Here is a 115,343-nt window from a genome sequence, read left to right on the forward strand (position 1 = left end):
CTGAACCGTTAATCCCCAGATTGGAATTCCTTCTTTTTCGTATTCTTTTATAAACTTGGCATAATACAATGCCCAAGCTGGAGCAAATTCAGGCAATAAAACGCCGCCGTGCAAAATATCATTATTGTCTTTCATGAAAGCTGGGGGACTCCAAGGACTGACAAATAGGGTTAGTTTCCCGCCGGCTGTTTCAATTGCTTTTTTGATTAAAGGAATTCTATATTTACGATCGTGGTTAATATTAAAAGTCTTTAGGTCTTTGTCTCCCTCAGAAATATAAGTGTAGCTGTCACTGCTGAAATCACAGCTGTGAATGTTTGTTCTCGCTAAAGAATATCCAATGCCCTTGTTTTTATCGTAATAGGCAGTTAAAAATTCCTGTTGTTTTTTTGGCGATAATTTGGCAAAAACTTCTGCACTGGCATCTGTAATTGCTCCTCCGATTCCTAGGAAGGTTTGGTCTGTTTTTTCAGTATTTACTAGAATAGATACTGTTGAGTTTTTTTGTTGTTTAGTGTTGTTTTTTGAAATTAAATCATTTGATAACGACAATTTCAAATTGGTGTTTTCGGCTGTAGTATAAACCTTTATTTTATTATTTTTTTGAGCTGTTATTTTTGAAGTAAAACAGCTTAATTGCATTAAGACAAAGGCTGATAAAAATATTTGAGTGGTAACTTTCATGCTGCTTAAAAAATCGTTTTAAAAATTAAAAGCAAAGAGAAGACTAAAATGGATGATTCAAATTAGTCCTCTTCATTACTTTACTACAAAATATTAATAAACAAGTGTTTGTATAGCGTGCGGCGGAATTTTCACTTCTGCCTTTTTATCTCCAATAATCAAATTGTAGGTAAGGTCGTTTGCCGATTGGTTCATAACGATAGTCGCCATGGTTCCGTCAGCATTTAAAAAAGAGGTGCTCAATAAAGCACTTTTGCTTACTGCAGTGCTTACTCGCACAGCATCCAGACGGATAAACTTTGAAAAGTGTCCGATGTAATAATACGATGGTGTGTAGATTAATTCGCCTGTTGTAGTATCTGCGTGAATTGGTGCAAAACAGAAATTTCCAACATGATTTGGCCCACCGTTCTGATCTAGAAGAATATTCCAATCTGTCCAAGCAACCGTTCCGTTATTAAAATCATGAATCATGTTAGTGCCGTAACGTTCTGCATTACCCCAAAACTGATATTTTGATGCATCAAATTTTTCGATGCAACCTTCAGTAAACATCAATTTTTTATCCGGATAAGCTTCATTTACTTTTCCAACATTATTAAACATTGGCGCTCCGCCCGACCAAGTTTCGTACCAATGGAATCCCATTCCCCAAACATACTTTGATGCTTCTGGATCTGAGTAAATTACGTTGGCACGGTAATTCATTAAATCACGGTTATGATCCCAAACAATAATTTTTTTATTGCCAAGGTTTTCTTTTTTCAAAGTTGGTCCAAGATAATTTTTGATGAAATCTCTTTCGGCTTCAGCTGTGTAAATACAAGATTCCCAAGTCTGAACCGCCATTGGTTCATTTTGTGTAGAAGTTCCCCAAATCGGAATTCCTTCTTTTTCGTAGGCTTTAATAAATTTCACATAAAAGTTGGCCCAAGTCTGGTAATATTCAGGAAGCAAAGTTCCTCCTTTTAATACATTTTTATTGCTTTTCATAAAAGCATTTGGTGACCAAGGCGCAGCGTATGTTGTCAATTTTCCACCTGCTTTCTGAATGGCTTGTTTTATTAAAGGAATACGATATTGCCTGTCATGGTCAATAGAAAAAGTCTTCAGGTCTTTGTCTCCTTCTTCGATATAAGAATAGCTTCCACTGCTAAAATCAGAACTTTGAATTGTTGTTCTTAGCAAAGAATAGCCTATTCCTTTTTGTGTATCGTAATAAGCATTTAAGAATTCTGCTTGTTTTTCTTTTGAAAGTTTAGCAAATATTTCGGCGCTAGCATCTGTAATTGCTCCTCCGATTCCCATAAAAGTCTGAAACTTTTTGGCTGGCTGTACAAAAACAGAAGTTTCTGTTTCTAAAGGCTGTTTTGCAGCAGAAAAAGTCAAATTATCTGTAGTGGTTAATCGTAACTTTGAGTTTTCTGCAGTAGTATAAACGGTTATTTTTTTGCCGTTGGTTGTAAACTCTTTTTTTGTTTTTGGCTGTTGTGCAAAAGCTGCTGCAGCAAACAAAAGGCATAAAATTTTTAGGCTATTTTTTTTCATTCGCTTCCAATTATTATTTTTTTAAATTGAAGTTTAGAAGAAATCAAAAAACGAGTTCTACCCTTTTGAAGGATTTAAAAAATAGCCCATACTCATAATGATTATGGGCTATTTACAACCAAACTTAAACTTAACTTAACTTTTTATTTTTGTCGGAATTCAACTTTTATTGGTAGTTAGGATTTTGTTTCAATTTAGTACCGTTAAGTTCTGTGTACGGAATTGGGAAAATCTCATCTGTTCCAGCGTCAAAGCCTCTGTCAGATAATGCAGCAGCTGCATCTCCCCATCTTACTAAATCAAAGAATCTATGTCCTTCACCTGCTAATTCCATTCTTCTTTCATGTTTGATCGCCGCTAATGTTACAGGCACATGAGGTAGTTTTGCTCTATCTCTAACTGCATCTAGTAAAGCTTGTGCTCTTGCTCCAGATCCTAAAGCTTCTGCTTCCATCAAGTAAGTATCTGCAAGTCTGATTACATAAGAGTTTTGTTTGTAGTTCAACTCTGAGTTACCACCACCTGTACTAACATCTGACTGTCTTGGAAGATATTTATTCAAGAAATATCCTGTGTCTTGGTAAGCAGGAATATAGTTTGCCTTACCTGCCGCTTTTAAAGCTTTTAAGTCAAGAATTGTAGCACCTAAACGTGGATCACCCTGCATTGCATCATATAATTTTTGAGTTGCAACGTTGAAAGCCCATCCTGAAGGAAGATTTGGTGCAGTAGAACCTGCTGGTCTAGAATATCCTCTAGGTCCAACCATAATGTTTAAAGAGTTTCCTTCGTCTCTACCTTGTCCCCAGAATGTCCAGTCAGAGTTACCTGCACTACTGTGAGATACTTCGATTAATGACTCTTCATTGAATTTGTTTGATGTTACCCATAAATCACTAAATTCAGGCAATAATTTATTACCGTATTGGTTTACAGCTCCTGGCGTACCGTTTACTTCTGCTAATACAGCTGCCGCTTCGGCTTTTTTACCTTCAAACAAATACACTTTTCCTAAAAGTGCTTGAGCTGCTCCTTTATTAAATCTTCCAGCTTCAGTATCTTTTACCACAGTATTTGGTAAAACTGCAATAGCCTCAGTTAAATCTTTCTCTATTTGAGCATAAATTACTTCTGGTGCAACTTGCTCTGGAGTATAAATTGTTTCTGTAGTTAATGGCTCTAAAACTAAAGCAAGGTTTTTGAACATTCTTACTAAATTGAAATAGTAAAGTGCACGCAATGTTTTAGCTTCTGCTGCAAATCTGTTTCTAACCGCATCATTCATTGTTGCAGATGGCAACTTAAATAATAAAAGATTTGCTCTAGAAATACCTTGGTAGTGATCGCTCCAGTAACTTCCAGGAATTGTAATAGAAGTAAGTGAATGGGTAGAGAAATTCTGGATTCCTGTTCCATCTGTAGAGCTACCTCCACCAGCATAAAAATCATCAGAACCTGCATTTAGCATTGCTACCAAGTTTTCAAAACCTCCGGTGTTTTTTCTCATCGGATCATAAACTCCAATTAAAGCGGCATAACATTGCTGTTCATTAGAAAAGTATGTACTTGTATCAAATTTTCCTTCTGGGTTGATGGTTACAAAATCTTCAGAACAAGATCCTAGAACCGCCATTGCCACAGCTATATATATATATTTAAATTTTATCGTTTTCATGATTCTTTAATTTTTTTAAAATTGAACGTTAGCTCCAAACAGAATAGATCTTGCTTGCGGATAAACTCCTTTATCTACACCATAAACCTGACCTCCAATTTCTGGATCATACCCAGTGTATTTTGTAAAAGTTACTAAGTTTTCTCCTGTTAGGTAAAAACGAACCTTATCTGCTCCAATTTTAGATGATAAATTACTTGGCATTGTGTATCCAAGAGTTACTACTTTTAAACGTAGGTAATTTCCATCTTCAAGATAAAAATCAGACATGTTTGTGTAGTTTTTATTTGGATCGTTATTTGTCAATCTTGGATAATCATTTGAAGTTCCTTCTCCATGCCAACGATCTAAAGCTTTTGTCTGATAGTTTGCATTAAGTACATCTAACCTTCTTAACCCTTGGAAAATTTTGCTTCCAGCAGCTCCTTGAGTAAATGCCATAAAGTCAAAGTTTTTGTAATCTAAGTTTACTGTAAAACCAAAAGTATATTTAGGCACGTTAGTTCCTAAGAATTGTTTATCGTCATCAGTAATTTTTCCATCATTGTTAGCGTCAACCCAACGGAAATCTCCAGGTTTTGCATTTGGCTGAATTAAACCTCCAGATGCATTTTTGTATGCTGCAACTTCTGCATCATTTTGGAAAATTCCAGCTGTTCTAAATCCGTAAAACTCGTTAAAAGAGTGTCCAACTTGTGTTCTAGTTACCGGCCCCATAGATTGGAAAGAAGCATCTCCGACAATAAAGTTTGTAGATGATCCAACATAAGTAATTTCGTTTTTCAAGTATGCAAAGTTTGCATTCACACCCAAATTAAACTCTCCAAGTCTTTTCTTGTATCCCAATTCTGCTTCAAAACCACTATTGTCCATATCGGCAATATTTGCAGAAGGTGCATCAACAACTCCAACGTATCCAGGAATTACAATGTTTCTTAAGATTCCTTTTGTTGTTTTTTTGTAGTAATCAAGAGTAAGAGAAAAATCACTAAATAATTTTGCATCAAGACCTACTGTAGTTTGAGAAGTTTCTTCCCATCCTAAGTTTGCATTTGGAAGAGTAGAGTTTCCGTAACCTGTAGTAATACCTCCTGAAGTTCCAACAGCATAGTTATAACCTCCAACAACTGTTGCTCTATATTTAAAATCATCGATGTTATCATTACCTACAACTCCGTAACCTCCACGTAGTTTTAATGTATTCACTACATTGTTCTCTTTCCAGAAACCTTCTTTTGAAACTACCCATCCTAAAGAGAATGAAGGGAAAACTCCCCATTTTTTGTTTTCACCAAAACGAGTTGAACCATCACGACGAACAATACCAGTAAAAAGATATTTTTCCATGTAATCGTAGTTCGCACGTAAAAACAATGAAGATAATTTGTGCTCAACAAAATCACTTGCTCTGTTAACTCTATCAGATTGTGGAATATCAAAGTTAAAAGAAGCATCCTTGTAGCTTGTAATTGGCAATCCAAACATTGTTACTCCAATAGAACCACCAATATTTTCAACATAAGCGCCCTGTCCTGCTAAAACACTTAGGTTGTGATCTCCAAATTTATTAGCATAACTTAAAGTATTCTCTAATGTCCATGCTAAAGATCTGTTATTATTTTGACTGTAATTATTTCTATCAGCCTTCATGTTTGGGTTTAAGAAGAAAACTGGAGTAAACATTTCATCTCCCCAATAAGCTAACTTACCACCAAGTGTAGTTCTAAATTTTAAGTGGCTTGTAATATTAGCCTCTAAATAAGCATTTCCAACAAAATCATCTGACCAGTTGTATCCTCCTAATCTTGTTTGGATATAACCTAGAGGGTTTGTCATCTCTTGTTGCACTAAAGAAGAAATTCCGTAAGGATTACCATTTGCATCTCTAACAACATTTGGATTAGTATAAAAACCTGAACTTGCTTCAGTAGGATCTGTTACTACTAGTGGAGTAAGCGGATCTAAGTTAACTGCAGAGCTTAAAGGTCCTCCAAACTCACTGTTTGTATTACCAATACCTTTTGTTTTTTGGTGTGTGTATCCAAAAGTTTGTCCGAAAGTAAAGTAATCAGAAATTTTGTGTGTTGAGTTTAATCGGAAGTTTTTCTTTGTATAGTTAGAAATATCTGTAGTAACGATACCTTCCTGATCTTGAATTCCGAAAGAAGCATAGAAAGTAGATTTTTCACCACCACCACTAATACTTAATTCGTGTGTGTATCTGAAAGCAGAATCATTAAAGATTGCATCCTGCCAATCTGTACCTTTTCCATAAGATGCTGGATTTTGGTATTTAAGTGCACCTCCGTCATTTAAAGATTTTTCATTCATTAAAGTTGCATACTGAGTAGCATTCAACATATTTAATCTCTTGGCTGGAGCAGAAACACCTGCAAAACCATTATAGTTTACAGAAATTTTTCCTGACTTACCTTTTTTAGTTGTAACTAAGATAACCCCTGTAGCAGCACGAGTACCATAGATTGCAGCAGAAGCAGCATCTTTAAGCACCTCGATAGACTCAATATCACTTTGGTTGATAAAACCAATAGCATTTGCATCTACAGCAATACCATCAACAACCCAAAGAGGGTCATTTCCACCTTCTCTAAATGTAGTGATACCTCTTACACGAACTTTAGACTTTTCACCTGGCTGTCCAGAAACTGCGGCAACAGAAACCCCTGCTACTCTACCCTGTAAAGCCTGCTCAACTCTTCCGTTTGGTACTTTTTCAAGATCAGCCGATTTTACACTTGAGATTGCCCCAGTTACAACAGATTTCTTTTGAGTACCATATCCGACAACTACAACCTCATTTAAAGATTGTGATTCTGGTTTTAATTGAATTGTAATTTTTGTTCTTCCGTTTACTGCTTCTGTTACTGTAGCGTAACCAATAAAAGTAATTGTTAGTGATCCGTTTGAAGGTGCCTGAATTTGGAATTTTCCATCAAAATCTGACGCCGTAGATTTTGTAGTACCTTTTAATACAACTGTTGCGCCTGGAACAGGCAAACCATTTTCATCGTTAATTATTCCATTTACTGTGACATCCTGAGCCACAGCTATAACCGAGAATAATAAAGATGAAATACAAAAAACAAGTAATTTTGTTAATTTCATTTTTCTAAAAATTTTGGTTAATTAATTAGTAATTTGATGCAATACTAAAACTAAATTTTTACTTTTCACATCAAAAAGTCACTACAAAAACACATCAAATCGAAATAAATAATATTATAAAAACACATCAAAAAAAATACAAACTATTGATTTTTAAACAATTAATAAAATAAAAAATAGTACTAAAAAAAAGTTAATTTTAAAAAATAACACTACATTATATTTTTGAGTGAAAACTTTATTAAATATTATTAAAACTACAACGTGGTAGTACTACAAAACAACCTATAAAGAGCTATTTTATAGACTATTACAGCAAAAAAAGTTTCAGATTTTGCAAAAACCAAAAAATAGAGAATATCATATTTTTACCCTACTTTTTTTACATTATTAATAATAATTTTTACTGAAAGAAAAATCTTATTTTCAATAAATTTACAGGAAAAAACTTATTTTTAATACGTTTTTTAAGCTTGTAATTGTAAAATTTCGTCTTCGAAAATGGAGAAAAACGCCATTTTTAATGCAAAATGATGAAATACGGCCATTTTCATCTAATTGAAAAACTGAAAAGCCTTTTTGTCTTAAAAGGATTTTAAAGACTTAAATTAATTTTGATTTGTAGAGATGAAAAAACACTTCGCATACGCATCAAAAAGAACAACAGCGAGAGCCCAAATCTTTATGAAAAAAGCAGAAAGAATCTCAGCCTAGCTTCTCAAGTCCTCTGATAATGTTCTAAACAGAAAGGAAAAAGAATTTAGCTGGAATACAGCCCAAAAATTGAATTGGAACAACACTTTTTTGGCTTTATACCCCTTATTAACATCCACAAGCATCAATTATTTGACTGCTAAACCTATAAGTAAAAAAAAAGCCCGTAATCGAAATTACGGGCTACCAGGCAATAAACTTAACTTAAACTAACCATAGTTTAAATCTTAAAATACACTTTCAGCATTAGAATAAAGCGTAAATAAGGTTTGAAATTCGAAAAAGGAATTTTTTAGTCTTCCTTTTTCGAAATAACTAACACAAAATATATTATTCAGGCTTATAGACAAAAGTCCAACCTGTTTTAGGATCTTTTAAACTTTTTGGTACATATAATACTAATTTATCTTCTGTAAGGGTAATAATATTATACTCATTCTCAGAGTTTCCAGCTTCATACCCCAAGATTTTTGATTTTTTAATAAATAACTTTTTGTTAGTAACATCCAAAACAAAGCTGCCCTTTTCAGCGGCTGCAGATGCTGTTTGGTAATGGTTGTAATTTGGCGCACCATCCAAATCAAAATGCATTTTACCTTCAACATCTAGTGGAGGGCAACATTCTCCCCCTGCATTCCACCATGCACTCATCGCCGAATTAGGATCATTCGGAGGAGACATAAACCAAAACAATTCACCTGAACCTGCAGTACCATCAAAAACCCATGTTTTACCTTCTTTAGCATTTGAACCTAATAAAGCTCCCCATTCTGGTGGAACAGGATGATCTAATACACTAATTGTAACAGGAATTGTTTTTTCAAAAAATTCTGCACCTAACGTCCCTTTAAAAGCAAAATTAAAAGTTCCAGTCACCGGCATTGTAATAGTACGAGTATCTGTTAACGCCTTGTCTATTATATAATCCCAATAACCACTAATACCAGGACTAAGCATTTCAAGTTTAATTTCATTACCACCAGCCGTAGTATTTGTTGCTTTAAGCTGGACATTCTCAACAGTTGTTGAATTGCTCAAATGCTGTTCGTCTACAATTGGGTCACACGCCGAAAAGACCAGCGTAAAGGCAGCAATTAGTAAATATTTTATATTATGAATTTTCATCTTTCTAATTATTAATAGTTAATAAATATTACCACCCCGGATTTTGATTATAAACTCCATTTAATAGTCTTATTTCAGTTTCAGGAATCGGAACTAACCCTTTAGTTTCAGATCTGTATTTTACACTATAATTAGCATCAACACCGGAGTTTCTAACTTGAATCACATCATTAAATGCGGTATCTACATCTCCCCAACGAACTAAGTCAAACCAATGTAATCCTTCGAAGGCCAACTCGTGTAAACGCTCTGTTTTGATATTATCAAGAGAATATCCAACAGGTCCTAATTTTGCTCTTAGTCTTACTGCATTCATACCTTCTGGCGTTTTAGTAATTTCAGAATGCATTAATAATACATCAGCAAAACGCATAAGAATAAAGTCTTGAGCATGCATTAACTGCATATCGGTAATTTTCCAATCGTACATCTGAACAAACATTCCAACATATGATCCTTTACCATTATCGTGCTGTAATGCAACATATTTTTTATTAAAATACCCTGTTTCATGATCTCCTTTATCAGCTGCATAACCAGCTGTTCCTTGTTCTGCTTTACCCACTTCAAGTATAGATCCTCTTTTTCTTGGATCGGCATCATCCCATCCTGAAAATAATTTTGGATTTACAGTACACCATCCCCAACCTTCTCCAAAAGGTGCTAATGAGTTACCGCGTAATGAATTAAACAGAGCAAGTCTATTAGTATAACTCTGACCATTTGTCCAATCCCAGCTACCAAAAGAGTATCTTTGCATAAACATTGTTTCAAAGTTTCCTGTTCCAAATGTTGGTGTAGCACCGTCTTGACCTACCCATGACAAACCTTCTGCTGCAGCCCAAGGCAATAGAGTATCATCTTTTGCGCTTTTATTTACATAAGAATATGGCCAAAGATTTCTAAAATCAGCTGCTAGCTTATAACCGCTATTATTGATACAATCATTTAAATAAGCCCCAACTTGTGTTGCCGTTAAAGCACCGCCTCCAACAAGAGGCAAATCTGTCGTTGCTTGCTTTTCGATGTTGCTCATGTAACCCGTATAAAACAAAAACACACGTCCCATATATGCTTCCGCAACCCATTTATTTGCATGACCGTATCTTGAAGTCGGAAGGCTTGTAAACGGTGTAGAAGGCATAGTTTCAATAGCTAGTTTTAAATCAGATGCGATTTGTGCGAATGTCTCAGTATAAGTCGATCTAGCAACTAATCTATCACCATCATATTTTACAATCAATGGTACCCCTCCAAAGAATTTTGCTAATCTGAAGTAAAAGAAAGCTCTCATAAACAAAGCTTCTCCAAGAGCTTGCTTTTTAAACTCATCTGCTAGTTGTGGCGTATCAAAATACTTAGAAAAATCTGCATCTGGAACTTTTTCAATAATAGCATTTGCTCTCGAAATTCCATTATATGATTGTCTCCACATATCACGATACGTATCTTCAGCAGGATCCTCAAAATTATCTACCCATTTTGCCGATTTATCATCAGGACCTCCCCCACCAAGCATCATATTGTCCATCAAGTTTGCGGCTACTTGTTCTTCACTATGCACATTCGCTGTATAGATGGCATTATAAATACCTGCCATTGCTTCGTCTATATCAGTAGGAGATTTATAAAAACTAGCTAAACTCTTTTCTGAAAGGTTCTCCGTATCCAGTTCATCATTACAGCTATACACTGTAAAAATTACTGAAATTGCTATTATATATCTTAGTTTTTTCATTGTCAATGTTTTAAATATTAAAAATCTGCACTTAATCCAAACATTACTGTTCTAGATTGCGGATATAAACCTAAATCTACTCCCGAAGCCCATGGAGCATTTGTATTGTCTCCAGACCAACGAACCTCTGGATCCATACCGTCATAATTTGTAAATGTGTATAAGTTATTTACAGCAACGTAGAATTTAAGATTCGAGATAAACTTAATATCTTTCAGTAATTCATTAAAATTATAGCCTACCGTTAAATTATTAATTCTCAAATAATCAGCATCTTGCATGTAGATATCAGAAATATAATTTGTATTTCTATTTGATACAGAACTTAATCGAGGCATCTTGTTTGAAGTTCCTTCTCCGTGCCAACGATCAAAAACATCTGAAGTGTAATTTTGTTTTGGGCTATCAGCAAATGATCTGTATGATTGCATTACCTGCATTCCATATTTACCTGCAAGTGTTGAATTCAGATAAACATTTTTGTACTCAAAGTTTAATTGGATTCCTAATTGGAAATTTGCATTTGGATCTCCAAGAATTACTTTATCTTTTTCATCAATAACACCATCGTTATTTTGGTCAACAAAACGAACATCTCCAGGACGCTGATCATTAAAATAAGGCTGACCTGTTGGACCTACATATTCATTAACTTCTTGTTGGTTCTGCAAAATTCCAGCAGTTTTAAAACCATAGAAAGCTCCAATTGGATAACCTACTTGTGCTCTAGAAATTTCAGATGTACCTTGCGACAACACGTGAGCAGGTCCATTAATTATACCATTACCATTGTCAATTCTAGTAATTTCATTTTTGTTAAAAGCACCGCTTACGGTTACGCCATATTTAAAATCTCCTATTTTATCTTTCCAAGATACAGAAACTTCAAAACCTTTATTTTCAATATCTCCTGCATTTTTGTAAGGATCATCAGCACCAGCAGTTCCTGGCAACTGTGCTTTAACCAGCCAGTCTCTAGTAGTTTTTTTATACCAGTCAAATGTTATCCCTAATCTTGAGTTGAAAAGACTTGCATCTAATCCTAAATCTAGCTGTTCAGATGTCTCCCAACTAACTGACGGATTAGGCACAGACGCGGGATAGGCCGTTTGGCCAGAAACTGGCTTTGTGTCTCCAAAAAAGTAACCAGGAAAAGCATATTTAATGCTAGATGTATAATAGAAAGCATAATCTGTATATTGGTTACCGTTTTGTCCCCAGCTAGCACGTAATTTCAAGAAATCAAGGTATTTTGAAGTGCCTGCCATAAAATCTTCTTTACTAATAACCCACCCAGCGGCCACAGACGGGAAATTTCCATACTGATACCCATCAGCAAAATTGGAAGATCCGTCACGTCGTATAACAGCAGAAAGAAGATATTTTTCTTTATAGTCATACTGTGCACGTGCAAAATATGACATAATTGCGCCTCCACCAGCTGCTTTATCAAAACCTGTCGTATTAATATCTGCAATAGATCCAGGACTTTTTGTATTATTTAAATAAGCATATTTTGGATCATTTGGAAACAATAAACCATTTCTAGAACCATAGACATCATTTTCAACAATTCTTTTCCATAACTCTGTACCAATTACAGCGTTAATATTATGATTTCCAATTTGCTTTTGATATGCGAGAGTATTCGTCCAAGTTGAGTTTGCACCAAAGTACTGAGATTGTGTTGCGCCATCAACAGCATCATTGTAAAGCACTCCCAAATGGTATGTTGGGTTCATTGTTCTGTTGTAACCAAACCATGAATCGATTCCGTATACGGTTTTAAATCTAAGATTCGAAATTGGCTCAACTTCTAGAAATACATTACCAATGATTTTATGGTCTTTTGGATAATTGTAATTACTTCTGTAATACATTACCGCCAAAGGATTTGTCTGATTTGTATTTAAACCGTCTAATGTAGGAGTAAATCCATATTCATTAATATTTCTATCAATTGCTGTCTGCCAATAAGCAGGCTGCAACGGGTTTTGAGTTAGAGCATTATGCAAGTCATTACCATAAATATTTCCATTTGAGACATCTCTTTTTTGAATATTGGTATACGTCAAATTTTCTCCAATAGTAATGATATTATGGCTTTCATTTTTTTTCAAAACCATTTGCGTATTCATCCTTGCCGTTAATCTTTTAAATCCAGCATCTACAATATTTCCACCCAATATACCGTCTTGATCAAAATATGAAACCCCAAATGAATATGTAATATCTTCAGTTCCACCTGTAATATTAAGCGAATGATTTACTATAGGAGCATCCTTTTTAGACATTTCATTTATCCAATTAGTTCCAGTCCAACCGTTTTGCAATTTATTCCAGATTTCTTCTCCAAGCTGTGTTCCAGCTCCTGGATAATTACGCTCTAACCAATCATTAGAAGTTAGCATTGTTTTCCAGTCATTTGGCGCAAGTCCATCATTAACTCTCCCTTCATCCATGATATACATATACTCTTGAGCATTTAAAGGATCCAGATTTTTGTAGATGTTTTGAATTCCAAAATAAGTGTCATAAGAAATTCTAGCTGGCCTTCCTTTACGTCCTTTAACTGTAGTTACCAAAACGACTCCATTTGCCGCTCTAGAACCATAGATTGCAGCAGAAGCCGCATCTTTAAGAACATCAATAGATTCAATATCTGAAGGGCTCAAATAATCGATATCACCTACAGCGACACCATCTACAATGTACAAAGGATTTGAATTTCCGATTGTACCAATACCACGGATGACCACTTTTGTACCTGCACCCGGCGTACCACTATTTCTTGTAATGCTTATACCCGGTGCAATACCTTGCAAAGCCTCCATTGCAGAACCAGTATTTAATTCCTGCAATGTTTCTCCTTTTAAGTTGGTAGAAGCACCAGTAATCAAAGCTTTCTTTTGTGTACCGTACCCGATAACCACAACTTCATTTAAACTTTGAGATACTGCTTTTAGAACAATTGTGAGCTTTGTTTTTCCGCCTATTGTCTCATTCACAGTTTCAAAACCAACGAAACTAATCGTCAAAGTTCCATTAGAGGGAGCGCTGATCTGAAATTTCCCATCAAAGTCAGATGCAGTTGCTTTATTGGTCCCCTTTACTAAAACCGTCGCACCTGGGACGGGTAATCCACTTTCGTCATTAATGATTCCATTTACCGTCACATCCTGAGCAAATGCGACTACAGAAAACAGTAAAGACGAAACACAAAAAATAAACAATTTTGTTAATTTCATTTTTCTAAAAATTTTGGTTAATTAATTAGTAATTTGATGCAATTATAATGTTAAATTTTAATAAGTATTAGATTAATATTCTTTACAAAAACACTTCAAATTAAATTTTAACACACTACAAAAACACAACATTTATCACTTAAATAATTAATTTACAATATTTTAATTTTGAAAAAAAAATGTTACAAAAATGTTAATTAAAAAAAACGTATATTACATTAGTTTAACAACGACTATTGCGTTATAAATTAAAAATAATTCAAAAAACTTGATTGATTCTGATTGATAAATCAACAGTTTAAAATCAAAATAGAGCATTTATAATAAAAATATATTTAAAATTTTATGAAATTCTTAGTTAGATCTTATGTAATATTTTTACTATTTTTCTTACAAATAAAAAGTTTCTCTCAAGTAAAAAATATCGGAATTCCAGATATAAAAAATTATAAAAGATCAGAGTATAAAGGTGGAACTCAAAACTGGAGTATTGATCAAGACAAAAATGGAAACATTTATTTTGCAAACAACAGCGGATTGATCCAATTTGATGGTTCAAACTGGCATAAATACTCTTTACCAAACAAATCTGAGATTAGAAGCTTAAAAATTGATGCTTTAGGAAGAATATTTGTTGGAGGAAACAACGAATTTGGATATTTTAAAAATGATGAAAAGGGAATTTTAAAATATCATTCTCTCTACAATCTATTAAGCCCTATAGATAAAGAAAACATCAACTTGATCTGGAGAATACATATTTTTAATGGTGAAGTTATATTCCAATCTTTCAGTAAAGTTTTTTTTCTTAAAAATGAGAAAGTTACCACACTCACTGCCCCACACAAATTTCAATTTTCATTTCTAGTCAACAATCGTTTATATTTCCAAGACAAAACATTGGGAGTACTCGAATATAAAAACAGAAAACTTACTGCAATAAAGGGAACCACAGTATTTAATGACAAAGAAATATGGTCGCTTTTTCCATTGTCAAATAATAAATTATTATATGCTACTTTAGAAAAAGGCCTTTTTGTATCTGAAAATGGCATTATTAAACCGTGGGCAACAGAAGCCAATGAATTTATCAAAAAAAATACTTCGTTAGGCGGATCCCTAATTAAGAACAAATTTATAATACTAAATTCTGTATTAGACGGGGCAATTATCTGCGATCTAAACGGAAAAATAATCCAGCATTTAAATAGGCAAAAAGGCATTCAGAACAATACAATTCTAGCCTCATTTGTAGACAATAAAGGCAATATTTGGCTTGGTCTTGATAATGGTATCACTTTTATAAATGAAAATTCGCCTTTCTCTTTTTTTGATTATAGCTACAACATAGGTACAGTATATGCCTCTACAATGCACAATGGCAATCTTTACGTCGCCACAAACCAAGGACTGTTTTACCATCCTTGGGGAGGTTCTTTTAAAGACAGCCCTTTTACAAGAGTAGAAGGAACTATTTCACAGGTTTGGAATATTCAAGTTTTAAATAATGTATTAATATGCGCCAGTAACAGCGGAGCATTAATTATTGAAAACAACCGAGTTTCAAAAATACTCGACAACAAAGGATATTTTGGATTCAAAAAAATACCAGACCATGAAAATTATATAATAGGAGAAAGCTATAATGGCTTTTCTGTCTTTAAAAGATCAGCTTCTGGATATGATTATTTACATCAGGTAAAAGGATTTGATGAAACTACCAATAATTTTTCTGTAGAAATAGATGCAAATTATTTATGGTTAAAGAAAAATCCTTTCTTATATCAGGTAAAATTATCTGAGGACTTGCAAAGATTTGATTTCATAAAAAAACACGTCAACATATCCGAAAAATATAAAGGAATAAACAGTCTTCAAAACATAAATGGCAAAGTCTACTTCCAAGTAAAAAATCATTTTTACAGATACTCCGTAGAACAGGAAACATTTTTTGAAGATAAAAAAATCACAAATTTATTCAACGGAATTCCAACTATCAACACCTTAATTGAAGATTCTGCCGGAAATTTATGGTATGCATTTAACGAATCACTTGGCGTACTAGTCAAAAACAAAAATGGGACTTTTGCCAAGAAACAAGCCATATTCTCCAATTTGACAGGAAATTTGGTAAATAATTATATTTCGGTGAATGCCATAGATTCACAAAATATTTTTATTGGATTAACAGATCGTTTGGCGCACTACAATTCAACTATTCCGAACACTTTTATGACGAAGCCCAAAGCTTTTATAGAAAGCTTTACAAACCCTGGTGACACTATTTTAACTGGTAATCTGGAGAATAAACTGGAATCTTACAGCATACCATACAAATACAATCGTGTCAAATTTACTTTTGCATCGCCAACATACGAGAATCAGGAAAACGTAATGTATTCTTATAAATTAGAACCTTTTGAAGAAAATTGGCGCGGCTGGTCGTCTACAGCCATAAAAGAATATACCAACTTAAGAGAAGGCAATTATGTAATGAAATTAAAAGCCCGAAACAGTTACGGTATAGAGTCAAATATCACCGAAGTAGAATTTACAGTATCTCCTCCATGGTACAGACATTTCTTAGCTTATTTATTCTACCTGGTTCTTATTTTACTTGGCGCGTATTTAATCTCAGTTAGAATTAAACTGAAAATTAGAAAGAATAGGTATTATGAGACTATTGAACAAAGAAGACTATATCTTGAAAAAGAGTCAAAAATAAGACACGAACAACACGATTTGGAAAAGGAAATTGAAAAGCTGAAAAACGACAAACTCCAAATAAAAATCTTAGCAAAAGACAAAGAACTAGTAAACAACTCTTTACAAGTAGTGAAAAAGAATAAAGTTCTAAACGGAATTATTCATAAACTAAAAGATATTGACACTGGAATTCTAGACGAAACCACCAAAGCTGAGTTTAGCAAATTGCATAAAAGTATCGTAAAAGAAGTAAATACCGATAAAAGCTGGAAAGACTTAGAGAAACACATTAAGAACGTGCATTTCGAATTTTTAAAGCGATTAAAAGGACAATATCCGACTATTTCTCCTCGAGAATTAGATTTATCGACTTACTTGTTAATGAACATGTCTACCAAAGAAATAGCCGAAATTATGAACATTTCGACAGGAGGTGTCGAACTGGCACGCTATCGTCTAAGGAAGAAATTAGGCCTAAACAAAAAAGAAAACCTGATCGGGTTTTTAATGAGTATTTAAAAAAAGAAATCCATTCAATAATGAATGGATTTCTTTTTTTAAATATAATCTAATGTTCGCTCTAAGGCCATGCCACGCGAACCTTTTATTAATATCATATTAGAATCAAACTTGAAAGTCTTTAGAAATTCTGCAAAAGCATCAAATGCTTCAAAAAACTGAATATTTTCATTTGAAATCTTACCTGCAAAAAAAGCTTTCCCTATTAGAAAACAAATAGCCTCTTTTTGGTCTGCTAAAGAATCAATTATAACTTTATGTTCATGAAGACTTTCATCTCCCAATTCGAACATATCTCCAAGAATCATAACTTTATTCTTCTTGTCTAATTGCAAAAAGTTGGTAATTGCAACCGCCATACTGCTTGGATTAGCATTATAAGCATCTAAAATGATCTCATTTGTACCTTTTTGCATCATTTGAGACCTGTTGTTTGCAGGAATATAATTCTCGATAGCGCTCTTTATATCGCTTTCTTTTACATCAAAGTATTTTCCGATTGCAGTTGCTGCATTTATATTATTAGCGTTGTAAAGTCCAATTAAATGAGATTCAATTGTAAAATCATTGTATTCAATAGCCACAAAAGGATTTGCGGTAATAGTCTGAATATTTAAATCTGCATTTTCTTTTTTTACTCCAAAAGTAAATGATTTTATTCCTTTTGATTTCTCAATCTGAATTGGATCTTCCAGATTTACGAAAACCGTTTTCTGTTTTGATGCAAGATACTGGTACATTTCACTTTTACCTGCAATAACACCTTCAACTCCGCCGAAACCTTCCAAATGGGCTTTTCCAAAATTGGTTATATATCCAAAATCAGGTTGTGCAATTTGACACAAAAATTCGATTTCTTTTTGATGATTGGCTCCCATTTCAACAATTCCAATTTCTGTTTCTTTAGTAAAAGAAAGCAATGTCAACGGCACACCAATATGATTATTTAAATTGCCAATAGTCGCCTTTGTTTTAAACTTTTTGGACAACACAACGTTGATTAATTCTTTTGTCGTGGTTTTTCCGTTACTACCTGTTAAGGCAACAATTGGAAGCGCTAAATAGTTTCGATGAAATCTTGCCAATTCTTGAAGCGTTTGCAAACTGTTCTCTACCAAAATAGTTCTATCGTCAATAAAGTAAGATTCATTATCAATAATAACGTATAAAGCTCCTAATTCTAAGGCTTCTTTGGCAAACGTATTAGCATCAAATTTTTCTCCTTTAATAGCAAAAAACATCGATTTTTTTTCGATTTTTCTTGTATCGATAGACAGAGAACTGCATTGCAAAAATAAGTTATGAATGTCTTGAATATTCATTTATAAATTTTTTAATATGTCATAAAAGTAGAAAAAAAACAATAAAAAAATTCCAAATTCCAGACTGAATATTCAGTTATTGGAATTTGGAATTTTTTATATTTTAATTCCTAAATCTTAGTTTCTAGGAGATTTTCTTCTTTCAGATTTTGAACCTACTCTAGACATTGCACATCTGAAACCAATGTAATCAGTTGCCATATCTTGAGGGAAGTATCTTCTTTGAGCTGGGTCTAACCAGTAAGCTCTATCTCTCCAAGAACCTCCTTTGTAAACTCTTACTTTATCATCGATTAAAGTTGTACGTTTACTAGAGTTATCATACTTTCTGATCATTTTTCCTAAACTGTCTGTTGTAACATTATGTTTAGGAGAGTTGTACATAGCTTGATCTGCTTTAGATCCAGACTCTGAGTCACCAAAATCAAAATATCTAGATGATTGTTTATCACCATCTCTGTAGTTGATGTTGTCACTTGTACTAAAGTTTTGTCTCAAATACGTTTCTTGCTCGTCAACCGGAACCTGTGCAATTTCTCCAGGAAGGTTTCTTGCAATAACTTTACCGTTACTTAAAGTGTCATACTTAATGTTAGAAGTAGAAACGATTTCAAGTTTACCGTCTTTACCAATTTTGTTTTTAGCATATTGATTTCCTCTGTAGTAGTTAAAATCATTTGCTTCATTATCAATAATTGGTCTATAAACGTCAGCTACCCATTCTGCAACGTTTCCAGCCATATCATAAAGACCGAAATCGTTTGGCGCATAACTTTTCACAGCATTTGTAATATCAGCACCGTCATCTGACCAACCTGCAATTCCACCGTAATCACCGTTTCCTTGTTTAAAGTTAGCCAATTGGTCACCTTTGTTTTTACGTTTGTTAGAACGTGTATAATCTCCAGACCAAGGATATTTCTTTTGTCCTTTATAGATGTTGTATTCTCTTTGTCCAACGTCTGCAGCTGCTGCATACTCCCATTCTGCTTCAGTAGGAAGTCTATACTCTGGCAAAATAACACCAGAAGAACGTTGAGCATAAACATTTTTCTCTTCAGGAACTACACCGTCTTTACCAGCTTTCGGTCTTCTTCCGTTAGGGTTTTTCTTTAACACTAATTCTTCATTTCCTCCATAAGTTGTAGATGGAGATGCAACGTAAGCTTCAGTATTAAATAAACTTTCAGCACTTACATCATTTGTTTTAGCACCTTTTTTAAGATACCCGTTTTTTTCTAAAACAGCCTCGTTTACACGGTCTGTTCTCCATTTGCTAAATTCAACTGCTTGAATCCAGTTAACACCAACTACAGGATAGTTAGCATAAGAAGGGTGTCTCAAATAGTTATTAGTCATCGTTTCGTTGTATCCTAAACGATTTCTCCAAACTAATGTATCAGGAGACGCTCCTTCGTAAATATTTTTGTAATTTTCTTCTGTCGGTGGGAAAACTTTCTTTAACCACTCTAGGTATTCTAAGTACATACCGTTCGTAACTTCGGTTTCATCCATATAGAATGATTGAACGTGTTGTTGAGTTGGTGTGTTATTCCAATCGTGCATAACATCATCCTGTACTTTACCCATAGTAAACGTACCTCCTTCAACAAAAACTAAACCAGGACCAGCCTGTTGTTTTTTACCTGCATTTCTGGCAGCAGTTCCATTCTGACTATCTACATCCCAGCCAGTAGCTCTAGAAGCGTGAGTGGAACTCGATTTTTTGCTACAACTAGCCGTGCCCAACATCAATACCATTGACATCATTAACTGCAAGACTACAATTTTGTTTACTTTCATACTCATTCTTAGGTGATAAATTTAGGTGCTGCAATATAATAATTAACATTTAATTGGCAACATCTGTTCTAATAATTTTATTTAGCTGTTTTTTACCAGAAAATAACCTTTAGTTACGAACGCAAAAATATACTTTTTATTATTACTATAACATGAAATACTATATTTTTACTTACTAATTATTTTTTAATTAAATTTCGCCTTTTTAACAGATGAAGCAAGCATTTCTCATTTACATTTTTTTAATTCCAATCCTCTCGTTTTCACAGACAAATGGGGCAATAACAATCGATTGGCTAAACAAAAAAGAGGTAAATTATGGCGAAAACAAAATCATAATTCCGTACTTCTCAGGAAGCAGTTTTCGCTTCGACATTACAAAAAAAAGCATAACATTGCTTCAAAATCTAAATCAATCTAACATTTCAAACGGTAGTTTGGCACAAATTAGCAATGTCGTTTATGAATCGATTTCAAGAGCTGATTTAGGAGATTTAACACTTGAAAACATCCCTGAGAAACCAAATGAATCTGTAATAGTTACAAACGCAAGAGATGTACGATATTCTTTTCTTTCTTTGTCTCCTATAATTAAGGAAGGAAATAGCTACAAACGCATAAAATCCTTTTCTTACTTTATTAGCAATACAAACGCAAGAACTACAGCAACTTCTTCATTTCAAAAATCGGCAGCAATAGCAAACTCTGTTTTAGCTACTGGAGACTGGTATCGGTTTTACATTCAGAAATCGGGCGTTTATAGAATCGATAAATCTTTTTTGCAAAGTTTAGGATTTGACGCTTCTAAAGCTGACCCAAGAAGAATAAAAATTTACGGAAATGGCGGAAGAATGCTCCCTCTTGCCAACAGCGCTTATTATCCAGATGATTTAACTGAAAATGCGATACAAATTTTAGGCGAAAACGACGGTGTCTTTAACAACGAAGACTATATTCTTTTTTATGCCGAAGGAACTGATAATTGGAATTCTGAAAGCCAAACCAACTTAAATCTATACGACACTAAGTCTTATTATTATATTACAGCTTCTGGAGGCGATGGAAAGAGAATTCAAAATCTAAATCAACCGGCAGGAAATAGTTCTTTAGAGCTAAACACGTTTGATGACTATCAGTATCACGAAATCGACCAAACCAACATTGTGCATCTTGGTCGTCAATGGCTAGGAGAATCATTCGACATCAATCAGGAGCAGGAGTTCTCATTTAGTTTTCCAAACCTAGACACTTCCATACCAGTTAAAATAGAAGTAAGTGCCGCATCTGCATCTTTAACCACTACTTCTTTTGCAATATCAGCAAACGGACAAAGCGCGGGCTCCATAAGCTTCCCTTCTTTAATTGCAGACTCTGACACTAAATATACTACCGGAAAATTACCATCAAATGCCCAATTTACAGGAGCAGATAACATCAAAGTAAAACTTATCTATAATAATAATGGTGTTCCAGGATCAAAAGGCTACTTAGATTACATCAATTTAACAGCAAAAAGAAAACTTTTAGGAACAGGCAAGCAATTTCATTTTCAATACAATGCTGCAGGATCTTCGGCAGGAATTGTTAATTATACAATCGGAAACGCATCTGGAGTATCTCAAATATGGGATGTTTCTGACCTATATAATGTATCTAAAGCAGAAAATGCCAATCAGACTTCTTTTAGTTTTAAAGCCAATTTAGGAGAAGTTAGAAAATACGTCGCAATAGATCCATCCGATTATTATGTTCCGCTAAAAGAAAATCAGTCAAAAATTGCAAATCAGAATTTAAAAGGATCCATTTTCAGAAACAACCAAAACACTTTCCAAGATATCGATTATGCAATTATAACCCCTAAATCTTTAGCCTCGCAAGCCGAAAAATTAGCCAGTTTCCATAGAACCAATTCCAATTTAAATGTAAAAGTGATTTCATTAGAAAACATCTATCAAGAATTCTCTTCTGGCAAACAAGATATTGCGGCTATTAGAAATTGCATCAGATATATTTACAGCAATGCATCTTCGCCAGACAAAAGAATACGTTATGTTAACTTATTCGGGGATGCTTCATTTGACTATAAAGACCGTATTTCTAACAATACTAATATTGTACCTATATATCAATCCTTAATAAGCAATACTGTTGGCGAAGCTTCATTTGCTTCTGACGATTTTTATGGATTAATGGATTCTAATGAAGGGGTAATAATTCCTTCTCTTGGGGGAATCGATATAGCCGTAGGAAGAATGCTGGTTTCAGACAATGCCCAAGCACAGGAAATGGTCAACAAAGTCTTGGAATATTATGATATTAAATCGCATGGAAACTGGAGAAACAATGTTGTTTTAATCAGTGATGACTCTGACAAACCTGGCGATCAGACCTTACAAGCAAACCAAAATGCGCTTGCTGATCAAATCTCAACCGAAAAGCCTTTTTTCAATATTGATAAAATATTTTTAGACGCTTACACACAAGAAGCCTCCGCAGGTGGGTCGCGATATCCTAAAGCAAGAACTGATTTTTTTAATGCTTTTGAAAAAGGTGCCCTTATATTTAATTATTTAGGACATGGTGGCGAAGATGGACTAGCGAGCGAAAGAATTTGGGAAAAATCGGATGGACAAAACCTTACCAATCAATACAAATATCCATTATTCATCACAATCACATGTGAATTTTCTCGTTTTGATGACCCTACAAGACCTACAGCTGGAGAATATGTTTTCTGGAATCCGAAAGGAGGCGCTATTTCAATGCTGACAACAATTCGCGAAATCGGACAAACGAATGCCGAGGATTTTAACAAAACACTGAGCAAAAACCTTCTTTCGTATGGCTCAAATCAATACAATACTATTGCAGAATCTTTAAGAATATCTAAAAATGAAAATCCAAGCTCTTCTAGCAACGTTGTCTTTTACATAGGAGACCCTGCTTTAACATTAGCTATTCCTAAACCGCGAATTAATTTAACGAAAGTAAACGATATTGTGATTTCGCAAGCAATTCCTGATTTAAAATCCTTATCAAAAATAAAAATTTCAGGAGAAATCACAGACGAAAACAATACCCTTTTGAGCAATTATAACGGAGAATTGGCAACAGCTATATTTGACAAATTAATCACAAATACAACCTTAAACAATGACGGTTTTAGCCCTCCAATGCAGTTTAAAACTCTCGGAGAAACGATTTTTAGAGGAAATGCATCTGTAACCAATGGGCAATTTGAATTTAGTTTTGTGGTTCCTAGGGATATTAGAATTCCTGTTGACAACGGCAGGATCAGCTTTTATGCTAAAAAAAATGAGTCATTAGAAAACCAAACCGGTTATAATAACAGCATTAAAATTGGAGGAATAAACGAAAATGCACCTCAGGACAATATTAGTCCAAAAGTGAAGTTATATATGAACGATGAAACTTTTGTATCGGGAGGAATAACAAATGAATCGCCATTTCTTTTGGCTTTTTTAGAAGACGAAAACGGAATTAATACAGCAAGCGGAATCGGACATGATATTGTTGCTATTTTAGATGGAGACGTAAGCAATCCTTATATTTTAAATGATTATTATCAGACAAAATTAGACGATTACACCAACGGAAATCTACGTTTCCCTTTTCGAAATTTAGCTCCAGGAATGCATACCATAAGTTTTACCGCTTGGGATGTCTACAATAATCCCGTTACGAGTGAAATTCAATTTACAGTTGTTGGAGATGATTCCTTAACATTATCACACGTTCTTAACTACCCAAATCCATTTTCAACCTATACACAATTTTGGTTTTCTCATAACAGACCTTATGAGCCATTAGACGTGCAGGTGCAGGTAATGACTATTACAGGAAAAGTAGTCTGGACAAAAAATCAAACCGTTACAACAGAAGGATTTTTATCAAGAGAAATAACATGGGACGGAAGAGATGATTTTGGCGATAGAATCGGAAAAGGAGTGTATATTTACAAACTGACTGTAAAATCGAATTTAACAAATAAAAAAGCAGAAAAATACGAAAAGCTTGTCATCCTATAATATTATATATATTTGCACTACCAAAACACTAATCTCATAAATGAAAAAACTATCACTCTTACTAATTTGTATTTTTAGCATTTACAGCTCAAAGGCCCAGGAATCAAGGCCTATTGTTACTGGAGTACCTTTTTTATTAGTCGCTGCTGATGCTAGAGCAGCCGGTTTAGCAGATCAAGGGGTGGCCACTTCTGCAGACGTTTTCTCTCAACAATGGAACCCTGCTAAGTATGCATTTTCTGAAGATGCACAAGGGCTTTCTATCAGTTACACCCCTTATTTAACAGATCTTGCCAATGATATCTCATTAGGTCAGATTACGTATTACAACAAAATCAACGAAAAAAGTGCTTTTGCAGGAAGTTTTCGCTATTTTGGTTTTGGAGGAATTGAATTGAGATACACTGGAGACCCAAATGAAGCCGTAAGAGAAGTAAATCCAAACGAATTTGCCTTAGACGGATCTTATTCATTAAAATTAAGCGAGAAATTCTCGATGGCTGTTGCCGGACGTTTCATTAGTTCAAACTTAAAAGTTGCTTCAGAAGAAGTTGATGCTACATCTGCAAGATCTTTTGCTGTTGATGTCGCAGCTTTTTACCAATCTGAAGAAATTGCTTATCAAGATTTCAATGGTAGATGGAGAGCCGGTGTTAACTTCCAAAACATGGGACCAAAAATCAGTTATGATAATGACAATGTAAGTTCAAATTTCTTACCTGCTAATTTAAGATTAGGGGGAGGATTTGATTTTATTTTTGACGATTATAACAAACTTACTTTAAGTGCTGAACTTACTAAACTTTTAGTTCCAACTCCTCCAGGCATCGGAACACCTGTAGACGTAAATGGCGACGGAGACTTTGACGATCCTGAAGATATTTCACAGCAAGAAGCAACAGATATCGGTTACAGAAATTATAACGATATTGGATGGTTCGAAGGAATGTTTAAATCTTTTGGAGATGCTCCAGGTGGGTTTAAAGAAGAAATGAAAGAGGTGACCTATAGTATCGCTGGAGAATATATGTATCAAGATGCTTTTGCTTTCCGTTTAGGATATTACCACGAAAGCCCAGAGAAAGGTGCTAAACAATTTTTCTCTTTAGGAGCAGGATTTAAATACAACATTATGAAAATTGATGTTTCGTACTTATTCTCAGCATCTAAAATAAAAAATCCTTTAGAAAACACACTTCGTTTCTCTTTAACGTTTAACTTTGGAGACAAATACGACAATTACTAAAAAGAAAAGATTACAATAAAACAATTCAATCCAAATTCCTGCATTTTAGGAATTTGGATTTTTTTTCCCTTATAAACAGATGAAAGAAATCAACATAACCTCTTCATTTACAATATTTGATAATTTAAATGAACTCCCAGCTGAAATTCAGGATTTAATGAATCAAGCTGTTGAAATCAGAAAAAAAGCATACGCACCTTATTCAAAGTTTAAAGTTGGCGCTGCTTTACTTTTAGATAACGGAAAAGTTATTTTAGGGTCTAATCAAGAAAATGCCGCTTACCCATCTGGACTTTGTGCTGAGAGAACTGCGATTTTTTATGCGGGGAGTACTTATCCGGAAGCAAAAATTCTAAAAATAGCGATTACAGCAGCCTCAGATACCAATCAAACCAATGCTCCTATTCCTCCTTGCGGATCGTGCCGACAATCAATAGCAGAATACGAGATAAAACAAGACACCCCTATTGAAATCTATTTTATGGGAGAAATTGGTGAGATTTACAAATCGTCATCCCTAAAAAATTTACTCCCTTTGATGTTCGACAAAAAGTTCTTGTAAAAAAAAGCCAAAAAGTATCGTTTTAATTTTAGTTCTTAAATGTAATGTCTTATTTTTGCATCCCGACCTTTCGGGCGCAAATTTGTGGGAGGAAACTATTTTGCGTTACAGGCACAATAATCGATAACACAAACAACTTTAGCAAAAGAAAGAATTCAGATGAAAGAAGTTACAAAAGAGGTATATTTAAAGTGGTATGAAGACATGCTACTTTGGAGAAAGTTTGAAGACAAACTTGCAGCGTTATACATCCAACAAAAAGTTAGAGGTTTTCTACACTTATATAATGGTCAAGAAGCTGTATTAGCAGGTGCATTGCACGCTATGGATTTGACCAAAGATAAAATGATTACTGCTTACAGAAATCACGTTCAACCAATTGGTATGGGAGTTGATCCTAGAAACGTAATGGCTGAACTTTTAGGAAAAGCAACAGGAACTTCTAAAGGTATGGGAGGTTCTATGCACATTTTCTCTAAAGAACACGGTTTTTATGGAGGACACGGAATTGTAGGTGCTCAAATCCCAGTTGGGGCGGGTATTGCTTTTGCAGACAAATATTTTAATACTGGCGGTGTTACCATGACTTACTTTGGTGACGGAGCTGCTAGACAAGGTTCTCTTCACGAAGCTTTCAACATGGCTATGCTATGGAAACTTCCAGTTGTATTTATCGTTGAAAATAACGGTTATGCAATGGGTACTTCTGTAGAAAGAACTGCAAACCACACTGACATCTGGAAATTAGGTTTAGGCTATGAAATGCCTTGCGGACCTGTTGACGGAATGAACCCTGTAAAAGTTGCCGAAGCAATGCACGAAGCTATCGAAAGAGCGCGTCGCGGAGACGGACCAACTTTCCTTGAAATGAAAACGTACCGTTACAGAGGACACTCTATGTCTGATGCACAATTATACCGTTCTAAAGAAGAGGTTGAAGAGTACAAAAAAATCGACCCAATTACGCAAGTTCTTGACGTAATCTTGGATCAAAAATATGCTACTGAAGAAGAAATTGAAGTAATTGACCAAAGAGTTAAAGACTTGGTTGAAGAGTGTGCGAAATTCGCTGAAGAATCTCCATACCCAGACTTACAACAATTATACGATGTAGTATACGCACAAGAAGACTATCCATTTACACCTCATAAATTATAATATCATGGCGATTAAAGTAACAATGCCTCGTTTGAGCGATACTATGACTGAAGGAACGGTAGCAACTTGGCTTAAAAAAGTAGGCGACAAAGTAAGCGAAGGTGATATCTTAGCTGAAATTGAAACAGACAAAGCAACAATGGAGTTCGAATCTTTTAACGAAGGAACTCTTTTACATATCGGAATTCAAGCTGGAGAAACTGCTCCTGTTGATTCATTATTAGCAATCATTGGTAAAGAAGGAGAAGATATTTCGGCTCTTTTAGCTGGTGGTGACGCTCCTGCTGCCGAAGCTCCAAAAGCGGACGCTCCAGCTGCTGAAGCAAAAACTGAAACTGCTGCTCCTGCAAAAGCGGCTGAATTACCAAAAGGTGTTATAGTTGTAACTATGCCACGTTTGAGTGATACAATGACTGAAGGTACTGTAGCAACTTGGTTGAAAAAAGTTGGCGATACTGTAGCTGAAGGAGATATTTTAGCTGAAATTGAAACAGACAAAGCTACTATGGAGTTTGAGTCTTTCAATGCTGGAACATTATTATACATCGGAATTCAAGAAGGAAGCACTGCTCCTGTTGACAGCTTATTAGCTATCATCGGACCTGCAGGAACTGACATTTCTGGAGTTGCCGACAACTTTACTGCTGGTGGTGCTGCAACTGCAACTGCTCCTGCTGCTGAAGAAACAAAAGCTGCACCTGCTGCTGCACAAGCTACAGAAGCTGTTGCTGAAACTTCAAACGGAGGAAGAATTTTAGCTTCTCCATTAGCTAAGAAAATTGCTTCTGACAAAGGAATCCAATTATCTCAAGTTAAAGGTTCTGGAGAAAACGGAAGAATCGTAAAAAGCGATATCGAAAACTTTACTCCATCTGCTCAGGCTCAAACAGCTGCTTCAGCTCCTGCTGCTAAACAAGAAGCATCTGCTCCTGCTGCTCCAAAAGTATTTGTTCCTGCTGGTGAAGTTTACACAGAAGAGATCAAAAACTCTCAAATGCGTAAAATCATTGCAAAACGTCTTTCTGAATCTTTATTCACTGCTCCTCACTACAACTTAGTGATCGAGGTAAGCATGGACGAAGCAATGCAAGCTAGAGCTGCTATCAATAGCGTTCCAGATACAAAAGTATCTTTCAACGATATGGTAATCAAAGCTTGTGCTTTAGCATTGAAAAAACATCCAAAAATCAACTCTACTTGGAAAGAAGACGCTATCATCATCAACCACCACGTAAATATTGGTGTTGCCGTAGCTGTTGAGGACGGATTAGTAGTTCCTGTATTGAAATTTACTGACGCGATGAGTTTATCTCAAATTGGTGGATCTGTAAGAGATCTTGCTGGAAGAGCTAAAAACAAAAAACTTGGACCACAAGAAATGGAAGGAAGTACTTTTACAGTATCTAACCTTGGTATGTTTGGTATCACTGAATTCAATTCAATTATCAATCAGCCAAACTCTGCTATCCTTTCTGTAGGTGCAATTGTTGAGAAACCAGTAGTTAAAAACGGTCAAATCGTAGTTGGAAACACAATGATGTTATCATTAGCTTGCGACCACAGAACAATTGACGGTGCAACTGGCGCTCAGTTCTTACAAACACTAAAACAATACATCGAAAGCCCAGTTACAATGTTGGCGTAATCTTTGTTAATTTTATAATTAAATCCCGTTTTGTTTATTCAAAACGGGATTTTTTGTTTAATTTTCATCCTCAAATTCAAAACCTCACAAAATGAAGAAACTAATTCTTGTCACTTTATTTCTGACAGCAATTGCCTGCCAGAAAAAAGGGCAAACAGAAAAAACGGCCGCCGTTACAGATGAACACAGTTACTCCAAACCAGAACTTGCCGTTGCAAAACACCTTGACCTTGATATTAAAGTTGACTTTGACACACAGACAATTTCAGGAAAAGCATCTTGGACAATTGACAACATTAGTAAAGGAAACGAAATTATATTTGACGAAAACACTTTAAATATTACAAAAGTAACTTTAGGTGATGACGAAAAAGAAACAAAGTTCGAACTTGGAGCAGACACTGAATTTCACGGAAAACCGCTTCATATTACAATCGAACCAAATACAACCAAAGTAAATATCTATTACAACACTACTAAAGACGCTATAGCTTTGCAATGGTTAAAACCAGAACAAACTGCAGACAAAAAGAAACCTTTTGTTTTCTCTCAAGGCGAAAGCGTTTGGTCACGCACATGGATTCCGTGTCAAGATTCTCCAGGAATTCGTTTTACTTACAATGCAAAAGTTACTGTTCCTAAAGATTTATTAGCGGTTATGAGCGCTGTAAATCCGCAGAAGAAAAATGATACTGGGGTTTATACTTTCAAACAAGACAAAGCAATTCCTTCTTACTTAATGGCAATTGCGGTTGGAGATATCGAATTCCAAGCAATTGACAACAGAACTGGAGTTTATGCAGAACCATCTGTTTTAAAAAGCGCCGCTTATGAATTTGCTGAACTTGGCAAAATGGTAAATGCAGCTGAAAAACTATACGGACCATATAGATGGGGACGTTATGATGTTTTGGTTCTACCTCCAAGCTTCCCTTATGGAGGAATGGAAAATCCAAACCTGACTTTCTTAACTCCGGGAGTAATTGCTGGAGATCGTTCGCTTACGAGTTTGCTAGCACACGAATTAGGACACAGCTGGAGCGGAAACTTAGTTACAAACGCAACTTGGGATGACATTTGGCTAAACGAAGGATTTACCACTTATGTTGAACACAGAATTGGAGAAGCTATTTTTGGCAAAAAAGAATTTGACATGCAGAATGTTATCACCAACAAAGAATTGGTTGATAATGTTACAGAATACGGTGATACAAATCCAGATACAAGATTAAAAGTTAGTTTGACAGGAAGAAATCCTGATGACGGAATCAGCATGATTCCTTATGTAAAAGGGTATTCATTTTTAAGAGTTATTGAAAATGCTGTTGGACGCGATAAATTTGATCCGTTTATTAAAAATTATTTCGATTCTCATGCTTTCCAATCGATCACCACTGAAGATTTCATAAAGTATCTAAACGAAAATCTTATTAAAGGAGACAAAGCTTTAGCAGAGAAAATCCAATTAGATAATTGGATTTACAAACCTGGAATTCCATCAAACATTCTTCCAGTTAGCTCAGCAGAGTTTGACGCCATCGATGCTATCCAAAAAAGCTGGAGAGAAACTGGCGTTGCAGGTTTAAGCAAAAAAATCACAACAACTGCCGAAAAACAGCATTTTATAGACCATCTTCCTGCTGATATTACTGCAAAGGAAATGGAAGCAATTGATAAAGAATTCAACTTTACAAAAGGCGGTAATTTCATTATTAAACGTCAATGGTTTGTGCAGGCAATTCGCCATCAATACAAAGCTGCTGATCCTGCAATTGAACAGTTTTTAATCGGAAGCAGCAGAACTGGCTCTATCATGATGCTTTATAAAGAAATGGTTAAAACTCCAGAAGGAAAAGTTTGGGCTAAAAAAGTCTTTGATAAAGCAAAATCTGGTTATCATGCGACTACTATTCAGGATGCTGCAAGCATTTTGAAATAAAAAAACGTCAAAATCGTTCCAATAATATCCCGAAGGGATTATAAATCGGTAGAAAAGATATAACGCATTAAAATCATTTGTCCCGTCAGGGACTAAATGAATTTGTTGTAATGCGCAGTCCCTGACGGGACAACGGAAACGATCGCATTTTTTTTCTACCGATATGTAATCCCTTCGGGATATAATCATAATTATCCAAATCCCCGATTACATCGTAATTGGGGATTTTTTTATTCAAAAATTTATCAGGGAAAATTATCCATCACATAGCGTACATTCTCCATGTTCTAAAATCTGTAATCGTTGCAACTTTGTAATGTCAAAAGACAACAACTAATAACAACATTAAAAATTAAATAAGATGGCACGATTAACAGCATTAAACCCAGAAGAAGTAACAGGAAAAACTAAAGATTTATTCAACGCAGTTCAGGCAAAATTAGGCGTTGTACCAAACATGATGAGAACAATGGGAAATTCTCCAGCAGTTCTTGAAGGATATTTAAACCTAAGCGGCGCATTAAGCCACGGGAAATTAAGTGCAAAAACAGGAGAATTAATTGCCTTGGCAGTTTCAGAAAGCAACTCATGCGACTACTGTTTAGCAGCTCACACTTTTATCGGAGAAAAATTAGTTAAAGCAGATCCAGCAGTTTTACACGCTGCAAGAACAGGAAATTCTACAGATGCTAAAACAGAAGCGATTTTACAATTGGCAAAAACATTAATCAGCAAAGGTGGTTTAGTAAACGATGAAGATGTAAACAAAGCTAAAAACGCTGGAGTTTCTGACGCTGAAATTGCAGAAACTATTGCACATGTAGCCTTAAACGTTCTGACAAACTACTTCAACAACGTAGCAAATACAGAAATTGACTTTCCAGCAGTTTCTAACTTAGAATTACACAACTAACACAAACAGCAAAAAACAAGTTATAGAGATAGTTATGAATTCTTTTCGTGACTATCTTTATATTTTTAAAAATGAAACCGAATATGAGCTCTCAAAATGTTTTCACTTTAATAAATCCGCAAAACGGGAATTTAGCCTTCAAGATTCTTCCTTTTGATGACAACAGCCATTTTGACCATTTACAACGAAATAATTATTACTCTTTAATTTGGGTCACCAAAGGAAAAGGCAAGGTAAAAGCTGATTTTGCAGAACATCATTTTGAAGAAAACTCACTTCTCGCCTTTTCGCCTTATCAGCCTTTTATGCTTTGTGTAAACGAACCGATTGAAGGAATCGCAATTCATTTTCATCCCGACTTTTATTGCATTCACATGCATCAAAAAGAGGTTTCTTGCAATGGCGTTTTGTTCAATAATATTTATCAGCCTCCGTATGTTCAAGTTACAGAACAAGCTTCGCAGACTTTTAATATGGTGATTGACCAAATGAAAGCTGAAATTCAAAATGCTGAATTGGCGCAATATGAACTGCTTATTTCGTATTTAAAAATATTTCTAATCACTGCTTCAAGATTAAAAACAGAACAGCTAGAAGAAATGAAATCGGTTCCAGATTCTAAAGAACCTATCATTCTTCAAAGCTTGAAAGATGCAATTGAACTCAATTTTAAAACTAAACATTCAGCCGGGAATTACGCGGAATTGCTGAACATTTCTCCAAAAGCTTTGGCAAAATTGTCTAAGAATTATTTCAATAAAACCTTAACCGATTTGATTTCAGAAAGAATCATCATCGAAGCTAAAAGAGAATTATATATGACCAATAAAACGGTAAAAGAAATTGCCTACGAGTTAGGTTATGACGACGAACATTATTTCAGCCGTTTCTTTAAAACTAATGCAGATGTTTCTCCTCAAATGTATCGTGAGACTGTAGGTTTTGGCAAAATGGAAGCTTAGTTTAGAGTCGCAGTTTGCAGTCGCAGTCTTCAGTAATTACAGACTTGAAAACTGTGACTATTTATTCTTCGCTTCAATCCATTTTGACATATACATCGTGCTTTTAAACGCATGATGCTGTAGCAGATTCCCCATAAAATTATGTAGACGATGGCTTTTTGAATCGATCAAAAGGGAATTTACCAATGAAATCAATTTCTCTGAATAATCCTTTTTTTGATAGCATTTATTAATGATTTCGATTCCGTTTTTTTGAGATTGTTTCCAAAGATTTTCATCTTGATATAGTGCAATCGCTTTTTTAGCAAATTCTGCTAAATCATCTTCAATAAAACCATTCCAAGGCAAATTGGCATACATAGCTTCAGAACCAATAGATGTTGTTACACTTGGCGTGCCGCATTGCATGGCTTCTAGCAATTTTCCTTTTAGTCCTGCTCCAAAACGAATTGGCGCCAGAACAATTCTTGATTTTTTTACAACCTCATTGGCATCTTCTGCCCTTCCCATGATAAAAAACCCATTTTTAGGCTGATGCAACTGCAATACTTTTTGTGACGGATAAGCGCCAAAAACCTTCAAAACTGCTTCTGGAAAATCTTTTTTTATAGAAGGCCAAATGGCTTCTTTCAAATATTGAACGGTATTCCAATTGGGTTCATGAAGAAAATTTCCAATAAACACGAAATCATTTCGGTTTTCAAAAGAAGGCAATTGCAGCAAATCTTCTTCTTTCATTTCATCAACTAAAAAGGGAAGATAAAAAAGCAAGTCTTCATTAATCTTGAAAACATCTTTTAGAATATTCATTTCAAATTCAGAAATAATCAAAGATAAATCACATCTTAAAATACTGGCAATTTCACGTTTTGCCACTTCTTCTGACAATAAATCTTCTAATTCAAAAATGCGGTTTTCCTTGAAAGCTTTTTGCCTTGCAGTTCTCAAACAATGCAAATCTTCAGTATCTAAAATTCGGATCGCATTTGGGCATTTTTCAACAACTCTCCATCCAAACTGTTCTTCGACCATAAAACGATCAAACAAAACAACATCTGGATTTAATTCGACTACAAAATCATCAAAACTTGAAGAATTAAGTTCGATGCTTTTTTTTATTACTCCAAATTCAAACAAATCAACCATAAAATCGTTGTCCTGAGCCGCGCTTGCAAATGTAATTTCAAATCCATTTTCCTTGAAAATAGAAATCAATTGCATCATTCTTCCGCCTGCAGCAGAAGACTTTGGCTCGGGCCAAACGAACCCAACAATTAAAAGTTTTTTTATTTGATTCATAAACTTTGTTTCACATTACAAAATAATGCTTTTTTCCGCGGATTTGCACCCAATTTCCTGAAATTCGGTCGCAAAAAAACACTAATTTTGCAAAATCTAAATGCTGGGAAATTATGTTGGGATTAAAATTAGCTACAGACCCTCGCTGGGTAAATATCGTTGAGTCAAATATCGAAGAAATTTTAACGGATCACGCCTGGTGCGAGCAAAAAGCGGCTTCAAACGCGATTAGTATCGTCACTTACAACTCTGAAATCGAAGAATTGGTAACCGAAATGCTTGAAATTGCCAGAGAAGAACTGGAACATTTTCAAATGGTTCACAACATTATCAAACAACGCGGACTTACTTTAGGGCGTGAACGAAAAGATCATTATGTAAATGAACTTTTTAAATTCATGAAAAAAGACGGAAGCCGAAGAGATGCACTTTGCGACCGATTATTGTTTTCTGCAATGATTGAAGCTAGAAGCTGCGAACGTTTTAAAGTGCTTTCGGAAAATATCAAAGATGAAGAATTAGCTAAATTCTATCGCGATTTAATGATTTCTGAAGCAGGACATTACACTACATTTTTAGGATTTGCCAGAAAATATCAAGACAATATCGATATCGATAAACGCTGGAAAGAATGGATTGAATATGAAGGTTCTATCATTACCAATTATGGTAAACAAGAAACCGTTCACGGATAAATTACACTCTTTTTTCAACTCTTTTTTTATTTAAAAACTCACAATTCGCTATGCAAAAAAGTAAATCGAGATCAATCGTGTTTAAAATTGCGAAGTATACCGGAATAACTTTCGCAGTTATCCTAGGATTATTATTTTTAACGCCTATCGTCTTTGAGGATCAAATTAAAGAGCAGATAAAGAAAACCGCCAACGAAAGATTAAGTGCAGAATTGAATTATTCTGATGTTTCGGTGTCCTTTTTCCACCATTTTCCTTCGCTTACTTTAACCTTAGACAATTTAAGTCTGAATGGTTCGGCTCCGTATACAAACGAAAAATTCATTACCGCAAAAGAGGTTTCTTTCGGAATAAATGTGGCGAGTCTGATTTTCAGCAAATCGGTAAAAATTGATCAGATTTATTTATCGGATTCTTTTATAAACGTAAAAGTGAATCCAAATGGAGAAGCGAATTATAACATTTATAAATCGCAAGAACAAGCTTCTAAAGCTAAAGACAGCAGCGATACAGCATTAAAACTAGAACGAATCGAGATTTTAAACAGTAAAATTGTTTACGATGATAAATCGACTAAAATCCATTTTGATGCATATGGACTTAATTATTTAGGAAAAGGAGATTTAAACAAAGCAGTTTTCGATTTATATTCTAAAGCAAACATCGAAAAATTAAATATTGTTTATGAAGATGAACCGTATTTAATGAACAAAAAAATCGATGCCGATTTGATTACAAAAGTAAACATCAACTCGCTTTCTTTCTTTTTCCAACAGAACAACCTTAAAATCAATCAGCTTTTGGTCGATTTTAAAGGGAAATTTGATATTTTGAAAGACGGCTACAATATGGATTTTGTGATAAAATCTAATAACAGTAAGCTTTATGATGTCTTTACAGCGTTACCTCCAAAGTATATTACATGGCTTTCTAAAACAGACTTAAAAGGAAACACAGATTTGCTGTTAACTTTAAAAGGGAAATATATTACTTCTGAAAATATCGCTCCTAATTTAGATTTGGATGTAAAAGTAACTGACGGTTTTGTCAATTATAACAAAAGCGCATTTCCCGTTTCAAACTTAAACTTAGACATTAAAACAACTGTTCCTTCTCTAAATCCAGATTTGGTAATTGTTGATGCGAAAAATTTATCGCTAAACATTAATCAGGATTATTTAAAATCTAAATTCTTAGTTAAAGGTGTAAACACGCCAGATATCAACGCTGATTTTAAAGCCAAAATTGATCTTGAAAAATTAATGAAGGCACTTGGAATTCCAGATATTGAATTAAAAGGAATTCTGACTGGTGATGTAAAAGCAAACGGAATCTTCGACCAAAAGAACAAGCGTTTTCCTGTTACAAACGGAGTACTTAATTTGGATAACGGATATTTAAAAACACCGTATTATCCAAACCCAATTACCGATATTACGATTAAATCAAAAATCGAAAACCAGAAAGGAACATTTGCCGATCTGAAAGTAAATTTACAGCCAACACAATTTACTTTTGAAGGTAAACCTGTTTTTTTACAAGCTGATTTAAGCAATTTTGACGATTTAACTTATGATGTAAAAGCCAAAGGCGAATTGGATATCAGCCGAATTTATAAAGTTTTCTCTCAAAAAGGTCTTGATCTAGACGGTTTTGTAAAAGCTGACGTGTCTTTAAAAGGAAAACAAAGTGATGCCGAAAAAGGAAATTACAGCAAATTAAACAACAAAGGTACGCTCGAATTAAGAAATATCGGAATTGCTTCTAAATACCTTCCAAAGAAATTTATTATCAAAGAAGGTATTTTCAAAATCAATCAAGATAAAATGTCTTTCAATAATTTCCTTGCTGCATACGGACAGTCTGATTTTAAAATGAATGGTTATTTACAGAACGTTTTCAATTATGTAATGACTAATACAGGCGTTTTAAAAGGCTCTTTTAAAGTTACTTCGCGATACATCAATGTTGACGAATTCATGTCTAGCGTTGATCCAAATACACCAGTAACGCAGAATTCTGCCCCTAAGACAGAAGCAAAACAATCTGAAAACACTCAGACTGGCGTTATTATTATTCCAACCAATTTAAATTTACAATTGATTGCAAATGCTCAAAAAGTAAATTTTGACAAATTAAATCTTCAGAACGCAACTGGAAATTTATCAATGAAAAATGGCAAATTGACCATGCAGAATACTGGTTTTAATTTAATTGGATGCAACGTTTCAATGAACGCCAATTATCAAGCTGTAACACCGCAAAAAGCCAATTTTGATTATGCTATAAAAGCAACAGATTTTGATATTAAAAGAGCATATAACGAAGTCGAAGTTTTCAGAAAAATGGCTAGCGCCGCAGAGAAAGCACAGGGAATTGTTTCATTAGATTACCAGCTTAAAGGCCGTTTAAATGCAAACATGGACCCTGTTTATCCTTCGCTTGTTGGTGGCGGAACCCTTTCTGTAAAAGATGTGAAAGTAAGAGGATTGAAAATGTTTAATGCCGTAAGCAAACAGACGAATTCTGAATCTATGAAAAACCCAGATCTTTCAAAAGTAGATATCAAAACAACGGTTAAAAACAACATTATAACGGTAGATCGTTTTAAATTTAAGTTTGCCGGCTTTAGACCAAGAATTGAAGGAACAACAAGCTTAGACGGAAAACTGAACTTAAAAATGCGTTTAGGATTACCTCCTTTTGGTATTTTTGGAATTCCACTAACTGTTACTGGAACTCAGGACAATCCAAAAGTAAAAGTGGGTAAGAAAACAGAAGATTTGGAAGAAACCAAGGATACAGAAGATTAAAATTTTCAAACTGCAAAATTCCAAATTCCAAACTGGATCTCTACATATCAACCTTTGCTAAAGTTTTGAACTTTGGCAAAGGTTTTTTTTTACAGATAACTTAAACTGCAAATATTTGCTTAGAAAGATACAAAATTCCCTTTCCCATCAACCACAACAGTAAAGCTAAACCAAGCAATTTCCAAGCCCAGCCTCTCCCTCTTTTCCAATCTGAGAAAAAAGAAAAAACCTCCATATACTTTATTATTATATAAAGAGTTGATCCTATAATTGCAAACCAGATTACTTCGTTTAATTGAAGATTAAAACCATATATAAAAACAGCGATGAGAAAAAGAAATGTAACAAATTGTACAAAATAATAGTTTCTTGAACTGTATTTATGATTCACTTTTAATGATAAAATTAAAAATGACAAAATCAATAAACTTGTTAGAGCTGAGATAATATTATAAAAAATAAGATTTTCCTGCAGTGCCAATACTATCGTTACAACGACCGCAACAATGGTACATGCCGCGAGAGAATTAACGCTTCTATCTCTATAATCTTCTTTATAAAAAGGAAATAAAACAGGATAAATATACTTTTCTAAAGAGCGCCAGAATGGCAAAGCATAAACCGCCGCAATTGCCGACAAAACTATTTCGTAATTATAAAAAACATCGGTAGGAACTCTATACAACACATATAAAAGCGCAATTGTAACTATAAAAGCTGGAAAACATATTGTTTTTATGGTTTCCCAAGAATCTCTGCCCCAAAAGTTATTTTCTATTTCATAAACATATTTTTTAATCCAATATTCTTTTGTAAACAAAGCTGTAGACTGGCTCCATAACAAAAACAACCCTAAATGTATAATTACGGTTCGAAGCACAAATTCTTCAACCCTACAGCCATAAATGATGCACCCTGCGCCAATTAAAAGCAATTCTAGAGTTAACAAAACAGGTAAAAACAGAATTTTTAATACTGGCGCAATATGACGAACCAAAAACTGAATAAGCAGACTCCAATATCTTTTAAATAAAGCAACGACAGCGCAAATAGCAATAAAGGCAGAAAGATAAAACATCCAATTGGTCAGCAATTGTGTCTGCATCCACAATTGTACAGCAGAATCTTTTTGTGGAGTATAAATAATATCTGAATTTAGGAAAACCTCTTTTGCTAATTCATCTCTTAGATTATCAGATAAATTAGGAAACTCATTTTTATGCGCGTTCCAAAACTGATCTATATTGAAACCATTATTTTTCAGAACCTCAAATTCATACAGAACATTTTTCTGCTTATCGTTTAGTACACTCAAATGAATGGCAATACTATCTGATACAACTTTTCCGTAAGTGCTTATACAGAACAAAAGGGCAAATAAGACTATTTTTTTCAACTTATAACATTTAAAGAATTGAAGATATCTAATTTTCATCAGTCTTACAAATGTAAATCTTCATTAAACGTCTAGCGTTAAAAATAAAAAACCCGCTCTTTTCAGAACGGGTTTTCTATAAAAAGTAATCTATGATTATTATGCCTCGAATGGGATAATAGATACATAAGATTTGTTATCTCTTTTCTTTTGGAACTTAACAACTCCAGCAACTCTTGCGTGAAGAGTGTGATCTTTACTAATGTAAACGTTTTCACCTGGATTGTGTTTTGAACCTCTTTGTCTAACGATGATGTTTCCAGCAATAGCAGCTTGACCACCATAAATCTTAACGCCTAAACGTTTTGATTCTGATTCTCTACCATTCTTCGAACTACCGACACCTTTCTTGTGAGCCATGACGTATGAGTTTAAATATTGTTATTATTCTTTAGTAGTCTCTTTTTTTGCTTTTGGAGCTGCTTTTTTTGCTTTTGGAGCTGCTTCTACTTCTTCAGTAGCTGCTGCATCTTCTGCTACAACTGCTTTTTTAGCTGCTGCTTTTTTAGTTCCTCCTGCTGCAGTAATACCTTCAATTACAATTTGAGTAAGATATTGTCTGTGACCATTTCTTTTTTTGTATCCTTTTCTTCTTTTCTTTTTGAAAACGATAACTTTATCTCCTTTTAAGTGTTGTAACACTTTAGCTTCTACTGAAGCACCTTCTATAGCTGGGGCGCCTAAAGTTACATTTCCATTGTCATCTAATAAAAGAACTTTGTCAAAAGAAACTTTTGAACCTTCTTCATTAGCTAAACGGTGAACATAAACCTTTAAGTCTTTGCTTACTTTAAATTGTTGCCCTGCTATCTCTACGATTGCATACATACCAAATTGATTTATTGAATTTTAAGGTTGCAAATATACAACTAATAATTTACTATGCAACCCATAAAAGCAAAAATATTTTCACTCAAAAAAACCTTGTTTTTCAAGTAGTTCCACACATAAAATTAAAATAATTTAAAGTAAAAGATTGTTAAAATCGTATTTATTTGAAAACAATTCTGCAATTCATAACTAAAAAAAACTATTTTTGATGTAACCAAAATCAACTCTTGTCTACCTACTCTTGTTGATATTTTAAAATTATTAATCTTTATGAAAAAATCAATAATGATGTTAAGTGCTGCATTAATGCTTGGCGGTGTGGCTCATGCCCAAAAAGTAGCTTTTGAAGAATACGATTTAGATAATGGGCTGCATGTCATTTTACACAATGATCCGTCTGCTCCTGTTGTTATCACTTCGGTAATGTATCATGTTGGATCAAAAGACGAACGTCCTGACCGAACAGGTTTTGCACACTTCTTTGAGCATTTACTATTTGAAGGAACTCAAAATATTAAGCGCGGAGAATGGATGAAAATTGTGACTGCAAATGGAGGAGTGAACAATGCCAACACATCTGACGACAGAACATATTATTACGAAGTTTTTCCTTCTAACAGCCTAGAACTTGGTTTATGGATGGAATCTGAGAGACTAATGCATCCTATCATCAACAAAATTGGTGTTGACACTCAAAACGAAGTCGTAAAAGAAGAAAAAAGAATGCGTTACGATAATCAGCCATACGGGAATATTCTTCCAGAGGTTAAGAAGAATATGTTCAAAAACCACCCTTATAGATGGACAACTATTGGTTCTATGAAGGATTTGGATGCTGCAACTCTTGAAGAATTCCAGGCTTTCAACAAAAAATTCTATACGCCAAACAATGCCGTTTTGGTTGTTGCTGGTGATTTTGAAAAAACTAAAACCAAAGAATGGATTCAGAAATATTTTGGACCAATTCCGAGAGGCGAGGAAGTTAAAAAACAAACTTATACCGAAGATCCGATTACGCAGCCAATTACAGCTACTTATGAAGATCCTAACATTCAGATTCCAATGATTGTTGCTTCTTACAGAACACCTTCAATGAAAACAAGAGACGCGAGAGTTTTAGATTTGATTTCTTCTTATTTAAGCGACGGAAAAAGCTCTAAACTTTACAAAAAAATAGTTGACGACAAAAAAATGGCGTTACAGATTGGTGCAGTAGGATTTAGCCAAGAAGATTATGGAATGTATATTCTTTACGGCCTGCCGATGGCTCCCTATACAATTAATGATATTTTAAAGGAAATGGATGAGGAAATTGCAAAAATCCAAACCGATCTTATTTCTGAAAAAGATTACGAAAAATTACAGAATAAATTCGATAACAATTACGTAAATGCCAATGCAAGTGTAGAAGGAATTGCTGAAAATCTGGCTTCGTACTATTTACTTTATGGCGATGTTAATTTAATTAATACCGAAATTGACATCTATCATTCTATCACAAGAGAAGAAATTAGAGACGTTGCCAAGAAGTATTTGAACCCGAATCAGCGTTTGATTTTAGATTATATTCCGACTGCCAAATCTCAAAACTAAGAATATCGAATCATGAAAAAAATATATACTTTTTTAATCCTTACTTTCCTAACTGGAATTATGCAAGCACAAGATCGTCCACAACCCAAACCAGGAAATGCCCCAGTAGTCAACATCAAAAAACCGCAGACCTTTGTTTTATCAAACGGCATGAAAGTTTTGGTTGTTGAAAACCACAAATTACCTAGAGTGAGCTACACACTTACTTTGGATAATGCGCCATTTACTGAAGGCAACAAAAAAGGAGTTGACGAATTAACGAGCAGTTTAATCGGAAACGGAACTAAAAAAACAACCAAAGAGGCTTTTAACGAAGAAATTGATTTTTACGGAGCTAACATAAACTTTACTTCTCAAGGCGCTTACGCAAGTACATTATCCAAATATTCAGGACGTGTTTTAGAGCTTTTGGCGGAAGGTGCTTTACAGCCAAATTTTACTCAAACGGAATTTGACAAAGAAAAAGCAAAACTTTTGGAAGGCCTTAAAGCAGACGAAAAAAGTGTTCCAGCGATTTCAAACAGAGTGGTTGATGTTTTAGCTTTTGGAAAAAATCATCCTAACGGAGAATATCTTTCTGAAGAAACAGTAAAAAATGTTACGCTAGCAGACGTTCAAAACAATTACAACACTTATTTTGTTCCAGAAAATGCTTATTTGGTGGTTATTGGAGATGTTAAATTTAAAGATGTAAAAACAGCTGTTGAGAAATTATTCAGCGGATGGAAAAAACAAACAGCACCAAAAAACACTTATCCTAATCCGACAAATGTCTCAAACTTACAAATAGATTTTGTTGACGTTCCAAATGCGGTTCAATCTGAAATTTCATTAGTAAATACTCTTAATTTAAGAATGAGCGATCCAGATTTTTTCCCAGCAGTTATTGCTAATCAAATTTTGGGAGGCGATTTTAATAGTTATTTAAACATGAATCTTCGTGAACAGCACGCATGGACTTACGGTGCAAATTCAAGCATTGGAAGTGGAAAATATGTAACTAAATTCAAAGCTTCTTCGGCTGTTAGAAATACGGTTACAGATAGCGCTGTTGTTCAGTTTGTGAAAGAAATTAAACGAATTAGAACTGAAAGGGTTGATCCAGAAGTTTTAAGAAACGTAAAAGCAGGTTATATTGGAAGATTTGTAATGCAGGTTGAAAAACCTCAGGCTGTTGCACGTTATGCTCTAAACATTGAAACGGAAAAACTTCCTGCTGATTTCTACGAAAAATACATTCAAACCATCAATAATGTTACTGCTGACGATATTTATCGTGTTGCCAACAAATACTTTTTATTGGACAATATGCGAATCGTTATTGTCGGAAAAGGTTCGGATGTGCTTCCTGGTTTAGAAAAACTGCAAATTCCGATATCCTATTTTGACAAATACGGAAATCCAGTTGAAAAACCTTCAACAAAAAAAGAAGCACCAAAAGATATTAGTGCAAAAACAGTTTTCGAAAACTATATTAAAGCTATTGGTGGAGAACAAGCAGTTACAGCCGTAAAAACATTATACATGAATGGCTCAACAACGATTCCGCAAGCTCCTACCCCATTGACTTTTACCTCTAAATTAGATTCAAAAGGAAAAATGATGGTTTCGCTTTCTATGGGAACAATGAATCTAATGAAACAAGTAGTGAATGAAAAAGGCGCTTATGTTGAACAGCAAGGTCAAAGAAAAAACCTTGAAGGTGAAGATTTAGCCGAAATGAAAGCCAATGCCGCTCCTTTTGAAGAACTGCAGCTTGTAAAAAGAACCGACCTTAAAGTGGAAGGAATCGAACCAATTAACGGAAATGATGCTTATGTCATTAAAGACGGTAAAACAAAATATTATTACGATGTTAAATCAGGCTTAAAAACTGCCGAATCTAAAGTTCGTGAGCAAGCTGGAAAATCAGTGGAACAAATCACCAATTTCAATGATTATAAAGAAGTAAAAGGCGTTAAAGTTCCTTTTAACTTAGTTCAGAATGTTGGTTTTGAATTGGACATTAAAATGTCTGATATCAAGATTAACGAAGGAGTTTCTGAGAAAGATTTTTTATAGAAGGTTCAAAGTTGCAAAGACTCAAAGGAACAAAGGTTTTGTCTGAGTCTTTAAAAATAAAATTCTTAAAAGCTTTGTCAAAGTTTGAAACTTTGACAAAGCTTTTTTTATGCTCTTTTTTTGTCAGGCTGAGCCCTTCGTTCCTCAGGATAAACCCCATCGAAGTCCGTTCCAATTGGCGCACCCTTCGACTCCGCTCAGGGAGACATACGCATCAAATTACATTTTACAAGCAACATTTTACAATTCAAAAACTACTTCTTAGCCGATAAATAAACTCCAATCAAAATAATAAAAGCCCCTACAGACTGAATTGGAGTTAGGAATTCGTTATCTAATAATCCCCAGAAAAAAGCAACTATCGGAATTAAATACGTTACTGATGTTGCAAAAACTGGCGATGACATTTGAATCAATTTAAAGAAAAGAATATTGGCGATTCCAGTTCCTAAAATCCCGAGAATAGCCACAAAAAATATCGAATGCTGTGTTTCTGCAAAATGTATTTTTTGGCTGATATCAGTTGTACTTAAAATGATTAATGCCGGCAAAAGCAAAACAGCAAAATTTCCTGTTGTGATACTTACAGAATTTAAATCATGAAGATATTTCTTAATCAGATTGACGTTGATAGCGTAACTAAGCGTTGCTATAACCACCAGTAAAACATATAAATAATTTTGCGTTCCGCTCGAAGAATCTCCACTTAAAACTAAAAGCAGACAGCCCACAAGTCCGACAAAAACGCCCAAAACTTGTCGTTTTTGAAACTGAATTCCAAATGCTATAATTCCTAAAACTAAAGTATTTAAAGGTGTTAGCGAATTTAAAATCGCCACAATAGAGCTATTAACCTGAGTTTCTGCAATAGCAAAAAGATATGCGGGCATGAAAGTTCCAAAAAGTGAAGTTATGGCAACAAATTTCCATTGGCGGCGTGAAATCTTTTTCAGACTGTTAAAACCTACAATCAGCAAAAACAAAGCAGCAAAAACAATTCGGAACGATCCTACCTGAACAGCGCTTAAACCAACCAATCCTTTTTTTATCAGAATAAAAGAGCTTCCCCAGATAAGAGAAAGAATAGTTAAGTAAATCCACTTTAACTGTTTTGTTTCCATAAATTGCATTTTACTGCAAATTTGTAATTATTTTACGAACTAGCCTCTTGGTTTTTATTAATTTTGCAACAAACATATTGACAATCTAAAATCATAAATATGAAATTCACTAAAATATTCGCGTCATTAGCTATTGCTAGTTTAGTATTCGTTAGCTGCAAGAAAGAAGAAGATAAAAATTTGGCTAACATAAAACCTTTAGAAACGACTTCTAAAGAACATAAAGCAATCCCTGCTGAAAACGTTCAAACAGCTAGTTTCGAAATCGAAGGAATGACTTGTGCAATGGGATGTGCCAAAACGATCGAAAAAGAATTATCAAATCTTGATGGAGTTGAAAAAGCAGCTGTTGATTTTGACAAAAAAACAGCAACCGTAACTTTTGACAAAACAGTTCAAAACTCAGAATCTTTAACAAAAGTAGTTCAAGAAACTGGAGATGGAAAGACATATAAAGTTTCGAATTTTAAGTCTTAAACAAACCTGTCACATCCTAAAAAATAAAAACAAGCTGTCTCAAAAGGACAGCTTTTTTGTTGGGCAAAACATTCTTTGTCAATAAAGCCCCAGCGGGGTAAAATATTTATAGAATTATAATAATACAAATAAAAAGCTCCGGAGGAGTGACATATTTTTATGTAGCCTAAATATATATCACTCCTCCGGAGCTTTATACTGTAAACATTTTATTCTTTGCTATAAATATTTTGCTTCTCTGAAGCTCGTAAAAAAAGCCATCCTTCTGAGACAGCTTATTTTTTTATTTCCATTTCAACGTTTCCATTAAACGTTGTATATCGTTTTTAACATAACTTGCAGCAGGCATAATTGAGTCGAAGTTTGGTTTTGCGTAAAATACATCGAACCAATTAAAAAGTGCTTTGTACTGTCGGTAACGTAAAACTGAGAATTTGTAGCTGCGTTTCCGTAAACTTGGTAAAACATTCCGTAAACTTTTTTCTGCGGACCCGATAGCACGGATTTGCAATCCGTGCCCTCAACAGTAAGACACAAAACAAATCGTTAAAAAAAGTGACCGAAAATAATGTGCTTTATTATATTTACAAAGAGAACAAACCAATCCTTGCGGGCACGGATTGCAAATCCGCGCTATCGTTGCGGAGATAAATCTGAGTGATCGGAATCTTTGAGCACAAACAAATCAGCGAGAGGAAACATGGAAAAATCAAAATGAGTAGCCAAATCCAGCAAAAATAAATTCTTATGTCAATAATCATTAAAAAGATAAAACTTTTAACTAAAACATTACAAATACTTATAGTTTTTATTTTTCTAGCTAGCTGCAATAATGCAGAGAACAAAAAAGATATAAATTCATCACCACTAATAAAAAAGAAGAATTTACCATCAAAAGCCATAAGTACAAATAATATAGCGTTTAAAAAAGAGATAATTAATAATCAATTTGCAAATGCGCCATTAGGAGAGTTTAACTTTATTAATAAAGACCTCTCTTTATTTTTTAAAGGCAACTATGATATAAATAAGACTCTCATAACAAATAAATTCACAGGAAAGATTGATACGCTGATTACTTTTCAGAATAAAAACTCTTTAGTAAGATTTTATAAATCTGAAGAAAAAGTAATGTTGGACAGTTTGAATGTTTCGGATAAAAACTTCGCAACTTTTAATTTAGGAATAGATATAGATATGAGTAAAAATAAATTTTTAAGCATATTTAAGACTAACAAAAAAGACACCTATTCTGACACTCTTTCAATCATCGATGACGAAGAAAATAGCTCTGTTGAGCTTTCATTTATAAACAAAAAATTAAATAAAATAATAATACGTCCATGGTAAGGACAAATATTATAATTTACTAAACCCGATAGCGCGGATTTTCAATCCGTGCCCTCAACAGTAAGACACAAAACAAATCGTTAAAAAAAGTGACCGAAAATAATGTGCTTTATTATATTTTCAAAGAGAACAAACCAATCCTTGCGGGCACGGATTGCAAATCCGCGCTATCGTTGCGGAGATAAATCTCAGCGATCGGATTATAACAACCCAAATGACTCGGATATGTAAATCCGACAATCACAGATTCTTAATGTAACGATAGCGAGGATTTGTTCCGTAGGAACATCTCGTCGGTAGAAAATTGTGTTATCGTTGATTTTTACGTTCCGTAGGAACGTCTGGTTTTGACATTTTTTTAAACAATTCTGCATATCAAACGTTCCTACGGAACGTAAAATATGTGGTTGATTTTTTTTCTACCAACGAAACATTCCTACGGAATGTGACCCTAATATTAAAGAATGAAAAAATAATTGCAATAAAAAAGGATCCAATTTGGATCCTTTTAATTTTTATTTCCATTTCAACGTCTCCATCAAACGTTGCATATCGTTTTTAACATAACTTGCAGCAGGCATAATTGAGTCGAAGTTTGGTTTTGCGTAAAAGTACATTGAACCGATTAAAAAGTGCTTTGTGCTGTCGGTAACGTAAAACTGCGAATTTGTCGCTGCGTTTCCGTCTACTTGATAAAACATTCCGTAAACCTTTTTCTGCGGATTTAAATATGGCTGTTCCAGAATATCATCGGCTTTAATAACGTGCTCGTACGTTAGTTTTTGAGCGTCGCGTAGTAATTTATCAATATTGCCATTTACTGGCTTGTACGTCAAATAAATCGTTGCTTTCATCTTTGGATAGGTGATTGCAAAACCACATTCTTTTTCTCCTTTTATAATAGCATCTACATTCATTTGAAAAGCAAACGGACAATTGTTTTCAAAATTCACATATTTTGCTTCTGGATAATCTAATCGCAGGAAACTAGCCGGTTTTGGCAAAACATCATTTTTACAGCTTATAACCGTTAGCACAAGCAAAATTGCTGTTATTGAAAGTATTTTATTAAGCATTTTAATTTATAGTTACTTTTATTTGTTTTACACGCTTTTTATCAACTGTTTCTACTGTGAAAATACAGTTTTCAAAAGGCACTTTTTGATCTTTTTTAGGGAAATTGCCCAAAATCTCCAGAATAAATCCTGCCAATGTTTCGGCTTCTCCTTTGTGGGCTTCAAAAACATCTTCGTCAACATCTACAATTCTGTAGAAATCTTTCAGGTTTATTTTTCCTTCAAAAAGAAAATTATTTTCATCTATTTGTGAGAAATTCAGATTTTCATCATCAAATTCGTCACTAATATCTCCGACAATTTCTTCGATAACATCTTCTAAAGAAACCAATCCAGAAGTTCCGCCATATTCGTCAACCACGATTGCCAAATGGCTTTTTAAGCTCTGAAAATCCTTCAATAGATTGTCTAGTTTTTTATTCTCCGGAACAAAGAAAGCTTCTCTTATTAAAGAAGTCCAATCAAATTCTTCTTTGTCAATATGAGGCAACAAGTCTTTTACGAAAAGCACGCCTTCAATCTGATCAATATTGTCTCGGTAAACTGGAATTCTAGAGAATCCTGTTTCAATTATCTTAGGATAAATTTCTGCGAATGTCTCTGATATTTCCAATGCAAAAATATCAATTCTCGGGCTCATTACCTGCTTTGTATCGGTATTTCCGAAAGAAACAATTCCTTCCAGAATCTTTTGCTCTTCTGTTGAAGTTCCTTCCGAATCTGTAAGCTCCAATGCCTGAGAAAGTTGATTGACAGAAAAATTACTTTTTTGCTTTCCTAATTTGTTCTGAAAATATATGGTAACAGCTCGCATTGGCAAACTGATTGGAGAAAGCACTTTATCTAAAAATGCCAGCGGATAAGCGACACGTTTAGCAAAGCGAATGCTATTTCTGCTTGCATAAACCTTAGGAAGCACTTCACCAAATAATAAAATCAAGAAAGTAACCAGAATTACTTCGAGCGTAAATTTAAAAGCTGGCGAACCTACATTGGCAAAAATATTCTGCCCTATATAAGCAAATAGGATTACTACGCCTATGTTAAAGAAGTTATTAGCAACCAATAAAGTTGCGAGAAGCTTTTTAGGCTTTTCTAATAAATTTGAAATAATTTTTCCTTTTGCAGGATTATCGTTTAAAGAATTGTCGATATCTTGCTGTGATAAAGAAAAAAGAGCAACTTCAGCACCTGAAACGATTGCTGAAAGAAATAACAAAATAAAAATTCCGACGAAACCAATAATTAAATTAGCGTCAAGATTGGTAGAAAAAAGTAAACTGGGCTCTGGGTCCAAATTGCATAAAATTAGTTAAACATCACTTAGAAGGGCAGATCATTGATCGGTAGCCCTTCAGGAGCATCAAAGTTAGTGTTTTTTGCCGACTCTGTATCCTGGTTTTGTTTTGTATAGGCAGTTTCTTTTTTGGTAGTCAGAAAAGTAAACTCTGTAACCTGAATTTCTGTAGTATATTTTGTCGTTCCATCTTCAGTCTGCCACTGACGAGATTTTATTCTTCCCTCGACATAAATTTTATCTCCTTTAGAAAGATATTTTTCGCAAATCTCTGCGGCTTTATTACGCACAACCAAATTATGCCATTCTGTAGAGGTAATCTTTTCATTGGTCGTTTTATTGATATACACCTCATTGGTAGCCAATTGAAAACGTCCGATGCAATTTCCTCCATCAAAATAATGCATCTTTACATCATCGCCTAAATGGCCAATAAGCATCACTTTATTTAATGTTCCGTTCATAGTTTTTGGTAGTATTTCTCCCAAAGATACATTTTTTTAGCAATTTATTTCTTGCTTTTCTATAAAATTATATATCACAATAGGAAAAGGAAAAGTTTTCAATTTTTGAGAATCTATTCCGTTTTCGATTTTCTCCTGTACTTTAATTTTCCAAAATTGTATGTGCAGATGCTGATGCGAAAGCTTATGCAGAATAGTCGATTCAGCACAATCCTCTATACCTATAATAGTATAGGAAGGGAAAATTTCTTCTTTTGCTTTTTTCGAAACTACATCAAAATCTACAATTGATTGAGTTTCTAAAAGCGGAAATTCATATAAATTATGCCAAATTCCTTTTTCGCTTCTTTTTCGAATTAGCGTATTCCCTTCAACATCTTCCAAAATCAAATAATTAAAGTATCTATTGGTTACTTTTACCTTTTTTGACTTAACAGGAAGCATATTTACTTTTCCTTTTTGCAATGCAGCACAACTTTCGTTAAAAACGCAAACAGAACAATCTGGACTTTTAGGAACACATTGCAACGCACCAAACTCCATTATAGCTTGATTAAAAAGAGCCGGATTATCTTTTGGCATTAATTCCTGCGCCAAAGCTGTAAATTCTTTTTTGGTTGCTGGAAAGGCAATATCAGACTCAATATCAAAATAACGAGATAACACCCGAAACACATTTCCGTCTACAACTGGAACCGATTCATTATAAGAGAAAGAAGCTATTGCCGCGGCAGTATACTCACCTACTCCTTTCAATTTTAAAAGCTCTTTATAAGAATCAGGAAAAATGCCATTTAAATCGTTACTTATATATTGAGCAGTTTTATGAAGATTTCGGGCACGAGAATAATACCCCAAACCTTGCCAAAGTTTCAAAACTTTCTCTTCTGGAGCATCTGCCAAATCTTTTACTGTAGGAAATTCTTTAGTAAACGAAAAAAAATATGGCATTCCTTGTGCAACTCGAGTCTGCTGAAGCATGATTTCTGAGAGCCAAATTTGGTACGGATTGACCGTTTTTCGCCACGGTAAATCACGCTTGTTCTGTAAATACCATTTTATCAATATGTTATGAAAATCCATTGCAAAATCCTTAGATTGCAAAAGTAAATGTTTATGTAATTAAAATTTAACGAATTAGCTTGATTAATTATTTTTTTAATTCCTATATTTGCAAACTCAAAAAAATAGTACACCATTTATAAAATAAAATAGGAAAGAAAATGACGAAAGCAGATATCGTAGCGAAGATTTCAGAGAAGCTAGGTCTTGAAAAAGGAGACGTTCAAGCAACAGTAGAAACTTTTATGGAAGAAGTTAAGACTTCTTTAGAGACTGGAGACAATGTATACTTAAGAGGTTTCGGTAGTTTTATCGTTAAAACTAGAGCTGAAAAGACTGGAAGAAACATTTCTAAAAACACTACTATTAAAATTCCAGCACACAACATTCCTGCGTTTAAACCTGCAAAAGTTTTTGTAGAAGGGGTTAAAACAAACAACGAAGCAAAATAATATTAATTAACATAAATCGACACAATATGCCAAGTGGTAAAAAAAGAAAGAGACATAAGGTAGCTACTCACAAACGTAAGAAAAGAGCGAGAGCTAACCGCCACAAAAAGAAAAAGTAGTTTTAAACTACTTTTTTCTTTTTAAACGTTCATTGAAATTTGGGAAATTTCAAAAATTCCAAAAAAGAAAATCCAAAATCCAAAAATTAAGGCTTCAAAGCCTATTCAGATTGGAATTTTGAATTTAAAAATTGAAATTTAACTTTCCCAGCCGGGTTAATACCTGTTAAAAATATTGTTTAATCCATCCTTACAATTCAGTTATGAGTTATGAGTGCTGAGTTATGAGTTGTAAAACTTGAAACTTGAAACTTAAAACCTGAAACTAAAAGTCTGGATAAAAATTTACAGTGTGAATAAAGAATTAATCATTAGATCTAGTTCTGATGCAGTAGATTTTGCCTTATTAAAAGATGGAAAACTAATTGAATTACACAAAGAAGAAGAAAAAAGCAACTTTCAGGTTGGCGATATTTTTATTGCCAAAATCAGAAAACCAGTTGCCGGACTTAATGCTGCTTTTGTGAATGTAGGCTTCGAAAAAGATGCCTTTTTACATTATCACGACTTGGGTCCAAATCTAGCTTCTCAGCTGAAATTCATAAAACTTGTAAGCGCAGGTAAATTAAAAGATTTCTCCCTAAAAACCTTTCAGTTTGAAAAAGAGATTGACAAAGATGGCATCATTACTGATATTTTAAGTGCCAATCAATCTGTCTTAGTTCAAGTAGTTAAAGAACCTATATCGACCAAGGGTCCAAGAATAAGTGCTGAGCTTTCTCTTGCCGGAAGATTTATTGTTCTAGTTCCTTTTTCTGATCGTGTTTCTATTTCTCAAAAAATAGAAGACAAAAAAGAAAAGGATCGTCTAAAAAAACTTGTTCTATCGATCAAACCTAAAGGATTTGGTGTTATTGTTCGTACAGTAGCAGAAGGCAAAAACGTAGCCGAATTAGAAAAAGATTTGCAGAACCTGCTTGGCAGATGGTCTGCAATGTGTAAAAAATTACCAACTGCTCATCATCCATCAAAAGTATTAGGAGAGCTTAATAGAGCTTCTTCAATATTAAGAGATGTATTCAACGATACCTTTAGTGGTATTCAAATAGATGATGAAGAGTTGTACCATCAAACGAAGGAATATCTGCAAGAAATTGCACCTTCAAAACAATCGATTGTTAAGTTTTATCAATCAAATGACACTCCGATTTTTGAGAAATACAATATAGAGAGACAAATCAAAACTTCATTTGGCCGAACTGTTTCCATGAGCAAAGGTGCTTATCTTATCATAGAACACACTGAAGCTCTTCACGTTATAGACGTAAACAGCGGAAACCGTTCTAATAAAGCGACCAACCAAGAAGATACAGCCATGGAAGTAAATATGATTGCCGCAGCAGAAATCGCAAGACAGCTTCGTCTGCGTGATATGGGCGGAATTATCGTAGTTGATTTTATCGATATGTCTAATCCAGAAAACAGGAAAGTTTTGTTCGACTTCTTGCGAGAAGAAATGAGCGACGATAAAGCAAAGCATAAAATATTACCGCCGAGTAAGTTTGGTTTGGTCCAAATTACAAGACAGCGAGTAAGACCAGAAGTGAATATCAAAACCAGAGAGGAAGATCCTAATAAACACAATGGCGAAATTGAAGCTCCAATTTTAATCATTGATAAGATCACCGCTGATTTAGAAAGACTTTTAAAAACCCACAACAAGGTTGTGCTTAATACACACCCATTTGTGGCTGCATACCTCAGCAAAGGTTTTCCATCATTACGTTCAAAATGGTTTTTTGAACATAAGAAATGGGTGAAAATCATACCTCGTGACGCTTACACGTACTTAGAATACCATTTCTACGATAAAAAAGGAAATGTTATTTCAGAATAAAAACAAAAACCGCCTTTCGAAAGATTGGCGGTTTTTTTGTGCTTTTTTTTACAGCTATTAATTTTAGTTATTGTTTATAATAGCGAAATATGTTTTTAGATAGGACGCTAAATTGTTTATCTTTAAAATACATTAATGACAATTTAAAACTTTGGTATGACTTCTAACCCTAACAAATTATCAGGGAAATTAATTATTTACTGCCTCGCACTTGTACTATTTTCTTTTAGAGCGAATGCTCAAAACACAAAATCTGAATCTACAATTCCTCAATGGCCTATTTTATATGTAAATTACTCAATTGCCGACAAAAGTCTTTTCACGGGCGGACTTGAATTTTGTCTAGAATGCAAAGATAAAAACAAGCTCTTTTTAGGTGCAGGATACGGAATTACAAATAGCTATAACGGCAACTATTATGGTCTTCCTGATGTGCATTTATCATACAATACAGAATATCTTCTATTTATAAAAGCAGGCAGCTCCTCTAAGAATGCTTATGTAGTAAGCGGTTTAACTGTATTTAATATGATAGATTTAGGTTTAGGGTATTCGTTTTCCTTCAACAAAGAAAAGATTCCTACTTATGAAGGATTTACAGCTTCAATCTCGTTTCGATTTACTAAAAATAAAGATGTCTATACGAAACTCAATATCATACAATAAACTTTAATCCCTCACAATTTCAATTTTTCTTCTGATTTCATTTCCAGAAGCATCTACAACTGTGACATAATGTATTCCTGTTGTGGGTGTAATAGGCAGTTCATGAAACGTTTTTGTTGTTGCTTTATAAACATCATCTACATACCAAAAAAGTTCTTTATCCCTTTCAGAATAAGCTACTTTTAAAATTACCGGCTGTACTTTACTATTGAAATCCTTAGTTAAGTAAATTTTACTGTTAGCTTTTGGATAAATAAAATCCATTGATTTGGTTTGTGTCCCCTCGCAACCTTCTTTAAATGGCGGTAATGGCAAATACTCAATATGCTGGCTTTTGTAATACCACGCCATAACAGGAGGCAGTACAAACCAGTTTTTTGTCACAATATTATCGATACTTTCGCAACTGCTGTTAACCTGAAACTGTTCTGTTTTATCCAAATGAATTGTTCTGTGATACGGACAAACTTTAGTCGATTTCCCTTTTTTGGTAACCCATTGCTTGATTTTAGGACAATTATCTTTTGCCCGATAACCGCTCAATCTGCAAACCTCAACTTCTGCTAAATCATCATATGGCGTATCAAACCATCTTTGCCTTGGCAGCAAATTAAAAACATCGAATAAAATTGGCGCTGCGCTGGTAACTCCAGTTAAAGTTGGTCTTCCCTCACCTGTCGCATTTCCAACCCAAATTCCAACTACATATCTTGAATTGGTTCCAATAGCCCAGGCATCACGATTTCCGAAACTTGTTCCCGTTTTCCATGCAATTTTCAGTGAACTGTCATAAAATTTCCAAGCTTCATCGCCTTCAGGCCTATTCACCTCTTCCATTGCGTTGTAGGTTAACCAAATTGATCCCGCACCCAAAATATTCTTTTGATCAGTTTCAGAGCCAAAATCAGGCTTAAAATCGTTTTTATAATTTAGTTCTGTAAATTCGTTAGTTCTATATTTACTTTTATTTTTAGTGTAATAATTGACCGTAGATGAAAGATTAGCGTATGTTCGACATAAATCCCACAAATTACTTTCAGCGCCTCCCAAAATCAGCGATAAACCATAATGATCTGGTGTTTTATTTATGTTCTTTAATTTGAATTTTTGAAGTTCTTCGTAAAACTTGTTTACAGTAAATTCCTGAAGCATTAAAACCGCAGGAATATTCAACGAACGCGACAATGCTCGATGTGCTGGTACTGCTCCGTCATAAGTTAAATTAAAGTTTTGTGGCGTGTAACCCGAAATCTGCGTTGGAATATCGGATACTAAAGTATTAGGTAATAATTCTCCGTCGTCTAACATTACGCCATACAAAAGCGGCTTTAGAATACTTCCTGTACTTCTTGGCGCATCAATAATATCAACATCTTTTTGATGATCTGCATCGGCTGGAGAGTTTCCAACATAACTCATCACATTTCTATTCTGAACATCAATAACCAAAATAGCCAGATTATGCACTTCATTCTGCTTATACTGATTGTAATAATATCTCGCGATTTGATTAACACGATTTTGAAGCGCGTAATCAATTGTAGTTTTTACTCTTGTTCCTTCTTCATTTTTAGCCACTCTCTGCAATAAATGAGGTGCAATTTGAGGCAGATCGTACGGTTTTTGAGGTAATGGCTCTTCTACGGAAAGTTCATACGTCTGTTTGTCGATAATACCTTCTTGATGAAGTTTCAACAAAAGCCGATTTCGTTTGTTGAGTAATTTTATCTGATTTTTTCCTGGATAAATTAAACTTGGCGCATTTGGCAAAACAGCTAAAACCGCATTCTCTGCCCATGATAATTGATTGGACTGAACACCAAAATAACGCCATGAAGCCATTTCCAACCCCACAACATTTCCTCCAAAAGGCGCATGTGCTGCATACATTTCGAGAATTTCATTTTTAGAATATCCTAATTCTAATCTTGTAGCGAGAATAATTTCTATTATTTTTTCGAAATAGGTTCTGTTTTTTCCTTTTCGAGAAAGTCTGATTACTTGCTGCGTTAAAGTACTTCCGCCTCTAACTACTTTCCCTGCTTTTCGATTTTGTTTAAAAGCATTAATCATTGCGCCTGGATTGAAGCCTGGATGTTTATAAAAATATTCGTCTTCAAAATACACAATGCATTTCTTGAATTTATCAGGAACGCTATCTTGTGCAGGAAAACGCCATTGTCCGTCGCGGGCAATTTTAGCTCCAAGCAATTCTCCTTCTTTACTTTCTATTACGGTTGAATATGGTTCTTTGAATAAAGTTCGAGGTATCGAAAAATAGTAAATCAGCAAGAGCAGAAATGCAATTGCTGATTTTATTTTGTTTCTTTTTATCCAATTTAGAATGCGTTGGAAAAACGCTTTTAATTTATTTTTCAACACTTATTTTTTTAACCGCAAAGGCGCTAAGTTATTCGCAACGTTCTCTAAGTTTTTTTTGCTCGCAGATTCCGCAGATTGAGCAGATTTTATTTTTATCTGCTTGATCTGCAAAATCTGCGGGAGACCTACAAAGTTTTTTTCAGCCACAGATTAAATGGATTCGGACAGATTTTTAAAAATCCTTTTAATCCGTGTAATCTGTGGTAAATAAATTTTATTTCACAACCTCAACCCAGAATCCTTTTGTTCTGGCTAAGAAAGTATTATCATACATGGCTTCACATTGTAAGCCCGGTAAATAATAGTTTCCTAAATACGATGCGTTTAGCAGAATTCGGAAAACTTTTGTTTCTCTGGCTTTCATTCCGAAGTAGAAATTAGTCCTATCGTCTCGAATGTCAATGTAATCTGCAATATTATTTACGGCGTCACCATAATCAGTGAAACGAGTATTTACAATTTCGAATCCTGAAGGCAGAATCTGCGATAACGCTACGTTTTGAACACTCTCTCCTCTTTGGTTTTTAATCGTAACCTCAGCAACAAATTCAGTTCCTTGATTAATTTTTGAAACATTAATTATGCTTCCTTTTCTGTTTTTGAAAACAATAGAAGCTGTAACATCGCTTTGAACTGCATTTTCTTGTCCGATTGGCAGAATTCCTGTGTTTAATACACGAACATAAACCGTATTAGCTTTATTGTTTTTCAGTGTAATACTGTTTGTTCCAGAAGCAACAGACAAACTGCGATCTGCAACTGATTTCCCTGTGTTTATTGTCTCTCCTTTTCCGTTTTTATTAAATTGGATATTAATTCCTTTTAGACCATTACTAACTGCAAATTTCGACATTGCATATAGACAGTATGCCGTGGTTTGCGTACTCATCCATTGATTTGCTGACATTTCTTTAGCCAATTTAGACGCTGTTACAAATGCTTTCTGTTTCTGACCCAAAAGAAGCATCGTTTCCAAAGCCATTGCTCTGTTTCTTTCGCTTGAACCGTAATAGTAATAGCTATATCCGTCTGAACTTCCATCAATGCTTGTTCTCAAGAACAAACTTTGTCCTGCTGATTTTTGACCTGCTAAAACATAAGCTGCAGCTAAACGGAGCATACTTTCGTTAGAAATACCTTTTGTTTCTCTTAATCTATTCATTGCTGATAAATCGGCATTTCCTGCTAAAGCTAAAGTGTATAAACGATATGCTTGAGCTAAGTCATTTCCGTATTTCGGTTCAAAACGCCATTGTTTCGCTTCTTTCTGCTGATATGATAACCATTTCGATTTGAAATTAATTGGCAATACATATCCTTTTTTCTCTGCTTCAATCAAGAAATGTCCAGCATAAGAAGTTCCCCAATCGTCTGCAATTGCATTTCCTTGCCAGTACGGCATTCCTCCATTTGACAACTGGAAATTGCCCAATCTTGCAATTCCAGCTGCTATATTTTTCTGAATCAAATCTTTGCGTTTCGCATCGATATCTGCAACATCTCCTAAATACAATTGTGGAAAAACAGATGAAGTTGTCTGCTCTACACAGCCATGCGGATACTGAATTAAGAATTGTAATCTTCCATTCAAATTCATTGATGGCATTGACGAAACTTCCAATCTTGCTTTATTACTTCCTGCAATTCCAAATGTTTTCCATGAAATTGTTTTAGTACTATTTGGCGTTAAAACAACATCTGTAAAAGTACTCGTAACCGGATTTGGATTCGTCATATCGATCTCAACATCATAAGTTGATTTCTCGTTTCCAGATGTCGCAATTACCTGAACTTTTGCAATTCCAGTAGCAGAACCTACAACTAAATTGAAGTACGCCATTTTCTCATCTGGCTGTGCAAAATTTAGTCTTTGAACTGCACTTCCCGCCACTTTCAATCCGTTGCTGGTTTTAACCTGAATTGAAACATTTTTGATTTTGTTCTCAGTTGCAAAAACTGTTACTGGCAATGTTACTTTTTCTGACGGCGAAATTTTTCTTGGTAGCGAAGCTAGAACCATCAACGGACTCTTAACTTGCGTTGCTTTTTCAACGCTTCCGTAAGCGCTTGTATTTGCATCTCCCGCCACAACCATTGTTCTAACAGAACCAATATACTTTGGAAGTTTTAATTGATGCGATTTTGTTTCTCCTTTTCCTAGTTTAAATGGTCCGTAATACAATACAACAGGTTTGAAACGGTTGGCTTTTTTAGCTTTTCCTCCTCCCAAATCCTGATCACCACCAATACTGAAAATCTGATTTATTTTTCCGCCATAAGCACCAATTACATCATCGTAAACGTCCCAAGTTTTTACTCCCAAAGCTTCACGAACGTAGAAACTATCCCATGCGTTTGGTGTTTTAAAACGAGTTAAATCCAGAAGTCCTTCATCTACAACTGCAATTGTATACGTCATTTCTTTCCCTGATTTCTCTCCTACTTTAACCGTAAATGGCTGTTCTGGCCTTAAAACATCAGGCATATTTAGAGTTGGTGTCAAAATGGTGTTTTTATCTACCACTTCAATTGGTACAATTCCGTACATACGAATTGGCGAATCGTTTTTAGTTGAAGCATGAGGCTGTAATAACGTGATATTAAAATATACATTTGGCGCCATTGCTCCTGTAATCGGAACTTCAACTTTAGTTTCCCCTTTTTTAGTCTCAGCCCAAATAGTCTGAACTACTCTTGATCCGTTTTCTACAGAAATTAAAGCTCGTCCGCCTTCACTTGAAGGGAAAGAAATCTGTGCTTTTTCTCCAACTGCATAATTCTTTTTATCGGTAGAGAAAACTAACATATTAGCTGTTGAAGCATCTCTATTACGCGTTTTTCCAGACCAAATTGGCCAATCGATATTTACGGTTAAAGAAGTTGCATGACCATCTTCCTGATCTGCAACACGAATTAAATAACGTCCCCATTCTTCATCTGTCAAAGCAAATTGGAAACTTCCTTTTCCGCTAGAATCGGTATTGACTACAAAGGTTTTATATGAAGTCGTTGCATTAGACGAGTTGTAATTTGATAAATTATCGCTTGAAGAATCCCACCACCATCTCCAATCTACTTTGTAAACTCTTACTTCGAGATTACGAACGGATTTTGGTCTTCCGTTTTCATCCACTGTAACCACGTCAAAACGATTGTTCGCTCTCGTTTCAAGCATGCTGTATTTGTTCAGTTCAGGTGTTTTAAGTCCAACATAAGTTTTGTACGGAGAATAAGTTGTCGACATGACATCTGTACTAAAATCTCCTCCCTCTTCATATACTTTTGTAATAAATGAAGCGCGAAGCATTCCTGGTGCCTGACCTTGTAATCTGGGCTGAATATTTACAGAAGCTTTTCCATTTTCATTTAATTTTCCAGAGAAAACATTAATTTCTTCTGTGCTGAATTGACGCGCCAAATCATCAAAAGTATATTTTTCATAGCCTTTGAAAGTTGTAGCTTGCTGAGAGAATTTAGCCTGCATTTCTACATTCAAATTCTTAGCAATTGCACCGTGAAGCCATGTCACTTCAAGATTGTCTGTATTTGGATAAGAAGCCGAAAGTGTTTTTCTACTAAAAGTATTTTTGATTTTCAAACGATTTGGTTTGATCGTTTCAATCTTTATACTCTTATAAAATTTAGCTCCACCAACACTTACCATTGCTTCCCAATTTCCTGTTGGCGCATCTTGGTTTGTTGGCACTATAAAAGCATAATGGTTTAAATCGTTCGTTTTTTGAACGGTCTGATAAACTGTTTTTCCATTTGGATCATTTAATCTGAATTTAATTGGATGTGATTTCGGAAGTTTATTCGCGGCATCGTTCAAAATAAATGACAGATACAGATTATCTCCAGGACGCCAAACACCTCTTTCTCCGTAAATAAATCCTTTTAGGCCTTTTTGTAAAGTCTCTCCCGCAACATCAAAATTACTTACTGACAATGAAAGTCCGTCATCCAGTTTCACGTAAGTCGATTGATCTCCTAAAGTAACAATTGCGAAATAGGCGAATTTATCCAATTGGAAAGAAGCAATACCTTCACTGCTAGTTGCTTCTGTTGCTATTTTTTGCTGTTGGAAGTTGTATAAATCAACTCTTGCGTTTGAAACTGGCTCAGTTGTAACAATATTATTTACAGCAAATAAATACGATTTGTTCTCTCCTCTTTTGGCAATAACCCCAAGATCTGACGCTAAAATATTAGTAGCAATTCTAGCATTGTAAAAATAAGAACCTGTACAAGGATCTTGGCTTTCTCTCCAGTCGTAATCGTCATAATAATAGTAATCATCGTAAGAGTTTCCGCTGTAGTTTACGTCGTTTTCATCAACTTCTTCTTCCTCGGTTTCATCGTCATTTCCTTCTGATGTTTCGCATTTATAAAGCGAGTATTTCTTTTTGTAAACAAACTCGACTCTGTAAATCGCTCCAGGTTCTGGTTTGATGATTTTAGATAAATCTAAAGCATACGTATTCCATTTTGTCAGATTTACGAGCGTACTTTCTTTTAAATTAAGAGTAGTTTTGGCAATTGGCTGTGCTACTTTTTTGAGATTTTGTCCGCCATTTAATTCATTGTATTGAAGAAACTGAAGAATGTTATTTTTGTAAATCTTATACACTTTTACATCAACAGCACTTAAATTTACGGCTTCGAAATTCAGTTTTAAATTGTTTGAACTTGGCAGAATTGTTCCGTTTTTAATAAAACGAATGTTTGGTTTTATCTGATCAAAAGAGATTTTTTCGGTATAATTGTTTTCTAGTTTTTTACCGTACTGGCTTTCTATTCCCTGAAAAACTTCCAGCAACAATTCTCCTGTAACAACTTGTTCTGGTTCTTCGTCTGGCACATATTCAACTACTTCTTCTGCAACTGTGGCAGCTGAATCTACAGCAACTGCGGCTGAGTCAACCACAACAGCAGCCGAATCTACAGCAACTGCTGCTGGTTCTGCTACAGCTACCGCTATTGGCTCTTCTTTTTTAGGAGCATTTTGATTCGTAAAATATACTTTCAGTAAATTCCCTTGAGTAGAAAATTTCAGGTTATTAGTGTTTTGAATCGAAACCAATCCAGCAAAATCCTGACCTTTTTCTAAAGGCTCTGAGAAATTAATTAAAACCTGCTGATTGTTTCCGTCTGGAACTTCAACCTTAATAACTTTAAATTCGTTGATGCTTGTAATTGGGAAATCGATCTGTCCTTTTTGATCAATATCAAAATCATTTCCGTCATAGATAATTTCTAAATTTGAAGCTTCTGATTGACGCTGAATGCTGTCAATTATAAAATGAAATTCTTTTCCTGAAGACACATTTTTATCAAACTTAATCTTAAGATCACTTCCATTATGTTTGGCTTGAACCAGCTTAATTGCGGTTTCCAAATCAATATTATCTGCTGTTTTAAGTGTACAGTTTAAGTATTGATATTCTTTGCTATATGACTGAATATCGCCTGTATTGATGGTAAAATCCTGTTTAACGGTTTTAACTGTAAAGTTAAATTTAGAAAGTTCTTTTTCTTTCTCTTTTGGAATAGCAGTCAGTTTATCGAGGTTTAAAGTAACCTGATATTCTGTTCCCATTTTGAGTTTTTTCTCTGGAATAAAAGCAATTGTATTAGTTGAAAGCGCAATAACTTTTCCGTGAACACTTGGCGAAATATCAAACAAATCATCGTCTAATTCCTGATTTGGTTTCCAATCGTTTTTATCGAATGCCAAAACCACACGAATATCAGAATCTGCAGAAACGATACCACCTGTAAAACTGGTAATATAATCTTTGAATAACGAGAAATCTGAATTGAAATCTGCAGCTGATTTACGTCCACAGGATTGAAAAATAAAAAACACAAAAAATACGAGAGATAGTCCTTTTACTTTCACTTTTATTTAGAGTTAAATGGTTAACAAATTGAGAATTTAATACGATTTACTGCTAAAAATAATAACAGCAAAATACGAATTAAATCACCATAAAAGTAAGGTATTTTTTGAGTTATTTAAGAAGAAAATTCCGAAATAAAAATATTTAACTTTTGTTGAAGCTTATAGACTATCCTACACAATTCCTGCAGCTTATTTTCTTCTTTCCAGAAAAAAACGTTTCATTAAATCTGCAGCTTCATTGGCCATTACACCAGAAACCACAGTAGTTTTAGGATGCAGTTTTGTTCCCATGTTTATAAAGCCACGTTGTTCATCGCGTGCGCCAAAAACGATTTTAGAAATCTGACTCCAATACAAAGCCCCTGCACACATTTGGCAAGGCTCAAGAGTTACATAAAGCGTACAGTCTTTTAAATATTTTCCGCCCAGAAAATTTGCGGCCGCCGTAATAGATTGCATCTCTGCGTGAGCCGTAACATCATTTAGCAATTCGGTCAAATTATGACTTCTTGCAATAACTTTATCGGCAACAACTACAACAGCTCCAACAGGAATTTCGCCTTTTGAGTAGGCTTCTTCTGCTTCCTGCAAAGCTTTTTTCATAAAATATTCGTCTGTAAAAGGATTTTCCATATCTGCAAAAGTAAAACTTTACCCATTATTTTTACTACATTTAAATTTTGAAATTTGAATATGAAAAAAAAATACAAAATCAGCATTCCTGAACCCTGCAATGAAGATTGGGACAAAATGACTCCAAAGGAAAATGGTCGTTTCTGTATGAGCTGTTCTAAAACAGTTGTTGATTTTACTTCTATGCTTCCAGAAGAAATCCAACATTATTTCATTCAAAATCAAGACAAAAAAATTTGCGGAAGGTTTAAACAATTGCAGTTAGATTACATTACGATTCAAATTCCTAATCACGTTTTGTATTCGCAGACCAACTACCATAAAAAGTTTCTTCTTGCTTTGTTTATTGCAATGGGAACTACTTTATTTAGCTGTGCAGACAAAGAAGGAAACAAGAAAAAATTTGATAAAATTGAGGTCGTTAACAATACCTCTCAAAATCAAGATGAGGATATTTCCTCATGCTATGGGCATCAGATTGAATCTAAAAAAGAAAAAACAAAAATACCTAGAGAAAAAGTCACAATGGGAGCGATAGTTCCTTCAAAACCTATTGAATATTATAGCTTTAAGTATAGCATCATATACAATTCTGTTGATTTGGATATTTTACCCGCTCCAAAAGGTGGAATGAAAAAATTCTATTCTTACTTTGCAAAAAATTACACTGCTTCAAAAAAAGGAGAAATGTCCGTCATATTTGTAGTAGAAAGAGACGGCACTTTAACTAATTTTAAAGTAACTAAAAATGCATCATCAGCAAATGAAGCAGAAGTTATTAAAGTTTTAGAATCTGGTCCTAAATGGATTCCTGGAAAAACAAACAATCGTATTGTTCGATCAACTTTCATTTTGCCAATTACATTTAAATAATGAAAATAAAACATAAAATAACTGCCAATATAAATCGCAAATCACTTTTGCCGACGTTGTATGCAGTTATAACTGTACTTTTTTTCGGCTGCCAAAACAAAGAAGATAAACAACAGGAAGTAAAAAATATTGAAGTTGCTAAAGATACTTTGACATCTAAATCTGTTGCTTTAGATACAAATAACAGAAAGAGTTTAGAACAAACACAATCGTCTACGCTAAAAGTTGAACAAGTTGAATTAAAGAAAACTATACCAACAGTATCTGAAGAATCTACCAAGAACAAAACCTCTGAGCAGAATAAAGTAAAAAAAGATGATTCTGCCTCAACTCTAAAACCCCTTTCAAATACAAATGCTGAATTTCCTGGTGGGATAGAACAATTTCATAACTTCTTCATGAAAGAATATAAAAAACCCGAAGATGTAAGTTATTGGAAACTCAATTTTACACTTGCATTTGCAGTAGAAAAAAACGGCACTGTATCTTTTCTCGAATGTTCGCCAGCTGTTGAAGAATCTCTGCAAAAAGAAATCATCAGAGTTTTAAGTTTATGTCCGAAATGGCAACCAGGAGAATCGAATGGAAAAAAAGTCCGGATGCAATATTCTGTCCCTATTCTATTGAAATAAGACTCAGCAGGAAAATTAAATTTAAAACCGTAAATTTGCTTTTTACCTTACAATGAAAAGCAATTTACTTTCCAACATATACAATCCTGCCGATTTGCGTCTTTTAAAAGAAGAACAGCTTGCTCAAGTTGCTCAAGAACTTCGTCAATTTATTATTGATATCGTTTCTATAAAAGAAGGGCATTTAGGAGCCAGCTTAGGCGTTGTAGAACTTACAATTGCTTTGCATTATGTTTTTAATACTCCTGATGATTTACTGGTTTGGGATGTTGGACACCAAGCTTACGGACATAAAATACTGACCGAAAGAAGAGAAAATTTCCATACCAATAGACAGATCGGAGGAGTTTCGGGTTTCCCAAAAAGAAGCGAAAGTGTTTACGATACTTTTGGTGTTGGACATTCTTCGACTTCTATTTCTGCGGCACTCGGAATGGCGATTGCTTCAAAACTAAAAGGTGATTTTGACAAAGAACATATTGCGGTTATCGGCGATGCTTCTATCGCCAGCGGAATGGCTTTTGAAGGGTTAAATCATGCTGGAGTTACAGATGCCAATATTTTGGTTATTCTAAATGATAATGCCATAGGGATTGATCCGAGCGTTGGTGCTTTGAAAAAATATCTTACTTCGGTTAAAAATGGGAAAAATCCACGACAAAATAATATCATTAAGTCTTTGAATTTTGATTATTCGGGGCCAATTGACGGTCACGATCTTCCTAAATTAATCAAAGAATTAAAACGTTTAAAAAAGATTAAAGGCCCTAAATTTCTGCATATTGTTACTACTAAAGGAAAAGGATTGCAGCAAGCTGAAGAAAATCAGGTAAAATATCATGCTCCCGGAAAATTTGATGCTTTAACTGGAGAAATTCATTTAAAATCGGAAGAAAATCTTCCTCCAAAATATCAAGATGTTTTTGGCTTAACTATTTTAGATTTAGCTAGAAAAAACGAAAAAATAATCGGAATTACACCTGCAATGCCATCTGGAAGTTCATTAAAATTTATGATGGACGAATTGCCAGATCGTGCTTTTGATGTCGGAATTGCCGAGCAGCACGCCGTGACGCTTGCCGCAGGAATGGCCACTCAGGGCATGATTGTGTATTGCAATATTTACTCTACATTTTTACAGCGCGCATATGACCAAGTGATTCATGATGTAGCTTTGCAAAACCTTCCTGTTATTTTTTGTTTGGATCGTGCGGGCTTAGTAGGCGAAGATGGCGCAACGCATCATGGTGTTTTTGACATGGCGTGTCTGCGTTCGATTCCGAATATGGTAATTTATGCTCCACTGAACGAAATTGAACTTCAAAACATTTTATATACAGTTCAATTAGGAATAGATTATCCAATTGCAATTCGATATCCTAGAGGTCGCGGAGTCCTGCCAAATTGGGAAGTAGAAAATTTCGGACATTATCAAAAAATTAATTTAGGCGAGGCAAAATGTTTAAAAGATGGTACGAAAGTTGCTGTGCTGTCGGCTGGAACAATTGGAAATAATGTTATAGAAGCTTTAAAAGAATCAGCCAATGCTGATGAAATTGCACACTATAATTTTAGTTTTATTAAACCGCTAGACAACAACACATTAAGCGTTATTTTTTCAACTTTTGAAAAGATTATTACCATCGAAGACGGAGTTAAAAATGGCGGTTTTGGAAGCGCAGTTTTGGAGTTTGCAGCATCAAATAATTTCAAAAATTCGATTGAAATTTTGGGCATTCCAGACGAGTTTATCGAGCATGGAACGGTAAATCAGTTGCAACAATTGTGTAAAATTGACGTTAAAAGTTTAATAAATCTTTTTTCTAATGGTTCAAAATAATTATTTTGCAAAACCAAAAAAAAAATTACCTAAATGAAATTATTGCGTTCTACCCTTTTGCTATTACTGCTTTTGTGTACTTCTAATAACTTTGCCCAGATTATACAAACTACTTTAAGCCCAAATCAAGCACCTAAACCGCCTTCAAATTGGTCAGAAAAGAACCAACTTGGTTTTGACCTTTCACAAATTGCCTTTGTTAACTGGAGTGCAGGGGGAACAAGTTCTATCTCTGGATTATTTAAAGGAGAATTCTCTAGAACTTATCTAAAAGGGAATCATAAATGGTTTAATGAACTTATCATGAAATATGGTCTAAACAAACAAGACGATATCGAGTTAAGAAAGACTGATGATGCCGTTCAATTCAACTCGACTTATGGTTTTAGAAAAGACACAGCTTCAAATTGGTATTATTCTGCGAAGTTTAATTTCAACACTCAGTTTACCAACGGTTATAATTATCCTAATCGTGATGTTCCAATTTCTAGACCATTTGCACCAGCATATATCTTTTTGGGAGCTGGAGCCGAGAACTCAAATAAAGAAAAAAACAGAACGTTTTATTTCTCTCCAATTACTTTAAAAACCACCTTAGTATTAGATCAAAATTTAGCAAATCAAGGTTCTTTTGGTGTTAAAAAAGCCGTTTATGCACCAGATCCGCTAGATCCTACACAACAAATATTAATTGAAGAAGGTCAAAAAGTAAAAGCCGAATTTGGTATCCTTTTTACTGCCTACATGAAAAATGAAATATATAAGAATGTTTTTTATGAAAACAGACTTTCTTTATATACTGATTATTTAAACCGATTCGGAAATGTGGACATTGATTATGATACTCGTCTGGACTTAGTTGTAAATGCTTATGTCAAAGCTAATATTGGTGTTCATATCATATATGATGACGACATTAAAAACAAAGTAGACGTTATAGATCCAACCACAGGAGCAAAAAGTCAAGTTACTGAAGGGCCAAAAATGCAGTTAAGGCAAGTTCTTGGCGTTGGTCTGGTTTACGCTTTCAAATAAAAAACAAATACAGCTATAAAAAAAGCTTCTTTTAGAATATTCTGAAAGAAGCTTTTTTATTTAACGTTTTTTCTGTCCTTGAATTGTTTCGTATAATTCAAGAGCGTTTCCGTCTGTAAGAAGCGAAACATAGTGACAGATATGCAATAAACGTTCATAAAGATTAGTTTTCTCTAAATGATGTTTCTCTGGCAACATTTTCAAAATCAATTTATCATAATTTGAAGCCGTTCCCTCATATTTGTTATTGAATGCTGTAATAAACTTATCCAATAATGTTTGAATGATTTGATAGCCTACAATTTCTTTTTCAATCACTTCGCGGCTTTGATAGATTTTCTCAACACTTAGTTTGATAATATCATTCATCTGCGCTTTGTATTTGCTTTTGTCTGTTAAAGCATATGGAAAGTTCCCTGCCAAAATTGCTTCTTCATTTTCAACAAAAACATTTACAGCATCATTTATTAAAGTTCCGATTGCTAAAGCTCGCAAATAACTAATGCGGTCTTCTTTTGTAGTTAGCGACTTGTATTTTGAAACTCCTATATTGTCTTTTACCAGATTAATCAAATATTCTAAAGCAAAATCTTCAGAGACCAAACCTAAATTGATTCCATCTTCAAAATCGATAATTGTGTAACAGATATCATCTGCAGCTTCGACCAAGTAAGCCAATGGATGTCTTTCAAAACCAATATTATCCCCAGATTTGTTGGCAATCATTCCCATATCTTTGGCTACTTCTTCAAAGAACAATTTATCAGACTGAAAGAATCCGTATTTTTTATCAGAAATATTATTGGTTGGTTTTTTCGGAAGGCTTTCTTTAGGGTATTTCATAAAAGCTCCCAAGGTAGCGTATGAAATACGAAGTCCACCCTCAATTCCTGGGCGGCTTGCTGTAAGAACCGAAAATCCGTTGGCATTTCCTTCAAAATCAATTAAATCTTGCCATTGTTTATCTGTAAGCTGATTTCTGTATTTCTGACCGTTTCCAATAGAAAAATATTCGCCAATTGCTTTTTCACCAGAATGCCCAAAAGGCGGATTCCCAATATCGTGTGCCAATGATGCAGCAGCCACAATAGCTCCAAAATCATTCATATGATAACCGTGAATTTCTTTCAGATAAGGATATTTCTCAATGATTTTTTTTCCTACCAAACGTCCAAGCGAACGTCCAACAACCGAAACTTCCAAACTGTGCGTTAGGCGCGTGTGTACGAAATCGGTTTTAGAAAGCGGAATAACTTGTGTTTTATCTTGTAAGCTTCTAAAAGCGGCAGAAAAAATAATTCGGTCATAATCTACTTCAAACCCTAAACGAGTATCATCTTGTTCTACACGTAATCTTTTGCTTGTATCTCCCTGACGTTTTAATGATAAAAGTTGTTCCCAGTTCATTTTAATTTTAGATTGTAGATTAACGATTTTAGATTGATGATCTAAAAGGTCAAAAGTACATTTTATTTTAGGATTTTATTCCATCAAAATATACAATCCCTCCATAATTACGGATAAACTTTTGTGCAGTCACATTATTATTTAAACACAATATTTATTTAAGAATTACATTTTTGAAGTATTTCTTAAAAATTGCCAATGCTTTTTCTTTGCTTTCTTTGGTTGGTGGCAGAGTGTCTTTTAGCGAATAAGGCATTTTCAGGAGTTCCCATTTTTGAGATCCCAACTGGTGGAACGGTATAATTTCTACTCGCTCAACTGTTTTATAATTGGTAAAATATTGTCCCCATTCTTCCAAATATTGCAACTGGTCTGTCCATCCAGGAACCAGAACGTATCTTAGCCACATTGGTTTTCCGGTAGATTCTCTGTAAGCCGCAACTTCTAATGTATTCTTATTGGTCAAACCTGTCAACTTATGATGCATATCATCATTAATGTGCTTTACATCTAGTAATAAAATATCTGTGGCATCAAAAAGTTCATGAGCTTCGCGATTATTCAGCCTTCCATTAGTATCGAGACAAGTCGTAATTCCTTCTTCGTGCAGACGTTTAAAAAAATGAAGCAACTTGGTTCGCTGCAATAATGGTTCGCCTCCTGAAACTGTCACGCCTCCCGTTGTTCCGAAATAACTTTTTTGACGGACAGCTCTTTTTACCAATTCTTCAATTTCGACCAAAGAACCTCCTTTTACATCCAACGTATCTGGGTTCTGGCAATATACACACCTAAACTGGCATCCTTGCACAAATACTACCATCCTTATTCCAGGTCCATCATGAGTACCAAAAGTCTCAAGAGAGTGTATTCTTAAATGGCTCGGATCGTCTATGTTTAATTTAACAGCTTCAATATCTTGTAATGGAAAATACATCATGTTCCTGAATAAAATTGAATAAATAAAGGCTGGCTAACTTAAGCCAGCCTTTATTGACCTTAAAAATTTAAAATTACATAGCTTCATGGAAGGTACGGGCAATAACTTCCAGCTGATGTGCTCTTGATAATCTTACAAAGTTTACAGCATATCCTGAAACTCTAATTGTAAGCTGAGGATGATTTTCTGGATGATCGTATGCATCTTGCAACGTTTCGCGATTCAGTACATTTACATTTAAGTGATGTGCCATCTGTGCAAAATATCCATCTAATACATTTACCAAATTGGTAACCTGTTCTTCTCTATTATCTCCTAACGATTTTGGAATCATTGAAAATGTGTTCGAGATTCCGTCTTGAGCATCTTTATATTCCAGTTTTGCAACAGAGTTTAAAGAAGCGATTGCTCCGCTATTATCACGTCCATGCATCGGATTTGCACCTGGAGCAAAAGATTCGCCATCTTTACGCCCGTCTGGAGTTGCCCCGGTATTAGTTCCGTACATTACATTTGACGTAATCGTTAATAAAGAAAGTGTTGGAGTAGCATTTTTATATGCCGTATGTTTTCTAAGCTCTGTAACAAAGAAAGAAGTCACTTCTTTAGCAATTGTATCTACTCTGTCATCATCATTTCCAAATTTAGGATAATCTCCTTCAATATTAAAATCTACTGTAAGTCCATTTTCATCTCTTACGGGTTTTACTTTTGCATATTTTATTGCTGATAATGAATCTGCTATAATAGAAATTCCGGCGGCTCCATAAGCTATATCAACATGCGGATCTGAATCGATTAATGCCATTTGAGCTCTTTCATAATAATACTTATCATGCATATAGTGAATAATATACATTGATTTGGCGTAAACTCTAGCCAGTTCTTTCATTGTATTTTTAAAAGCATCATACACGACATTAAAATCTAATACTTCGTCATTAATAAACGGAATATCTTTCATGATTAATGCCCCTCCTTTTTCTTCCCTTCCACCGTTTAAAGCAATTAATAATGCTTTAGGCAGGTTGGCACGCGCTCCAAAATGCTGAATCGATTTGCCAATTTCCTGATGAGAAACACAGCAAGCAATTCCGTAATCATCAGAGCCGCGGTTTGTTCTCATTAAATCATCATTTTCGTATTGAATTGATGATGTATCTATTGAAACTTCTGCACAGAAATTTTTAAACCCTTCCGGAAGATCCTCTGACCATAATACTGTTAAGTTAGGTTCTGGAGAAGCTCCTAGATTATATAATGTCTGAAGAAATCTGAAAGATGTTTTGGTCACTTTTGTTCTTCCATCATTAAACATTCCGCCTATACATTCTGTCACCCAAGTTGGATCACCTCCAAAAATTTCATCATACGCTCCTGGTCTTAAATGGCGAACCATTCGCAATTTCATTACAAATTGATCTACCAGTTCCTGCGCTTCATCTTCTGTAATCAATTGTAATTCTAAATCTCGTTGTATATAAATATCTAGGAAAGAAGATACGTTACCTAGTGACATTGCTGCTCCATCCTGCTCCTTAACCGCAGCCAGATAGGCAAAATAAACCCATTGCACCGCTTCTTTTGCATTTTGCGCTGGTTTTGAAATATCAAAACCGTAATCTTCTGCCATTATAAGCATATCTTTTAAGGCGCTGATTTGGGCTGAAATTTCTTCACGAAGGCGAACTTTATGTTCTGTCATTTCCCCATCAACCTTAGCATAATCTTCTTTTTTAAACACAATAAGCTGATTTACCCCATATAAAGCCATACGACGGAAATCGCCAATTATTCGGCCGCGAGCATAATTATCAGGCAAACCTGTTAAAATATGTTTAGAACGATAATCTCTAATTTCTTTATCGTATGCGTCAAAAACTTTTTCGTTATGATTTTTAGCATAATTAAAAATATCCAGCACGCGGTCTGATACTTTTAATCCTCTTTCTTTAACAGCAGATTCTACAAGTTTTATCCCTCCAAAAGGTTTCATTGCACGTTTTAATAATTGATCGGTTTGTAAGCCTACAATTACTTCGTCTTCTTCATTAATATAACCTGGTTTAAATGCATTTATGCTTGAAATAGTTTCTACATCTATTGCCAAACATCCGCTATTAGCCCTTTCTTGTAATAATGCCTTTTTACAGATATTCCATAAATTGGATGTTTTTGATGATGGTCCACATAAAAAAGATGAATCTCCATTATACGGAGTAATATTTCTTACTACAAAATCCTGAACATTTACTGATGTTTCCCATTTGCCTGGCACAAATTCAATTTTTTCGACACTTGCTTTCATAACTCGATTGATATTTAAAGATTTATCATATCAAAATTCGATATTCCAACAATTAAAAAACATGATAATAATCAATAAAATACGTTAAATATTTACAAATTACGCAATCGTTATCGGCAAATCAGCTTTCTTTTTATCAATAAACAAAAAACAGACGTAAATCCTAAAATTAGTGCAAAAAAGCAGAAGATTATGTTATAATCTTTAATAAAAGATAACAATCCTGTTCCTGCAAATGCTGCCGCAGACCAAGCTGTCAAAATAAAACCAAAAGGAGCATGCATTTTATTGGCTCCATAAATGTCTTTTACAAAGGCTGGCATAGTAGCAAAAGCTCCTCCGTAACAGCTAATGATAATAAAAACCATTAATTGAAATAACAAAGCATTTTCTGTTTGGGTTAAAATAAAAAAACAAAAAGTTCCGATTGTAAAAAAGAGGAAAAAGGTCAGCCAACGTCCAATTTTGTCAGATGCGCTGGACCAGAACAATCTTCCAAAACCGTTAAAAAAACCAATTAATCCAACAAAATTAATAGCCTGAGCATCATCAATATGAATAATATCCCTTGCCATTGGCGCCGCAATCGAAATTAAAGCAATGCCACAAGTTGTATTAAGGAATAAAAACAACCAAAGACTGTAAAATCGAACATCTGTCAGCAATTCTCTTATTGGAATTGAAGAATTTTTTGCTAAACACATTTCGGTTTCTTTGTTTAAATCTGGAAGAGAAAGGCAAAATGAGGCCAAAACCATTAGAAAAAAATAAATACTTCCTAACAAATAAAAAGTTCCTGATACACCATACGATGCTATCAAGGGCAGAATAAGCCTTGATGCAACGATAGAACCTATGGCAAACGACATAACAACTAGTCCGCTGGCAAAACCAGGTCTGTCTGGAAACCATTTAACAACAACAGAAACTGGAGTTATATAACCAAATCCCAATCCTATACCGCTTATAACTCCAAAAAACAAATAAAATAAGAGTAGCGAATTGATTGCTATAGCCACACCGCTTCCTAATAATCCTATTCCGAAAAATATGGCGGCAAGCAATCCTGCATTTTTGGGACCAATTTTACGAACAAACTTCTGCATAAAAGCGGCCGTAAGTCCTAAAAAACAAATTGCAAGACTAAAAGAAAGTTTTAATTGATCATTCTCCCAGCCATTTAAGGTGTTAATAGGTTTTATCCAGACACTGTAAGCATAAATAGAACCTATAGATAATTGCAGCATCATTCCAGCCAATGCAATTATCCATTTATTTTTTGTTTTCATGAGGTTATACATGTTTAAATTCGAACAAATGTATAAGCCGTGATTTACAAAAAATGTGATTTTTATCGTGTTTTCGGTTTAAAAATCAGAAAATTACGAAATCGTTTTTTACTAAAAAATCAAAACTCTAACGCTGTACTATGCTTGATTTCTCCCATCACAAAAATACTATTCGTATTTCCTATATTTTCTATCGTTGATAATTTGTTCATTACAAAATCTTGATAACTAGCCATATCTTGTACCAAAATCTTGAGCATAAAATCGTAATCTCCTGCTATGTTATAGCATTCAATAATTTCTGGAAGTGCCACAATATCTTTTACAAAATTGCTCCCGACATTTTTAGCATGTTCTTTTAAACGGACATTGCAAAAAACAGTCATGCCACGATTCATTTTCTTTTTATCTAAAAGCGCTACATATTTGGTAATATAGCCATCTCTTTCTAATCTTTTAATTCGTTCGTAAACGGGAGTAACCGTTAGAAATAATTTACTCGCAAGATCTTTTGTATTGATATTGCAGTCTTCTTGAAGATATTTTAGAATCAATAAATCGGTTTTATCTAAGTTTTCCATAGTTTTTTTTACGGCTAAAAGTTCATTTTAAACAATTTCAAAGTAATTAAATCTTTAAAAATCTATTCTAAAAACACATTTTACTGAAATAAGCCTCAAATATAAGTTATAAAAACCAAGAACGTAAATTTGTCCAGTAAAAAATACTGAATCAAAAATGAAAACAAACAACTTAGGTTATCCAAGAATTGGCAGTAACAGAGAGCTTAAAAAAGCATCTGAATTGTATTGGGCGGGAAAAATTTCTGCTGACGAACTTATTGAAACTGGAAAAGAAATCCGCCTTAAAAACTGGAAGCTACAAGCTGAGGCAGGAGTAGATTTAATTCCGTCTAATGATTTTTCTTTTTATGATCAAGTTTTAGATTTGACTTTAACTCTTGGGGCAATTCCACAGCGTTATCACGAATTGGCAAAAAGCAATTCATCTTTAGATTTGTATTTTGCAATGGCAAGAGGCGCGCAAAAAGACGGTCAGGATGTTGTAGCAATGGAAATGACAAAATGGTTCGACACCAACTATCATTATATTGTTCCTGAATTTACCAAAAACCAAAAGTTCGAATTGTTTTCAGAAAAAATAATCAATGAATTTAAAGAAGCAAATGCGATTGGAATTAAAACAAAACCTGTTCTAATTGGTCCTGTTTCTTATTTATTATTAGGAAAAGAAAAAGAAGAAGGTTTCCTCAGAATTGATCTTTTGGATGCTTTACTTCCGGTTTATTTCGAAATTTTGGAAAAACTGCAAGCAGAAAATGCCGAATACATTCAATTAGACGAACCTTTCCTAGCTTTAAATTTAACCGATAAAGAAAGAGCAGCTTTCACAAAAGTATATAACGAAATCAACACTCGTTTCCCAAAGCTTAAAATTGTTTTAGCAAACTATTTTGACTGTTTTGGAGAAAATCTTGAAACTGCTTTGGCTTTGCCTGTTGATACTTTTCATTTAGATTTAGTTCGCTGTCCGCTGCAATTAAATGATATTTTAGAATCTGGAAAATTGGCTTCAAACGTAAATCTTTCTTTAGGAGTTGTTGACGGAAGAAATATCTGGAAAAATGATTTCAAAAAATCTTTAGAATTAATCAAAAAAGCAACTGACGCGTTAGGAACCGACAGGGTTTTAATTGCTCCTTCTTGCTCATTAATTCACAGTCCGTGCGATTTAGATCTTGAAACAAACGATCAAACTTTAACGCCTGAAATCAAACAATGGCTGGCTTTTGCTAAACAGAAAATCAACGAAATTGTACATTTAAAACAATTTGCTTCTAACGAAGTTAGCATTGAAAATTCTGCTGATTACAAAGAAAATGTTTTGGCAAATGAAAATCGTAAAACTTCAAAATTAATTCACAATAATGAAGTAAAAAACCGTGTTGCAGGAATTACAGCTTCAGATGACAAACGTAAAAGCGCTTTTGCAACCAGAAGAAAAAGCCAGATTGAAGCTTTAAAACTTCCGTTATTCCCAACTACAACAATTGGTTCTTTTCCTCAAACTGCCGAAGTGAGAAGCTGGAGAGCGAGATTCAAAAAAGGAGAATTAACTGCTAAGGAATACAATGATTTAATCGAAAAAGAAACCGAAGCTACTATTCGCTTTCAAGAAGAAACTGGAATCGATGTTTTAGTTCATGGCGAGTTTGAACGTAACGATATGGTAGAATATTTCGGAGAACAATTGGTCGGATTTACGTTTACAAAAAACGGCTGGGTTCAAAGTTACGGAAGCCGTTGCGTGAAACCGCCTGTTATTTATGGAGATGTTTCTAGACCAAATCCTATGACTGTAAAATGGTCAAAATATGCACAGTCTTTGACTCCAAAATGGGTAAAAGGAATGTTGACAGGCCCCGTAACTATTCTGCAATGGTCTTTTGTACGTAATGACCAGCCTCGTTCTGAAACTTGTACGCAAATCGCTTTGGCTATTCGCGATGAAGTTGTTGATTTAGAAAAAGCAGGAATCAAAATTATTCAAATTGATGAACCTGCAATTCGCGAAGGTCTTCCGTTACGAAAAGAAGAATGGGCAAATTATTTAGATTGGGCAGTTCGTGCTTTCAGAATTTCTGCAAGCGGCGTAAACGATGATACTCAAATTCATACACATATGTGTTACAGCGAATTTAACGACATCATTCAAAACATTGCCGACATGGACGCCGATGTTATTACTATTGAATGTTCTCGTTCGCAAATGGAACTTTTAGATGCTTTTGCCAACTTTAAATATCCAAACGAAATTGGTCCTGGAGTTTACGATATTCACTCGCCTCGTGTACCTTCAAGTAAAGAAATGGTTCGTCTGTTAGAAAAAGCTTCAAATGTAATTCCGATAGATCAATTATGGGTAAATCCAGATTGCGGTTTAAAAACCCGTCATTGGGATGAAACCAAAAAAGCACTAATCGAAATGGTTGCCGCCGCTCAAGAAATGCGAACAGCTGTAGAAAATCCTGTGACTTAATACCTTTAAATAGTTTTTGTTTTTTATGCCAGCAAGTGAGATCGAATTTAGTTATGATTCGTTTCGATTTCACTTTGACTGGCATTATTTCTTTTTATTGTAAAATGCAACACATTACAAGGATTCATGGTTTTAAATTAATTCGTAAAATTTTTCTTCCACTCAAAAAACACAAATCATAAAATTCTGTACTTTAGCAACTTACTAACTATTAAACTTAATTCTATGTATTCAGCAGCTCAATACACAAATTTTTTTATTAGTTATTTAGAAAATCAAATTATAGATAAAGAACCCAAAAATCTATACAATCCGATAGCATATATAATGTCATTGGGAGGAAAACGATTACGCCCTACACTTACACTTCTCACCACAGAATTTTTTGGAACAGACTATAAGTTAGCATTACCCGCTGCTTTGGCAATTGAAATTTTCCATAACTCGTCCTTAATCCATGATGATATTATAGATGAAGATCCCATTAGAAGAGGAAAAGCCACAGTACACAAAAAGTGGAATACTAACATTGCTATTCTTTCTGGAGATGCAATGATTATCTTAACCTACGAATATCTGCTTAATTACGACCCAAATCTTGCAAAAGATTTGATCAAAGCGGTTAACAAAATGGGAATAAAAGTATGCGAAGGGCAAACCCTGGATGTAGATTTTGAAACCCGCCAAGATGTTACGGTTTCTGAATATCTAAAAATGATTAAGTACAAAACTGGTGCACTTATAGCGGCATCGATGAAAATGGGTGCCATAATTGCCCAAACATCGCAAGAAAACTGCGATTTAATTTATGATTTTGGAATTAATATCGGATTAGCTTTTCAGTTGCAAGATGATTATCTGGATCTTTTTGGCGATACTCCCACATTTGGCAGACGTTTAGGCGGCGATATTATTTCGAATAAAAAAACCTACTTATATTTTAAGGCTCTTGAAATTGCAACTGAAAGCGAAAAAGAAGTATTAGAACGTTTATACGCTGTTCGCCTTGAAGACAATACAAACAAAATTAAAACCATAACCGATTTGTTTCTGAAATCTGGAGTGCCAAATGCAACACAAGAATCAATCAAAAAGTACACATTTAAAGCTTCTAAAATTTTAGACAAAATCAATATAGAAGAAGATAAGAAAAAACTATTAAGAGAGTTTGCCGAGAGTTTAATTGGAAGACGAGTTTAGTTGTTTTGATTAAAAAAAGGTATCTTTTCCCTTCTGGTTTTCAAGAACCATAGTAAAAAACCACACCAAAGCTATGTTACATAACAAGTCATTATAGTGCTCTGGGCTCACGCCCTGCACTATAAACCCATTATGTAAAATAGCGCATATCTTTTAGGCCTCTCCCATTTCCCCCGCTTCTGCCACCGCACTAGGATTCTTTCTTTATTTGCTCAGTCGCCGCAAAGGGCTACGCATTTCTTTTGAAAAAATGCCAGGAATCTAACGCTTCAATTTGCCATTGTCGCAGGCATTATTTCAAAAAAAATGCAGATTCCAGTTGATTTAAGACACAAAAAAACCTCGCATTGCTGCGAGGTTTCTCTTTTCTAGTCTTTGCCGATTCTCCTTGCGCCACACGAAAGGATTCGTGCGGGAGCGGAGGTTATCTCTTTTTTGAATTAAAATTTTAATTTACCCTGATTTTATTAGACTTAAACACAGATTTTTGTAAAAACACCTAATCTGATACATTCCCCCTAATCTGAAACATTACCCGACAGCTTGATTACTGCATTATTTGCATATTCTCTTACCAAGTTCCAAACTGTATCCTTTTCAAAACTCTCATCAGTATTTCTTTCTTCAATTGACAAATTAAGTTCAATGAGATTATGACATCTTAATAACTCATATACAGCCAAATAAGACACCATTTTGTTTTCCATAAATATAGGTAGCAATTGAAATGCATCATAAAAATCAGAAATTATTTCATCAAAAACATCAACATAATTAGGATAAATTTTTAATTGTTCTTTGTATGGTTTTGATAAATTTTCTACACTCCTTTTTAAAAGCAATAATTTGTTTTCTAAATCTTTTGTCATAATACTAAATTTTATAATCGGGCTTTAAATCTATTAGTCTCGACTCCATCAGATACTTTCCAATATGGTTTACCCTGATAATGTCTACGAGATCCAGGTTACAACAGAAGCCTAAACCATTTACATAATCATTATTGTCAGTACCATAATAAGGAACTTCAAGAGTATTATGATTTGCCTTTATCAAATTTATCGTTTAACACATACTAAAGAAGTTACTTACAGTTTTATTTATAATAGAATAAGACATAAAAAAACCGCTCATTTCTGAGTGGTTTTCTTTTTCTATTCTTTGTCGAGTTTCTTTGCGGGTACGAAGTCGGGAGACTTCGCACAGCACTCAAAACAGCTTATTGAACTCTTTGAAGAGCAGGCCGTTCATCTCTGAATGATTTGATATTTCTAGTCTTTGTCGATTTTGCAAAAACATCTAATTTGATGTATTACCAAATTCATTTAATTTATAAGTTAATGAATCTCCTTGCTCAAAAATAATTATGGCCTTACTCTTATACAATTCAAATTTTTGAACTTTAAGGTTATAAAATTTGCTCGGTAATTTTGCAAAAAATAGTTTTCTACTTTTTTTATTAAATAAAAAAACGTCATGATTTCTTTTAAAGAATAAGATCTCCTTTTCTGGATTTTCTACAATTTCTGTTTCGAATTTACTAACATCAATCTTACCTAATTCATTGTTTAAATTGCATATTATTAAATATCTATAATTAGTACTTGAGCCTTGTCCTAGAGCAATATAATCAGTTTTAAATAATAATTTTGGGATCATTCCATTGTAAGAATCACAATCAAATAAGTAATTATCAAGTGTGTCAACAATTCCATTCATTTTTATTTCAATACCATAACTTTTGTTAACTGGTATAAATCTAATATAATCTCCGTTTTTAAAAATTGTATCTTTAGCTGTAGTACACTTAAAAAAAACCTCTTTACTTAGGTGTTCATTTTGTATGGTAGAATTTCTGCCTTTCCTTTGTTGTAATTGACCATTTTTTTGGCAATTAAAAAATAAAACACATAATATTAATATACTACAAAGGTTTACTTCTCGTCCCTTTAATTTTTTCATAATTTAAATTTGGATTAAAATTCGTTCCTTTTATTGAGAAAGTTGGTGTCGCTTTCCAAAAAATAGTTCCTCCATATGCTGCAGAAGAATTATAAAGAACCATTCCCTTAAAATTTCCTTGGCTCGCTGGCGAATATGTCAGTAAACTTGCAGTCATTTTAAAATCTGTATTGAATACAGCATTTTTATTACCTGAATATTTAGCCAATTTTTCGTCTGTCCAAAATCCTTTAAATGTATTAAAATCTGAAGTATTAATTCCTAATCCGACTGTTCGAGATTTAATATGATCCCATCCTTTAGTTGCTAAATCAAAACCATCCCATCTTGTAGCTCCATTTGAATAATCAATCCCACCCATTACAGCATTCATTGCTGCTTGCATACTATATTCTGCATTGCCATTATATTTAGTAGAATTGCCTCCATTACCATAGCCATATATACCCTCGGTCTGCAGAGTAGAAGATATGTTTTTTCCTTTGTAGTTGGCTAAATTAACAATTGAAGATGCCAAAGCAAAAGATTCTTGCCAATTGCCACTTGACTCTTCTGCAACTGTATTTGCAAATTGATTAAGTACCGAATTTGAAACACTTAATTCTCTTGCATTTTGGAAAGTTCCATCAGCATTTTTTGAATCAGCATAATATGCTTTGTTATCATTTATACCATCACTGCCTAAATGATTTCCACTGCTATCATAATAATCCCCATCCAACATTCCGGTTGGATCTACTCTATTTATTGGATTATTTGAACAATAATGATATGGTGTAAACAAAGGATTAATTTCCGCCAATGGATCGACCGATATAAAGATTGAAAGTTTCGGATCCTGATACCTAGCACCAAAATAGTACATTCCAGTTTCTCTATCCAGTTCTTTACTCGTGAAAAGATACGGCGTATTCCATTTCGCATTCTTTTCCTCCAAGAAAACTTCCCCAAATGGCACGTATTCAATATGCTGGACAACTTCGCCATCTAAATTAGTGATATATGACGAACTTCCCAAATGATCTGGGTGGTAATAAAATTGTTGTAGCTCTGCATTGTCATTTTTAGCCATTTTCCCTGTTGGAGAGCCACCAGAACCAGTATCTCCAGAAGGATTACAACAGAAGCCTAAACCATTTACATAATCATTATTGTCAACTCCATAATAAGGCACTTCAAAAGTATCATAACTTGCTTTTACAACTTCTAATGCTTTTTTATACTTACCATCATAATTCACTTTAACACCAGAGAATGATTCTCCTGCTTTCTCCACACGTCTAGGATCTGCTCCGTAACTGTCAAAATCACCAATTTTCGAAACGATTCTTTGTGAACCAATGTAAATATGTTTGGTATTTCAATAACAACTAACTTCAAAAATCGCTTAATTATTTTACAATGACAGCTTGTAAAAGTTTATTTTAGAATACAATAAGACAAAGTTACTCTTTCATTTTGCCTCTAATTTGATACACTTTATTGATTTTTACTCGAATTTATTATTATTTAAAACTCCAAAAACAAAAAGACAGCCCGAAGGCTGCCTTTTTATTTTTTAAAATATACTTAATCTTTTGTTTTACAAAGTCTAACAATAGATTTGTGTAAAAATACCTAATCTGATACATTACCATTCCTACTAAGCTAGTAAATTAAAACTTCTCATTTTTTTATTTATATACCTTTTCACCACACTCAAAATTAAAACTCAAAACAGTATCTTTTTTATGGATACTAAAAACAAGCTCTCCTTTCTTTTTAATAAGTGTATCTCCAATTTCGATATATTCTTTGTAATCAGCCCACCATCTGTCGCTTGTTACTGAATTACAATCACATGCTTTTTTAGTTAATGGATTAATACCTTTGTAATTAAACTTGCCGTCTCGTATACCTGGTATTTTCTGAACAATTAATAAACACTCATCTGCTTTGCAAGCATTTGCTAATAAATTACAATTTTCGAGCTGATTCCCACAAGAGAATAAACTTAGAAAACTACATAGTAAAAGAATATATTTCATAATTGTTAATATTTAATTAAAATAATCTGTTTGTTTTAGTTACTCCATAATTTGCTCCAGCACCTGAGACAGCGTTAAATTGCCCCCCCCGTTGATATAACTCCAGATTTCTCATTAGGAATGAATTGATTAGTTATTGGATCAAAAAATGCACTTTTAGAATGTGTTACTCCCCAGTTTTTAAAAGTAGCTCCACCACCTAGAGAGTAACCTTCTATCCTGTCAAATAAACTTTGACTATTTTTTGTGCTTGGAGCATCATATTTATCCATAATCTCAAAAGACACACCAAAATTCCAATCAAATCCTAATGTGGTAGAAACTCCTGTTCCCAAAGTTCCAAAGCCAGCTAATTGATTCGTATTTCCGTCAAGCACTAAACTATTACTTGCACTGTAAGTTGTAAAATTCCAATCTATTGATCCATATACAGTAATTGCATAACCATCTGGTGTGTATGGAGAATAAGGATTTTCTCCATCAATATGTTTGTAAGTATCATAATAACCTTTATTATAATTTTCAAAATAAGATGGTCTTTCATAACCTCTAATTGATACTTCCTTTAATTCTGTTGATTGAGTCCAAGATCCGTCAGCATTGGACTGATAAACTTTATTATCACTAGGATCCCAGTAAACCTCTCCAGCTGCTGCTTTCCAAGTAGGAGGATCTATATCCTCTGCACTCATTCCAGTAGGATCAATAAATCTGACAGGATTATTAAGCGCATACGCATAAGAACTTACTCCTTTAAATTTATCTGCTAAAGGATCAACCGATATAAAGATTCCTAGTTTCGGATCTTGGTATCTAGCCCCGAAGTAGTACATTCCAGTCTCACGATCAAGTTCTTTACTCGTGAAAAGATAAGGCGTATTCCATTTCGCATTTTTCTCCTCTAAGAAAACTTCTCCGAAAGGTACATACTCTATATGCTGAACCACTTCGCCATCTAAGTTACTAATATACGAAGAACTTCCCAAGTGGTCAGGGTGATAATAAAATTGCTGTAACTCTACATTGTCATTTTTAGCCATTTTTGCTGTTGGAGAGCCTGAAGTTCCAGTGTCTCCAGAAGGATTACAACAGAAGCCTAAACCATTTACATAATCATTGTTATCAGTACCATAATAAGGCACTTCAAAAGTGTCATAACTTGCTTTTACCACTTCTAATGCTTTTTTATACTTCGCATCATAATTTACTTTAACACCAGAGAATGATTCTCCTGCTTTTTCAACACGTCTAGGATCTGCGCCATAACTGTCAAAATCTCCAATTTTCGAAACGATTCTTTGTGAACCTATGTAGATATGTTTAGTGTAACGACCTCCATTTTGTGCAACTAAATAAGGATTCACATATAATGTAAAATCAGAAGTTGAAGTTTTTCCTCCAGAGAATACAGAGTTTACAAAAATTCCTTGCCCGCCGCCTGAAAGCTTCGTTACACGCTCGCCGCCTGCATCGTAAGTGTAATTGCTTACATAACCATTAATATCTATGGCTCTTAATCGGTTTTCTTCGTCCCAAAGCAGTTTTTTCTCCTGCGCTTTTTCGGCAACCTGACCGTTTACTCGTACTTCCTCGGTATTTACATAAATCATGTTACCCTTATTCTTACTTACCAAAAATTGCTTTATTTTATAGAACTAAACACTCTTAAAAATCTTATTTTAAACAGAATAAGACATAAAAAAACTGCTCATTTCTGAGCAGTTTTCTTTTTCTATTCTTTGTCGATTCTCTCTGCGCCACACGAAAGGATTCGTGCGGGAGCGGGGTTACCTATTTCAAGAAGATATCTTTAAAACTATTATTTTCTAATAATTCTGGATAATACACAATTAATTCTCCAATAACTTTTTTTCTAAAGTTTTCATAAGATTTTTTAAAGGAACTATATTTACAATTTATAACATAAATCCCTCCATTTCCTTCCTTAATCTCTAAATTATCAGGCAATGTATACTTAAAATAATTGCTATTGCTATAATAATCACAAGATACTAAAGAAAAAACATAATCAGGTTCTTCTTTATAAGAAAACATATTTTCAAACTGCAGCAAATAATCAATAATTCCTGTTTCAAGTAACATAAAGTTTCTCTTTTCACTATTTACTGAATCAAAAAAAATAAATATTCTTCCGTTGCAAATTCCTTTCAACCAATCAATATCGTATTCTCTAATATTGCCAGCCTTTCTCTCAGACTCTACAACTTTTAAATCTAATTTATAATCAAAAATTATTTCTCCCATAATATTATTATTACTTTCCGACTGGATATGCATTTAAAACTTTACCTGATTCATCTAGATATACTTTAAGTGTTTTTGTTGCTTTTCCTGCAGAATCTGTTCCTATAACTTTATCAAAAGTATGTAGAACTTCATAATTACCTTTTCCTCCTGCGTGTTTTCCTTTTACTACAGCCTCTTGAACTAGTGCTTTAACATCTTTAATATTACTTAAAGATTGTGAAAATCTACTACTTACTTGTCCTTTTCTCGCATCAAAAAAATGTCCTTTCTTTATGTGATCTATAGCTTTTTCAATAGTTCCTCCATATTTATTTTCTCCCCAAACAATTTTTGTAATTTTTCTTATTTTACTAAATTCCTCAATGGCTTTAATTCCATTTTTAGTATTTCTTAATTCTGACAGCAATAATACTGATAAGCTTCTATCAAAAATAGACAGCTCATTACCTTGCATATCAACTCCATATATACCCTCGCCAATACCCTTAATATCTCCAATTACAGGAACAAAATCTACACCATAACCTCCATTCTTAAGACCTTGATTCCAACCTCTAGTTACATTGTCAGCTTGTCCCTCAGGAATACCCCTAAGCGCGCCAGCCATACTTTGCTTACCATTTGGATCTACATAAAGTACAGGGTTTTGATAACAATACCCGTAAGTATTTAAGTTTTTATCATTATAACTTCCTCCATTATGCTGTCCATCATAATAAAACTCTTCTTCCATTACTGGATTGTAAACTGCCAGTGGATCAACAGAGATCCAAAAAGAACCTTTTGAATCGTAGTATCTAGCCCCGAAGTAGTACATTCCAGTCTCTCTATCAAGTTCTTTACTAGTAAAAAGATACGGCGTATTCCACTTAGCATTCTTCTCTTCCAAGAAAACTTCCTCAAAAGGCACATATTCCACGTGCTGTACAACTTCGCCATCTAAGTTACTAATATACGATGAACTTCCCAAATGATCAGGGTGATAATAAAACTGCTGTAACTCAGCATTATCATTTTTACCTGCCATTAATTTACCAGTTGTAGAACTTGATGAACCTGAACCAGTATCTCCCGATGGGTTGCAACAAAATCCTAAACCATTTACATAATCGTTGTTATCTGTACCATAATACGGAACTTCAAAAGTATCATAACTTGCTTTTACAACTTCTAATGCTTTTTTGTACTTAGTATCGTAATTTACTTTAACTCCAGAGAATGATTCTCCAGCTTTTTCAACACGTCTAGGATCTGCGCCATAACTGTCAAAATCACCAATTTTCGAAACTATTCTTTGTGAACCAATATAAATATGTTTCGTACAACGACCTCCGTTTTGTGCAACTAAATATGGGTTCACATACAAAGTAAAATCAGAAGTTGAAGTTTTTCCGCCAGAGAATACTGAATTTACAAAAATTCCTTGTCCGCCACCTGAAAGCTTCGTTACACGTTCTCCGCCTGCATCGTAAGTGTAATTGCTTACATAACCGTTAATATCTATAGCTCTTAGGCGGTTTTCTTCGTCCCAAAGCAGTTTCTTTTCCTGTGCTTTTTCGGCAACCTGACCGTTTACTCGTATTTCCTCGGTATTTACATAAATCATGTTACCCTTATTCTTACTTACCAAAAATTGCTTTATTTTATAGAACTAAACACTCTTAAAAATCTTATTTTAAACAGAATAAGACATAAAAAAAACTGCTCATTTCTGAGCAGTTTTCTTTTTCTATTCTTTGTCGATTCTCTTTGCGCCACACGAAAGGATTCGTGCGGGAGCGGGGATCAAAACAACTTATTGAACTCTTCGAAGAGCGGGGGTTTTATCATCAATGACAACTACTTTTTTTGTAGCTCTAAATTCATTAGTAATAATTCTCATTTTTTTCTCTTTCTTCTTATTTTTTATTTCTATGGTATCAATCCATACTTCATCTTTAATAATACCATCAATATAGTTTACACCTAATTTATTGAACTTTAGAAACAAAGGAATCGATAAGTTTGATTTTGAATACATTGTATCAGCAATAATTCTTTTTAGAGCTTCCTCATCTTGATTTATTATTTTAGTTTTTGCAAATGCATATTCCAACATTCTACTTTTTTTACTATCAACTTCATTAAGAATTACAGTAATAGTATCTAGATTACTTTTATAAATAATGCGTCCTTCATAATACTTATTCACAACTACTGTATCAGGGAAATCAATACTAAATTTTGCATATGCCTTTTTTGAATTGACTTCTTTTTTACAAGAAATCAAGCTAACTATCAAAATTACTATGGCTACTATTTTTTTCATAAAGATTTTATCTGCTTTGTCTATAAATAATATTCTTTCTTTCAGCTTCTTGTTTTTTAATGTTATAGTTACGCTTATTTAAAGCATTTATCTTTGCTGAATCTGAATGAATTACAGATGTATCTCGTGGTTTACCTTCATGAACCTGTGAATCATTATCTCTAAGTATGTCAGTTGTTGTATAATTTTTAATTTGCATATCGATCTTTTCTTCTGCCGCCCCTTTTATTGTTTTTATTGCATTTGAAGCATTATCAATAGCATTTATACCATCATTAATTTTATCCTCAGCTGTTGCTCTTCCTAACTTAAGACCTCGCAATTCGTTAGCAAGTAAGGCAATTATAACATCTAGCGTACCCTTATAATCAAACCATTCTACACTTCTTCCTCCCTTATCTAATGAACTAGGGTCTTGATTGTTTCCTCCATCAGAAATTGCCATTCCTCCACCATTAGAGCCTGATGTTTTCTTTTTATTATAATCTGCTACAATATGAGATCCATTATATATTATTTGTTTTCTCTCCCCATCTAATAAAATCCTGTTTCCATTTGCAAACGTTTTACCCCACGAATAACCTAAATGAGCATATCCTTTTATCTTAGAATTTCCATCACGCCAAATTATTTTCCCAGTTTCATAATTTCGATACCAATCTCTACCATCAGGATCAATCATGTTAATTGGATTATTTACACAATAAGCATAAGGTGAAATATTTGGGTATTTCAAAGACATTGGATCCACCGATATAAAGATTCCCAATTTAGGATCTTGGTAACGTGCGCCGAAGTAGTACATTCCAGTCTCTCTATCCAACTCTTTACTTGTGAAAAGATACGGTGTATTCCATTTCGCATTCTTTTCCTCCAAGAAAACTTCCCCGAAAGGTACATACTCAATATGCTGAACAACTTCGCCATCTAAATTAGTAATATAAGACGAACTTCCCAAATGATCTGGATGGTAATAAAACTGCTGTAACTCGGCATTGTCATTTTTAGCCATTTTTCCTGTTGGAGAGCCACCAGAACCAGTGTCTCCAGAAGGATTACAACAGAAACCTAAACCATTTACATAATCATTGTTGTCAGTACCATAATACGGAACTTCAAAAGTGTCATAACTTGCTTTTACAACTTCTAGTGCTTTTTTGTACTTAGCATCATAATTTACTTTAACTCCAGAGAATGATTCTCCAGCTTTTTCAACACGTCTAGGATCTGCACCGTAACTGTCAAAATCACCAATTTTCGAAACGATTCTTTGTGAACCTATATAGATATGTTTTGTATAACGACCTCCATTTTGGGCAACCAAATAAGGATTCACATACAATGTAAAATCACTTGTTGAGGTTTTTCCTCCAGAGAATACAGAGTTTACAAAAATTCCTTGTCCGCCTCCTGAAAGCTTCGTTACACGTTCACCGCCTGCATCATAAGTGTAATTGCTTACATAACCGTTAATATCTATGGCTCTTAGGCGGTTTTCTTCGTCCCAGATTAATTTCTTTTCCTGTGCTTTTTCAGCAACCTGACCATTTACTCGTACTTCCTCGGTATTTACATAAATCATGTTACCGTTTTTGTCGTAAGTATATTTATTATCTTTTTGTCTATCGACTTTTGGGTCTGTATTTTTTGTACGATATTCGGTTTCTGCTACATTGTCCAATTGGTGTTTGTTGGTGCTGTTATAATTGTAATTCATAGTATAACCGGCTTTCAACAATCCTGTTTCAGTTACTTTGTTCTGTACAACGTTTTGTGTTTTGCTTACAATATTATGCAGGTCATCGTATTTCATTTCCAGGTTATAGTTAGCCGTTTTTTGGTCGGCTCCTGTGTACACTCCGTTTGCAGCAGTTAATTGATACAAATTATCATAGCTGTAATTGTGCGTCATTATACCTCCCATTTTATTGGTAACGCCCGCAGCACTATTAGTCACGTTTAGTACATTACTTATTTTGTCATACTGGTATTTGTTGTTCATGAACATTCTTGGCGTATTCGTGTCTTGATATCCTGTTCCTGAAGCTACGGTCATATTATCCAGTCTTCGTCTTAAAGGCTCGTAATCGTATTTAGTTTCAGTTCCGTTACAATATTTCAGGTAACTTCTCTGCTCAAATTTGTCATAACCAATTTTGTTTACATAGTTGTAACTGTAAGCTTTTTTGCCGGCAACTGCCTGCAATAATCCTCCTGAATTATAACTGTAACTCACTTTTTCCTGATCTGGATAGATCATTTCCTGCAAACGGTTCCATGAATCGTATTTCCAGCTTGTAACATAAGTTGCAATTGCTGAGTTTGGTACGATTAAAGTTCTGCGAATGCTTTCGATCTCTCCCATTACGCCGTATGAGAATTCCTGTGCTCCGGTCATGTCTTCCATAAGCATCAATCTTCCTTTACGGTTTTGGCTCTCGTTTTTAGAACCAAAAACATAGCGTACATCATTTTCAGGATGTTCTGGGTAGTGAATGTTGGTTAATCTGTTAAACTCGTATTCATACGTTATTTTTTTGCTTTTGGCTTCCAAATTGGCGGTTTGTCTTTCTAACAAATTGCCTAAAGCATCAAATTTAAAGATGCTTTTTCCTGCATCCGGCTGTACCACCTGCGTGCGTCTGTCGGCAAAATCATAAGTACTTACGGTTTGCTGTCCCTGTGCATCTGTCACGGTTATGTTTCTGCCAATTCCGTCATATCCAAACTGTGTTACTACATTATTGGCATCTAGGGTTTTCATTGTTAATCCAGAACCGTTTGCATAGCTTGAATTGGTGTTATTAAGCGCATCGGTCACTTCTGTTTTTAATAAATCGCCTTCGATAGTATATTTCATTTGTGTCGAAGCACCATCTGGCAATGTTGTGGTAACTGGTCTGTCGAGAATATCATAGGTTGTTCTACTCGGTTCAACTGAGTCAAAACTATCCATGAATTTATTCCAGTCGGCCAATGGCGCCGTCTGTGGATAATAAGCTGCTTTGACACGTCCGAAAGCATCAAACTTAGCACGTCCTGAAACCACCATTACATCACTTTGCTGATCTGGAGTTTTATTGTTTGTAATTCCTCCATCTTTCTTGACCTGAATTGCTCTTCCCAATCCGTCAACAAAGGTTACAGTTTCAATAGGATCGCTCGGGCGCTGTGCATCAAAATGTTTGGTTCTGGCGTACGCTGTTCTGGTTATGTTTCCGTTAGAAACTGCTGTCGTTGGGAAATAATCCATCATTATCGTATACGGCTGTCCTATTGCAGCTTCTTTCGGTCCCTGAACTTTGGTCAATCGACCGAATTCGTCAATTTCTTTTTTAATTAAATAACCGTTTACATCTTCAGTTTCTAAAGCAATTCCGTAACGGCTGTCGTAGTTTCTGGCATAACTGCGGTACTCAAAATTATCTGAGATTTCCTCCACGTACATATTAAACTGACTGTCGTATCGGTATTTATAAAATGGACGTTCGTTTTTGTAATTCGCTGGCAATGTTTTTTGCGTTACATTTCCGTAGGCGTCATATTTTAGATCTGTAACTGCCCACTCGCTACTATTAAGCTTTTGTCGCACCTGATTGAGATGAGCAAAATTCATGTCATATGTCGCTCCTATTTCATGTACTGTAACACCACCCATGGTTACTTTACTGCTTAATGGTACATTAAGAATATGTTTTTGCAAATTGGCTATATAGCCTATATCCGTTTTATAATTCCCTGTACTATTATCTTTGTAAGTATAGCTTTTTAATCCTCCATAAGTTCCTTTACTTACATAATATTCATTATTTATTTCGCTCAATTTAAGCGGGTTTGTTCCTCCTTCGTAGACAGATGAAACTATTTTTTTAATCGGGTTAAAACTAACTCCTCTGTCTGAACACATTTTACTTACTGGAGAAAATTCATACTTATCTTCCAATGCTTTTACCAGATAGGTAAAATATTCCTGTGTACTTTCGCTATATTTTGCTCCTATATTTACCGTGCTGTCAGCTCCTTCGTTACTTGCTACTACTGAGCTTAATAATTGTCCTGCATTGTAATAATCAGAGACATCATAGTTTTGGGTTAAAGTTCTGTAAACTTTATCTCCATTTTCTGTATCTATGTTTTGGGTTTTTACTTCTCCAAAACCAAGGAAACTTCTTTCGTGACGTTCGTATTTTCCTTTTGCGTATGCAAATTGTGTTTTCATATCAGGACCGTCGCTTGCAATTCCGTCTTTTACTACCACACTCTGCAGCACCCATTTTCCTCCCGGATGATCGTAAGTAGGCATACTTCGACTATAGTCTACAATAAATTCTCCTCCTAATGGATTGTGAACTGCTTTTAGTTTATTGGTACGCGCAATTGTTGAACGTTTAACCGTCATATTACTATCTTCTGTAGAAGTTAAATAATCCGGAAATCCATCGCCGTCTATATCCTGCAACGTTGATTCTGTTCGATTGCTTGAGAGTCCCACGTTTACTCCTGGATTTATGGCTACTTTAACCGCTAAAATAGTCACGGGAATATTAAATGAAGCATTTAAAGATTCTGCTGTAGAAGATCCCTTACCTAAAATTCCTAAACCATTCCATGGCATTGGGTCATTGTAGCGGTCTCCCAAATTTAAACGTACTAAATCATTTTTAAATACCTGATCTACCAGTCCATCTCCATTGACATCCTGTAGACTAAAATCATTCCATGTAATATTTTTCACAATGCCATAACCTCCACTAAATGACGAAGAACCAAAATCAAAACCTAATCCAAAATTAGGCGATATAGATTCTGCTTTGGTAATATCCAGTAAACCATAATCTATAGGCTCAGTAAAGCTATAACCCAAATTAAGCTGTACTTTTTTACTACTTAAGATCTTATCTGGCAAACCGTCTCCGTTTATATCTGTCCAGGTTTGCACGGTTTCTTCTTTATTATAATCAGCTCCTCCACTTACAACTATTTTACTTTTCGCTGCATCTAAAGCTGCTTCTGCATTTTGAGAATCCTTTATTGCTTGTGGTTCATTTTCACAATTTGCTGCTGCTTCAATTGCTTTAGCTGCATTAAATGCAATTTGAGCAGTATTTATTGCAGCCGCATGCTTTGCTGCTGATCCCGCTGATAAACCATAGGAGTTAGAAGTACTTGTATGCAACCCTGAAATGGTAATATTTTCTCCATCAAAACCACCTTTGCTATTGGTCAACTGAATATTTCCTTTAGTGATAATATCCGGAAAGCCATCCCCATTCATGTCCTGAAAATCGGTAATCACTTCTGAAGTTCCCTCTGCTGAACTAGCAGTAAAAGGACTTACGCCTGTTTGTGTAGAAATACTTTTTCCCTTTGTAATTTTGCTTACGCCAAAAGCAGCTGTTCCTTCTGTACAATATGGATTGTTAGTATTTACGGCTCCTGCAGTCAACCCGTCAAGCGGATTAGTCAATATTACATTATCCTCTCCCAAACGTGAGCTTGAAACAATGGCACTATTTATATAAGTCAAATCATCTGCTCCTGACCAGTACTTTTTAGTCGTTACATCAGGTGTCATCATATTAAAGACCATTGTTCGGGGATCTGCCTGATCTTTTGAATCAGGCAATACTAATTTACTTTCATCAATTGGTTGTTTATTTCGCCCATTCATTGCATTGTAAATAAATTGTCCCCAATGGCGCTGCATTGGACCAAATTTCTCCATATCAGTTGTTACAGGAGCAAATACTGCAGCTGCAACAGAAGTTCCGTTTACGCTTACTGTGGTTGTTGCAGTAGTAATTACACCTAATGCAGCACGGTCTGAAATTGTATATTCAATCCAGATTTTATCTCCAGTATTCGTCGTTACTGTTAATGGCGTTGCTGTTGCAATTATGCCATTAACTATACTATAATTGTTTTTACCTAACAAAATACCCGCGCTTGTTTTGGCAGACAAGGTCACCTTATAAACAATTCCGTTTGTATTCACTGCTTTAAGTGTTGGTACTATACTCAACTGTCCAGATGAAGTTGCAGTATATAAATTTCCTTCTGCTAAATGGCTGGCAAAAAGACTATAATCTTTAAAAGGAACTGTTTCATAATCTGATACTCCCGTAATCGTTACCTTATCTACTCCTGTACAGTTTACATCCGTAGGAACGGGATTAATTGTACTATAAGAACCTAATGTGTAATGCGATAATTTAGCATCCCATTGTATTTTATCCCAAGCTACATTAGTTTCACTTGTAATAGCAATTTTCAATTCCTGATAATCGTCTGAAATAGCAGGCAAAAGAGTTTTTGCGGTTAATGTAGTATTATAAGTTTGCGTTGCTGCAAACGTTCTACACCAAAGCACATCAAAACCACCTAGACTATTTTTTCCTAAAAGATTGACTGTAACAGCATCACTGGTAACTGGTTTTGTAAAAGTTCCAGTTATCTGAACTGCTCCTGCTTCATTTGCTTTTTGCATTACAAAATTTGCCGGGTTATTATCTAAAACGAAACCTTCCGTTGCTTTATAACTAAAACGCTGCTGTCCGTCAGGATTTGTTGGCAAGCCTGTTCTGCTCGCATCTGTATAAGTAATTACTGGATCCCAGTTTACCTGATCAAAAGCACCGTTGGCTGAATCCTCAATACCAGACTGCACTCTGAAATAAATTTTTTCTCCCTTCACCACAGTTAGTGAAGCGCTTGAAAGAGTTGCCGAAGCTGACGTTTTTGTAAGTGGCTTTGGTGCCACAATTTGTAAAGCTCCTTTTTGAATACCTACAAAAACCCCATCTGCCAAAGCATATTCTGTCTGATCATAATCTCCTGTAGGCGGTATTAGGGTTGCTGTACTTTCTATTTTAATTGTTCCTGCAAAAGGAGCTTCCCACACCCTAACGACATCGTGCAAAGGTGCATTAGAATAAGCTTCTGCCTGTTCTGCCGGATCTACAGCTGTAACCGAAGTATCTATATTTCCTCCTGCTTTGATTGGACTTGCGGTATCAAAACTTGAAGTCGTAAAGGTTGGAATAGGATTACCATTAAGATTAACAATATGATTAAAATACACTACACCATTACGTACCAAATCAACCAATCCATCATTATTGACATCTTGAAAATAAATACTATTGGTAGTTTTACTAGTTTGTACACTAGTTCCTCCCGTAGCCATTGCCTTTCCTAGTCCTATTTTTATACTTGCCCCATAACTCAATGCTGATGACTTAGTTAACGAAATAGTTGAAATTCCATTAATTTCTAATCGTTCGCCAAAAGTATTACTACCCAAATTTGGACGATAATAAATGCGTCCTGAGTCACTAAAAACTTTATCTGCCAGACCATCTCCATTAATATCTACCAAGGCCAAAAGTCCTTTTGATTCAGAAGGAGAAAACGAAAAACTTGCTCCAGCTGTATTACTTGTAGTAGCCTGTCCATCGGTAAGACCAACTCCTACATAAAGTGAGAATCCCCCAGAGGTAGAAACACCACCTCCTAATGCTGATATTTTATCATTAAAAAGAACCTCACCAACTACCTTATCTGCTTTTGTAATAATACCGTTTCCTGTTATATTATCAGCTCCCGTATTCCAATTTTCTGTATTATTATTAAAAGGCACATAACCTTCTGCTGCCTTTACATCATCATAATATTCAAAAATATGCTCGTTGAATTTGGCACCACTGGCATCATTTTGTACTATTTTTTCTAAAAGTGTTTTCTTGAAAGCTCCGTCATTATTTTTATAAACAAGATCGTAGCTGCGTAATGTTTTACCTAAATGAATAACAGTTACTTTGGTTAGCAATTTTTGTTGCGAGGTTAAAAAACCGTAACGGCCACTACTGGTTTTTACTGTTTTTATACCATTATTCTGAAATGAAACAAGAGAATTTCCATTTGCAAATTCTATACTATTCAAATAGACTGCTTTCGCTTTTACATTTCCTTGTATAGTTTCGTCAGATGTTGTATAATTATATTTCATCATATCTCCATGCAGCTCTGTTACATTAGTCAAAAACCATTCGGCAATGTTACCATTGTCTCCTTTTAGCTGCTGGCTGTATAAATAAACAGTTCCGCTTTTATCCGTTACTTCCCAAGTATAATCTTTAGGGTTTGTTCCTTTTCTAATGATTTTAGAGAAATCACCCTCTATTCTAGGGTAAAATTGAACACTGCCAGTTTTACGGGTTATTTTTTCGCCACGATGTGCTACCGTTGCCGTTTCATTATCAATTTGAACTAGCATAGCACCATTAAAGCTGTAAGTCTCTGTTTCTTGAGTAGTACTATAACGAGGCACGCCCCAACGGGTATCTACTGCAATTTTAGGTGTATGTATGTCCCAACCTTCACCCAGCCATCCGCTTCCGCCATCACTATTATAAGCGATATTTATATTGGGTTGCATGCCATTACGTGCTGGTGGCACTTCGATTGTGTAACTTAAATTTGTAGACCCCTGCTGATTTGCTGTTGGCGGTTGAATCGTTTGCACTGCCGCTGTTGGGTCTGCTGCTTTGATATCATTCATCATGGTAGCGGCAAAACCTTGGGTATCCGGAGATTCCGGTGTTTTGATAACACCATTGATCATATCTGTAAAATGGGTTGTTTTTGAGATAATAACTTGATTCTTCACGTCAAGGCTGTCTCGCTCCAAAGCTTCCCAATGTCCTGTGTTTTTATCAAAAAAGAAGGTACGAATATCGTCCTCTGTATAGCCCGGAGGTAATAATTCTTTGTTATAACCTAATTTTACCAATGCTCCTTCAGCAAAATGTTCTCCGTGAGGTAAAAAACGATAACCGCGCCCGTTAGTTAAATTGGTCATCATCGGATCTAATGCTGGTAAATCAAGAGTTCGTAATGGTGTTATGCTTAAGGTTTTATTTTCTAATAAGGCCGTATTATTTACTTCAATGCTGGCCGCACCAACGGCTAACATCATTTTTTGTCCTTTAATAAATGTTTTAGAACTTCCTGAGAGTACATTTGAAATTGGTTCCTGATGCATTACAGAAACTGGTTTCATCACAATATTTTGCTCTAAAACCTGACCTTGTGCTGTTATTGTTACTGTTTTTTCAGAATTATTACTAATAGGTAAAATAGTTTCAAAAAAACCATTTTGGTGCGTAATTGCTTTTCCTCCAATATTAATTTTACTTTCAGGAGCTAGCCCTTCTATAAAACCACTAACATACCCTTCTCCCTTATAACTTAAGGCTGTAAGATTATCTAATCGAAGTTTTTTTGAATTTCCTTTTTCAACTACAAAAGCCAGCTGACGAACCTGATAACCATACGTAGCTTTCTCCGGTAATGAAAACAAGAGTGTATTATCGCCTTTGTGCAAACTTGCTGTATTGATATACTGTTCCTGTAAACTCCATTGATCGCTTTTTTCAACCCAAGTTCCGCCTCGTGAAAATTCGTCATTAATGCTTATAGCAACTCCATTCCCATCTGAAACTCCCTGTAATTCGTATACTAATTTTACACGATCGCCTGGTTTTAGATCTTCTTCTAAATTAAAATGGAAAAGGTTATCAGCAGGATTATCCAAAAGTTTACCTGCATAGACTCCAATAATACCTCCGTTTTCTGCTGCCGGGATTCTTATCTGATTTTTTTTATTTAAACCTCTTATTTGCTCTTTCAACACTGGGGTTGAGGACCAAATTGAGGGAGTTTTAATATTACCTGATTGTATATGACTATTAAAATTTAAGGCTAAAACTCGGTTGTTTACTACCCTATTTGGAGATTTAAAATTATACGCAAAAGCACTCTGTCCAAATATTATCACTGCTAATACACTTGCAGTAATTCTTTGTATGGTCGTTTTTAAATTTTCTTGTTTTTCCATGTTTTTCTAAATGATATATGGATTATTAGTTTTAAACTAATTCTGATTTTAGTTGATTATGATTGATTTGGAGAATTCGCCCTCAGTTGTCAATACTTTTATTATATAAATTCCATTTACAGGAATACTTGTAGTAAATGTTATTTCTTTTTGTAACTCAGAGCTACGCAATTGTGTTATCAAGATTCCTGATGTATTAAATATTAAAACTGTTGCTTCTGAAGGATTATTCAATTTTACGTTAATATTGAAATTAGCTCCTGCTTTTGAAGGTACTGGTGCAACAACTAAATTATCTGTAACCAGAGGTGTATCGGGCGGAAGAATCTCTTGGCATTCTGGAGCTTCAAGCTTAATTTTTTGAACTACTTTATTTGCAACACCATCACCTTCAACTATGCTTAAATAGGATGCAGCCTGCCAGGCTAATTTAGTTGTGCCGCTTACAAAACCAGTATGAACTAAATTGTAAATTCCGTTTGGAGTTCCAAGAAGAGATACAAACCCGTAATAAGCTAATGTAATATCTGCTGCAGCCAGATTTTTAGTTCCAACCAATTGACCATCAACGGTGCATTGCAAAATGCCACCATCCATTTCTAATTTAATCTTACTGCCTTTACTAAGCGTTGCTAAAGCAGTTTCTGATGCAACTCCTTTGTTCCAAAAAAACAATTGATTTTGTTTTATCAGAACTCCATAATTCATTAAAGCAGTAGTAAGACTTGTTCTTTGATTAATAAAACCAATATATTTATCAGATGTAAAGTCAGTTACAGCCCATTCAAGACTTCCCTTTCCTCCTGCTAACATTGCTGTGGTAGTTGCTGTAGTAGCTTGAGTAACTGCGGTTTTTTCAAAATTTGTGCCTATCATTTCTAATGTCAAATCATAATCTGCAGCTTCAAGATTTGTCAGCGTCATTTTAGAATCATAAAAAGTGCCTGTTTGCAGGACAGGAGTAGTTCCTGTTTTAGTTAAGGTGTATTTATATCCTGGCAGACCTTCTTTTATTTCTACATTAATTTTTCCGTTCTGCTGTAGAACACCATCTGCACAAGTAGGATTTATACCTTCTTCCAGAGCTATTAGTTTTACGGTTGCATTTTTATATCCAAAAGAAAATACATCTGTACCATTGCCATCAGCGTCCCAAACCACATTATTGAATACTAATTTCTTTCTGCTGGTAATAATTTCACTAACAGGATAATATTCTACATTTTCAATCGCAAAATCACCTTTGCCTGAGCGATCGATAATTAAGAAACTTTTATCTGTATAACTGGCAAATTCGGCAGCTTTTGAAGTTTCATAAGAAAGTTCAACTCTTGATCCTGATGCTGCAAATCCTCCATGCGCTACAGTTAATGAGACATCTGTTTTTTTATTTTCTAATGAGACTATTCCATAAAAAGATTTATCTACATCTGCCGGTAAAATTGTCAATGTTTTTGTTGTAATTAATTTATTCCCAGCAGTATCATAAATATTAATAAAAACACTGTTCTCCAGTTTTTCGATCGTTATTTTGTAGCTGGCTGGTACCGCATACCCGTATAAATTAACCTGAGGTTTAGTATTTTCAATAGCATATACATAACCGCTCTGGTCGATTCTTATACCGTAATCCAAAGAGCTGGCTGTACCGTCTTTTGCACCAAATTTTATTATTGTTGCACTTCCCGTTGGAAAATTTTTAAATTCCATATAGCCGTTCTTCCCCTGCAGGGATGTCTGGGTTACACTATTTCCTGTAGTAGTATTAATTTTATTGGTAAAGGTGGTTTTCCCAAATTCCGAATTGACTTCTTGACCATTATTATTAAAAAGCAAAGTTTTTTCTTGTTCTGTTGGAGGATGCATATTTGTGACCAGCTTCCATGTTCTGCTCATTCGTTTAATTCCAGCGATTCCTCCTGTATTCTGAGTTGTTAAAGCTCCATTATCATCTCCCCATACTGCTGTATTAGTATTAGTTAGATCACAACCCGGAAATTGCCCCATAATTAATAACCGAAGAGCTCCTGCATTACCCCAAGTTGCGGGATAGGTATTTGAATCATAAGCATTTGAAAAATAAGGGCCTTCTTCATAACTTGTGGTCGAAAAAGGCTGATCTAGACCACTTGCATCATCACGCATTATTCCTGTGATGCGATTGTTGTAGGTTTTATTTGTACTCCAATCCCAAATTAGTCGATCGTCACTAGAAATGTATGAGTTGTTTAGGGTAACTCCATATTTAATAGCTAAATAAGTTTCGGCTTTTCGGCGCTCCAAAGGTGTTAATACGCGACTGTAAACAAATAGTTCAGGAATATATCCATAAAAATTATTGCTAAAGCTCTTTAATGAATAGGTAGACAAACCATTGACATTATTAATATAACCATAGCCTAAAGTTAAATTTGACGTTGGATCTTCTCCCCAAACTGAGATATTCGGCTGCTGATATTGATAGTAGGAGACAATCTTTAATGATGTTTCTCTAAATTTTGCATCTATGCCTTCACTATTATCAGGATTTCGATATAAATCTTCTCCATAAAGGCTGCCATAATCCAACACCTCTCCATCTCTTTCTGTGCTGTTTACAACTTTATCATTAGTAATTAAAACTCCTTCGTTTGTCCGGCCTGTAATTCCATATAAAATATTTTCATTATTATAGTACGTCGTCGCATGACCAAAAAGTCCTACAATTGTGCCTTGCTGCAAATTGGTCTGATCTAAAAAAAACTGGCGACTTGTACCATCGAAATAAAGAGACGGATTAAAATTATAATATCTAAAATTGACATTTGATACCTCATTTTTGGTATTCCAGTGATTTAATTTTGATCCATTTCCCCCAAAATCCTGCCAATTGAAATATCCATTTGCCAAACGGCTTGTTTTAAACCAGACCTGAGCCCCTAAAACTCCGCCAGGAGACTGACTATAAGCTGGATAAATACTAAAAATCAAACTTAAAATTAATACCTTAATTATTCTTTGCATAACTTGTGCGATTTGAGTTCTTTTTATATTGTAAGAATTAGATTAAAATAAAATATGTGCAGACAAATTATATTAACGTAATTTTCTTACAATTTTAAGAATATTTTCTGACATACAAGAATAAAAATTTAAAAATTTTCCTACATAAATAATTGTTGCTATCGAGTCAGTGAAAACTTTAGAAAAAGTACAAGGCATTTATAATCTTAGGCTCAAAGGATTTAAGAAAAGAAGCGCGAATTGTAAAAACAAAAAAAAGCCCTGAGAACAAAATGTTACTCAAGGCTTTCCTTTCAAAATATTTATAGGTATTCTTTTCTTACGCATTAAACAAAAAAAAACGCTCCAATGGGAGCGCTTTCTTATTTGCATAAAAATCTAAAACTAGAAGTTTTTAGAAATCCCGATGTTTACTGTTTTTCCAAAATTGACGAAAAATTTACTATAATCAACATCATCATTATCATAGCTTAATGTTTCATATCCTAAGCCTCCAATACTAAAATTTAGACCAAAACCTTTCTTCATATTAATAAAAAGAGCTGGAGTAAGACCTGTATAAAAACCATCAGCTTTATTATCTGACACAAGTGATCCATTTTCGTAATTTTTGATTTTTTGATTTTGAAATCCGGCACCCAAATCGGCAAAAACCGAAAAAGTTTCATTCAATGGCATTGTATAACGGACAAAAGCTCCTGTTTTAAAAGTATTACTTTTACCTTCACCTTCTCCAAGATTGGTTTTGGAAGATTCTACCGAAAATTCGACTCCGGCGGTCCAGTTATCATGAAATTGATATCCAACTTTTGGAGAAAACTCAAAAACATTGTTTTTTGCTGATGCAATTTCTCTGTCGATTTTTTCAGAAGTATAACCAATATTTCCTCCAACTAAAATTGTTCCCTTTTGGGCATTTGCAAAGCTAACCATAGCCAATGCAAGAATAAGTAGCATTTTTTTCATATGTGATATTTATTAAGATTTCACATACAGCAAACAATTAAAATACCAACATCGAATCGTAATTATTTTCTTAACGATTAATTAAAAACAACTCATTTTAAATGCGTTAAAAATTAAAATAACAATAAGAAATGGTTATAAAAAAAGCGCTCCATTTGGAGCGCTTTCTGAAATTGAATATAAAAACTAAAGATTAGAAGTTTTTAGAAATTCCAATGCTTGCTGTTTTACCAAAGTTGAAATTGAATCTGCTTACATCTGGACCGTTGTTATCGTAATTTAATGTTTCATAACCTAAACCACCAATGCTAAAGTTAAGACCAAAACCTTTTTGCATGTTAATGAAAAGAGCTGGAGTTACACCAATATACATTCCATCTGCTTTATATTTTGTGTAGTTTGATCCAACGTAATCTTTTTCAGTTTGATTTTGGAAACCAGCTCCTAAATCTGCGAATACTGAGAAAGTTTGGCTTAATGGCATTGTGTAACGTACAAATGCACCAAATTTAGAACTGTTTGTTTTGTATTCATTTACACCTTGATCATCTTTTGAAGAAGCAACTGTAAACTCACCTCCAACTGTCCAGTTTTCGTGAAATTGGTAACCTACTTTTGGAGAAAAAGCAAATTCGTTTGATTTTCTTTCAGCATTTCCGAAATCTCTTGTTTCAGAAGAATAAGAGATGTTTCCACCTACTAATACTGTTCCTTTTTGTGCGTTTGCAAAACTGCAGATAGCTAAAGCAGCCATCACTAACATTTTTTTCATTTGGGCTTTTATTTTAAAATTTATGTTTCCTTTAACAACAACAGTGCCGTGAATTAAGGGTTTTATATTTTTTTTAAGAAACACTTTAGAAGGCAAAATGTAGCAATCGACACTATTTCTCGTTACTTTTGTAGCAAATAAAAAATCTATGTCGATAATAGTAAACAACATATCAAAAAGTTACGGAACACAAAAAGCATTAAATTCGATTTCTTTTTCGATTGACAAAGGAGAAATTGTTGGTTTTTTAGGACCAAATGGAGCTGGAAAATCTACTTTAATGAAAATTTTGACTACATATTTATTGGCAGATGAAGGCTCAGCCCTTGTAAACAGTCACGATGTCATGTCAGAAGCCAAAGCAGTACAGCGCTCGATTGGATATTTGCCAGAACACAATCCCTTATATTTAGATTTGTATGTTCGTGAGTATTTGGCTTTTAATGCCGATGTTTATAGCGTGCCAAAATCAAGAATTGAAGAAGTAATTCAACTGACAGGACTGACACCAGAAAGCCATAAAAAGATTGGACAGCTTTCTAAAGGATACCGCCAGCGTGTTGGATTGGCAAATGCTTTGCTTCATGATCCAGAAGTTTTAATTTTAGACGAACCAACTACAGGTCTGGATCCGAATCAGTTAATGGAAATTCGTAATGTGATTAAAAATGCAGGAAAAAATAAAACAGTTTTTTTATCTACACACATTATGCAAGAAGTCGAAGCAATTTGCGATCGTGTCATAATTATTGACAAAGGACAAATTGTTGCAGACAATAAATTAGACCATTTAGTAACTGCCGATAAAGAGCAAGTTATTGAAGTAGAGTTTGATTACAAAGTAGAAGAACAGCTTTTGGCTAAACTAGAAAACATTTCTTCGTACGTAAATACTCATGACATGACATGGGAATTGACTTTTGTTACAGATAAAGATATGCGTCCTGCAATTTTTGACTTTGCCAACGAAAATGGATTAAAAACTTTGCAATTGAATCAGAAAAATAAAAACTTGGAGGCTGTTTTTAGAGAAATTACGAAGTAAGTTTTCAGTTTTTCGGCAGAAAAAGCGGTTTGTTTTACAGAAAACAGACCGCTTTTTTTATTTCTCATTCTATCCTTTTCCCTTCAAATCAACAAATTAAGTTTTTTCTGTAAAAAATAATTATTATTTTTATTTAGACTTGTTATAAATAGTATTATATTTGGCAAATCAAATTTTAAATGCCACGGTATGTTACGTATACTCCTTACCCTCAAAAAACTTATTCTAATTGTTTCAAATCAAGCAATACATCTTCAAAAAAGATTTTCAGAAAAATTAGAACAAATTGTACTGCAATAATTCTAATTCAAAAAATTACAAAGATTATGTTCTAAATCTCGGTTTAGAATCGGCCAAATTGAAACAACATGAAAAAAATTATAACCTCTCTTATGCTTGCTTTTTCAGTATATGATGGATATTCTCAAACAGAAAAAGAAACAGACAGTATTGTTGAAACCACTATAAATGCTTTAGATGAAATCGTGATTAGCAGAAAAAAAGTACTATATACTCAAAAATCTGATCGTCTTGTTTTTAATGTAGAAAACAGCATCGTATCTGAAGGCGGGACCGCGCTTGACGTATTATCACGTGCGCCAGGCGTTGTTGTGTCTCAAGATGGCGATTTGTCTATTCGCGGACAGCAGGGCGTTGCCGTAATGATAAATGGCAAACTGACACAGCTTTCGCAAAAAGAATTAGCAAATTATTTAAAGGCAACAACCTCATCCAACATCAAACAAATTGAAGTAATCACCAATCCTTCGTCTAAATATGATGCTGCAGGAAAAGCTGGTATCATCAATATTATCATGAAAAAACCAAATGCTTCTGGTTTAAAAGGAACCGCTTTTGCCAGTTATGGAAGAGGCCGAAAAAACAGAACCAATTCTGGCTTTAATTTAAATTACAATAAAGATAAATGGGGCGTTTTCGGAATTTACAGCTATACTTTCCGCGGTGAAGAAGAACATAAAAAATTCGATCAGACGCAATACAGCGACCTTACACATCAGGAAATTATATCTAAAAACCATCAAACCTCTATTACAGATGAGCCTTTGACTTCAAATAATTTCAAGATTGGAACGCAATACGAAGCTTCTCCTAAAACAAATTTAGAATTTTATGTTGATGCCAAAATCGGACGTTATGAAAATATGGCTGATGGAACAAATAAAGTTTTTAATGCTTCAAACCAGCCCATTTTTGATGCTTTGACTTACAATGACAGTAAAGAAAAATGGTTTGATTATACTTATGCTTTTTCTGGGGTGCATAAATTTAATACCGAAGGAAAAAACATGTCTTTTGATTTTGAATATGAAACTTCGAAGTTTAGATCTAATCAATTTCAAAGTGCAGATAATACCGCAAATGCAACTGTTGTAAATGACCGTCGCGGCTATATTCCTTCTCAGTTAAAAGTTTTTACAGGAAAAATTGATTTTGTAAATCCGTTCAAGGAAAAACAATCTATTGAATGGGGGTTTAAAGCAAGCATTAAAAACAATGATAATCCATCTGTTTATGAATATTATGAGAATAACGAATGGTTAATCGATTTTAATTCAACCAATCATTTTGAATACAACGAACAGATTTATGCCGCTTACGCGAATTACAAATATCAGCTTGAAAAATTAAACATTCAGGCTGGTTTAAGAAGTGAGTACACAGCAATTGATATCGATCAGAAAACACTGAATGAACGGCACAAAAACGATTATTTAAAATGGTTTCCGAGTCTTTCTTTAAAGTATGAATTCACGAGTAATCATTCTGCGCACGCATCATATAGTAAAAGAATCAACAGGCCAAGTCAGTTTGATTTGAATCCGTTTCGTTTTTATGATGATTCGTTCAATTATTCACAAGGAAATCCGAACCTGATTCCAGAGATTACACATGCCATGGAAATTGGTTATGCCTGGAAAAGCAACTTTATGGCTTCTGTTTATTTCAATAGCACCAAAGATGTTTTTACGGAGGTTTATAACTATAATCCAGACACTAATACAACTGTTACAACGCAAATAAACGTTGACAAATCATACAATTACGGACTTAATATTACCAACACTGCAGAACTAAACAAGTGGTGGTCTATTAACACACTATTCAATGTTTTTGAAAATAAGTTTATGGGAGACATTTTAAACAGCAATACAATCGATCCGATTATGACATTGAATGTAAGCGTGCAAAATTCTTTTACAATAACTGAAACCTTAAAAGCAGAAGGAAATGCTCAATATCAGTCCAAATCAAATCTTGGAATTTATCAGAGAGACGGTTTCTTCGATTTCAGCATCGGAATTTCAAAACAAGTTTTAGCCAAAAAAGGAAACATCAAACTCAATTTTACCGATGTTTTCAATACCAACAATTTTACCATTAAATCTGCAGTTGCACAAACTACTATTGATAAAAGATATGAGTTAGACAATCGTATTGCAACAATTGCATTTACATACCGTATATAAATTTCGTTCTTTAAATACCTTGTTTTTGTTTTTTTTTGTGTTAGTCAAGAGCCTGTTCCTTCAAACAGGCTCTTCTACTTTTATAAAGTTTATAATTCTGAAAGGACTTCTCGCATTTCCTCAATTACAAGCTTCACATCATTTTCTGTAGTTCTCCAATTCACAAAAGAAGCTCTTATTCCTTTTTTACCCTGATAAACCGTTGGAGTCATAAATACTTTCCCAGTATCATTTAACGCAGATAAAAACTGACTTACTTTTTCTTGATTGTGTTCGCCTTTCAGCGTAAAGCAAACATTATTTAAACGAATTGGTGCCAAAAGCTCAAAATCATTTTCTATTAAAGCATTTCCAAAATGCAAAGCCAATGCTGTACTGTCTTCAATAATATCTCTAAATCCCTCTTTACCATAGGCTTTAAGCGAAAACCATACAGGCAGCGCACGTAAACGGCGTGAATTTTCAGGAACAACATTCAAGTAATTAAAATTCTCCAACGGATTTCCTAAATATGGTGCATTTGAATTTTGAAAAGTTTCAATCTGCAAATTTATATGATCTCTTTTAACCAAATAAAAAGCACTTTCGTAAGGCACATTTAGCCATTTATGACAGTCAATAGTAATACTGTCTGCTCCTTCCCAACCTTTTACATAATGTTTGTATTTTTCTGAAACCGCAGCAAATCCACCAAAAGCTGCATCAATATGCCACCAGAAATTGTATTTGCCTTTTAATGCTGCAATGGCTTCAAAATCATCAAAATCGGCTGAGTTTACCGTTCCTGCACTTGAAATAAGAATAAAAGGTTTTCCGTTTAAAGTTTTAATTTTTTCTTCTAAATCAGCAATATCCAAAGCTTCACGGTTCCCTTCAATTGTTTTTACAACCGTATAATTTTGGCTTCCAATTCCTAAAAGCGATAAACATTTTACAGAAGAAGAATGTGGAGTCGCTGTTAGAATATTAATGGGTACTGAAATTCCGTTTTTAGCAAAATCTTTTTCAAATTGTTTACCAAACCATTGTCTGGCAACACCAAGCGCAGTAAAGTTTGACATTGTAGCTCCTGTAACAAATCCGCCTAAAAATGAATCTGGAAGTTCCAATAATTGCAATAATAAATTAATGGTCTCAAATTCTATTAATGCCGACGCCCCTCCTTGTGCTTTTACAGCTTGAGTATTTTGATCATAAACAGAAGCCAGCCAATCTCCCACAATAGATGCTGGTGTTGAACCACCTGTTACAAATCCCCAATATCTTGGTCCAGGCGAAGAAACTATTAGCGGAGCCAATCTTTCATTAAATTCCTTTAAAGCCTCAATAGATCCTAAACCTAATTCGTTTAGTACCGTTTTCGGGTCGATTGAATAGGTATTCGAGGTTGGAATATTTTCGATATTATTCAAAAAATCGACACCTTGCTGTTTCGTTTTTTCTAAGATATTCTCAAAATTGTTGAGATCATGCTGTAATATTGAATTCATAAGTTTATTGTATTAGTTATGTAGCACAGATTGCGCGGATAAGAAAGGTTATAAAAAATTGTGTGTTTTAAAGAATAGCTACCACTTTGTCTTTTCGGAGAATCTAGAAACCATCATCGAGCAGATTACATCTCCGTTGGCATTTAATAAAGTGGCAATCGGATCAACCAAAGTTCCCAAAATCATGGCAACTGGAAGTGCTTGTTCCATCGGAAAACCATAAACTGTTATGGCTAAGATTTCTCCAATATAACCTCCGTTTGGAATTCCACCTTCTACAATCGAAACGACAACGGTAATCCCGAGTGCCAAAAGAATGGTCATCGGATCTGAAAAATCTTTACCAAACATAGCAAACAAAAAAGTTATTTTTAAAATGGATGACATACTCGACCCATCCTTATGCAAAGGCGCTCCAAGCGGAATTACCAAATTACGCACATGAGCCGGAATTCCCATTTTTTCTGCTGCCGCCAAATTGGCCGGAATGGTTGCAATACTGCTACAAGTTCCAACTGCTGTTAAAGAGGGCATTATATTATTGCTCCAAAAAACTTTAAAAGCTCGTTTCCCGCCAGCAACAAGTGCATACAAACTAAAGAATACAAAAAAGTAGAAAATACAAGCTGCGTAATAAACTGCCATTGGTTTTGCATAAACTCCCAGCAATTGCGGTCCGAAAACTCCAACTTGGTAAGCAAAGTAAGCTCCTAAACCAATTGGTGCAAATTTCATGATGATGTTCAACAGCTGTTTCATGACCTCGTTTCCTGAGTCCAGAAAACTCTTAAAAGCACTTCCTTTTTCTCCTGATTGCAATGTGGCAAAACCCACTAAAAAAGAAAAAATTATTAAAGCTAGCATACTTTTCCGCGACAATAATTCGAAGAAATCATTGGCAGTAAGCAGTTTCGCAATCTGATCTCCTGCTGATCCTGATGCAACCTCTTCAAACGGAACTTTAGCAATTGCTATATCTTCATGAATTGGAAAAAGATAAACAGCGCAAATCATTACAATTGCTGAAATCAGAATTGTAGCGAGAAAAACCAGTAACATGATAACAAACAGTTTTCCTAGCTTTTCTGTTCTTTCCAGATTCGCAACCGAAGAACCGATTGTAAAAAAGATAAGTGGAATAATGGCTGTAAAAAGTAAATTCAGGAATATATCGCCAAGCGGTTTTATGATCAAAACATCTTCTCCGAAAACCAATCCAAAAATACTTCCGACTATAATACCGCCAAGAAGCCATAAAATACTGCTGTAACTCTGCAAAAAATTGATTTTCTTAACTTCCATAATGATCCAAGGATTTAGAATTCAGCAATCTCTATATTTTCTAAACACATAGAAACATAGTTCTCTTTGTCTAGAAAGGCGTTTTACTTATTTAAACAAATCCCGCTAGCTATTGGGACTACGTGTGAAAAATGTATTTTTCCTTTTAATTCTTCTAAACTAAAATTAAGAAAAATCTATGTTTCTATGTGTTTAAAAATCTTAACTATTTCTCCAGAACAATAGTAGTAAAAGCTCTGTCAACCAATTCGCCAGTTTTGCTTTTTACTTTTTCCGTCTGTGTTTCTGTGTAAACGATTTTAAAATCTGATTTTTTGATTAATTTCTGCGCTTTTTCTGTACTGTACAATTTAAATTCGAATTGTGTAAAAGGCAGTGTTTTCATAAAATCCTCTTCGGCAAATGTCAAACAGAAAGTACCGTTTGGCTTTAAAACTCTGTAGATTTCTGAAAGCAATTCTTCGGGTTTCTGCCAAAAATAGATTGTATTTACAGTAAATATTTTATCGAATAATCCATCTTCAAACGGAATTGTATTTCCGTCATAAAGCGAAAAGAAAGCTTGTTTTTGAGAAACAAAGTTTCGGTTGATCTGGCGCGCTTCCTGAAACATCAGTTCCGACATTTCCAGTCCGTAGTATTTTAGACTTTTCGCTTGTTCAAACAGAAATTCGACATGGCCTGCGTTTCCGTGGCCAAGTTCCAGAATTCTGTTTTCATTTGAAATATTTAGATTCTGAATCGAATGTTTGGTCATATTGATGTTCGTTTCGTTCATCATATTGGCCATTTCAATTCCTTTTTCTCCCGATGGATGTTTTAGTTGAGAGGCTATGGCTTGTAGTTCTTCTTGTTTCATAATGGTTATTTTTAAATTCCAATTAAAAAATTCCAAATTCCAACTTTTTTGTCATTCCGAGGAACAAGGAATCACACTAGAAACTCCGCAAAGCAGATCGCCAATCTTTGTCGACACCCGAGTGAGATTCCTCGTTCCTCGGAATGACAAACTATACTTGAACAACTTTGTCAAAGTTTGAAACTTTGACAAAGTTCCTCGCAAAGACCTTAAAAAACCTGACTTGCAATCTGGCGGATATTCTCAGATTTACCCATTGAATAATAGTGTAAAAACGGAACTCCCGCGGCTTTTAATTCTAATGACTGCTGAATCGCCCATTCGATTCCGACTTGTTTAATTTCAGCATTATTTTTGCATTTGTCTACAGCATCGATTAAATCTTCTGGTAGATCGATTCTAAAAATCTGTGGCAAAACTTGCAAATGTCTTTGAACGGCAATTGGTTTAATTCCAGGAATAATAGGAATTGTGATACCCATTTCCCTTGCTTTTTCTACAAAAGCAAAATATTTAGCATTGTCAAAAAACATTTGTGTTACTACATAATCAGCTCCTGCATCAACTTTTTCTTTTAATCTTTTTAAATCTGATTGTAAAGATGGTGATTCTAAATGTTTTTCTGGATAACCGGCAACTCCAATACAGAAATCGGCTTTGTTGTCAGCATCCATTACTTCATGCAGGTATTTTCCGCAATTCAAATCGTTTATTTGTTTTACCAAATCAATTGCATAGTGATTTCCACCAGCTTTTGGCACGAAAGATTGTTCATCTTTCATAGCATCACCGCGAAGCGCCATTACATTGTTGATTCCTAAGTAATGACAGTCCACAAGCATGTACTCGGTTTCTTCTTTAGTGAAACCACCACAAAGTAAATGCGGAACCGTATCTACATTATATTTGTGTTTTATAGAAGCGCAAATTCCAAGCGTTCCCGGACGCATACGAGTTAGTTTTTTGTCCAAAAGTCCGTTACCGCGGTCAATGTAAATATACTCTTCACGAGAAGTCGTTACATCAATAAACGGCGGATTAAACTCCATCAACGGATCAATATTATCATATAACTCCTGAATACTTTTCCCCTTTTGAGGCGGAATAATTTCAAATGAGAATAATGTTTTTCCTTTGGCGTTTTCTATATGTTCTGTTACTTTCATTATTAGAATTATGAGTTATGAGTTATGAATTTTGAGTTTGAATTGTGTAAAAAATCTGAATCAAAAAACGTAAATCAATCTTTTAGTTTAAAGTCCAAAAGTCGAAAGTCGAAAGCCCATACTTTGAGACTTTATGACTTTTGACTTTCGACTATTTTTAATCTGCTATATTAGGGTTTAACCATTTCATGGCGTAATCAAGCGGTACATTTCGGCGTTTGGCGTAATCTGTAACCTGATCTTCTTTTATTTTTCCAAGACCAAAATAGCGACTTTTTGGGTTTCCGAAATAATATCCTGAAACTGATGAAGCTGGCCACATTGCCATACTTTCAGTCAATTTCACTCCTATTTGTTTTTCAACATCTAAAAGCTTCCAAATTGTTGGTTTTTCCAAGTGATCTGGACAAGCCGGATAACCTGGAGCTGGACGAATTCCTTTATAGTTTTCTTTAATTAATTCTTCATTAGTCAAAGATTCTTCTGAGTCATAACCCCAGAAATCCTTACGTACTCTCTCGTGAAGATATTCGGCGAAAGCCTCAGCAAAACGATCCGCAAGCGCTTTTACCATAATCGAATTATAGTCATCTAAATTCTTTTCATATTCTGCCGCCCATTCGTCTACACCAAAACCAGTTGTTACACAAAAAGCTCCCATATAATCTTCTATTCCACTTTCTTTTGGCAGAATAAAATCAGCTAAAGCGATGTTTGGAGCACCTTTTGTTTTTTGAGACTGCTGACGAAGCGTTAAGAATTTCTCTAAAACTTTTCCGTTTTCATCACGCAATTCGATATCATCATCATTCACCTGATTTGCAGGGAAAATTCCGTAAATACCTTTTGCCTTTAATTTTTTCTCTTCTAAAATTACTTTCAGCATTGCCTGAGCATCGTTAAAAACAGAAGTCGCTTCTTTACCCACAACCTCATCCGTTAAAATTGCCGGATATTTCCCGTACAATTCCCAAGTCTGGAAAAATGGCGTCCAGTCGATATACGGAACCAAAACATCCAGTTCTATTTCGATGGTTTGTGCACCAATTACTTTTGGTTTAACTGGAGTATATTCACTCCAATCCAATGGTAATTTGTTTTTACGGGCATCTTCAATCGTCAGGAAGTTTTTATCTCTTGAACGATTTAAAAATGTTTCTCTAAAAGAATCGTATTCTGCACGAATATCTGCTGCATATATTTTTCTATTATGATCTAACAGATTTCCTGCAACAGTAACGGCTCTTGAAGCATCGTTTACGTGAATTACAGTTTCTCTATATTGAGGCGCAATTTTCACGGCTGTATGCGCACGCGAAGTTGTTGCTCCACCAATCATAATCGGGATTTTAATATCTTGTTTGTCTAATTCTTTGGCTAAATAAACCATTTCGTCAAGCGAAGGCGTGATTAATCCGCTTAATCCAATAATGTCTACTTCATGTTCAATCGCCGCTGCAATGATTTTTTCTGGAGGCACCATAACACCAAGATCTACAATCTCGTAGTTATTACAAGCCAAAACTACCGAAACGATGTTTTTACCAATATCGTGAACGTCACCTTTTACGGTTGCCATCAAGATTTTTCCGTTTCCTTGTTTGTCTCCGGCTTGTTTGCTCGCTTCGATAAATGGCAATAAATAAGCAACGGCTTTTTTCATTACACGAGCCGATTTTACAACCTGAGGCAGGAACATTTTTCCGCTTCCGAACAAATCTCCAACCACATTCATTCCGGCCATCAAATTGATTTCGATAACTTCGATTGGTTTTGTTGCCGCCAAACGTGCTTCTTCAACATCTTCTTCAATAAAAGCGTCAATTCCTTTTACTAACGAATGTGTAATACGCTCCTGAACCGTTCCAAAACGCCATTCCTGAACCGTTTTTTCATCGCTTTTTGCTTCACCTTTTACGCTATCTGCAAAATCTAAAAGTCGTTCAGTAGCATCATCACGTCTATCCAGAATTACATCTTCAACATATTCTAATAAATCTTTCGGAATATCATCGTAAATCGTCAGCATCTCTGGATTAACGATTCCCATCGTCATTCCGTTTTTAATTGCGTGGTATAAAAACACCGAGTGCATGGCTTCACGAACCGTATCATTTCCTCTAAAAGAGAATGAAACGTTACTCACACCACCGCTGATGTGCGCATGAGGAAGATTTTCACGAACCCATTTTGTTCCTCTAAAGAAATCCAATGCGTTCAATCTATGCTCTTCCATTCCCGTTGCAACCGGGAAAATATTTAAATCGAAAATAATATCCTGTGGAGGGAAATTTACTTTGTTCACCAAAATATCATACGAACGCTGGCAAATCTCCACTCTACGATCGTAATTATCTGCCTGACCAACTTCATCAAAAGCCATTACAATAGCAGCTGCACCGTAACGTTTGATTAATTTAGCGTGATGAATAAAGGCTTCTTCTCCTTCTTTTAACGAAATCGAGTTTACAACGCTTTTCCCTTGTACTACTTTTAGACCCGCTTCGATAATTTCCCATTTCGAACTGTCGATCATAATCGGCACTCTCGAAATGTCTGGTTCTGCAGCAATTAAATTCAAAAATTTAGTCATCGCAGTAACACCGTCAAGCATTCCTTCATCCATATTAATATCGATGATTTGTGCTCCTCCTTCTACCTGCTGTCTTGCAATATCAAGCGCCTCGTCATATTTCTCTTCCTTGATTAATCTCAAGAATTTTCTTGAACCTGTTACGTTTGTACGCTCGCCAACATTCACAAAAACACTTTCGGGCGTGATAATCAACGGTTCTAATCCTGATAATACAAGGTCTCTTCTTTTTTCTGTCATTTCTTTTTAAGTTACTAAGATCCTGAGATACTAAGGTTCTAAGTTTTTTTATTCTATCTTCTTTCCTGCGAGGTTTATAAAACCTTGTAGGTATTTATGTTTATTAATTTGGGCGTGTTTCGCCGTGGCAAACCGGGCTATCCGTTACAAGTCCTCGCACTTCCTTCGTCAGGCTGTGGGCTTTTCACTTCGATCCCTCACGCAAACTCGGTTTCGTAAGAAAATTATTCTCTTTGATTCTCTCAATTATCCCCTTTATATTCAATTTGCCAGTTAAGGCTATCCAATTTCTCAAGAGTGATAAAATATTTTTTACTGTAAATATTGTTAGCAAATATTGTTTTCCAACCATATTTATCTACACTATCCTTTTCTACTATAAATAGCCTTGCTTTTTTATCTTCTAATCTTTGAAAATAATTATTCCAATATCTCGGTCTATCGCTATTAGCAATCATTCTTCCGCTCATGATTTTCTCGAAAACAAATGGAGCATCATAATCTCCTCTTTTACTTTCATCAAAATCATCTTGATATTCATAATAAAAGCCTGAATCATTCATACTATCATTTTCGGATAGAATGCTATATATTATTTTATCAGAACTATTTTTAACAATCAGTTCTCTTGTATCTAATTTATCACAAGAACAAAAATTAAGTAAAATAAAAATCAAAAGAATTTTACTTGTTTTTAGCATAATTTTTATCTGTACAAATTTTATAAATTATTCAAAAATCGGTGCCACACGTGGCTTATAATCCTTCGCAACTTCAGCCATTAATCGAATATGATCTGGAGTTGTTCCGCAACAACCTCCGATGATATTAATTAAATTATCTTCTAAATATTCTTTAATGAAAGCCTGAGTTTGTTCTGGTGTCTCATCGTATTGTCCGAATGCGTTTGGCAATCCTGCGTTTGGATGTGCCGAAACATTAAAGCTTGTATTATGCGCTAGTGTTTTTAAATACGGCTTCAATAAATCTGCTCCAAGAGCACAATTAAATCCTACACTTAATAACGGAATATGTGAAACTGAAATCAAAAACGCTTCAACTGTCTGCCCAGAAAGTGTTCTTCCTGACGCATCGGTAATTGTTCCTGAAACCATGATTGGAATATCGATGTTGCGTTCTTCCTTTACTTCTTCGATTGCAAAAAGTGCTGCTTTTGCATTTAAAGTATCGAAAATCGTTTCTACTAAAAGTAAATCACAGCCTCCATCCATTAAAGCTTCTGCTTGTTGTTTGTAAGCAATTCGTAAATCGTCAAATGTTACAGCTCTGTAACCTGGATCGTTTACATCTGGTGACATACTTGCCGTTCTGTTTGTCGGCCCAATTGAACCGGCTACGAAACGAGGTTTCTCCGGATTTTTTGCGGTAAACTCATCGGCAACCTCGCGTGCAAGTTTTGCCGATTCGTAGTTTAACTCGTAAACCAAATCTTCCATGTGATAATCGGCCATACCGATTGTCGTTCCAGAGAAAGTATTGGTTTCTACAATGTCAGCACCAGCTTCGTAATAAGCGGCATGTACATCGCGGATTGCTTGTGGTTGTGTTAGGGATAGTAAATCGTTGTTTCCTTTTAACGGGTGCGGGAAATCCTTGAAACGCTCTCCTCTGAAATCTTCTTCTGAGAAATTATAGCGTTGCAACATTGTTCCCATTGCTCCGTCAAGGATTAGGATATTTTTTTTTATTGCTTCTTGTATCGTAATTGCCATGTTGTATTTGCCGCTAAGGCGCTAAGGCACAAAGCTTTTTTAATTATAATTTTTGAAGGCTCTATTTAAACCCGACATGTCGGGTTTAACCTTCGATATTTTTATTCACATTAATTCCAAAAGTGCACTATTGCTGGCTCATTAGCCCCGATTGAGCCGGTATCCTCGTAATGAAATGGAGAGATATAGGCGAAAGCGGGAACTACTGACTACAAAAATGCGCCAATGATTCGCTCCTGCTACTGAATCTGTTTCAGTAAATATTATATGTTATCGAGAAAAGTTTTGAGAAATACTTGTGTGTATTTGTGTTATCTATCTTTAATACTGGAAAATATCGTATAAAGTAGAATTTAGCACCTTCTTTATGGTAAAGGGTTGCTAAGGTTTCATCGGGTCTATCCCTCCGCCTTTCGTGATAACGAACAATAAATTTTAAGAACAGCGCAAAGGTATGAAATAGGGTTTCGATTTGCAAATGTTTTTTTTCTAAGGTTCTGAGGTTCTAAGAGACTAAGGTTCTAAGGTTTTTTAGTTTATGTTTTTCAAATATAGCCCGCGCTTTCAACCGCAGGGAACGTATTGTGATTATGCGTTGTGTTTATATGATCGTATGCACATTGATTATGCGATATGTTCATACGTTGCGTTCCAGTGGTTGAAACCACTGGCTATGTTTTATACATTTTTTGCTATACTATTCAGCTCCTGAGGAGCGTAATATTTGTAGAAAACAATTAACCAAGCAAAAGCTCCAGCGGAGCGACATATTATAAACGTGTCGCTCCGCTGGAGCTTTTACAGACGGAATTATTTCTATTCTATAAATATTTCATCCCTCTGGGATTATGCCTAATACACAAAAAAAAGCCCAAACTAAAAGTTTGAGCTTTCTATATAAAAATCTTAGAGTCTTAGTATCTCAGAATCTTAGCAACTTAGACAATCGCCTTCACAACCGCTTTTGGAGCTTCTTTACGAGTTCCGTCAAAACCGTCTACACCAGAAACTGTTGTATATTTCAATACATATTTTTTACCTGGGTTAATGATTGAGTAAGCAGCTTGGCACATTAAAGTCGCTTCGTGGAAACCGCAAAGGATTAACTTTAATTTTCCTGGGTATGTGTTTACGTCTCCAATAGCGAAGATTCCCGGAATGTTGGTTTGATAATCTAAAGCATTGTTTACTTTAATGGCATTTTTCTCGATTTCTAATCCCCAGTCTCCAATTGGACCTAATTTTGGTGTTAATCCGAAAAGCGGGATGAAATAATCACATTCAATTTTACGGTGTGCTCCGTTTTCTTCGATATCTAATGATTCAACATGCTCAGCACCGTTGATTCCGATAACCTCAGCTGGCGTGATTAATTTGATTTTTCCAGCTGATTTTAATTCCTGTACTTTTTCTACTGAATCAAGAGCTCCTCTAAATTCGTTTCTTCTGTGGATTAAAGTCACTTCTGAAGCTACATTTGCTAAGAAAATTGACCAGTCTAATGCTGAATCTCCTCCTCCTGCAATTACAACTCTTTTATCTCTGAATTTCTCAGGATTTTTAATGAAGTATTTTACTCCTTTGTCTTCATAAAACTCGATATCTTCGATAAGTGGTTTACGAGGCTCAAAACTTCCTAAACCTCCAGCGATCGCGATAACTGGCGCGTGGAATTTAGTTCCTTTGTTTGATGTTACAATAAAAGATCCGTCTTCTTGCTTTTCAACTGTTTCGGCACGTTCTCCTAATGTAAAACCTGGCTCAAATTGTTTGATTTGCTCCATTAATCCGTCAACTAAATCTCCAGCTAATACTTCTGGGAATCCAGGAATATCATAAATTGGCTTTTTTGGATATAACTCTGATAGTTGTCCTCCTGGTTGTGGAAGCGCATCTAAAATGTGGCATTTTAATTTTAACAATCCTGCCTCAAATACGGCAAATAAACCTGTTGGGCCTGCTCCAATTATAAGTATATCTGTTTTAATCATTATGTTGTTGTTTATAATCATTCTTAATAACGCAAAGAAACGAATAAATCCTTGTACTTTCAATGATTTTTATCATTAATTTCTTTCCGAAACCTTTTTACTCTTTATTTTTTAATGAAGAGGTAATCTCATTCATTCTTTTACATCGGGTTAAAACCCGACGCTACCAATATTATCGTTCCGCTGGAACTTTTTGTTATTCTTTACTTTTCAAAGAAGCAGTTATTTCATTCATCTTCTTTACTTTATCTTCAAAATTGCCTTTAAGGGTTTTTCGATATTCATTCAGATTTTCAACCATTTGATTGATATCTTCTGGAATTACTTCTTCAAAAAACTCCCGAAGCCTTTTGGCTGTCGTCGGTGATTTCCCGTTTGTTGAAATGGCAATTTTTAC

73 protein-coding genes, 1 pseudogene and 1 riboswitch (2 of these 75 only partly in view) are annotated in these 115,343 nt (G+C 34.6%); of the genes and pseudogenes, 26 read left to right on the forward strand and 48 right to left on the reverse strand.

Features of this window, described 5'->3' with window-relative positions; translation table 11 throughout:
* From RB618_RS02555 to RB618_RS02585, 7 genes are all read right to left on the reverse strand, one after another.
* Positions 1-684 carry the 5' portion of a glycoside hydrolase family 30 protein gene (locus RB618_RS02555; RefSeq protein ID WP_308067339.1) on the reverse strand. Its footprint begins 768 nt before the window's first position, so 684 of the gene's 1,452 nt are visible here — the first part of the coding sequence; its start codon is at positions 682-684; the stop codon falls past the left edge of the window.
* A gap of 93 nt (positions 685-777) precedes the next feature.
* Positions 778-2,232, reverse strand: a complete 1,455-nt coding sequence (locus tag RB618_RS02560; RefSeq protein ID WP_308067340.1) for a glycoside hydrolase family 30 protein — start codon at positions 2,230-2,232, stop codon at positions 778-780.
* Positions 2,233-2,398: 166 nt separating this feature from the next.
* On the reverse strand, positions 2,399-3,907 hold the full coding sequence (locus RB618_RS02565) for a RagB/SusD family nutrient uptake outer membrane protein (RefSeq protein ID WP_308067341.1): 1,509 nt from the start codon (positions 3,905-3,907) through the stop codon (positions 2,399-2,401).
* Between the two features lie 15 nt (positions 3,908-3,922).
* Positions 3,923-7,033, reverse strand: coding sequence for a TonB-dependent receptor (locus RB618_RS02570; protein ID WP_308067342.1), 3,111 nt, complete (start codon positions 7,031-7,033; stop codon positions 3,923-3,925).
* Positions 7,034-8,077: 1,044 nt separating this feature from the next.
* On the reverse strand, positions 8,078-8,872 hold the full coding sequence (locus tag RB618_RS02575; protein WP_308067343.1) for a hypothetical protein: 795 nt from the start codon (positions 8,870-8,872) through the stop codon (positions 8,078-8,080).
* 28 nt (positions 8,873-8,900) lie between these two features.
* Positions 8,901-10,610 (reverse strand): RagB/SusD family nutrient uptake outer membrane protein, encoded by a 1,710-nt coding sequence (locus RB618_RS02580; protein WP_308067344.1) that lies wholly within the window; start codon positions 10,608-10,610, stop codon positions 8,901-8,903.
* A gap of 17 nt (positions 10,611-10,627) precedes the next feature.
* A complete protein-coding gene (locus RB618_RS02585; RefSeq protein ID WP_308067345.1) occupies positions 10,628-13,858 on the reverse strand; it encodes a TonB-dependent receptor in 3,231 nt (1,076 codons plus the stop codon).
* Between the two features lie 345 nt (positions 13,859-14,203).
* Here RB618_RS02585 and RB618_RS02590 point away from each other — a divergent pair, with 345 nt between their 5' ends.
* Positions 14,204-17,083 carry a triple tyrosine motif-containing protein gene (locus RB618_RS02590; RefSeq protein WP_308067346.1) on the forward strand — a complete coding sequence of 960 codons (2,880 nt, stop codon included), beginning with the start codon at positions 14,204-14,206 and terminating at the stop codon, positions 17,081-17,083.
* Between the two features lie 38 nt (positions 17,084-17,121).
* Here the strand turns inward: RB618_RS02590 and murF are convergent, their stop codons facing one another.
* Positions 17,122-18,405, reverse strand: coding sequence for a UDP-N-acetylmuramoyl-tripeptide--D-alanyl-D-alanine ligase (gene murF, locus RB618_RS02595; RefSeq protein ID WP_308067347.1), 1,284 nt, complete (start codon positions 18,403-18,405; stop codon positions 17,122-17,124).
* Positions 18,406-18,522: 117 nt separating this feature from the next.
* The gene (gene gldJ, locus RB618_RS02600) at positions 18,523-20,208 is read right to left on the reverse strand and encodes a gliding motility lipoprotein GldJ (RefSeq protein WP_308067348.1); all 1,686 of its coding nucleotides are present in this window, start codon (positions 20,206-20,208) and stop codon (positions 18,523-18,525) included.
* Between the two features lie 212 nt (positions 20,209-20,420).
* Here gldJ and porU point away from each other — a divergent pair, with 212 nt between their 5' ends.
* From porU to RB618_RS02640, 8 genes are all read left to right on the forward strand, one after another.
* Positions 20,421-24,257: a type IX secretion system sortase PorU gene (porU, locus tag RB618_RS02605; protein WP_308067349.1), complete on the forward strand. Its 3,837-nt coding sequence runs from the start codon at positions 20,421-20,423 to the stop codon at positions 24,255-24,257.
* Positions 24,258-24,297: 40 nt separating this feature from the next.
* Positions 24,298-25,503, forward strand: a complete 1,206-nt coding sequence (gene porV, locus RB618_RS02610; protein ID WP_308067350.1) for a type IX secretion system outer membrane channel protein PorV — start codon at positions 24,298-24,300, stop codon at positions 25,501-25,503.
* Between the two features lie 79 nt (positions 25,504-25,582).
* Positions 25,583-26,065 (forward strand): cytidine deaminase, encoded by a 483-nt coding sequence (gene cdd, locus RB618_RS02615; protein WP_308067351.1) that lies wholly within the window; start codon positions 25,583-25,585, stop codon positions 26,063-26,065.
* Positions 26,066-26,224: 159 nt separating this feature from the next.
* A complete protein-coding gene (gene pdhA / locus RB618_RS02620) occupies positions 26,225-27,223 on the forward strand; it encodes a pyruvate dehydrogenase (acetyl-transferring) E1 component subunit alpha (protein ID WP_026728681.1) in 999 nt (332 codons plus the stop codon).
* A 4-nt stretch (positions 27,224-27,227) separates the two neighbouring features.
* The gene (locus tag RB618_RS02625) at positions 27,228-28,868 is read left to right on the forward strand and encodes a 2-oxo acid dehydrogenase subunit E2 (protein ID WP_308067352.1); all 1,641 of its coding nucleotides are present in this window, start codon (positions 27,228-27,230) and stop codon (positions 28,866-28,868) included.
* Positions 28,869-28,959: 91 nt separating this feature from the next.
* Positions 28,960-30,807, forward strand: a complete 1,848-nt coding sequence (locus RB618_RS02630; protein ID WP_308067353.1) for a leukotriene A4 hydrolase C-terminal domain-containing protein — start codon at positions 28,960-28,962, stop codon at positions 30,805-30,807.
* 361 nt (positions 30,808-31,168) lie between these two features.
* Positions 31,169-31,720, forward strand: coding sequence for a carboxymuconolactone decarboxylase family protein (locus RB618_RS02635; protein WP_308067354.1), 552 nt, complete (start codon positions 31,169-31,171; stop codon positions 31,718-31,720).
* Between the two features lie 71 nt (positions 31,721-31,791).
* On the forward strand, positions 31,792-32,682 hold the full coding sequence (locus RB618_RS02640) for a helix-turn-helix domain-containing protein (protein WP_308067355.1): 891 nt from the start codon (positions 31,792-31,794) through the stop codon (positions 32,680-32,682).
* A gap of 57 nt (positions 32,683-32,739) precedes the next feature.
* Here the strand turns inward: RB618_RS02640 and RB618_RS02645 are convergent, their stop codons facing one another.
* Complete coding sequence (locus RB618_RS02645; protein WP_308067356.1) at positions 32,740-33,981, reverse strand: glycosyltransferase family 4 protein; 1,242 nt, start codon at positions 33,979-33,981, stop codon at positions 32,740-32,742.
* Positions 33,982-34,094: 113 nt separating this feature from the next.
* On the opposite strand from RB618_RS02645, the gene RB618_RS02650 reads away from it, so the two are divergent.
* Positions 34,095-34,676, forward strand: coding sequence for a tRNA-(ms[2]io[6]A)-hydroxylase (locus tag RB618_RS02650; RefSeq protein ID WP_111379367.1), 582 nt, complete (start codon positions 34,095-34,097; stop codon positions 34,674-34,676).
* Between the two features lie 50 nt (positions 34,677-34,726).
* Positions 34,727-37,489 carry an AsmA-like C-terminal region-containing protein gene (locus tag RB618_RS02655; RefSeq protein WP_308067357.1) on the forward strand — a complete coding sequence of 921 codons (2,763 nt, stop codon included), beginning with the start codon at positions 34,727-34,729 and terminating at the stop codon, positions 37,487-37,489.
* A gap of 100 nt (positions 37,490-37,589) precedes the next feature.
* On the opposite strand, the gene RB618_RS02660 is transcribed toward RB618_RS02655, so the two are convergent.
* The 3 genes from RB618_RS02660 to rplU all read right to left on the reverse strand — a co-directional run bounded on the left by RB618_RS02660 (position 37,590) and on the right by rplU (position 39,752).
* Positions 37,590-38,885 (reverse strand): hypothetical protein, encoded by a 1,296-nt coding sequence (locus RB618_RS02660; RefSeq protein ID WP_308067358.1) that lies wholly within the window; start codon positions 38,883-38,885, stop codon positions 37,590-37,592.
* Between the two features lie 138 nt (positions 38,886-39,023).
* A complete protein-coding gene (rpmA, locus tag RB618_RS02665) occupies positions 39,024-39,284 on the reverse strand; it encodes a 50S ribosomal protein L27 (RefSeq protein WP_012023622.1) in 261 nt (86 codons plus the stop codon).
* Between the two features lie 24 nt (positions 39,285-39,308).
* Complete coding sequence (rplU, locus tag RB618_RS02670; RefSeq protein ID WP_008466656.1) at positions 39,309-39,752, reverse strand: 50S ribosomal protein L21; 444 nt, start codon at positions 39,750-39,752, stop codon at positions 39,309-39,311.
* A 273-nt stretch (positions 39,753-40,025) separates the two neighbouring features.
* Between rplU and RB618_RS02675 the strand changes: the two genes are divergently transcribed.
* Both RB618_RS02675 and RB618_RS02680 read left to right on the forward strand, forming a co-directional pair.
* Entirely contained in the window at positions 40,026-41,348 is a 1,323-nt protein-coding gene (locus tag RB618_RS02675; RefSeq protein ID WP_308067359.1) for a pitrilysin family protein, read from the forward strand.
* A 12-nt stretch (positions 41,349-41,360) separates the two neighbouring features.
* Positions 41,361-43,409, forward strand: coding sequence for a pitrilysin family protein (locus tag RB618_RS02680; protein WP_308067360.1), 2,049 nt, complete (start codon positions 41,361-41,363; stop codon positions 43,407-43,409).
* 254 nt (positions 43,410-43,663) lie between these two features.
* On the opposite strand, the gene RB618_RS02685 is transcribed toward RB618_RS02680, so the two are convergent.
* Positions 43,664-44,530, reverse strand: a complete 867-nt coding sequence (locus tag RB618_RS02685; RefSeq protein ID WP_308067361.1) for a DMT family transporter — start codon at positions 44,528-44,530, stop codon at positions 43,664-43,666.
* A gap of 99 nt (positions 44,531-44,629) precedes the next feature.
* On the opposite strand from RB618_RS02685, the gene RB618_RS02690 reads away from it, so the two are divergent.
* Complete coding sequence (locus RB618_RS02690) at positions 44,630-45,007, forward strand: heavy metal-associated domain-containing protein (protein WP_308067362.1); 378 nt, start codon at positions 44,630-44,632, stop codon at positions 45,005-45,007.
* Positions 45,008-45,290: 283 nt separating this feature from the next.
* On the opposite strand, the pseudogene RB618_RS02695 reads toward RB618_RS02690, so the two are convergent.
* Positions 45,291-45,496 (reverse strand): annotated as a pseudogene (locus tag RB618_RS02695) (gliding motility lipoprotein GldD); the annotation flags it as partial.
* 258 nt (positions 45,497-45,754) lie between these two features.
* Between RB618_RS02695 and RB618_RS02700 the strand changes: the two are divergent.
* Positions 45,755-46,357, forward strand: coding sequence for a hypothetical protein (locus RB618_RS02700; protein WP_308067363.1), 603 nt, complete (start codon positions 45,755-45,757; stop codon positions 46,355-46,357).
* 515 nt (positions 46,358-46,872) lie between these two features.
* Here the strand turns inward: RB618_RS02700 and gldD are convergent.
* The 4 genes from gldD to mutY are packed head-to-tail and all read right to left on the reverse strand — an operon-like array spanning position 46,873 to position 50,277.
* Positions 46,873-47,433, reverse strand: a complete 561-nt coding sequence (gldD, locus tag RB618_RS02705) for a gliding motility lipoprotein GldD (RefSeq protein ID WP_308067364.1) — start codon at positions 47,431-47,433, stop codon at positions 46,873-46,875.
* A 1-nt stretch (position 47,434) separates the two neighbouring features.
* On the reverse strand, positions 47,435-48,730 hold the full coding sequence (locus RB618_RS02710; RefSeq protein ID WP_308067365.1) for a gliding motility-associated protein GldE: 1,296 nt from the start codon (positions 48,728-48,730) through the stop codon (positions 47,435-47,437).
* A 26-nt stretch (positions 48,731-48,756) separates the two neighbouring features.
* Positions 48,757-49,194: a single-stranded DNA-binding protein gene (locus tag RB618_RS02715; RefSeq protein WP_095928033.1), complete on the reverse strand. Its 438-nt coding sequence runs from the start codon at positions 49,192-49,194 to the stop codon at positions 48,757-48,759.
* Positions 49,195-49,230: 36 nt separating this feature from the next.
* Positions 49,231-50,277 (reverse strand): A/G-specific adenine glycosylase, encoded by a 1,047-nt coding sequence (mutY, locus tag RB618_RS02720; RefSeq protein WP_308067366.1) that lies wholly within the window; start codon positions 50,275-50,277, stop codon positions 49,231-49,233.
* A 140-nt stretch (positions 50,278-50,417) separates the two neighbouring features.
* Between mutY and RB618_RS02725 the strand changes: the two genes are divergently transcribed.
* From RB618_RS02725 to RB618_RS02735, 3 genes are all read left to right on the forward strand, one after another.
* On the forward strand, positions 50,418-50,708 hold the full coding sequence (locus tag RB618_RS02725) for an HU family DNA-binding protein (protein WP_007805026.1): 291 nt from the start codon (positions 50,418-50,420) through the stop codon (positions 50,706-50,708).
* 411 nt (positions 50,709-51,119) lie between these two features.
* Positions 51,120-52,664, forward strand: coding sequence for a ribonuclease E/G (locus RB618_RS02730; RefSeq protein ID WP_281631052.1), 1,545 nt, complete (start codon positions 51,120-51,122; stop codon positions 52,662-52,664).
* 156 nt (positions 52,665-52,820) lie between these two features.
* A complete protein-coding gene (locus RB618_RS02735; protein ID WP_308067367.1) occupies positions 52,821-53,330 on the forward strand; it encodes a hypothetical protein in 510 nt (169 codons plus the stop codon).
* 3 nt (positions 53,331-53,333) lie between these two features.
* Here the strand turns inward: RB618_RS02735 and pbpC are convergent, their stop codons facing one another.
* The 3 genes from pbpC to RB618_RS02750 form a co-directional block, all read right to left on the reverse strand.
* Positions 53,334-55,709, reverse strand: coding sequence for a penicillin-binding protein 1C (pbpC, locus tag RB618_RS02740; protein WP_308067368.1), 2,376 nt, complete (start codon positions 55,707-55,709; stop codon positions 53,334-53,336).
* A 217-nt stretch (positions 55,710-55,926) separates the two neighbouring features.
* The gene (locus tag RB618_RS02745) at positions 55,927-61,614 is read right to left on the reverse strand and encodes an MG2 domain-containing protein (protein WP_308067369.1); all 5,688 of its coding nucleotides are present in this window, start codon (positions 61,612-61,614) and stop codon (positions 55,927-55,929) included.
* Between the two features lie 192 nt (positions 61,615-61,806).
* Positions 61,807-62,250: a nucleoside deaminase gene (locus RB618_RS02750; protein WP_308067370.1), complete on the reverse strand. Its 444-nt coding sequence runs from the start codon at positions 62,248-62,250 to the stop codon at positions 61,807-61,809.
* Between the two features lie 60 nt (positions 62,251-62,310).
* Between RB618_RS02750 and RB618_RS02755 the strand changes: the two genes are divergently transcribed.
* The 4 genes from RB618_RS02755 to RB618_RS02770 are packed head-to-tail and all read left to right on the forward strand — an operon-like array spanning position 62,311 to position 66,630.
* The gene (locus RB618_RS02755) at positions 62,311-63,123 is read left to right on the forward strand and encodes an energy transducer TonB (RefSeq protein WP_308067371.1); all 813 of its coding nucleotides are present in this window, start codon (positions 62,311-62,313) and stop codon (positions 63,121-63,123) included.
* Positions 63,123-63,755 (forward strand): hypothetical protein, encoded by a 633-nt coding sequence (locus RB618_RS02760; RefSeq protein WP_308067372.1) that lies wholly within the window; start codon positions 63,123-63,125, stop codon positions 63,753-63,755. The genes RB618_RS02755 and RB618_RS02760 overlap by 1 nt, the downstream gene beginning before the upstream one ends.
* Before the next feature lie 52 nt (positions 63,756-63,807).
* Complete coding sequence (locus RB618_RS02765) at positions 63,808-65,595, forward strand: 1-deoxy-D-xylulose-5-phosphate synthase (protein ID WP_308067373.1); 1,788 nt, start codon at positions 63,808-63,810, stop codon at positions 65,593-65,595.
* 33 nt (positions 65,596-65,628) lie between these two features.
* Positions 65,629-66,630, forward strand: coding sequence for a DUF3078 domain-containing protein (locus RB618_RS02770; RefSeq protein ID WP_308067374.1), 1,002 nt, complete (start codon positions 65,629-65,631; stop codon positions 66,628-66,630).
* Positions 66,631-66,690: 60 nt separating this feature from the next.
* Here the strand turns inward: RB618_RS02770 and RB618_RS02775 are convergent, their stop codons facing one another.
* The 5 genes from RB618_RS02775 to RB618_RS02795 all read right to left on the reverse strand — a co-directional run bounded on the left by RB618_RS02775 (position 66,691) and on the right by RB618_RS02795 (position 73,155).
* Positions 66,691-68,037, reverse strand: a complete 1,347-nt coding sequence (locus RB618_RS02775) for a deoxyguanosinetriphosphate triphosphohydrolase (RefSeq protein WP_308067375.1) — start codon at positions 68,035-68,037, stop codon at positions 66,691-66,693.
* Positions 68,038-68,191: 154 nt separating this feature from the next.
* Positions 68,192-68,977 carry a pyruvate formate-lyase-activating protein gene (gene pflA / locus RB618_RS02780; protein WP_308067376.1) on the reverse strand — a complete coding sequence of 262 codons (786 nt, stop codon included), beginning with the start codon at positions 68,975-68,977 and terminating at the stop codon, positions 68,192-68,194.
* A gap of 73 nt (positions 68,978-69,050) precedes the next feature.
* The gene (pflB, locus tag RB618_RS02785) at positions 69,051-71,285 is read right to left on the reverse strand and encodes a formate C-acetyltransferase (RefSeq protein WP_308067377.1); all 2,235 of its coding nucleotides are present in this window, start codon (positions 71,283-71,285) and stop codon (positions 69,051-69,053) included.
* 110 nt (positions 71,286-71,395) lie between these two features.
* Positions 71,396-72,574: an OFA family MFS transporter gene (locus tag RB618_RS02790; RefSeq protein ID WP_308067378.1), complete on the reverse strand. Its 1,179-nt coding sequence runs from the start codon at positions 72,572-72,574 to the stop codon at positions 71,396-71,398.
* A gap of 119 nt (positions 72,575-72,693) precedes the next feature.
* Complete coding sequence (locus RB618_RS02795; protein WP_012023598.1) at positions 72,694-73,155, reverse strand: Lrp/AsnC family transcriptional regulator; 462 nt, start codon at positions 73,153-73,155, stop codon at positions 72,694-72,696.
* 157 nt (positions 73,156-73,312) lie between these two features.
* Between RB618_RS02795 and metE the strand changes: the two genes are divergently transcribed.
* Positions 73,313-75,634: a 5-methyltetrahydropteroyltriglutamate--homocysteine S-methyltransferase gene (gene metE / locus RB618_RS02800; RefSeq protein WP_308067379.1), complete on the forward strand. Its 2,322-nt coding sequence runs from the start codon at positions 73,313-73,315 to the stop codon at positions 75,632-75,634.
* Positions 75,635-75,859: 225 nt separating this feature from the next.
* Positions 75,860-76,834, forward strand: coding sequence for a polyprenyl synthetase family protein (locus tag RB618_RS02805; RefSeq protein ID WP_308067380.1), 975 nt, complete (start codon positions 75,860-75,862; stop codon positions 76,832-76,834).
* Positions 76,835-77,352: 518 nt separating this feature from the next.
* Here the strand turns inward: RB618_RS02805 and RB618_RS02810 are convergent.
* The 12 genes from RB618_RS02810 to RB618_RS02865 all read right to left on the reverse strand — a co-directional run bounded on the left by RB618_RS02810 (position 77,353) and on the right by RB618_RS02865 (position 100,038).
* Positions 77,353-77,703 (reverse strand): hypothetical protein, encoded by a 351-nt coding sequence (locus tag RB618_RS02810; RefSeq protein ID WP_308067381.1) that lies wholly within the window; start codon positions 77,701-77,703, stop codon positions 77,353-77,355.
* A gap of 430 nt (positions 77,704-78,133) precedes the next feature.
* Positions 78,134-78,796 carry a hypothetical protein gene (locus RB618_RS02815; protein WP_308067382.1) on the reverse strand — a complete coding sequence of 221 codons (663 nt, stop codon included), beginning with the start codon at positions 78,794-78,796 and terminating at the stop codon, positions 78,134-78,136.
* Entirely contained in the window at positions 78,759-80,072 is a 1,314-nt protein-coding gene (locus tag RB618_RS02820; protein ID WP_308067383.1) for an RHS repeat-associated core domain-containing protein, read from the reverse strand. The genes RB618_RS02815 and RB618_RS02820 overlap by 38 nt, the downstream gene beginning before the upstream one ends.
* Positions 80,073-80,469: 397 nt before the next feature.
* A complete protein-coding gene (locus tag RB618_RS02825) occupies positions 80,470-80,823 on the reverse strand; it encodes a hypothetical protein (protein ID WP_308067384.1) in 354 nt (117 codons plus the stop codon).
* A 74-nt stretch (positions 80,824-80,897) separates the two neighbouring features.
* Complete coding sequence (locus RB618_RS02830; RefSeq protein ID WP_308067385.1) at positions 80,898-82,433, reverse strand: RHS repeat-associated core domain-containing protein; 1,536 nt, start codon at positions 82,431-82,433, stop codon at positions 80,898-80,900.
* A 181-nt stretch (positions 82,434-82,614) separates the two neighbouring features.
* A complete protein-coding gene (locus RB618_RS02835; protein WP_308067386.1) occupies positions 82,615-83,088 on the reverse strand; it encodes a hypothetical protein in 474 nt (157 codons plus the stop codon).
* Positions 83,089-83,098: 10 nt separating this feature from the next.
* Entirely contained in the window at positions 83,099-84,697 is a 1,599-nt protein-coding gene (locus tag RB618_RS02840; RefSeq protein ID WP_308067387.1) for an RHS repeat-associated core domain-containing protein, read from the reverse strand.
* A 189-nt stretch (positions 84,698-84,886) separates the two neighbouring features.
* Positions 84,887-85,399 carry a hypothetical protein gene (locus RB618_RS02845; RefSeq protein WP_308067388.1) on the reverse strand — a complete coding sequence of 171 codons (513 nt, stop codon included), beginning with the start codon at positions 85,397-85,399 and terminating at the stop codon, positions 84,887-84,889.
* Positions 85,400-85,406: 7 nt separating this feature from the next.
* Positions 85,407-95,090, reverse strand: a complete 9,684-nt coding sequence (locus RB618_RS02850; protein WP_308067389.1) for a SpvB/TcaC N-terminal domain-containing protein — start codon at positions 95,088-95,090, stop codon at positions 85,407-85,409.
* A gap of 255 nt (positions 95,091-95,345) precedes the next feature.
* A complete protein-coding gene (locus RB618_RS02855) occupies positions 95,346-98,300 on the reverse strand; it encodes a T9SS type A sorting domain-containing protein (protein WP_308067390.1) in 2,955 nt (984 codons plus the stop codon).
* Positions 98,301-98,684: 384 nt separating this feature from the next.
* Positions 98,685-99,266 carry an outer membrane beta-barrel protein gene (locus RB618_RS02860; protein WP_308067391.1) on the reverse strand — a complete coding sequence of 194 codons (582 nt, stop codon included), beginning with the start codon at positions 99,264-99,266 and terminating at the stop codon, positions 98,685-98,687.
* 193 nt (positions 99,267-99,459) lie between these two features.
* Positions 99,460-100,038 (reverse strand): outer membrane beta-barrel protein, encoded by a 579-nt coding sequence (locus tag RB618_RS02865; RefSeq protein ID WP_308067392.1) that lies wholly within the window; start codon positions 100,036-100,038, stop codon positions 99,460-99,462.
* Positions 100,039-100,186: 148 nt separating this feature from the next.
* Here RB618_RS02865 and gldA point away from each other — a divergent pair, with 148 nt between their 5' ends.
* Together gldA and RB618_RS02875 are read left to right on the forward strand one after the other, a co-directional pair.
* Positions 100,187-101,083 carry a gliding motility-associated ABC transporter ATP-binding subunit GldA gene (gene gldA / locus RB618_RS02870; RefSeq protein ID WP_308067393.1) on the forward strand — a complete coding sequence of 299 codons (897 nt, stop codon included), beginning with the start codon at positions 100,187-100,189 and terminating at the stop codon, positions 101,081-101,083.
* Positions 101,084-101,451: 368 nt separating this feature from the next.
* The gene (locus RB618_RS02875; protein WP_308067394.1) at positions 101,452-103,572 is read left to right on the forward strand and encodes an outer membrane beta-barrel family protein; all 2,121 of its coding nucleotides are present in this window, start codon (positions 101,452-101,454) and stop codon (positions 103,570-103,572) included.
* 89 nt (positions 103,573-103,661) lie between these two features.
* On the opposite strand, the gene RB618_RS02880 is transcribed toward RB618_RS02875, so the two are convergent.
* The 9 genes from RB618_RS02880 to RB618_RS02920 all read right to left on the reverse strand — a co-directional run.
* Positions 103,662-105,062, reverse strand: coding sequence for a pyridoxal-dependent decarboxylase (locus tag RB618_RS02880; RefSeq protein WP_308067395.1), 1,401 nt, complete (start codon positions 105,060-105,062; stop codon positions 103,662-103,664).
* A 78-nt stretch (positions 105,063-105,140) separates the two neighbouring features.
* The gene (locus RB618_RS02885) at positions 105,141-106,364 is read right to left on the reverse strand and encodes a dicarboxylate/amino acid:cation symporter (protein ID WP_308067396.1); all 1,224 of its coding nucleotides are present in this window, start codon (positions 106,362-106,364) and stop codon (positions 105,141-105,143) included.
* 205 nt (positions 106,365-106,569) lie between these two features.
* Positions 106,570-107,223 carry a class I SAM-dependent methyltransferase gene (locus RB618_RS02890; RefSeq protein WP_308067397.1) on the reverse strand — a complete coding sequence of 218 codons (654 nt, stop codon included), beginning with the start codon at positions 107,221-107,223 and terminating at the stop codon, positions 106,570-106,572.
* Positions 107,224-107,432: 209 nt separating this feature from the next.
* Entirely contained in the window at positions 107,433-108,389 is a 957-nt protein-coding gene (gene metF, locus RB618_RS02895) for a methylenetetrahydrofolate reductase [NAD(P)H] (protein ID WP_129746183.1), read from the reverse strand.
* A 157-nt stretch (positions 108,390-108,546) separates the two neighbouring features.
* On the reverse strand, positions 108,547-111,222 hold the full coding sequence (gene metH / locus RB618_RS02900) for a methionine synthase (RefSeq protein ID WP_308067398.1): 2,676 nt from the start codon (positions 111,220-111,222) through the stop codon (positions 108,547-108,549).
* A gap of 242 nt (positions 111,223-111,464) precedes the next feature.
* Positions 111,465-111,923, reverse strand: coding sequence for a hypothetical protein (locus RB618_RS02905; RefSeq protein ID WP_308067399.1), 459 nt, complete (start codon positions 111,921-111,923; stop codon positions 111,465-111,467).
* A gap of 27 nt (positions 111,924-111,950) precedes the next feature.
* Positions 111,951-112,955 carry a homocysteine S-methyltransferase family protein gene (locus tag RB618_RS02910; RefSeq protein WP_308067400.1) on the reverse strand — a complete coding sequence of 335 codons (1,005 nt, stop codon included), beginning with the start codon at positions 112,953-112,955 and terminating at the stop codon, positions 111,951-111,953.
* Between the two features lie 308 nt (positions 112,956-113,263).
* A riboswitch (SAM riboswitch) is annotated at positions 113,264-113,380 on the reverse strand.
* Between the two features lie 513 nt (positions 113,381-113,893).
* Entirely contained in the window at positions 113,894-114,946 is a 1,053-nt protein-coding gene (locus RB618_RS02915; RefSeq protein WP_308067401.1) for an NAD(P)/FAD-dependent oxidoreductase, read from the reverse strand.
* Between the two features lie 196 nt (positions 114,947-115,142).
* Positions 115,143-115,343, reverse strand: partial view of a bifunctional precorrin-2 dehydrogenase/sirohydrochlorin ferrochelatase gene (locus RB618_RS02920; RefSeq protein ID WP_308067402.1) — the final stretch only. Its footprint extends 381 nt past the window's final position; the window shows 201 of its 582 coding nt (coding positions 382-582); its start codon lies off the right edge, out of view; it ends in the stop codon at positions 115,143-115,145.

Source organism: Flavobacterium sp. LHD-85 (assembly GCF_030929595.1).
Classification (GTDB): Bacteria; Bacteroidota; Bacteroidia; order Flavobacteriales; family Flavobacteriaceae; genus Flavobacterium.

Coding starts and splice junctions, on each gene's coding strand:
- RB618_RS02560 (WP_308067340.1), bottom strand. CDS start 2,232: ATGAAAAAAAATAGCCTAAAAATTTTATGCCTTTTGTTTGCTGCAGCA.
- RB618_RS02565 (WP_308067341.1), bottom strand. CDS start 3,907: ATGAAAACGATAAAATTTAAATATATATATATAGCTGTGGCAATGGCG.
- RB618_RS02570 (WP_308067342.1), bottom strand. CDS start 7,033: ATGAAATTAACAAAATTACTTGTTTTTTGTATTTCATCTTTATTATTC.
- RB618_RS02575 (WP_308067343.1), bottom strand. CDS start 8,872: ATGAAAATTCATAATATAAAATATTTACTAATTGCTGCCTTTACGCTG.
- RB618_RS02580 (WP_308067344.1), bottom strand. CDS start 10,610: ATGAAAAAACTAAGATATATAATAGCAATTTCAGTAATTTTTACAGTG.
- RB618_RS02585 (WP_308067345.1), bottom strand. CDS start 13,858: ATGAAATTAACAAAATTGTTTATTTTTTGTGTTTCGTCTTTACTGTTT.
- RB618_RS02590 (WP_308067346.1), top strand. CDS start 14,204: ATGAAATTCTTAGTTAGATCTTATGTAATATTTTTACTATTTTTCTTA.
- murF (WP_308067347.1), bottom strand. CDS start 18,405: ATGAATATTCAAGACATTCATAACTTATTTTTGCAATGCAGTTCTCTG.
- gldJ (WP_308067348.1), bottom strand. CDS start 20,208: ATGAAAGTAAACAAAATTGTAGTCTTGCAGTTAATGATGTCAATGGTA.
- porU (WP_308067349.1), top strand. CDS start 20,421: ATGAAGCAAGCATTTCTCATTTACATTTTTTTAATTCCAATCCTCTCG.
- porV (WP_308067350.1), top strand. CDS start 24,298: ATGAAAAAACTATCACTCTTACTAATTTGTATTTTTAGCATTTACAGC.
- cdd (WP_308067351.1), top strand. CDS start 25,583: ATGAAAGAAATCAACATAACCTCTTCATTTACAATATTTGATAATTTA.
- pdhA (WP_026728681.1), top strand. CDS start 26,225: ATGAAAGAAGTTACAAAAGAGGTATATTTAAAGTGGTATGAAGACATG.
- RB618_RS02625 (WP_308067352.1), top strand. CDS start 27,228: ATGGCGATTAAAGTAACAATGCCTCGTTTGAGCGATACTATGACTGAA.
- RB618_RS02630 (WP_308067353.1), top strand. CDS start 28,960: ATGAAGAAACTAATTCTTGTCACTTTATTTCTGACAGCAATTGCCTGC.
- RB618_RS02635 (WP_308067354.1), top strand. CDS start 31,169: ATGGCACGATTAACAGCATTAAACCCAGAAGAAGTAACAGGAAAAACT.
- RB618_RS02640 (WP_308067355.1), top strand. CDS start 31,792: ATGAAACCGAATATGAGCTCTCAAAATGTTTTCACTTTAATAAATCCG.
- RB618_RS02645 (WP_308067356.1), bottom strand. CDS start 33,981: ATGAATCAAATAAAAAAACTTTTAATTGTTGGGTTCGTTTGGCCCGAG.
- RB618_RS02650 (WP_111379367.1), top strand. CDS start 34,095: ATGTTGGGATTAAAATTAGCTACAGACCCTCGCTGGGTAAATATCGTT.
- RB618_RS02655 (WP_308067357.1), top strand. CDS start 34,727: ATGCAAAAAAGTAAATCGAGATCAATCGTGTTTAAAATTGCGAAGTAT.
- rpmA (WP_012023622.1), bottom strand. CDS start 39,284: ATGGCTCACAAGAAAGGTGTCGGTAGTTCGAAGAATGGTAGAGAATCA.
- rplU (WP_008466656.1), bottom strand. CDS start 39,752: ATGTATGCAATCGTAGAGATAGCAGGGCAACAATTTAAAGTAAGCAAA.
- RB618_RS02675 (WP_308067359.1), top strand. CDS start 40,026: ATGAAAAAATCAATAATGATGTTAAGTGCTGCATTAATGCTTGGCGGT.
- RB618_RS02680 (WP_308067360.1), top strand. CDS start 41,361: ATGAAAAAAATATATACTTTTTTAATCCTTACTTTCCTAACTGGAATT.
- RB618_RS02685 (WP_308067361.1), bottom strand. CDS start 44,530: ATGGAAACAAAACAGTTAAAGTGGATTTACTTAACTATTCTTTCTCTT.
- RB618_RS02690 (WP_308067362.1), top strand. CDS start 44,630: ATGAAATTCACTAAAATATTCGCGTCATTAGCTATTGCTAGTTTAGTA.
- RB618_RS02700 (WP_308067363.1), top strand. CDS start 45,755: ATGTCAATAATCATTAAAAAGATAAAACTTTTAACTAAAACATTACAA.
- gldD (WP_308067364.1), bottom strand. CDS start 47,433: ATGCTTAATAAAATACTTTCAATAACAGCAATTTTGCTTGTGCTAACG.
- RB618_RS02715 (WP_095928033.1), bottom strand. CDS start 49,194: ATGAACGGAACATTAAATAAAGTGATGCTTATTGGCCATTTAGGCGAT.
- mutY (WP_308067366.1), bottom strand. CDS start 50,277: ATGGATTTTCATAACATATTGATAAAATGGTATTTACAGAACAAGCGT.
- RB618_RS02725 (WP_007805026.1), top strand. CDS start 50,418: ATGACGAAAGCAGATATCGTAGCGAAGATTTCAGAGAAGCTAGGTCTT.
- RB618_RS02735 (WP_308067367.1), top strand. CDS start 52,821: ATGACTTCTAACCCTAACAAATTATCAGGGAAATTAATTATTTACTGC.
- RB618_RS02750 (WP_308067370.1), bottom strand. CDS start 62,250: ATGGAAAATCCTTTTACAGACGAATATTTTATGAAAAAAGCTTTGCAG.
- RB618_RS02755 (WP_308067371.1), top strand. CDS start 62,311: ATGAAAAAAAAATACAAAATCAGCATTCCTGAACCCTGCAATGAAGAT.
- RB618_RS02760 (WP_308067372.1), top strand. CDS start 63,123: ATGAAAATAAAACATAAAATAACTGCCAATATAAATCGCAAATCACTT.
- RB618_RS02765 (WP_308067373.1), top strand. CDS start 63,808: ATGAAAAGCAATTTACTTTCCAACATATACAATCCTGCCGATTTGCGT.
- RB618_RS02770 (WP_308067374.1), top strand. CDS start 65,629: ATGAAATTATTGCGTTCTACCCTTTTGCTATTACTGCTTTTGTGTACT.
- RB618_RS02775 (WP_308067375.1), bottom strand. CDS start 68,037: ATGAACTGGGAACAACTTTTATCATTAAAACGTCAGGGAGATACAAGC.
- pflA (WP_308067376.1), bottom strand. CDS start 68,977: ATGATGTATTTTCCATTACAAGATATTGAAGCTGTTAAATTAAACATA.
- pflB (WP_308067377.1), bottom strand. CDS start 71,285: ATGAAAGCAAGTGTCGAAAAAATTGAATTTGTGCCAGGCAAATGGGAA.
- RB618_RS02790 (WP_308067378.1), bottom strand. CDS start 72,574: ATGAAAACAAAAAATAAATGGATAATTGCATTGGCTGGAATGATGCTG.
- RB618_RS02795 (WP_012023598.1), bottom strand. CDS start 73,155: ATGGAAAACTTAGATAAAACCGATTTATTGATTCTAAAATATCTTCAA.
- metE (WP_308067379.1), top strand. CDS start 73,313: ATGAAAACAAACAACTTAGGTTATCCAAGAATTGGCAGTAACAGAGAG.
- RB618_RS02805 (WP_308067380.1), top strand. CDS start 75,860: ATGTATTCAGCAGCTCAATACACAAATTTTTTTATTAGTTATTTAGAA.
- RB618_RS02810 (WP_308067381.1), bottom strand. CDS start 77,703: ATGACAAAAGATTTAGAAAACAAATTATTGCTTTTAAAAAGGAGTGTA.
- RB618_RS02815 (WP_308067382.1), bottom strand. CDS start 78,796: ATGAAAAAATTAAAGGGACGAGAAGTAAACCTTTGTAGTATATTAATA.
- RB618_RS02825 (WP_308067384.1), bottom strand. CDS start 80,823: ATGAAATATATTCTTTTACTATGTAGTTTTCTAAGTTTATTCTCTTGT.
- RB618_RS02830 (WP_308067385.1), bottom strand. CDS start 82,433: ATGATTTATGTAAATACCGAGGAAGTACGAGTAAACGGTCAGGTTGCC.
- RB618_RS02835 (WP_308067386.1), bottom strand. CDS start 83,088: ATGGGAGAAATAATTTTTGATTATAAATTAGATTTAAAAGTTGTAGAG.
- RB618_RS02840 (WP_308067387.1), bottom strand. CDS start 84,697: ATGATTTATGTAAATACCGAGGAAATACGAGTAAACGGTCAGGTTGCC.
- RB618_RS02845 (WP_308067388.1), bottom strand. CDS start 85,399: ATGAAAAAAATAGTAGCCATAGTAATTTTGATAGTTAGCTTGATTTCT.
- RB618_RS02855 (WP_308067390.1), bottom strand. CDS start 98,300: ATGCAAAGAATAATTAAGGTATTAATTTTAAGTTTGATTTTTAGTATT.
- RB618_RS02860 (WP_308067391.1), bottom strand. CDS start 99,266: ATGAAAAAAATGCTACTTATTCTTGCATTGGCTATGGTTAGCTTTGCA.
- RB618_RS02865 (WP_308067392.1), bottom strand. CDS start 100,038: ATGAAAAAAATGTTAGTGATGGCTGCTTTAGCTATCTGCAGTTTTGCA.
- gldA (WP_308067393.1), top strand. CDS start 100,187: ATGTCGATAATAGTAAACAACATATCAAAAAGTTACGGAACACAAAAA.
- RB618_RS02875 (WP_308067394.1), top strand. CDS start 101,452: ATGAAAAAAATTATAACCTCTCTTATGCTTGCTTTTTCAGTATATGAT.
- RB618_RS02880 (WP_308067395.1), bottom strand. CDS start 105,062: ATGAATTCAATATTACAGCATGATCTCAACAATTTTGAGAATATCTTA.
- RB618_RS02885 (WP_308067396.1), bottom strand. CDS start 106,364: ATGGAAGTTAAGAAAATCAATTTTTTGCAGAGTTACAGCAGTATTTTA.
- RB618_RS02890 (WP_308067397.1), bottom strand. CDS start 107,223: ATGAAACAAGAAGAACTACAAGCCATAGCCTCTCAACTAAAACATCCA.
- metF (WP_129746183.1), bottom strand. CDS start 108,389: ATGAAAGTAACAGAACATATAGAAAACGCCAAAGGAAAAACATTATTC.
- metH (WP_308067398.1), bottom strand. CDS start 111,222: ATGACAGAAAAAAGAAGAGACCTTGTATTATCAGGATTAGAACCGTTG.
- RB618_RS02905 (WP_308067399.1), bottom strand. CDS start 111,923: ATGCTAAAAACAAGTAAAATTCTTTTGATTTTTATTTTACTTAATTTT.
- RB618_RS02910 (WP_308067400.1), bottom strand. CDS start 112,955: ATGGCAATTACGATACAAGAAGCAATAAAAAAAAATATCCTAATCCTT.
- RB618_RS02915 (WP_308067401.1), bottom strand. CDS start 114,946: ATGATTAAAACAGATATACTTATAATTGGAGCAGGCCCAACAGGTTTA.